The organism is Brevibacillus sp. IT-7CA2, from assembly GCF_949767855.1.
Classification (GTDB): Bacteria; Bacillota; Bacilli; order Brevibacillales; family Brevibacillaceae; genus Brevibacillus.
This window is the reverse complement of record NZ_CATKQT010000006.1, coordinates 1-115,343: the sequence shown is the minus strand read 5'-3', so window position 1 is coordinate 115,343 and position 115,343 is coordinate 1. Positions and strand designations below refer to the sequence as shown.

Genomic DNA, 115,343 nt, shown 5'->3' with positions numbered 1-115,343 from the left:
ATTCGCAAACAAGAGATTGAAAACCTGTATGACAAGCATTTCCCAGGCTGGCGTGAGCAACTGGTTGTGCCGCGCGTTTCTGCTCGTGCAATTGTACAGGAGATCAAATGGACCATGAATCAGAAGCCAATGCCTACTTTTCTGCCAGATTATCGCAACCTGTTCTTCGCGGGTGACTGGTGTGAAGGACAGGGCCAGCTGTCTGAGCTGTCTTTCTCTAGCGCAATGAACGTTTCCAAGCTGATCTTGGAAAAAGAATAAGACCATAACGAGCGGGTGTTCCTTGGTGAAAGGAATGCCTGCTTATTTTTTCTCATTCAACGTTTCAAAGAGAAAAGCCCGCCAATGGAGATGGCAGGCCACATGGATTACGCTTTCTGGCTATATACTTGATAAACGAGATTGCCGATTTGCGCCATGACGTCGGCAGCATCTTTTTGCTCGAGTCCCTTGTTTAAAATGGACAAGGTGACTGCATGAGAACCGATGTAGAGGATGCCAACATCATGCGTGATTTTGGTCACAGACCCAGTCTTGTTGGCGAATTCCCATTTCGGAATCATCCCGATCACATCACCGTCTGGGTCAGGCAAAAAGAAGGGGATGCGGTCACGGTGCTGCTGAGTCTTCAAGATGGCGACCATTTTCAAACAGCTGTCGTAAGAGATTACTTTTCCTGTTGCCAAATATCGGAGGTGGCTTCCCATGTCTTTTGCCGTCACCTCATTGTATCCTTCCAATTCAGCTGGGACGACCATGAGCTTGTTGTAGAAGTGACTGTTTGTCATTTCTGTTTTTTGCATTGCGTTGCGAATGCTCTCTGTTCCGACGAGATCAATTATCATGTTCGTCGCCGTATTGTCGCTTTGGATGATCATCAGGGCAACCAGGTCGCGAATCGTAAATTCAGTGCCGGGAGTCATATGCTGAAGAACACCTGCACCGCCAACGAGATCCTCTGCACGCAGCATGATCTTGTCCTCCAAGGCAAACCTGCCTGCGTACGCCTCTGCAAAAACGGCTGTCATGATCGGGACTTTGATCACACTGGCTGCATAAAAGCGTTGATCTTCGTTGATGGATAATGTTTCACCGGTTTGCAAATCTTCGAAAAAGATTCCCCATTCCCCGCCAGCGTCCTTGATCAGGCTGGATATTTGGGCAAAAAGACTGGATAACATGTAGACCCATCTCCTTTTGTTTCGATGTAGACAAAATTTTCTCAAGATAATATTATTTAGTCATGCTCCTAACAATCAAGAAGAATTATTCCTAAGATGGGGGTTTTGCTGTTGCATAAGTGGAAGAAACTATCATTTTGTGCTGTTCTGTTAACCAGTTTAGCATTCGCTGGTTGTGGAACACCACAAGCAAGCACCACGGGGGAGACGACAGGTGCGAAGCAGGAGCAGAGTAGCGCCCCCCAAACGATGCAGGTCAACCTGAATTCTGGTGAACCAAGCACGATTGACCCTGGACTGGCAGAAGATATCCCTTCGATGTCTGTTGCCCGTGCAGCATTTGATGGCCTCCTGCGCTTGAATGAAAAAGGCGAGCTGAAAGAGGCGGTCGCAGAGAAGTACGAGGTTTCCGCTGATGGTCTCACGTACACCTTCCATCTGCGGGAGTCCAAATGGACCAATGGAGATCCGGTTACCGCTCATGACTTCGAGTACGCATGGAAACGGGTTCTCGACCCGAAAACCGCATCCGGTTACGCGTATCAGATGTACTATTTGAAAAATGGGCAAGCTTTTAACGCCAACAAGGCCAAAGCCGAAGATGTCGGCGTGAAGGCAACTGACGACAAGACACTGGTTGTTACACTGGAAAATCCGGCACCGTTTTTCCCGGAACTGGTTGCATCTGTTACCTATTTCCCGGTTAACAAAAAAGCGGTTGAGGGCAACAAAGAATGGGCTTCAAAGCCAAAGACGTACATGACAAACGGGCCATTCAGCTTGAAAAATTGGGAGCACAAATCAAAGATCGAATTCGAAAAGAGCGATTCTTACTGGGATAAGGACGCTGTCAAATTGTCCAAGCTGACCTTGAACATGATCGAGGATGCCAATACGGAGCTGTCGATGTTTGAAAAAGGTGATCTGGATTGGGCAGGCTCACCACTGGGCGATTTGCCACTGGATGCGCTGGATGCTCTGAAGGAATCCGGAAAGATGCAATCACAAGCGACAGCGGGTACGTACTGGTACATTTTCAATACGACGCAAAAGCCGTTTGACAACAAAAAGATTCGTCAGGCATTTGCTACGGCAGTCAATCGTCAGGAAATCTCCGATAATGTCGTACCATACAAGAGCACACCAGCGACGGGCATTCTCCCGCCAACCATGGCACTCACACCAGAGGGCTATATCAAAGACGGCGACGTAGAAACCGCGAAGAAGCTCTTGGCAGAAGGCATGAAAGAAGCGGGGATCAAAGAGTTGCCACCGATCACGATTGCATACAATACGTCAGAGGTCAATTCACGTATTGCGACAGTCATTCAGGATCAATGGCGCAAAGCATTTGGCATCGAAGTCAAACTGGTAAACAAAGAGAACAAGGTTCACCGTGAGGACATGAAGCAAGGAAACTTCACTATCGGTCGTGGTAGCTGGATTGGCGATTTCAACGATCCGATCAACTTCTTGGAAGTCTTCAAGGGTGGACTGAATACATCCAAATGGGAAAACAAGGAGTTCCTCGATTTGCTCGCGCAGTCTGCCAAAGAAGGGGATGTAGCGAAGCGCAAGGAAATCCTTAAGAAAGCAGAACAAATCGTCATGGATGAAATGCCTGCGTTGCCAATCTACTATTTCACCTATGCGTGGGTGAAGCAAGATAGCGTAAAAGATGTGGTAGTAGATGCACTCGGGTTCATCGACTTCAAGTACGCTTCCAATCAAAAGTAATCATGAGTTTATGAGGGAGTGACTGGCGTGCGTCCGATCATTGGTGTGGCATGTACGAAAATGTATTTTCCGAAGAACGATCTCGACCAGTTTTTCTATGTAGGTTCTGGCTATGTGAACGGAATTGCGCGCAGTGGCGGTACTCCACTGATCTTGCCACTGTTGACGATTCAGGATGCTCCGTTTCGTGAGATGATCGAATCCTTGGACGGCTTGATTCTGTCCGGCGGTGAAGATCCTGCGCCGCATTTGTACGGCGAAGACCCGCTGCAAGGGCTGGGTGATATCAATTACGAAAGAGACATCACGGAGCTTGAGATTATCAAGATTGCGCTGGAGCTGAAAAAGCCAATCCTGGGCATTTGCCGCGGGATGCAAATTTTGAATGTGGCGTGTGGCGGCACCCTCATTCAAGATATTCCGAGCCAAGTACCAGGAGCATTACAGCATGCGCAGAAGGGTTCACGGCAATACGGGGCGCACAAGATTACGCTGCAACCTGGCTTTGTAGCGGATGCCCTCGGAAAGACAGAGGTGCTTGTGAACACTTCTCACCACCAAGCAGTCAAAGACATAGCACCGGGCTTCAAAGTCACAGGATGCGCGGCTGACGGTGTGATTGAGGCGATGGAAAGCCTCGACGGGCTACATGTAGGCGTACAGTGGCATCCAGAACGGATGTGGGCACACGACGACGACATGTTGAAGATTGCCGAGGCATTTGTTGCTCGGGTAAAGCAGTTGAAGCTGCAAGCGACTAACTAGAATAGAAATGAGAGAAACCGTTCTGGGATTGCCCAGAGCGGTTTTTGCATGCAGGAGGGCTTTGCGATGGTTAACTCGGAGGCGATGGCTTCCGGTATCCCTGTTTGCTCATGCGATTGGTAGAGTGAAGAGACAGCCCGGGTAGTTGCTCTGGCTGTTGAGCTGTACATATTGATATACTGGGCCTAGAGGTGATGGAAATGTTAAAAGTAGGAACATCGGCTCCCGTTTTTAAAGCAAACAGCACAAAAGGAATCGTAGATCTCCAAGCACACATTGGCAAGGAAACTATCGTCCTCATCTTCTATCCGGGAGATGATACCCCGATTTGCACGAAGCAGCTGTGTGCGGTTCAGGACCATTACACCAAAATCGAGCGAGCAAATACGGTTGTTTTTGGTGTCAATCCCGGTAGCATGGACAAGAAACGCTCGTTTGCTGATAAGTTCCGTTATGAATTTCCATTAATCGTGGATGAAGACGAAACGATTCGAAAAGCATATGATGTCGGCAAGGTTCTCGGACTGTTTTTCCAGCAACGCATCGTGTACATCATAGGCAAAAACGGAACAATCTTATATGCCAAAAAAGGAAATCCTCCAGTGTCAGAGCTGCTACAAGTAATCAAAAACCAAGCCTAGGACGTTCTCGCTTGCGTCAATGGAACAAAACAGGGATAATAGAAATGAGAATGTATGTTTGGTGGGTATCCCTATGAAAAAAATTCTTCACTTGGATATTGACGCATTTTTCGCGAGTGTAGAGCAGTTAGATCGTCCCGAATTGCGGGGGAAGCCGGTCATTGTCGGGGGAACTGGCAATCGCGGTGTCGTATCTACCTGCAGCTACGAGGCACGCAAATATGGTGTTCGCTCCGCAATGCCTGTCGCCATAGCGAGGAAAAAATGTCCGCAAGGCTATTATTTGCCTGTCCGCTATAGCCGTTATATCGAAAAATCTGCTGAGGTCAGACAGATATTTACTTCTTATACAGAACGTTATCAAACAGTGGGTCTAGACGAGGCTTATTTAGACGTGTCCCATTATGAGAATGCGGTACCCATCGCCCGCGATATTAAGCGGCGAATCAAACGGGAGACCGGACTTACTTGCAGCATCGGACTTTCCTACAATATGTCGTTGGCTAAGATTGCCAGTGACTTGAAAAAGCCGGATGCCTTTGTAATCATCCGACCTGAGCAGGCTTTGGATGTGCTGCGGTCGTTGCCAATTGGCACCTTGCATGGAGTCGGCAAAAAGTCGCAAGAGCTGCTCGCGAAAAAGGGGATTGAGACGGTAGAGGATTTTTGGCGGCTTTCACTCGATGAGGCCACTACATTATTTGGGAAGTTCGGTCGTTCCCTCTATTACCGGGCGAGGGGAGAAGACAATCGCGAAATCGAAATGGATCGCGCTCCGAAATCATCGAGCCGCGAAACGACACTCCCCTTTGATTTGTTTGACAGGGATGCGATTGCTCCGATTGCCACCTCCCTCTTGCGTGAGGTTGAAGAGGACATCCGCGAGGAAGGGGTCGAGCCCCAGACGATAACGCTCAAAATCAAGTACGCGGACTTTACCCAGCGGACCAAGCAGCACAAGGCTGTGGCTGGAGCCAATTGGCAGGAGTTGTTGGACGATTTGCTCGACGCCTTTGACTACACAGCAGGTGTTCGATTGGTGGGCGTAGGCTTTTCGAATTTTGCCGAGCAGCAAGGGGAGCGGTACGAACAGCTCTCGATGTTTTCGTGGAAGCTGGGGAAGTAAGGGAGGGAGAACGGTGGAGACAGAGAATGCCTTTCATTGCTGTGCGACCTGTATTCATTTTCGCGTGGAGAAAGGTACGGGAGGAGTCAGCTATCGATGTTCTCGTCTAACCTATGAGACACGTCCGGACTATCGATTCCAATGCTGGACTCCGACAGAGAAGGTCAAGCGACTGATGGAAGTACGTAAAAGCCAATGATAGCGACAAAAAGAGGCACCCCCTTCGTCAGTATCGACAGAGGGGGTGCCTTTTCTATTCATTTATCAGGTCGAAGACCATCACTTCCTCCGGACCATCCATTTCGCCATTTGAGGTAAAGCCGAACGATTCATACAGCTTGCGAGCGAACTCGTTTTCAGGATGAATACTCAAGTAAATGCGCGTACAGCTGTAGCGTCTGCACATTTCATCAACGAGCATGCGCAGAAACTTTTTGGCGTACCCCTTACCCTGATGGCGAGCATCAATCATAAAGCGATCCAGCCAAATTCGGGCATTCTCTACTTCAGTTCCGTGCATGGCATAACCGACAGCGATGTCCTTGTCATACAGACCGCATGATATCCATTCCGGTTCAAAACCCGATTGGGCGATGGAAAAAGCGTTGCTCTCGATAAAGGAGTGTTGGCCTTCCGTTACAGTCAAGCAGGCAATTTGGCGCCAATTTTCTTTCGTAATTTCACGAATAGACAAGCTCAAAATTTCATCTCGCTTTCATTGGTGCTGAGAAGGGCGGATTTGCTTGCTTTTAATTGGACAAAAAGTAAAATGCCGAAGCCAAAGATGGACGCTGCCACGATCAGGAGGGCAGAGGATACTGGCAGTATATCCGTCAAAATTCCCCCTGCGAGTGGGCCTGCAACCATTCCGATTCCGTGAAACATATTAAAGAGAGAGTATGCCGTGCCGTATGCGCCGCTTCCTCCTTGGTCAATGATGGCCCCCAACGTACCCAAGGTTGGCGATAAGGTAAAGCCAATACTAGCCCCGACCAAGGCCATTGCGAGCATTGCCTGCCAGAGGGAGTCCGCCCAGGCCAAAAATGGCAGAAACACAGCGAGCGTAATGATTCCGCCAAACATGAGTTTATACGGATTCATGCGGCTGGAAAGGGAGCCAGCAACTGGGGCGATCAGCCCATATGCGAGTGTCATGACCCCAAACAAAAGACCAATCGTGGTCGGAGTCATGCTAAGTTTCTCTGTAAAAAATACGGGCAATGTCGGTTCTAGCAAACAAAGGGAAATCTCAGCCAACAGGACGATTCCAGCGATAAAGATGACTTGCGGATTGCGGATGAATCCACCGACATGAAGCTTTTCACTGACAGTTCTCGTCGTGTCTTCCTTCAAGAACAAGTAGACCAGCACAATATTGATCACGGTAAAGGCTGCTGCTGCCAGGAAAGGCATGCGATGGTCACTGATTTCAAACAACCATCCGCCAATCGGCGCTCCGAGCAATGTACCGGTGGAAATCGCCGTCAATGCAATTCCCATTACAGCTCCGCGCATTTTGGATGGGAACAAATCCGCCAAGAGTGCAAGCGCAGTTGGCCATGTAGCCGCAGCAGCAATACCTTGAACAAAACGAGCGGTAATCAACAAGGCCATTGTCTCAGAGAAAGCAAACAATAACGTGGAAGCGGCGAGACCGAGCAAGCCGATCAAAAGCATGGTCCGTCTGCCGACCCGATCGGATATCGGCCCGAAAATAGGGGTGACAATGAGCATCGCGACCGCATAGCTGCTAAACAGCACGCCCATCATGGTGGAGGAGGGCGCAAGCATTTCCGTAAAATAAGGAACAATCGGAATCAACAAGCTGTACAGCAGCATGTCGATAAAAAGGATCAGGATGACAAACAAAAGTCCTATTCGTTGTTGTTTGGTCATTTGTGTAAAAATGGACATAATGGAACACCTCTTAACTATAAAAACTATTTTTGTTTTATTGGTTTTCTTGCAAAATACGATATCGTGGTCTTTCCAAAGTTAGTGGAATGACCACGAGTCATTTGTTACCTTTTATCCGTTGGCACCAATCCGAACAAGAGGACATCTACAATGGCGGAAAGCGCCTCTGAGACTGTAATCTGGTTTTTCGTGTAAAAACGCAGATCAAGTGTGGAATTGAGGGCATCGACAATCACCTTCAACATGAGTGTAACGTTCATATTGACGATTTGTCCTTCTCGAATACCCTGTTCGATGAGTACGCGAAGCGTTTGCCAATCCTCGGATAGAGAAGCCTCGACTTGGGCATATTGCTCAGGATAATATCGCTTCATCTGTTCGAGGATGCGCAAATCATAAAATTCATAGTGTGTCGGTAAAACCATCATGACGCCTTTGATTTTATCGATAAGAGAGAGACTGTCGTCTGCGAGAATTTGCTGTGTTTTTTCATCGCCCTCTTCAAAGGACTGCTGAATAATTGTTTCCAGAATTTCTACCTTAGATGAGAAGTGCTCGTATAACGTGCGTTTGCTGATCCCGAGCCGCTTCGCCAAATCATCCATGGAAAATTTCATGCCTTTATCGCGAATCTCTTCAATAAAACCTTTCATGATCCGGTTTTTAATTGCAATCAACCCCCAGCCAAAATAACACAACAGAAAACTGTAAAAACAAAAACAGTTTTCCCAGTAACGCCATTTTACACAGGATAACAGATCAATGCAAGTGGTGATCATGCTTTTTGTTTTGCAACCAAGTGGTCGATTATGGTATAGTAGGTGCCGAAATCGCGGTTGATTGCTTCACATCATTTGGAGGTGCCCCGTGTTTTTAGAAAAGCTGATGCCTAGTCAGTTCGTCGAATCAATCCATCACATTGACATAGATCAATTGAAACGAAATAACATCCGTGCGGTGATTACAGACTTGGATAATACCTTGGTGGAATGGGACAGGCAACATGCAACAGAGGAGGTCATCAACTGGCTTGCTCGCATGCATGAGGCAGGCATACAGGTCACTGTTGTCTCCAACAACAACAAGGAGCGTGTAGACCGCTTCTGTGCCCCATTAAATCTCGGGTTTATTTATGCGGCCAAAAAGCCGACGAACCGTGCCTTTTTGCAGGCAGTGCGGCAGATGAATGTAACCATCGCTGAGACTGTTGTCATTGGCGATCAATTGTTTACCGATGTGCTGGGAGGAAATCGATTAGGATTTCATACGATCCTGGTTGTTCCTGTGGCCCAGACGGATGGTTTTTGGACGCGCTTTAATCGTCAGATGGAGCGTGTGGCCCTTATTTGGATGGAGAGGAAAGGAATGGTTTCGTGGAGGAGAAAAGCATGACGGAACAAACGCATGGCTCTTGTGCTGGATGTGGGATTACCATTCAGATTGCAGACGCGAAAAAGCCTGGCTATGCACCTGAATCCGCGCTTGGCAGAAAGGTAGTCATTTGCCAGCGTTGTTATCGCATCAAGCATTATAATGAAGTTGCTCCCGTAGGAATGGGCGATGACGACTTCCTTAAGATCTTGGACGGCATCGGGTCTACGCAGGCGCTTGTTGTGATGGTTGTCGATATTTTTGATTTCCAAGGCTCCTGGCTCAAAGGGTTGCCGCGCTTTGTCGGGAAAAACCCGATCTTGCTCGTAGGTAACAAAGTTGATCTGCTGCCAAAAAATATCAATTTAAACCGCGTACGCAACTGGATGCAGCACGAAGCGAAGGAACGCGGATTGCGCCCGGAGGATGTCGTACTCATCAGCGCACAAAAAGGACTTCATATCGATGAACTGTTGAATCGTATTGGAGAGCTGCGCAAAGGCCGAGATGTTTACATTGTCGGTGTGACCAACGTAGGAAAGTCAACCATGATCAACCGCATCTTGCATGACTACGGTGCGGCTGAGCTGGAGATTACCACATCGCCATTCCCAGGTACGACGCTGGACAAAATCGAGATTCCACTCGAGGACGGCCGCTCCATTTTCGATACGCCAGGAATTATCAATCGCGATCAGATCGGACACATGGTATCCCCGACTGACCTCCGAAAGATTACACCGACCAGCCGTATCAACTCCAAGGTATATCAGCTTGACGATGGTCAATCACTCTTTTTGGGTGGCCTAGCTCGGATCGACTTTGTACGCGGAGAGAGACAGCCGTTAATCGTCTATGCGGATAACGACCTGTACATTCATCGGACGAAGCTGGAAAAAGCGGATGAAGTGATGGAAAAGCATCACGGAACCTTGCTGGTACCGCCAACAGGGGAGGAAGCTGCGAAAGCACTTCCACCATTTGTGAAGCACACCTTTAAAATCAACAAGTCCACCATGACGACTGACATCGTAATTTCCGGTTTGGGCTGGGTCAGCATCCAAGGAAAACACGAAGCGAGTGTTGTCGTGCATGCACCTAAAGGCGTAAGTGTTGGGATGCGCAAAGGGCTGATCTAGCTTAAGCAAGAAAAGTCGAGTTAGCCTTGCCATATGCTATAGAGAGACGTCCGGGGAGGAAAAGCTCCATGATTACAAGCAAAACAAAACTGGTTGGCCTGTTTGGACATCCAGTTTCCCACTCGCAATCACCGATGATGCACAATACAGCTTTTTCAGAGACCGGGTTGGGATTTGCCTATGCTGCGTTCGATGTTGAACCGGAAAATCTGGAAGATGCAGTCGCGGGTATTCGAGCCTTAGGCTTGAAAGGGATTAACGTCACGATCCCCCACAAGGTCGCTATCATGCCGATGCTGGATGAAATCGATCCGCTTGCCAAACGAATCGGGGCTGTCAATACCGTCGTTTCTCGTGATGGACGCTTGATTGGCTATAACACAGATGGTATGGGCTATGTTCGTTCACTTGTGGAAGAGACGGGAATCGTTCTTGAAAAGCAAGTGGTAACCATGGTAGGGGCTGGAGGCGCTGCGCGTGCAGTGGCGTTTACCTTGGCTGAACAAGGAGTCAAGGAAATTCGCATCATCAATCGTTCCCGGGAAAGAGCCGCAGTATTGGCTGAGCATGTCGGGACGATTGTACCAACGAAAATCGTAGAACAGGGCGAAGGGGCAGCTGCCATCGCAGATTCTTCGCTGTTGATCAATACAACATCGATCGGAATGCTGCCAAACGTACAGGAGACACCTGTGCCAGCAGAATGGCTTCATTCTGGTTTAACCGTTAGCGATCTGATTTATAACCCGCTCGAAACGCGTCTGCTAAAAGAAGCGCGTGCCATCGGTGCCATTGTTCATTCCGGAATCGGCATGTTCGTGAATCAAGGTGCACTGGCTTTTGAACTGTGGACGAGCGAACGAGCACCAACTGGGGTTATGCGTGAGGTCGTCTTGCAACAATTAAAGAAAACAACCTGATAGGCAGGATGTAAAAGGAGGCATTGCCGATGTTGACTGGCAAGCAAAAGCGCTTTTTGCGCGCAGAAGCACATCATCTTACCCCCATTTTCCAAGTAGGAAAAGGCGGCGTAAACGAAAACATGATCACTCAGATTAAAGAAGCGTTGGAAGTACGTGAATTGATCAAGGTAGCGATCTTGCAAAACAATAATGACGATAAACATCAAGTGGCAGAAGATCTGGCAGCAGGTGCTGGAGCAGAACTTGTGCAGTTGATTGGCCATACGGTTGTCTTGTACAAAGAGTCCCGGGAGAACAAGACGATCAAGCTTCCGTAAGTGACCTGCATGCGATGAGACAGCAAATCAAGCAAGTAGGGATCATGGGAGGAACGTTTGACCCGATTCATTGTGGGCACTTGTTGGCGGCCGAACAAGCCAGAGAGCAAGCGGGCCTGGACGAAATCTGGTTTATGCCTACACACGTTCCACCGCACAAAAAGAGAGAGAGTCTGACGCTGGCGCATCACCGCTTGCAAATGGTTCAGCTCGCCGTGTCTGATCACGAGGTGTTTCGTGTAACAGATGTGGAGTTCGCAAGAGAAGGTCCATCGTACACCTATGACACGATGGTTCAGCTCGTCAGGCAGTTTCCGGATTGCCGGTTTTCCTTTATCATGGGAGGAGATATGGTAAAAATCTTGCCCAAATGGTACCAGTACCAAGAGCTGATTCATATGGTACGCTTTATAGGTCTAGCGAGGCCAGGAACCGAACTGGACCTGAAATCGAGCGAGGATGTCACATTTGTAGAGATGCCTGTTTGGGACATTTCTTCTACGATGGTTCGCGAGAAGGCAGCTACCAGGAAAAGCATCCGTTATCTTGTACCTGATGCCGTGGAGCGCTATATAAAGGAGAACCGAATCTATGAGACTTTTGGATAATCGGGAAGAGCTTCTCGTTCGCGTACGGCAACAAATGCATGAAAAACGCTACAATCACACGCTAGGGGTGGCTGCGTCGGCTCGCGAGCTGGCAGAGAGATTCGGGGCTGATCCAGACAAGGCCGAGCTTGCTGGACTGTTGCACGATTACTGTAAGTGCTGGCCTGTGGAAAAAATGTTCGAGATTCTCGTTCGCCACGATATGCCTACAGAGCTTTTGGAAGGGGAAAAAGAGCTGTGGCACGCCTTTGCAGCAGCCATTGTGATCCAGACTGATCTAGGTGTAACGGATGCAGATATTTTACAAGCTGTTCGCTACCATACAACGGGTCGGGCTGGCATGTCCCTGTTAGAAAAAGTCGTCTGTGTGGCAGACTATATAGAACCAAACCGGGTTTACCCTGGTGTCGATTTTATTCGCGCCAAAGCCATGCATGATTTGGACGCCGCCCTGGCACTCGCCTTGGGAGGCACGATTCAATTTTTGATAGAGAAGCAAAAGACGGTTTTCCCGTTGACATTGACTGCATATAACGATTTGGTTTCCCGCAAAGGGAGAGAAGGAGGGTTTTGATGGTTAAAACAGTAGAAGATTTGGCACAGTTGGTTGTGAAGGCAGTAGAGGACAAGAAAGCAGAGAACTTGAAGGTGCTTGATATTAAAAAGCTGTCCGTGATCGCAGACTATTTCATGATTTGCCACGGAAACAACGAGCGTCAAGTACAGGCAATTGTTCGCGAAATTCGTGATCAAGCCCACAAAAACGGCTATGACGTCCGTGGTATCGAGGGGGCGGATGAAGGTCGCTGGGTACTGGTTGATCTGGGCGATATCGTCATTCACGTTTTCCATCGCGAAGATCGCGAGTTTTACAACCTGGAGCGCCTGTGGAAGGACGCAGAGGAAGTTTCCTTCAGTGCGCAAGGGTAAGGACAGATGGCATACGCACATATGGCCGCTGTATATGACAGGCTGATGGCGGATACTCCTTATGACCAGTGGCTCGATTGGGTCGAGCGTCATTGGACAAAGGGAGAGAAGCCTGTGCGGGTCATTGATCTTGGCTGTGGGACTGGCACGATTGCGATCCCACTCGCCAAGCGGGGATACCGTGTTACTGGAGTGGATCTCTCAGCAGAAATGCTTGCGATCGCCTATGACAAAATGAGGCAGGAACAAGTGGATGTAGCGTGGGTAGAGCAGGATATGCGGGAGCTGTCCTTGCCCGAAGCGGATGCGGTCATCTCCTTGTGTGATTCATTGAGCTATCTTACAGAGGAAGCGGATGTGCAGGAAACGTTCAAGCACGTTTTCGCTCATCTCGCGCCCGGTGGGAGCTTTCTGTTTGATGTGCACAGTCCGTACAAGATGCTGCACATTTTCGGAGACGAGACGTTCACACATGTAGAGGATGAAGTTTCGTACATTTGGCAATGTTTTTGCGACCCGCTGCGACTGGAGGTAGAGCATCAGTTAACGTTTTTCATTCGTCAGCCAAACGGATTGTACGAGCGGATGGAAGAGGAGCATTGGCAACGGGCTTATCAGCCTGTCCAACTGATGCGTTGGCTGACAGATGCTGGCTTCACGGACATTGTCATCACTGCTGATTACTCGGATATGCCGCCACAAGAAGCGAGTGAGCGCCTATTTTTTTCAGCCCGCAAGCCGAAAAGTTTGACATGATTGGTTCGGATTGACTATAATGGCGTTATAACTACAGATTTCGACGCGTTTAAGAGGAATAGTAGGAATCGGATTCGAGCATTCACAGAGAGTTGACGGATGGTGCAAGTCAACCCGGATCTATCTGAACTCACCTCCCAGCACTTGCCCCCAAGGTCATTCAAGCAATGACTGCGTAAGGGTGAGCGGCTTATCCCCGATACGGATGAAACAAGTGGGTGAATGCTTGTCATTTGCCAATCTGGGTGGTACCGCGGGAATGTAAATAACCTCTCGTCCCTTTCGCAATAGCGATCTGGGATGTGAGGTTTTCGTATTTTCACCTATTTTAAGATGGGAGTGCTTTACCATGGTATTCAGTCATCAAAATGTCGAAAAGAAGTGGCAGCAATATTGGGAGCAGAACAAGACCTTCAAAACCTCCGAGGATGAGGGCAAGAAAAAGTTTTACGCACTCGACATGTTCCCGTATCCATCTGGAGCTGGCCTGCACGTAGGACATCCAGAAGGCTATACGGCTACTGATATTTTGTCCCGCATGAAGCGGATGCAAGGATATAACGTTCTCCATCCAATGGGGTGGGATGCGTTTGGTTTGCCAGCGGAGCAATACGCGCTCGATACAGGAAACGATCCGGCAGAATTCACCGAGCACAATATCAATACCTTCCGTCGCCAAATTAAGTCACTCGGATTTTCTTACGATTGGGATCGCGAAATCAATACGACCGATCAGAATTACTACAAGTGGACACAATGGATTTTTACGAAGCTGTATGAGAACGGCTTGGCTTATATTGACGAGGTAGCTGTAAACTGGTGCCCTGCTTTGGGAACGGTTTTGGCGAACGAAGAAGTTATTGACGGAAAAAGCGAGCGTGGCGGACACCCAGTAGAACGCCGCCCAATGAAGCAATGGGTCTTGAAAATTACTGCGTACGCGGAAAGACTGATCGCTGATCTGGATGAACTGGATTGGCCAGAGAGCATCAAGGAAATGCAACGCAACTGGATCGGCCGTTCTGAAGGGGCAGAAGTAACCTTTGGTATCGAAGGTCATGACGAATCCTTCACTGTCTTTACGACTCGTCCAGACACTCTCTACGGGGCAACCTATGCGGTACTGGCTCCTGAGCACAAGCTGGTTGAGCAAATTACCGTACCAGCTCAAAAAGAAGCAGTGGAAGCGTACCTGGATCAAGCGAAGCACAAGAGCGATCTGGAGCGTACCGATCTGGCGAAAGAAAAGACAGGAGTATTTACCGGAGCGTATGCGATCAACCCGGTTAACGGCGAGCGTCTGCCAATCTGGATTGCAGATTACGTGCTGATCAGCTACGGAACAGGTTCTATCATGGCGGTTCCAGCGCACGATGAACGCGACTATGAGTTCGCGAAAACATTCGATCTGCCAATCAAGCAAGTAATCGCTGGTGGAGATATCTCCAAAGAAGCGTATGCAGGCGACGGAGAGCACATCAACTCCGGCATGCTCGATGGTTTGAACAAAGAAGAGGCTATCAGCAAAATGATCGAGTGGCTGGAAGCGGAAGGCAAAGGAAATCGCAAAGTAACGTACCGTCTGCGCGACTGGCTGTTCAGCCGTCAACGCTACTGGGGTGAACCAATTCCGATTCTCCATCTGGAAGACGGCACGATGAAAGTCGTTCCAGAATCCGAACTGCCAATCGTATTGCCTAAAACAAAAGAAATCAAACCATCCGGTACAGGTGAATCGCCATTGGCAAATATCTCGGAGTGGGTAAACACTGTCGATCCGGAAACAGGCATGAAAGCACGTCGTGAGACAAACACGATGCCGCAATGGGCGGGTAGCTGCTGGTACTTCCTGCGCTTCATCGATCCACACAATGACAAGGCATTGGCTGATCCAGACAAACTGAAAGAATGGCTGCCAATCGACATTTACATTGGTGGTGCAGAGCATGCGGTGCTGCACTTGCTCTACTCTCGTTTCTGGCACAAGTTCCTGTACGATATCGGTGTCGTACCAACCAAGGAACCATTCCAAAAGCTGTATAACCAAGGAATGATCCTGGGTGAAAACAACGAGAAAATGAGTAAGTCCAAAGGCAACGTCGTAAACCCAGACGATATCATCACCAGCCATGGTGCCGACACACTGCGCATGTACGAAATGTTCATGGGACCACTGGATGCTTCGATCGCTTGGTCGACAAAAGGCTTGGATGGCGCACGCCGCTTCCTGGATCGCGTATATCGTCTGTTTGTGGGTGACAACGGTGAGCTGAACGAAAAAATCGTGGAAACCTCCAACGTGGCTGGTATGGAGCGCGTGTACCACCAAACGGTGAAAAAAGTAACAGAAGACTATGAGGGCCTGCGTTTCAATACAGGTATCTCTCAGTTGATGGTATTCGTAAACGAAGCGTATAAAGCAGAAGTTCTGCCGAAGAAATTCATGGAGGACTTTGTAAAAATGCTGTCTCCAATCGCTCCGCACTTGGGTGAAGAGCTGTGGGAAAAACTCGGTCACAGCGAGAGCGTGGCATACGCAGCATGGCCTACGTATGACGAAGCGAAGCTGGTTGAAGACGAGGTAGAAATCGTCCTGCAAATTAACGGCAAAAACAAAGAAAAGCTGCTCATCGCTTCTGATTCGACGAAAGAACAGATGGAAGAGATGGCGAAAAACAACGAGATGATTAACGAACTGATCGAAGGAAAAACGATCGTCAAAGTCATCGCTGTTCCAGGCAAACTGGTGAATATCGTCGTTCGTTAAGAAAAGGACGGCAAGAAATAAGAAGAGGAGTGGAGCCTGTGAGCGACAGGTTTCCACTCCTTTTTTTTGTAAATCAAAGCTTCTTCGTCTTGCACTAATGCGGCTGATTATTTAAATTTCGTGCAACCAGTTCCTGGTCCTCGGCAAACTTGGCTTGTGTGCGACGAAATACTTGGGCGAAAAGACCGGGAATACCGTCTTGCAAAGGAATTAGTCCTTCCCCAGTAATTCCTCCAGGCACGCAGACCCTCTTTTGCAGTGTAGGGAGGGTGAACGCTTCTTCGCGTAAAAGATCTGCGATCCCAATTAGCATTTGCGTAGTCATGTAGGTAGCAGCTTCTGTGGAAATGCCAGTTTCTTCAACAGCTTCTTGAATCATTTGCTGCAAAATATAGCTGATAAACGCTGGCCCGCAACTGACAATGTCAGAAGTAATTCGTAAAAAGGGCTCGGAAATCTCTATAGGGGAGCTAATGTGGGCAAACAGACTTCGTATTAAATGACGTTGTTCCTCTTGAATTCGTGATCCGAATTCACATAAGCTGACACCACTCCTTACGGCATTTGTTATAGAAGGAACGACTCTGGCAACCGCACAAGGAACTTGAGACTCCAAATCCGCAAGCTTGATCGGACTGGTGATCGTAATCAATAGGTGGTCTTGCGTTAAGGCAGGAGCAATTTGTTCGAGCATCACGCTATATTCCAGTGGCTTGACGCACAGCACGATCGTTGTAGCTTCTTTGACCAAATCGGCATTGCTGTGCGCGACAATGAGCCCGGGATGTTTTTCTGCCAGTTGCTGCGCCTTTGAAAGGGTTCTGTTGCTGATAATGACATGACTAGGAGTCAGCGCCTTGGCTGACAGCAGTGATTCAATCAAGATACTGCCCATGCTGCCCGTACCAATGAACCCAATTCTATTCATGGGCATACCTCCCTCCGATATTCTTTTCCCATTCTATGTAGGAGTGCCTATGATCATGACCGGATGCTGAGCACTCATTGTACCAACAGCCGATCCTTTATCCGTGCAAACATCTTCTCGCCAATTCCCTCAATCTGTTTCAGGTCATCCGCTGAACGAAATGGCCCTTGTTTTGACCGGTAATCCACGATTGCCTTGGCACGTGCTTCTCCAATCCCGGGAAGGCTCATGAGCTGTTCGACAGTTGCCGTGTTGAGATTAATCGCTGAGGAGGCACCAGTGGTGGATACGCTGGTAGTAGATAGTACACGGCCAATGGATGCGGAGACTGGCGCGGTTGCCCCTTTAGCCGGGATGACAAGAGCAGCTCCATCTGTGAGCGGCGCTGCCAAATTGATCTGGACAAGGTCAGCATCAGGCAGTGCTCCTCCTGCTTTTTCGATGGCATTTGCGACACGCGTACCTGGTTCGAATTGATATAAACCGGGATTTTTCACTTGCCCTTTCACATCGACATAGAGAGGTGGGGGGAGTGGTTCCTTTTCTTTATCTTTTTCCGGTGTCGTTTTTACAGGCTTGGCAGGTTGAGCAGTTGCTGAATCATCTGTCCGTTCTTTTGTTTCAACATTCGATGCAGCATAAGCAGGAGCATGCAACGGTAGTTCGTCAGTCTTATGCGATTGGTCGCGTTGATATAACCAATAGCTACAACCGACAAACAGAACAGCCGCAGTCAGCAAGATGAAACGACGATAACGCTCCCACCATTCCAGCACCATAACAAAAAACCCTCCCGTCCTTCACATAGCGATACGTTCATAGAGTGAACTTGTTCTCTATCAACGATGCTACGAAAAGTAAGAGAGGGTCTGCAAATCTATTTATTGCGTTTTCGCTGTTAGCCAATATGCAGCAGCGAATTTTTTTTGCGGCGATGGTCTACATTCGGGCTGACATAAGGCTCAAAATTGTGCTTTTGCTCAATGAAGATTTGATGCCACAGCATGAAGACCAGGATCGTCCAGATTTTGCGACTGTAATCCGCATTGCCTTCGCGGTGTTCATCGAGCATGTACAGCACATAGGCCTTATTGATCAAATTATCTACCTTGGATTCGAAAATGATCTCTTTTGCCCATTTGTAAAATTCGTTTTTAAGCCAATGACGAGTTGGAACAGGGAAGCCCAGCTTCTTTCTCGTTTGGATCTCAGGTGGTAAGAAGTCTTTCATTGCTTCACGAAGCACGTGCTTGGTCGTGCCGTTGGCAATTTTGTACTTCGTTGGAATGGTAGCGGCGAATTCAAATACCTTCAGATCAATGAAAGGCACTCGCAGCTCCAAAGAATTGGCCATCGTCATCTTGTCGGCCTTCATCAAAATGTTGCCTCTGAGCCAAGTGTGAATGTCCAAGTATTGCATCTTGGTCACATCGTCATATTCGGAAGCACGTTTGTAAATCTCTTCTGTAATGGTGAAAGGAGATACATACGCTTCCGAACGAGTAATATCTTCCATGACGACACGTTTTTTCATCTCTTCGCTGAAAATCAGTGCGTTTCCGAAAAAGCGTTGCTCAACCGTTTTCGATCCGCGGATAAGGAAGTTTTTCCCTTTTACCTGATCAGGGAGTCGTTCAGCCATGTATCCGATGGATTGGCGCATCCAGCCAGGCATCCCGGAAAACATTTTGAGTGAATGTGGCTCTCTGTAAATATTGTATCCGCCAAAAAATTCATCTGCACCTTCACCGGACAATACAACGGTCACGTGTTCACTCGCCATCTGCGCTACGAAATAGAGCAGGATGGCAGATGGGTCTGCTACCGGTTCATCCTGATGCCAGATCAGTCGCGGCAATTCATCCATGTACTGTTTGGCGTTTATAACGCGCTCGAAATGCTCCGATCCCAAATATGCGGCGGTTCGCTTCGCATAATCGAGCTCGCTGTAACCAGGAATATCTGAGCCAACAGAAAAAGATTTAACTGGTTCGAATGTGCGCAACATCCCAACGATACTGCTAGAGTCAACACCACTAGACAAGAAAGCTCCACGTGAAACCTCGCTAATCCGGTGTTTGTCGACAGATTCGAGCATGACACTGCGCGTACCCTCAACAAAATAAGAGAACGGTTTGCTTTCATCAGGCTTGAATTCTACATCCCAGTACCTTTCCAGCTTGATCTGGTCGTTTTCAATCACGAACGAGTGTGCAGGCGGTATACGGTAAATACCAGCAAACATCGTTTCAGGATCAGGTACATATTGGAATGTCAAATAGTGATAAAAAGCGGTTGGATTCACTTCACGCTTGAATCCTGGTATCTCCAGCAAGCTTTTAATCTCGCTGGCAACCCCGATCGAATCATTCGTCTCGACATAGTAGAGCGGCTTGATTCCAAAATGGTCGCGTGCCCCAAACATACGTTTTTTACGGGAGTCGTAGATCGTAAAGCCAAACATCCCGCGCAAATGCTTCGGTGCATCTGTTCCTACCTCTTCATAAAGGTGGAGGATGGTTTCAATATCAGAATCGGTATGGAAAACGTGACCGATGTCCTTTAACCATTGCTGTAACTCTTTGTAATTGTAGATTTCACCGTTACCAATAATCCAGATGTCACGTGTTTCGTTAAACAGCGGTTGATGTCCGCCTTCCACGTCAATGATGCTTAAACGACGAAAGCCCAGGGCGATGTTGTCTTCAAGGTGAAAACCATCGTCATCTGGACCACGGTGCAGGATGACACCCGTCATTGCACTAATCGCTTCTTGTTGAACAGGCATTTGCCGCTTGTTATAGAGTGATACGATTCCGCACATAAGAAATGACTCTTCCTCTCACTGGATTGCTCCTGCTAACTCTATCATGTATCGACCATCAGCGCAATCTCTTATGAGTGCCAGTGATTGACCTCGAAAACGCTGATTCTACAAGGGAATTAGCCTTTCTTCTTTTCTATTTTTGTCCCCATTTGGTTAGATATACTCCCCTAGAAGACCATGAATCGTTCGACAAAACGGCTCATGAAAGAACCAGACAGGGGGATTGCAGTGTCAGTATGGATAGCAAGCCTAGCGATGATGATCGGCCTCATTTTCTCCGCCTATTTGCATCCTGCTTGGCTCCTGTTGGCTGCAGGCGTATCATGGGCACTTGTTGCATGTATCCCGTTACCTTACCGCAAATACGCTGCATGCTACTCACTGATTTCTATTCTAGCAGGTCTCTTTTTTTATGGGTACGAGAATCTCTACAGCTCTGAAGTAAAACCTTTGGCAGAAAGGGAGCAGAGGATCTGGATAGAAGGTGTCATTGATTCACCTGTGAGAAGGGATGGGGATGTAGCACGATTTTTTGTCACGATAACATCCTGGGGTGAAAATAAGCCTGATCAGAATGAGCATCGGTCTCTCGAAAAAATCGCGCTTCGTGTTAAGCTTGCTTCTTTCCAAGAAGCATCACAAATAGAGCAGTGGAGAAGTGGCAGTGTGATCGTGGCTCCGATTCGACTATCCTTACCAGCTACTGCGCGCAATCCCCATGCCTTCGACTACGCCAGCTATTTGTATTGGCAAGGTGTCCATGTCACAGGGGAAACAAGCTATCAAGCGGTTGATATGACACCTGCTTTTTCCGTGTCGGCGAGCTTTCAAGAATGGCAGGACTCGGGTGCCAAGCGAATTGAATTATTATTTACAGATGCAGAAACAGCGGGTTACATGAAGTCGTTGCTGCTTGGTCTTGGACAAGAGGTGAATCCTGAGCTTGCGTCCATGTATTCGAATTTGGGCTTAAGTCATATCCTCGCGATTTCCGGTTTGCATGTGACATTGGTTAGCTCCATGTTTATGTGGTGTTTGGAATGGATTGGGATCAGACGCAGACTCGCATTTGTCGTAACGATTTTGTTCTTGATTGGGTATGTACTCCTGGTGGGAGCCAGCGCGTCCGCGATCCGATCCGGGCTGATGGGGAGTGTAGGTCTTCTCAGTCAGGTATTTGGAAAGAGGTTGGACGGCAAGGACGTTTGGGCAGGGGCACTCATTCTGATGCTGGTGGTGAATCCTTATCAGCTGTGGCATGTCGGTTTTCAACTTTCCTTTACGGTGACACTTGGTCTGATTATTTTTGTGCCATACAGCTTGCATGTGTTTGTGCGAGTACCCGTCTGGATTCGTACTCTCGTGGCGGTTACTATGTCAGCCCAGCTCGTTTCTTTTCCGTTTCTCATCTACCATTTTCATTTGTTTTCACCTGTGTCTTGGCTGGTCAATTTAGTAGTGACACCGATTCTCTCGGCTATAGCGCTACCGTTCGGGTATATTGCGGTTGTCCTCGATTTCGTCCATCCGTTTTTGGCGGTGATCCCTGTTTGGGTATCGACGTCTATGCTGAAATGGATTCATCTCCCGCTGTTTGCTATTGAAAAAATGAGGCTCCCCTTCACATATTGGCCGCATCCTTCGTGGTGGTGGCTTGTTTTGTATACTTGCTTTTTAAGTATGATACCCATTTTATGGAAATTAGGTTATCATCGAAAGCGTGATATAATGTTTACTTTCGTTATATTTCTGTTGTTCATTGTAGCGGCCAGACAGCCGTTTTCCGGAGTCGAAGAAGTGCGAATTACCTTCCTTGATGTCGGACAAGGGGATTCCATCGTTGTCGAAATTGGTGATCAGAAGGTATACTTAATGGATGCGGGTGGGACAATGCGGTTCCCAGCTGCTGAACCATGGATGGAAAAGCGTGACCCATTTGAGGTGGGGAAAGACGTCGTTCTGCCGTTTCTGATGGCCAGAGGAATCGAGAAAATCGATCGTGTCATCATGACGCATGGCGATCTGGATCACATCGGGGGGGTAAAATCGCTCATTCCTCATTTTTCTTTTGGAGAGGTATTGGTGAATGGAACAGCACCTTCCAAATTAGAGGGCGAGATTGTCCAGCTTTTCCAACAAGAAGGGGTTCCGATTTTAACCGGGCTCCCGGGTCAATCTTGGTCAGATGGGCCGGGAATCGAGTGGAAGTGGCTGCATCCGGGTGAATCGACCTTCTCAGGAAATGATGCATCCGTAGTACTCCAGCTGACTGCTTTCAACAAGACTGTATTGTTTACGGGTGACATTGAAAAGGATGGGGAAAGTCAGCTTGTTCAAAACGGTTTGACTTCTGTGGATGTTTTGAAAGTAGCCCATCATGGAAGCAATACCTCGAGCACCGAAGAGCTCCTTGCAGTCACAGCACCAAAAGTTGCTGTAATCTCTGCTGGGGTGAAAAATCGGTACGGGCATCCATCGTCCGAAGTACTGTATCGCTTAAAAAAATCGGGTTCCGCCGTGTACAGGACTGATGCTCATGGAGCGATTACGCTGGTTATTACACCTGCGGGATTATATTGGCAGGCCCAAATATTGGATACATAATCTGTTTGCAACTTTTTCAATGAGCGAACCGTCTGTAGGGGGGAGAAGAGAATATGCCAGAAGCAGAGTTGATCAGGATGGCGCAATCCGGGGATCATGACGCGCTAGTCGAACTGCTTCGATCTATTGAGACCTCCGTTTACCGAAGCGCTTATTACATTCTAGGGAACGAACAAGACGCGCTTGATGCATCCCAGGAAGTCCTCATTCGAATTTATCGAAAGTTGGACACCTATCAGGAAAAAGCAAAGTTCTCAACCTGGGTACAACGCATTGTCAGCAACGTTTGTATGGATAAATTTCGCGCGAAGAAGGAAACGGTCTCAATTGACGAGCACGAGTTGATCATTCCTGATCGTAACAACGTAGAAGAAGAAATCCTTCTCACCGGGCTGTCAAATGACATCCAGGAAGCCATCGGAAGATTGCCAAAGCAATACCGGATGGTTGTAGTACTCCGCTATCTAGAGGATTTGTCCTATCAAGAAATAGCGGAGGCACTAGATTTGCCGCTTAACACGGTAAAGTCGTATTTATTTCGGGCTAGGCAACAGTTACAGGAGCTGTTATACGACTACCAGAAAGGGGGGATCGGTTGATGACCAACGAAGAGATTTTTGAACTCATGCAGCGGGATCTGGATGGAGATCTTTCGGAGTCAGAGCAGCAACTGCTCTATCAGATGATCCAGAAAGATGCTGATCTGCAGCTTATGTACAACCGTTTGAAAGATGTGTCACAACAATTAGAACATCTGCCCCCTGTCGTACCTCCGTTCAGCATCGTAGATTCTATCCTGCCCAAGCTGGAGTCAGCCGCTGCAAAGCCTGCTGCGGTGAAATCTACGGTGAACGAGGAAATCCTGCCCACTCTGGAAGTTAAGCGCGAGTCGTCTTCGCTGCCGGAATCAAAAAAGTGGAAGCGGATGAAAGTGTGGATGGCTAGTCTTGGTAGTACGGCCGTCGCTGCAAGCCTATTGATTGGCATGCTGTTATCGGGCGGTGATGGTAAGAAGCAGGAAGTCGATTCGTTCCAGAACGGAACGGACATGACGCCAGCGGCCGTGGAACAACCTAAAACGCCTGGGCCAGATACTCCCAGTCCTCCAAGCAATAATCCAATATCATCGAATTCAAAAGAGGAAGAGGACAAGACAAAAAAGTCAAGTGGAGCAACTACGCAGACGAAGAGTAAAAAGCCTCCGGCAAAGACCAAGAAAAAGCAAACACCGCCACCGAAGCAAACGAATACGACGCCACCACCACAAAAGAAGCCTGTACCTCCAACGCCAGTACTTACAGATGATAAGCCACCGGTATGGCCGATCGGACTGGAGGAGAATCCGGACAGAGAAGACAAAGAACCTGCTAATGACGATAAGGACGACGGCGGGGACAAGCAAGAGGAGAAAGACAAGGGAAAAAATAAAGAGAAGAAAAAAAATAAAGATAATGACTAACTTTTTTCCGCGTATGGACCGGCACCGCTTGCGGGGATTTTGCGTATAGTACATTATCAAGCACCCCCTGCTTACCGTTTGGGGAGGAGGAATCCCGGGGCTTTTCCCTAAACGTTTACATAGAGGTGCCAACGGATAAAAAAACCGCTACCGATTCACTGGTGGCGGTTTTTTTTCGCTTTGCTCTGATCAACATGTGCTATAATAACGCAGGTAAGAAGAAGGAAAGGGGAGAAAACGTATGCCACTCCTATCGGCTATTCGCGAAATACGGCAAAAACAATTCTCGCCGATCTACGTCTTATACGGTCCAGAGTCTTTTCTGGCCGAAGATTTTTTGGCGTTGGCTCGTAAAGAAATGATTGATCCAGAATTTATGGATTTGAATATGAGCGTGTATGATTGTACCGAAACAGGATTGAGCGAAATTCTGCAGGATGCGGAAACCTTGCCGTTTATGGGCGAGCAGCGATTGGTGATTGCCAGACAAGCCTACTTTTTAACAGGAAGTAAGCCTTCAACTAAGGTAGAAAGCGACCCGGATGCTTTGCTCGATTATTTGCAAAATCCGCCTCCCTACACCACGCTTATTCTACATACAGAAGCTGACAAGCTCGATGAACGAAAAAAGCTGGTCAAAACGCTGCAGCAAAAGGCGAAAGTGATCCCTTTTCCGTTGCTAAAAGACGGAGATTTGTACGGTTGGGTAGAGCGGCAAGCGGGTAAATACGAGGCGAAAATCGATCGTCAGCAAGCCATGAAGCTTGTGGAGCGAGTGGGAGCCGAGCTGCGCCTTCTGAACAAGGAAATCGAAAAGATGGCCCTGTTTGTCGGGGTGGGTGAAAGCATCACGGACGAGGTCATCGAGCTGCTCGGAGCACGTACGCTGGAGCAGGATGTATTTGCGCTGATTGAACAGGTCGCTTCGGGGAGATTGGACAAGGCACTCAGGATGATGTACGACTGCATGAAAACAGGAGAGGAGCCGATTAAGCTGCTGGCTCTCTTGGCGAGGCAGTTCCGTATGCTGTTGCATGTCAAGCAATTGGCTCCGCGTGGTTATTCGCAGCAACAGATGGCAGGCATGATAAAAATGCATCCTTACGCGGTGAAAAAAGCAATGGAGCAAGCGCGTCATTTTTCTGAGGAGTCGTTGAAAAAACTGCTGGGCATTCTGGCGGAAGAAGATTTTCGGATGAAGTCAGGGCAAGTAGACAAGCGTCTCGCCCTCGAATTATTCATTGCACGTGCACATGACGAACGAACAAAACGGTCGTGACGATTTTTACAGTAAAAAAACCCCAAGAACAAGATGTTCACGGGGTTTTTTGGCGCTTGGTCTCTTACGCTACAGGAGCGCTCAGAACGTTAAGCTTTTTCATCAAACGAGACTTTTGACGGTTTGCTGCGTTTTTATGAATGAGACCTTTCGAAGCGGCCTTGTCCAGCTTTTTCACAGCCACCAGAAGAGTAGATTTCGCCAATGCTACATCGGAAGCAGCGACAGCTTTCTCAAAGCTCTTGATAGAAGTACGCAGATCAGACTTTTGAGAAGCACGGTGTGCGCGACGCTTTTCGATTGTTTTGGTGCGTTTAATCGCGGATTTAATGTTTGGCATGTGTGTCACCTCCTTAATACGACCATAGATATACAGTCATACAACAAAGTAATTCTAGCATGGGGCGAACCCATTTGCAAGAAAGGATTCGGAATAAAAATGAAGGATTCAAGCAAGCTAGTAGCAGGAACAAAATGGTCAGTACTTTTTTCACTTCGGATCAAAGGAGCTGATGAACATGGCACATAACATTGATTTATCTGGTTACTCCATTCGTACGGATCTGGCCTTAGAGGCCCACGAGCTTGCCCAGCAGCAGAATCAGAGCGGCATTGAGGGCGTTTGGCTGCAAGCTGACGACAGCGAGCCCAATGTGAAAGTAACGAGATTACATGTGGAAACAGAGGAAGCGGGGAAGGAAATCGGTAAGCTCCCGGGGCATTACCTTACGATTGAAGTGCCCAAGCTGCGGGATAATGATACATCGATTGAGGAGCAGGTGGCCAAGCGATTCTCTGTCGAATTTGCGATGTTTCTCAAACAGCTGGGAATCACTGAGGACAAAAAGGCTCTCGTAGTTGGTCTCGGCAACTGGAATGTGACCCCAGATGCGCTGGGACCGATGGTTGTGGAAAATTTGTTGATTACACGCCATCTGTACACACTGGCGCCTGAAACCGTCGGCGAAGGTTATCGGGAAGTTAGTGGGCTATCACCGGGTGTCCTTGGGATTACGGGGATAGAAACGAGTGAGATCATTTTTGGTGTCGTGGAAAAAAGCAAACCCGATTTTGTCATTTGTATCGATGCCCTTGCGTCCCGCGCTTTGCACAGGGTCAACACAACGATTCAAATATCGGATACTGGGATTCATCCTGGATCAGGGGTCGGAAACAAACGCAAAGCGATTGATCAGGCGACACTTGGTGTGCCTGTGATTGCGATAGGAGTCCCTACGGTCGTTTTTGCCTCCACGATTGTAAATGATGCGATTACGTATTTGCTGGGGCATTTTGGACAATCGATGGTGGAGAGCAAGCGGGCGTTTAACAAACTGGCATTGAGTACGCTGCCGGAGCGTAAGGAACCGTACACGGAAGAGGATTTGCCTGACTTGGAATCCCGCAAGACATTTATGGGATTGGTAGGTTCCCTGCCGGAAGAAGAGAAACGGCAACTGGTTCATGAGGTCCTTCGACCGTTGGGACAGGATCTGGTCGTCACCCCAAAAGAAATTGATGATTTTATTGAAGGCGTGGCGAATGTGATCGCAACAGGTCTGAATCGCGCCTTGCACAGTGCCGTAAATGAAGAAAATAGCGGCTCATATACCCACTAAGTCGTGAAAAGCTAGAGTGAGAGAGAAAAGCTAGAAAAGGGTTCTATCGTCTCTATGAGCCTCATAAGCTAAAGCATAGACAAGCACGAGGGGAAGTTCTCCCGACGTGCAACCATGCAACAGCTAGAGGAGTGAGACAGATGGCGACCCTCATTCAACGCCAATTCGTTGTTCTTTCCTTTATAACTGCCTTCCTGTTTGTCATGACAGGAGTGCTTTCGCTCGGCGGGAACCGAATCGCAATTTCTTCCTCCGCCATTCAACAGGCCGCTTCTCATATTTCCAGTCTGGCGATTTTGGGGTGGATGGGGCAGGAAATTCCGGTTTTGTCCGAAACGGTGCAAGCACAGGCTGATGATCGCACGAATAGCGTAACGGGTTTTCTCTTTCGCTTGGCAACCAATATACAGCCGGGAGACTTGCGCAGCTTGCTAGGCAGGGAGCTCCCAGGGATGGTGACGACAGAGGATGCCAGGTTTGTCGTACAGGGAAAAGGAGCTTCTCTCGCAGATTTTTATTTGGAGTATCCCGCCCATCCGAGACAGGTAGCGGATCAATCGCAAGTAGTTCCGATCGTAGAGCCAAAGCCGGAGGATACCACGAAGTCAGGCGAAACAAAGCCAGCTCCTGTGCCCAATTCAGTCACGAACGGCAAAAAAATCGTTTACGTCTACAACTCGCATAATCGGGAATCGTGGTTTAGTGAGACGAAGCCAGTAGGAACCTCCGTCGATCATCCTACGAGAAATATATCGTTAATCAGCAAGTATTTATCAGAAGCGTTGAATGACAGAGGAATTGGTTCAGACGTGAGCACCGACGACATCTATCAGGAGCTGTTGAACAAAAAAATGCATTACTCCTTCTCCTACGCGGAATCTTTGCAAGTGGTCAAAGCCGCAACGGAGAAAAACAAGGAACTGTACTACTTCTTCGATCTGCATCGAGACACAGCGCCACGAGATCGTACGACGGTCACGATCAAAGGAAAAACGTATGGAAGAGTATTGTTCGTCATCGGAAAAAGAAACAAAAGCTACGAAAAAAATGAGGCATTTGCAACAGAGCTTCATGAGTTGATGGAAAAAATGTACCCAGAGCTTTCACGTGGCGTGATGGAAAAAGGCGCAAAAACGGATCATGGCGAGTATAATCAGTCCCTCTCCCCGGGAAGCCTGTTAATAGAAATAGGTGGTACGGAAAACAGCGTGCAGGAAAGCAAGAATACGGCAGAAGCATTGGCTGATGTTTTCGCAGCCTATTATCAGCAAGCTGAAAAAGTAGGCAAAACAGTTTCTGACGAGCCTGCAAAGAGGTGACGGGCATGAACGTGACGATGAAGCTGACTGGACTGTTAATCATCTTGCTGGTCGGGGTAGTTTTGGGATTGCAAACGGCTGAGCGTGGAATATCCAAAGTGAGTGGAGTGCCTGAGGGGCAGGCGCAAACCTTTTCCATCAAAAAAGTGGACCAAGGGCAAGTAGAGATCGCGGTAATGGGCAAGCAGGTTCAGACTGCCAACCCGAAGGAAATGGTCAACTACGTCAGTCGGATTGGTTTGACTTTGGGGGGAAGCATTAAAAGTGGGGCGCAGAGTTTTGTCGATTGGGTTGGGAGTTTTTTTGAACCGTGAAAATGGTTTATGCGCAAAAAGAAGGGGTGCAGAAAGCCCCAGTGACAAAAGACCCGTACAAGCGGGTCTTTTGCATGCGACCACAGATGCTTCACTCAATCTGCTTAAACAGAGCAAGTGAGGCTACATCAACAATGAAAGGGCTATCATAAATTTCTTTTACATAATTTTCAAACGGGAGTCAAATATTCTTTTTAATCAGTAAAGAGGTAATAGTTTGAATTTATTGTGTTGCGAAAAAATTGAATAAATGTCATAATATCTACGTAAAGGTCTATTTTGGAAGTATATATCGGTGAGAGAGGTGAGCCACGTGTCACATCCTGTCCTACAAATTGAAAACCTGCAAACGCACTTTTTCACGGACCGCGGCCAAATCCCTGCCGTTGATGGCGTGACGATCACGGTACAAAAAGGAGAAGTAGTCGGTATCGTAGGCGAATCCGGCTGCGGAAAGAGCGTTACCTCCCTTTCCGTTATGAAGCTAGTACCCAATCCCCCAGGGAGAATCGTGGGAGGTTCGATTAAATTCAAGGGGGAGGATCTCGTATCTGTCGACGAAAAGCGAATGAGAGACATCCGCGGGAACGAAATTGCGATGATCTTTCAGGAGCCGATGACATCGTTAAATCCGGTGTTTACGATTGGAGACCAGATAGGAGAATCAGTCCGATTACATACGAAGGCGAGCAAAAAGGACGCAAGAGCACGTGCCGTTGAGATGTTGAAAAAAGTCGGAATTCCTCGAGCGGAAGCCATCGTCGATGAATACCCGCACCAGCTTTCCGGGGGCATGAGGCAGCGTGTCATGATTGCGATGGCAATGGCTTGCAATCCAGCGCTTTTGATTGCAGACGAGCCTACTACCGCGCTCGACGTGACGATTCAAGCGCAGATTTTGGACCTGATGCGTCAACTCAACCGGGAAGCAGACACAGCCATTCTCCTCATTACCCACGATCTTGGGGTCGTTGCGGAAATGTGTCATCGCGTCGTGGTGATGTACGCAGGCAACGTGATTGAACAAGGCGATGTTCGTACGATCTTAAAAAATCCGAAGCATCCTTATACGATCGGCTTGTTGAATTCGTTGCCGAAGCTGGAAGAATCACAGGAGCGTCTCTATTCAATTCCAGGCAACGTCCCGATTCCGGGTTCGCTTACTGTCGGATGCCGTTTTGCACCTAGATGCGATAAAGTATCAGACCGATGCCGCAGTGAGATGCCAGAATTAAAAGTGGTAGGGGACAATCACCTTTCCCGCTGCTGGCTGACCGAATAACCCGAGAGGAGCATGCAGGTGGCTGAAGATCTTCTGATCGTAAAAAATTTGAAAAAATACTACCCAATCACAGGCGGTGTTCTTGGAGGGGAAGTAGGTGTAGTAAAGGCGGTAGATGATGTATCGTTTACCGTTAAGAGTGGAGAAACTTTGGGGCTGGTAGGTGAGAGTGGCTGTGGAAAGTCCACGACGGGACGTTCCTTGCTACGGCTGATTGAACCTACTTCCGGTGAAATCAACTTTGACGGGACAGATGTCATGTCGCTTTCCACAGACGCGATGAGAAAGATGCGACGTGACATGCAAATTGTCTTTCAGGACCCGTTTGCTTCACTCAACCCTAGACATAATATTGAGAAAATTTTGGAAGAGCCCTTGATTGTACATGGTTTGGGTTCTTCGGCAGAGCGAAAAAAGCGCGTGCAGGAAATGTTGGAGATCGTTGGTCTGAGCAGCTATCACGCTAGCCGCTATCCGCATCAATTCAGCGGAGGACAAAGGCAGCGGATCGGCATTGCGAGAGCGTTGATGCTCAAGCCTAAATTGATCGTTGCGGATGAGCCTGTGTCTGCACTGGACGTGTCCATTCAGTCGCAGGTGCTCAATCTCATGCAGGATTTGCAACGCGAATTCGGCCTTACATACTTGTTCATTGCCCACGATTTAAGTGTAGTGCGTCATATCAGTGATCGGGTAGGCGTGATGTACCTTGGCAGAATTGTCGAGCTGACGACGAGTAGCCAATTGTATTCCAATCCGCTCCATCCGTATACGAAAGCACTACTGTCGGCGGTACCTTCGCCAGACCCTGATGCGGTACGAGAAAGAGTTATCCTCCAGGGAGATGTGCCGAGCCCTGCCAAACCTCCAAGTGGCTGTACATTCCATACGAGGTGTCCCCATGTAACAGAGGAGTGTCGTACTGTGCGACCAGAATTTGCGGACACAGGAGACAGTCACTTTGTTGCTTGTCACTTATACAAGTCCTAATCGACAAAAGGGAGTCTTGTAAAGGGGGGATGCAAAGCAGGAGGTATTGTATCGACCGACCATCTACCAAAAAGGAACATGCGAACATTATTAGAAAAAGGGGGATGTTTTCATGAAGAAGAGAGTTCTCTCCGCAACCATGACCAGCCTAGTAGCGCTGGCCATGCTGATTGCTGGATGCTCTAGCACTACGACACAAGCGCCGGCAGAACAACCAAAGACAGAAACTCCGGCACCTGCAACTGAGCCTGCAAAAACTGGACCGAAGCAATTAATCGTCGGTCGCGGTGCAGACACAAAAGGGCTTGACCCAATCACGCAAACAGATGGTGAGACATTTAAGGTAACAGAGAACGTTATGGATACATTGATTGGCTTCGCGGATGGTTCAACAGAGCTTGCTCCATCGTTGGCTGATAAATGGGAAGTATCATCTGATGGTCTCGTTTATACGCTGACACTGAAATCAGGCGTGAAATTCCACGATGGAACGGATTTCAATGCAGAGGCGGTCAAATACAACTTTGAGCGCTGGAGCGACAAGAGCCATCCACAGCATTCACCAGAGGGCTTCGAGTATTACATCAGCCAATTCGGTGGATACAAAGGTGACGCGAATCACATTATCAAATCTGTGGAAGCAGTCGATCCAACCACTATAAAATTCACCTTGACTCGTCCATTGGCTCCATTCCTTGCTAACCTTGCGATGTCTCCTTTCGCGATTGGTTCTCCTGAAGCATTGAAAAAGGATGTTAAGAAATTCAATGAGCACCCAATCGGTACAGGGCCTTTCAAATTCGTAGAGTGGAAGCGCAACGACACGATCACGCTCGAGAAAAACCCTGATTACTGGAACCAAGGATATCCGAAGCTGGATAAATTGGTATTCAAGGTCATTCCGGAAAATACGGCACGTCTGACTGCTTTGGCATCTGGTGAGATCGACTTGATGGATGGTCTGAACACAGATGATATCCCAGCAGTAAAAGACAACAAAGACCTGCAACTATTCCTCCGTCCTACTAATAACATTGGTTACATTGGCTTTAACGTAGAGAAGAAGCCACTCGACAATCCAAAAGTTCGTGAAGCAATTGCCTACGCGATTAACAAACCTGAAATCGTAACGGCCTTCTTCGATGGCGTTGGAGAACCAGCAGTCAACCCAATGCCAAAGACCATGTGGGGACATAACAACGATATTAAAGATCGTGAGTTCAACCTCGATAAAGCAAAACAATTGCTTGCAGAAGCAGGACATCCAAACGGTTTCAAAATCAAGTTCTGGGCAATGCCAGTACCGCGTCCATACATGCCAGAAGGTGTGAAGATTGCTGAGGCAATCCAGCAAGACCTGAAGAAAATCGGGGTTGATGCTGAGATCGTGACGATGGAATGGGCAACGTATTTGGAAAAGACTCGCTTGGGTGAGCAAGAAATGTTCATGCTTGGTTGGACAGGTGACAATGGCGATCCTGACAACTTCCTGGCTGTGTTGCTAGACAAAAACAGCATCGGTAGCAACAACAATACACGCTGGGCAAACGAAGAAGCACATCAATTGATGATGAAAGCACAGTCCACTCCAGACCAAGCAGAGCGTGAAAAATTGTACAAACAAGTACAAGAGATCATCTTCAAAGACGTGCCAATGGTTCCACTTGCACACTCTACACCAGCATTGGCAGGAAAAGCGAATATCGTAGATTACAACCCGCATCCAAAAGGGACTGAAAGTTTGGAAAAGGTAGATTTCAAGTAAGCTGATTCATAGGTAAAAGGGTAAGAGGAGTGCATACCTCTTCTTACCCTTCTTTCATTATTTGGCGATTATTTTATGCAGGAAGGCGAGGAGATGGCATTGCTAGCTTACAGCATTCGAAGAATTTTAATGCTCATTCCTGTCTTAGTGGGCATGTCAATCATCGTTTTTTCCATTATTCGTGCCATCCCTGGTGATCCGGCTTTGACGATTTTGGGAGAAAAGGCAACACCACAAGCGATTGCAGACATACGAGAGGCATTGGGTTTGAATAATCCGTGGTACATACAGTATTTCGATTATATGAAAGATATTTTGAGTGGAAATCTTGGGGAATCGTTGCAAACGAATGCGCCGATCTCAGATGAAATTTTGCCTTATTTGGCGGCGACGACTGAACTTACGATTGTGAGTATGTTGATTGCGGTGTTTATCGGTGTAAATGCAGGGATTCTTTCTGCGTGGAAGCAAAACTCCTGGTTTGACTACTGTGCGATGTTGATCGCCTTGATTGGTGTATCCATGCCAATTTTCTGGCTAGGTTTGATGGAGCAGTGGGTGTTTGCCCAAGAGCTAAAATGGCTGCCATCAGTTGGTCGCGACGATTCGCGTAATCCCGTAGAGGCCATTACGCACTTTTATATACTGGATACGATGATCGCTGGTCAGTGGGATCAGCTATGGGAAGTCATCAAGCATTTGATCCTGCCAGGAATCGCGTTAGGTACGATCCCAATGGCGATCATTGCGCGTATCACTCGTTCGAGCATGTTGGAAGTCATGCGTGCCGACTATGTCAGAACCGCTCGTGCAAAAGGTCTGACACAGTTTTGGGTCGTGTACAAGCATGCGCTGAAAAATGCGATGATCCCTGTCTTGACGGTAATTGGTTTGCAAACCGGGTTGCTGCTAGGTGGAGCCGTTTTGACAGAGACGATCTTCGGATGGCCAGGTGTCGGTCGTTATATTGTGACCGCCATTGGAAACCGTGACTATCCTGTTATCCAATCCGGTATCCTTGTGATCGCGACGATTTTCGTCCTGATCAATCTCTTGGTCGACCTTCTGTACGCCTATATCGATCCACGCATCAAATATCGCTAAGGAGGGACGAAGAGACATGGCACAACCACAATTACAACCACAAGCACAGGTAGTACCTTTAAAAGTGAAGCAAGAAGAAGTAGTCTCTCCTTGGAAGGATGCATGGAGGGCGCTACGAAAAAACAAGCTGGCGCTGGTGGGCTTCGGGATTATTTTGTTTTTCATTGTTGTGGCGGTTTTAGCTCCATGGATTGCTCCGTATCCGTACGACGAAGGCCAGCTCGTAATGAAAAACAAGCCACCTTCCGAAGAGCATTGGTTTGGAACAGATTACAATGGTCGCGATGTGTTTAGTCGCGTTATTTATGGGGCACAAATCTCCTTGTGGGTAGGGACGTTCTCTGTCATTGGCTCCGTTCTCGCAGGGACCTTGCTCGGTCTTTTGGCAGGATACTATGGCAGATGGATCGATACGATCATTTCGCGTCTCTTTGATATTATGCTTGCCTTTCCAAGTATTCTTTTGGCGATTGCCGTTGTTGCCATCTTGGGGCCTTCTTTGCAAAACGCCTTGATTGCGATTGCGATTATTAACATTCCGACATTTGGTCGCTTGGTACGCGCCCGCGTATTGAGCTTGAAGGAAGAAGAATTCGTCATGGCCGCACGGGCAATCGGGATGAAAAATTCCCGGATTATCATGCAGCATATTTTGCCGAACAGCCTTGCACCAATCATTGTGACTGGGACGATGGGGATCGCCACAGCGATTATCGAAGCAGCTGCACTTGGCTTTCTCGGACTGGGAGCACAAGCGCCAGAACCGGAATGGGGAAAAATGCTTGCTGATTCACGTCAGTACATTCAGAAAGCACCATGGACTGTTATTTTTCCAGGGCTCTCTATCATGCTGACAGTTCTCGGCTTTAACTTAATCGGGGACGGCTTGCGCGATGCACTAGACCCGCGGATGAAGAGCTAGTCCAATCGCAAAAAGACAGAAGGGGGTGAAGGTGCCCGGCCTTCTGTCTTTTCTTGTTTTACCCTTCTTCTATGAAGGTGCGGCACAACTGATTGAAAGCAGGAGCAGCTTTCGTGATGACCTGATGCTTCACGTTAGGGATCATCTCGAGTTTTGCTTTTGGCAATTTCATGGTAAGCATCTGCGCATAATGGTGCATCCGTTGATCTTGTTCGCCATAGGCAAGTAAAATCGGAAGCTGGATGTTGCCCAGACGTTCCGTACATCGATAACGATGTCCGGCAGCGTAAAGGTATTTCAGGCTAGTAGGATCTGTTTTGGAGGCGTGCGCCGTCCATTTTTCACGCATTTCTGGGTCATTGACATGTGAGGAAGCAATCGAACGGGCAAGAAGAGGAACTCCGTAAAGCATCGACAACGCCTGCCCCATCCAAAATCGTCCATGTAAATACAGGTCATTCACTTCGGAAAAACCGCTCACGAGTATACCGCCTTGTGCATGATCAGGATAGCGAAGACAGTATTCAAGGGCGATAGAAGCACCTTGGGAGTACCCCAAAATAAAGGGACGTTCAATGCCGAGTGACGGGATCAGCTTATGGAGCTGTTCTGCCAGCTCCCCAATGGAAAAGGGCTTCTCCATCGGTGAACTGTCGCCGTGTCCGGGCAAATCAGGGACAATGAGCTGATATGTATCTGCGAGTGTTTGCTGATAAACAAAATTGAGAGAGCCGATGCATGGCGCATGGATACACAATAACGGCTTGCCTTTTCCCGATATGTGAAAAGCAAACTGCTTGCCATCCTGATGAACGAGTATTTGTTCCATTTTCGTTTTCACCCCACCCTTAGGTTGTCCGATACGAAGTAGATTTTTCAATTGAAGTCTTCTTTTTTTGATGGGGAAGTGGTATTCTCGCAATAGAATAATTGGTGAAAGCAGGGTGAAGAAGTTGTTTCAAGAGCGCATTTCGAAGCTCCACACGTTTTTGACAGAGCAAGAGCTGAACGCGGTGTTGATTACCTCTCCCAAGCACGTCTACTATTTGACCGGATTTTTTACAGACCCGCATGAACGTTTTATGGGTCTCGTTATTCCTGCTGAGGGAAAACCTTCTTTAATTGTACCTGCTCTTGATCGTGAGGCAGCGGCAGAGGCTTCGTTCGTTCAAGATATCCATACACATACGGATATCCAAAACCCGTATGAAATCCTCAAGCAAGTATTGCCAGCGAACTTGACGAAGCTCGGTATTGAGAAAAGTCATATGACTGTCGAGCGCTATGAAGCACTTGGACAAGTTGTTCTGGCGTCGAGCTATGTGGACGTGGAAGAGCCACTGCGTGAAATGCGTTTGATCAAATCCGCGGATGAAGTGGATCGTCTGAAGCATGCTGTTCAGTTGGTCGAGGATTCCTTGCGGGAGACCCTGAAAAAAGTCAAGACAGGCATAACCGAGACGGAAATCGTCGCTGAGCTGGAATTCCAGATGAAGCGCTTGGGTGCGGAAGGTCCATCCTTTACATCCATGGTATTGGCAGGGGAGAAGTCAGCACTGCCACACGGGAAACCAGGAACGCGCCAGGTTCAAGAAGGCGACTTGCTTTTGTTTGATATCGGGGTAGCAGCGAACGGATATGTATCCGATATTACCCGTACCTTTGCTGTAGGCGAGATCAGTGCCCAGCTACAAGAAATTTACGAGACGGTATTGGCTGCCAACGAAGCGGCAATTGCTGAGATTCGTCCGGGTGTGACCTTTGCGCATTTGGATAAAACCGCTCGCGATGTCATCACTGCAAAAGGCTACGGAGAATACTTCATGCACCGTCTGGGGCATGGACTTGGGATGGATGTACATGAATATCCGTCTGTTCACAGTCAGAACCAAGAAGTGCTTCGTCCAGGGATGGTCTTTACGATCGAGCCAGGCATCTATCTGCCAGGTGTAGGCGGAGTGCGGATTGAAGACGATGTATTGGTTACGGAAACGGGCGTTGAAATTCTCACGCAGTTCCCGAAAAAACTGACTTCTATCAACTAATGAATAAATCATAAAAATTGAATACGTATCGAATGGTGCTGGATGGCATATGCCGTCAGCTTAAAAGGGAAGTCCGGTGAGAAACCGGCGCGGTCCCGCCACTGTAACGAGGAGCGCCTAGCGTATAGCCACTGTTTTTTGCGAGACGAAAAATGGGAAGGTAGCTGGGTGTGTTGATCCGTAAGCCAGGAGACCTGCCATGCGATCATTTACAATCGACCCACGAGGATGGGGCAGATGTGGAAGCAGTCTATGAAAGGGCACTTTGTGCCTGCTTATAGCTACATCTACGTTTGTCATGCACCTCCCGATTGAAATGGGGGTGCTTTTTTTGTGGAGGATTTCGTTCAACCCATCATATACATACAGAAAAGGGGATTTCAGGTGTTTAAGGCAAACAAATCACATACAGTAATGAAAGGACTAGCTTTCGGTATCATGACAGCTGCCATGCTTTTGGTTTCGGCATGCGGCTCCACTACGACAACACAAGCTCCAGCCAAAACAGAACAAACAGCTGCTCCAGCAGCAGAAGGCAAGCCAGTAACACTAACCAATAATGGTATCGAAATGACTTATCCAACAGCACCTGAGCGTGCCGTGACATTGAACCAGCACGTCACCGAAATCATGCTGACATTGGGCCTTGCTGATAAAATGGTCGGAACCGCTTACCTAGACGATGAAATCCTTCCAGAGTTAAAAGCAGATTACGACAAGATTCCGGTACTGTCTGATAAGTATCCAACCAAAGAAGTGTTGATGGCAGCGAACCCAGACTTCGTGTACGCCGGATGGAAAAGTGGATTCGGAGAAAAAGGTGTAGGATCGATGCAGGATTTGGAAAAGCTCGGCATCAAATCTTACCTGCAAGCGTCATCTAGCATGCCTGGCCCGACAATCGACGATGTGTTTGCAGACATTACGAATATTGGACGCATTTTCCGTGTGGAAGACAAAGCCAATGATTTGATCAATAAAATGAAGAGTGAAATGGACCAAACGCTTAGTAAAATTGGCAAGGTGGACGAGCCACTTAACGTGTTCGTGTACGACAACGGGGAAGATAAACCATTCACAGCAGCTAACAACTACATGACGTCCTTAATCAAGACTGCTGGCGGTAAGAACATTTTTGATGACATTCAAAAGGGTTGGGCAGAGGTTAGTTGGGAACAAGTAGTGAGTCGCAATCCAGACGTGATTATTATCGTAGACTACGGTGATAGAACCGTTGAGCAAAAACGTAATTTCCTTTTGTCCAAAAAAGAACTGGCGGATATCCCGGCGATTAAAAATCAACGACTAATGGTATTGCCATTGTCTGCGGCTTCTGAAGGCGTTCGAGCACCGATTGCGCTGAAAATTTTGGCGGAAGGACTCTACCCGGATAAATTCAAATAGAGTACGCCCCTTTTAAGGGAGGGAATAGCACTGCAACAGATCAAGTTACCTTATATCATCATTACTCTACTGGTCGGACTCTTCCTCTCCATTACGTTCGCAGTTACCTTGGGATCAGTGGAGATTAAGCCGACAACGGTATGGAAAATCGCCTTATCAAAAATTCCGATGTTGACCCAGTGGATTGAGGCGGATTGGTCCAAAGGGGAGCAAACGATTATTTGGGATATTCGCTTTCCGCGTGTACTTTTGGGGGCGATCGTCGGCGCAGGTCTGTCTGTCGTGGGAGTAGCGATCCAGTCGTTGGTTCGCAACTCCCTGGCTGACCCGTATGTGTTAGGAGTATCTTCAGGTGCTTCGGTTGGAGCTACCTCGGTGATTATATTCGGAGCATTCAGCATGTATGGGCAGTATGCGCTATCTTTTGGCGCTTTTACAGGCTCCCTTGTGTCAATCATTCTTATTTTTACGCTATCCCGTATTGGAGGACAAAACTCGACGGTACGCCTGCTTATGGCTGGAATTGCGATATCTGCGATCTTGTCGGCCATTACCAGTCTCCTTGTTTTTTCAGCGCCGAATGAGCATGGAATTGGGACGGTCCTGTTTTGGTTAAGTGGTAGTTTGGCAGGCGGGAAATGGGAGTACCTGACGATCCCTACATTGATTGTCGTCATCTGTCTCATCATTTTAATGGCCCAATACCGCTCGCTCAATGCGATGCTGATGGGCGAGGAGTCAGCTGGGACATTGGGGGTTAATACGGTACAATTCCGCAAGCTTCTCCTCGTGATCACCGCACTTCTCACGGGGGTGATCGTGTCCATCGCGGGATCAATCGGTTTTGTTGGATTAATGATGCCCCACATCGTCCGTGTGATGGTCGGATCAGATCACAGACGTGTTCTTCCTGTCAGCGCTTTATTTGGCGCGATATTTCTCATCTGGGTTGATGTAGTCGCCAGGCTCGCATTTGCACCGGAAGAGCTGCCGATTGGTATTTTGACAGCGCTGTGTGGAGGTCCATTCTTTATCTGGTTGATGTTGCGGAGTTCTTATTCCTTTGGAGGTAGCGGACGATGAATTTGTTGGTTGAGAATATATCGGTCGAGCTGGAAAAAAAGGGAATCCTTCGAAACGTCAGTCTAGAGGTACGCTCCGGAGAGTTTGTGGGGCTGATCGGGCCGAATGGCAGCGGGAAGTCCACGTTGCTAAAAAGCATTTATCGTGTATTGAAGCCACGTTCGGGATGGATCTCGCTTAATGGCGATGACGTGTATAAGTTAACCTCGCGTCAAAACGCTCAGCGAATGGCGGCAGTACGGCAGGAGACCTCTGTTGAATTCGATTTTTCGGTAACCGAAATCGTGAATATGGGACGTGCCCCGCATAAGCGACTATTTCAGTCCGATAACGCAGAAGACGTTCAAATTTGTGAAGAAGCACTACAGCGGGTAGGGATGCATACATACGCTGATCGCAGTTTTTTCAGTCTATCGGGTGGGGAGAAGCAGCGGGTGCTGATTGCCAGAGCTTTGGTGCAGCAAGCCCAGTTTCTTGTCCTTGATGAACCGACGAATCATTTGGATGTTCGATATCAGTTGCAGGTGATGGATCTGGTCAAAAATCTTGGGATTACGGTCTTGTCCTCGTTGCATGATCTCAATATCGCTGCAATGTACTGTGATCGGCTGTACGTAATCTGTGAAGGGGAAATCGTTACATCGGGGACGCCAGAGGAAGTCTTGACACCCAATCTGATACGGGATGTTTTCGGAGTAGAGACAGAAGTGACGACGCATCCTATTACAGGCAAAAAACATGTGTATTTCTACTCGGAAGCGATCCGTGTGAAGCCATCTATCCAGAAGGTAATGAGTGGGGCCAACTGATAGGGTCAAGTTGCTTATCTTTGATTTTCATACGAGGGGATGCCTAGTCGGCGTCCTTTTTTGTTAAGCGGACGGCTTATGGTTTTCAAATAAATTTTTTATCATACAAAAAATTGTTGAAGATGAATTTACAGAATAGTATGTTTAAAGAAAGGAATGAAAATGATGATGAGGTGATGGCCTTATGTCCAAAGTGGAACAACGATTAAAAGAGTTAGGGTTTGAGTTGCCGCCAGTTCCTCCAACCATGGCGAATTATGTGTCATGTGTACAGACTGGCAATGTCATTTATACATCTGGTGCGGGGTGCTACGTAAATGGGAGCCCGATGTATCTGGGCAGGTTGGGAGAGGATGTGACGATCGAGCAGGGCTATGAGGCTGCAAAGGTCACGGCTCTTAATCTGCTAGCAATTTTGAAAAGCGAGATTGGTGATTTGGATCGAATCACACGAATTGTTAAGCTGTTCGCACTCGTCAGCAGCGCCCCTGATTTCTACGAGCAGCCGCGGGTGATTAATGGAGCTTCTGATTTTCTCATCGAAATTTTTGGTGAAGTGGGCAAGCATGCGAGAGCAGCAGCTGGGACATCTGTTCTTCCGTTTAACAACCCAATCGAAATTGAGATGATTGTGGAAGTGAACGAGGGGTAAGATGAAAAACGTACATCCGATATTAGCAAGCTACATTCCGGTAGTAGAGGGACTGGCACGTACATTTGGCGAGCATTGTGAAGTGGTATTACATGATCTGACAGGCGATATTTCCTCATCGATCATTGCCATTTCCAACGGCCATGTCAGTGGCAGGCAGATCGGTTCACCGGTAACGAATCTGGCACTGCAAGCTTTACGTACGGCGAAGGTCAGTGAAGAAGCTTTTGACCTCAACTACCGCAACGATACCATCAAAGGTAAACAGATCAAATCGAGCTCCATTTACATCAAGGATGAACAAGGAGAAGTCATTGGCAGTCTGTGCATCAATCTTGATATCACTCATCTCGCAATGGCGCAATCATTCATCGAATCGATGATGGTGATCCAAGACAATCGTGAGGCAGAAAAAGCGGAAGAGAGCTTCGCTCCGACTGTCGGGACTTTAATGGAGCAAATGATAGAGGACTGCCTGAAACGGACAGGCAAACCAATCGCCCTGATGCAAAAAGAAGAGAAAATTCAATTTATCCACCAGTTGGATGAAATGGGTCTCTTTTTGATCAAAGGAGCCGTGCAATACGTCGCGGATTTGTTGGATATATCCAAATTCACGGTTTACAACTATCTCGATAAGAAAAATCCATAGAACAAGATGGGAGATGACCCGTATGACGGAAGTAACGAGAGAACAGGCGCGCAAATTTCATGACGGTGTTCACGTTCTAGATGGGCATTTTGATCTGCTGATGGATGTGGAGATTCAGCGTGGATACGGTCGAACCAAAATGATCGAGACGGAGTATTTGCCACGGTTCCAGAAGGGTGGCGTGCATTCCATCGTGGCAGCCGTGTTCGTAGAGGATGCGTTTGTACCAGAGATGAGTCTGCGAAAGGCGCTCAACCAGATCAGCGCTCTGCACGCAGAGGCGGTAGAGTCTCCCGAGCACATCGTCATCGCCAAAAATCTGGATGATTTGCAACGGGCAAGAGTAGAGCAAAAAGTATCGTTCATCCTGTCGTTGGAAGGGGCAGAGCCGCTACATAACGACTTGAGTCTCTTGCGTGTCTTTTATGAGCTCGGAGTACGGATGATGGGGCTGGTTTGGAGTCGGCGCAACTTCGTTGGAGATGGCAGCTTTTTTGCACCGGTGCGCGAAGGGAAAAAAGGGGGCATCACCGATTTCGGTGTTCGTCTCATCGAGGAAGCGGAAAAGCTGGGCATCGTCATCGATGTGAGCCATTTGAATGACGAAGGGTTCTGGGACGTGATGGAAATCGCTGAAAAGCCAGTGATTGCCTCTCATTCCAACAGCCGAACAGTCGTGCCGACGATGCGCAATTTGACAGATGAGCAGATCAAAGCGATTGCGGAAAAGGATGGGCTTGTCGGGCTGAATGCGTTTAGCATGTTCACAGCCACTAACAGCGCTGACGCAACTATCGAGAGACTGATTGATCATGTTGACTATATGAAAAAGCTTGTCGGTGCAAGGCACATCGGTATTGGCTTAGACCTGTGCGATGATTTGACGAAATATTTGCCCTTGGACAAGATTGCCAAAACCAAAGAAATGCCATTTGATGTAGTGAAAGGCCATGCGTCACTTCCGGAAATTACGCGTGAGCTGATGAAGCGCGGGTACGCGGATGCAGAGATCGAAGGAATCTTGGGTGGTAATTTCCTCAGAGTGTATCAGGAAGTCTGGAAGTAGATCAGATAACAGGAGGAATGACGGATGGCACAGACTGGGCACAAACAAGCTTCATTTGGCTATTATCAATCTGGCATCAAGGTAGCTGATATACGCTTTGAGGATGGGGAAGTTTGGCATCTGGGCACAGGTTGGGATACGGGTGGTGCGGCTGAAGGTCTGTTTGCACAACTGGCTGAAGGGGAAGCAGCCTACGAGTTGCCTCTCCTCACCCTGGCACAAAAGCTGCTCGAATGGGAGCAAATCGACTGGGAGAGCGAACAAGTCGTGTTTCCGGAAAGCGGAGGGCACTACCAACGCCACCTATCCATCGAAGGAACAGGTCCCGCAGGGCAAAAGCAAGCGTGGATATGGGCGGTGCGCGAAGCAGCGCAGCCGATTGACTTGATCATTTGTGAGAACGAAGTCATCGCTTTTGTGCTGACAGGTCGTGGCGATAGCGTTGTATTGGCTAAAACAGGGTGGGAGGATTTGACGCCGCTCACGATGTGGCAGGACCCTCAGTTGTCCGAAGTTAACTACGGTGTACATCATTTGGGTAGGCATGATGTAGAGATGAGAGATGGCATTCGTCTGGCGACCGAGATTTGGCTACCCGCAGGTTTGACGGAAGGACAGCGAGTTCCAACGATTTTCATGCGCACTCCCTATGGACGAATGGATGCCATTTTTCGCCGATTGCCCTTTGTAGCTCGCGGATATGCGCTGGTTGTTCAGGATACGCGCGGACGTGAAGATTCAGAGGGAGAGTGGATTCCGCTCGTTCACGAGCGAAATGATGGAGACGACAGCCTCAACTGGATCGCGAGTCAGGAGTGGTCGAATGGCAACATCGGGATGCTCGGCGGCTCCTATGTGGGCTATGTGCAGTGGGCTGCGGCCGCAAGCGGAAATCCACATCTGAAGGCGGTTTTCAGCTACGTGACAGTAGGGACACCTTACGTGGACATCCCACGCAAAGGGGGAACGATTCTTGGTGGTCTGTCATGGATTTTCATGATGGCGGAAAAGCGGCGAAATGTTGCGGCTCTCTCTCGGGATGACTGGAGTGAGGTCATCAAGGTGCGCCCGATCAAGGAAATCCCGCAAAAAGTGCTGGGGAAAGAAATCCCGTTTTGGACAAAGTGGATGGAACATCCGGACGGAGACGAGTTTTGGGCTATGTCAGACTGGAAACGGCATGCGGATCAGGTGAAGGTACCTGCACTTCTCGTATCAGGCTGGTATGACGACAACGGGATGGGTACGAGCGAATCGTGGGAGGTTGTCGCCCAAAATGTGCCAGGGCACGCCAGACTCATCTTGGGGCCGTGGTATCACAAGGCGAATACGACACGAGAAATCCATCATGTGCCCTTTGGAAACAACGCAATCCGCTACGATCTGGATGTGACACAGCTCCGCTGGTTTGACCGTTATTTAAAAGGAGTAGAAAATGGCGTCGATCAAGAGCAGCGTGTTGAGTACTACATGGTGGGAGAAAACGAATGGAAGACCTCGCAGACTTGGCCGCCAGAGGAGACGACGCTGACGAATCTGTATCTGAGCAGTGGGGGAAACGCCAATACGAGCAGCGGAGATGGAACACTGACCCTGTCTATCCCAGGTGAACAGGCGGTGGATACATATAGCTATGATCCGCTAGACGCAGCACCGTATCTGCTGGATTTGTCCGAGAATGAAAACAGCGTTCCGGAAAACTATCGTGATGTGGAAGAACGGGCAGATGTCCTTGTCTACACATCAGAGCAATTGGAAGAGGAAGTCGTCATCGCGGGAGAAATCTCAGCTATTATCTATGCATCCAGCTCAGCGCGTGATACAGATTGGCTGGTCCGGCTGTGTGATGTAGATGAGGAAGGCAATTCGATTCGTCTATCGGACGGGATTATTTGCGCACGCTACCGCCACTCATTCGAGGAGCCCGAGCTACTTGTTCCTGGGCAAATCGAATGCTATGAGATTCGCATGACCAAGATCGCCAATGTCTTCCGAAAAGGTCACCGCATACGCGTCTCGGTTACTTCTGGCGCCGAGAACTTCTCATTTCCCAATCCGAATACAGGCAACGATCTGGCAACGGAAACCGAGACTGTCATCGCCTCGCAACGTGTCTATCATGACAGCCAGTATCCGAGTCATATCAAGCTCCCTCTCTTGCGTTCTGGGGGAAGCAAGCAATCTTCAGGAGGTATCTAAAGCATTATGACTATTTACAGTTGCAGAATATGCAAGTTCCGTTACGACGAGTGGCTAGGTGATACGAAAAATGGCGTCCCGCCCGGGGTGCCTTTTCCTCATTTAGCAGGTTCTGTGTGTACCGAATGCGGGATGGACGAGGAAGGTCGGCACTTGCCGCTTCCTGAAACCAAGTACACAAACGTAGAAGCTACGTATTACGATCAATTTGCCGGGAAAGCCAGCATCGCTTTTTATCGAAACTGGTTGCTGGGGGAAGCCGAGCAATCACCAGTATCCGTGCTGGAGCTGGGTGTTGGAACAGGGAGAATTGCCATTGAACTGGCACGGAATGACTTGTCAGTCTGCGGGATAGATTGGAGCCCGGATATGCTGGAGATGGCCTCCAAAAAGAAACGGCGCATGTTAAAAGGGAAAGAAGAACTGCTAGAGCTGGTAGAACAAAATATGTGGGAGCTGGAGCTTGATCGGCAATTTACGCATGTACTTCTTCCAGAAGGGATTTTTCAGCAGGCTACCTGTAGAGACAAGCAACGTCAATTGCTTTCGGTCATCCATGATTACATAACGGAGGACGGAACCTTGGCAATTGACTTACACCTGCCGCCAGTAAAAAATCAATGGACAACGATGCAACGCAAATTCGTTTTCCCGGACCGTATGGTATATCAAAAGGTAGAGGGTGAAACCTCGCTCTTGGATCAAAAGTTCCGCTACACGCTTACTTATGAGACTTTTCTTGATCAGATTGAGCAGCCGAGGTATCGTGTAGAGCGCGAGATGGCACTGCTTTTGCCTACAGAGCTTGAGCTGTTATTGGAAGGATCAGGCTTTCACGTCACTTATAGCAAAGAGAATGTATTCCACAAGCAAGACTTCGAGTCGATTCAAGCGGACGAGGGTTATGATATGGATCGTTGGCAGCATGGAGGGTATCCATTCGCTGAACCTGTCGGGACACCGGGTGGAGCTACTCGCTGGACGATTTTGGCGAAAAAAATATCTTCCTCCACTTTGTAACAAAACGTCTGCTGCTGCATCTAACCAGTATGAATGCGAGTGAAGGAGGTCGCGCCCTTGGAAAAATTGCAGCCAACGACAGATGCTGCGTTTGAACAAATCATGAGGGAATATGGGACCCGCGTGCTTCGACTCGTCGCTTTTCTGGTCAAAGATCGTAGCTTGGCAGAGGATATTACCCAAGATGTATTCGTTAAGGTGTATCGGCATCTTCCCCGCTTTCGGCAGGAGAGCAGTGTGCACACGTGGTTGTATCGAATCGCGGTTAATGAGTGCAAAGGTTATTTGCGTTCTTGGTCGTTTCGCCATATCCTTCCCCGCTCGTGGATTAGACAGGATGGGGAGCTTTCTACAGAAAGTCTTGTGCTCGATCAAGCCGAGAGGGACCAGCTCGTAGCAGAAGTGTTGCAGCTTCCTCCGCTCTATCGCCAAGTGATTGCCCTTCATTACTATGCGGATTTATCCATCGGAGAGGTGGCTGAGGTGCTAGGAGTAACGGAAGGAACAGTCAGAACTCGGTTGCATAGGGCCAGACAGCATCTTCGGCAGAGTATGGGAGAGGGGAGGGACTGGGAATGGACGAAAACCGATGGCTCACGGACTTAAAGGAACGGGCAGATCAGACCATTTTTCGTGATGTACAGTTCACTGCATCGATGGAAGAACGAGTGCGGCAGAGGGTGAGGCCTGGGACTGGGTGGATGACTGGCTGGAGGAAGCTAGCCTTGCCGGGCGTTGTGCTGACTATGGGCTTGCTATTGTGGTTCGGGCTCCCCATTCAGGAGGAGAGACAATCTGCACAGCATGAGGGGAGACCTTCACAACAAGAGACACAAGTACCCTCCTTGTTGCCAGGGGGCCAAATCGTCGAAGCGGATTTGTGGAAGTTGTCGCCTTCTTTGTCTTCCACTTACGACAATCAGTCCTTTTCTTATTTGGGAGAAAAGCCTGTCCGCATCATGACAGATCAGGACGGTTTCTACGAAGGGCAGACGCAGCGCGTGATATGGCTGTTGAATGGGGACTATGCACAAAAAGTAGAGATCACTGCTTACAACACCGATGGGACCCGTCTGTCATTGGACAGCTACGAGGTTATGGACCCGTTATACGATGCAGATGGTCATTTTCCATCAGGGATCGTGTTGCCTGAACCGGGAAAATGGAAGCTGGAAGTAAGATCGGGAGGCAAACATCTCGGACAAGTTTTTGTCGAGGTGAAAAAAGGGATAGCACCTGCGAACCGTCAACTGGTTGAGCCTATCATTCAGCAGTATTTGGAGACGGAAAGTGATGAGCTGGTGTGGCTGGGAAAACATCGCGAGATTAACGTCGAGCTCCTCGGAGTGGAAGCGCCAGATGCTGCGAAGCGAACCGTATACGCTTGGGTAAAAATAGCGGGTAGCAATTCTTCCGCGCTCAGTGCACCGATGGTCTTTCAAATCGTCTACAATGGAAAAGATTATCGGGTAACCGACTTCGAAATGCCCGAGGACGGCAGCAACTACCAGAGCAGCTTGCAAAAACTATTTCCACCTAAAGTGCTGGAACTAGTTCACAATCGATCAAAAACAAAGTAAGAATGACAAAACGGACCTTTGCCGAAAAGAAGGCCCGTTTTTTGCTTTTCATGTCTATCCGTATATTTGAGCACCTATCGCCCAGTACGTCCCAGCACGGCGTGGCAGGCTTTCAGCATTCGCAACCATCACTGGCGGATGGGAAACCTGTGTGAAGCCGTGTTGCTCCAAATAAGTGTGAAACGCTGATTGCTCATCCGGTACGTCTATCCGCACACGTCCGGTATGATGTTGTGTCAGCTTGTACAGAATGTGTTCAGCCATGCTGGCATTTTCTGCGACAATCGGCCCCGCGATAAGATTGACCGGGCCTTGAACGGCGAAGCCATATCCGATAATCTTGCCGGAGCGATTTTTAGCTACCAGACAGGTAGTAGCTTGTCTCATGCGTGTCTCGAGAAAATGAGTGCGTCTGCTACCCAGTGCTGCTTTATCCAATTCAACCACGCTCGAGAGATCGTCCAACTCCATTGGTACAATTTTAAACTCATCATTGGCTTCGTTTTCCAGTGATGCTTCAGGCACAAAGCGGTCAGCTATAAACTTTCGAATACGGTCCACTGTCTGGAACCCGAGGTTTTTGTACATTAGCTCTCCTTCTGGAGTCGCAATAAGCATAATCGTTGTATCGGTAGAAACAGAAGTCATGCACGCCTGCATGAGTTGGCGACCAAATCCTTTGCCTTGTGACGAGGGATGGACGATCACCATACCAATGCTGGCAAGCTCGTCATCGTACGGGATGATAGCCGCACTTGAAAGTAGGGTGCCACTCGCATCTTTGTGACCGAATACGGTACCGATAGACAGAATTGTGCGAATTTCCGATTCGTCGTAATCCCAGCCCACGGAATCAGATAAGGCAATGAGTCCGGGAATATCCGATACCGTCAAGCAATGCAAGCAAGAGTCAACGCTGTTCACTTTGATCATTCTCCGTTTCTCTCTTTGTGTTCATGGCGGTAAAGCCTAATAGATTAGTTAATGCTTTCGCCGTTTTTATACGAGTAGCTGCAAGGCGCGTTTCGGCTCCATGCTCATACAAAGGATCGCTCCACGCGAACCCGTCATGATGAAATCGTGGGATGACATGCATATGAAAATGAGTCAGCTCGTTGAAAGCACCGCCGTTTTGACAAATGGTAACTCCAACCACCCCATGCTATTTACCACTTTAGCACAGGAAAAGTTTGGATACGAGAAAAAGGAGGCAAATGCCTGATTCTCTTTGGTTGCTCTTTATATCATCGGTTTGTTATAATTACTGTTAGTGTATTTTTTGCGAGGCGCAATCTGAACGTTTGAATGGATTCGCGTGGGAGGGAACGAACAACACATGGATCGTCGTGAAAGACAAAAAAGGATACGAAATTTTTCCATCATCGCCCACATTGACCATGGAAAGTCAACGCTGGCAGACCGCATTTTGGAGCTGACCGGTGCTTTGACTGCACGTGAGATGGAAGCCCAGTTTCTTGACACGATGGAGCTGGAAAAAGAGCGCGGGATTACGATTAAGCTGAATGCCGTGCGTTTGAACTATAAAGCAGATGACGGTGAGGAATACATTCTCCACCTGATTGACACTCCTGGACACGTCGACTTTACGTATGAAGTATCCCGCAGTTTGGCTGCCTGTGAAGGGGCTATCCTGGTCGTGGATGCGGCACAAGGGATCGAGGCCCAGACTTTGGCTAACGTGTATTTAGCGTTGGACAGCAACCTGGAGATCATTCCAGTTGTGAACAAGATCGACCTGCCGAGTGCAGAGCCTGAGCGCGTGAAGCAAGAGGTTGAGGACGTGATCGGTCTGGATGCCAGCGATGCGGTTCTGACTTCTGCCAAAGCGGGTATCGGGATTAAAGAAGTACTGGAAGCCGTTGTGCAAAAAGTACCTGCTCCAGAGGGAGACCCGGATGCACCTCTCCAAGCTTTGATTTTCGACTCCTATTTTGATGCGTATCGTGGCGTTATTGCCTCCATCCGTGTCATCAACGGAACCTTGAAAAAGGGTATGAAGATCAAGATGATGGCGACTGGCAAGTCGTTTGAGGTAACCGAAATTGGTACATCTACTCCACGCCAAACGCAAGTAGAAGAATTGACGGTTGGAGATGTAGGCTACGTAGCTGCTTCCATTAAAACAGTGGGAGATACCAGTGTGGGGGATACCATTACAGATGCGAGTCGCCCTGCTTCTGAACCGCTACCTGGTTACCGCAAGATCAACCCGATGGTTTTCTGCGGTTTGTACCCAATCGAAACAAACGAGTACAACGATCTGCGCGATGCATTGGAAAAGCTCCAGCTAAACGATGCGTCTCTGCAGTTTGAACCGGAGACTTCCCAAGCACTTGGCTTTGGTTTCCGTTGCGGTTTCTTGGGACTTCTGCACATGGAGATCATCCAGGAGCGGATCGAACGGGAATTCAACATTAATTTGATTACCACAGCGCCGAGCGTTATTTACCGCATTACCAAAACGAACGGCGAAGTATTCGAAATCGACAACCCGTCCAAAATGCCGGAAGCGCAAAAGATCGAAATGGTCGAGGAGCCTTACGTTACGGCGACAGTCATGGTGCCGAAAGAATACGTCGGTGATGTTATGCAGTTGTGCCAAGGTAAACGCGGTGAGTTTCTTGACATGCAGTATATGGGTGAGACCCGTGTGCAGCTGAAGTACGACATGCCTTTGTCGGAGATCGTTTACGATTTCTTTGACATGCTGAAGTCGGGGACAAAAGGCTATGCATCCTTTGACTACGAGCTAGCTGGGTACAAGGCTTCCAAGTTGGTGAAAATGGATATTCTCCTCAACAGCGAAGTGGTGGATGCTCTGTCGTTTATCGTACACAAAGACACGGCTTATCCTCGTGGAAAAGTCATCTGCGAAAAACTGAAAGAACTGATTCCACGTCAGCAATTCGAGGTACCGATTCAAGCGACCATCGGACAAAAGGTTGTCGCTCGTGAAACGATCAGTGCGTTGCGTAAAAACGTTCTTGCTAAATGTTACGGTGGGGACATCTCGCGTAAGCGCAAGTTGCTCGAAAAGCAAAAAGAAGGAAAGAAGCGCATGAAGTCTGTCGGTTCCGTAGAGGTACCACAAGAGGCGTTTATGGCTGTATTGCGCATGGATGATAAGAAGTAGCAGCTCTCCCCCCACCAAAAAGCCACCAATGGGCGAAATGGTGGGGGATTTATTTTTTTTTCATACATAAGTTACTCGAAGGTTAACGGCATGAAATGGGATATAAAATGCGACGACGTAGGCAGAATTTTCAAATCTGCTTCTGTCGTCTTTCTTTTTGGCATATTCCGTTCTGGTGACATGAAAACTCGACCTTGGGGAGGATCGAGTGATCACCAAGGATGTGGTGGATGTGGATGATTGGTTACAGGTGGTATCGCTGGTGGATGTGGATTGATTGGGGGCAGTGGTACAGGAGTTGGGGGATGAGGGACTTCATTCGATGGCGGGAATTCTGGATTCGGTAAGTTACAATCTGGTGGACAGTTAGAACTAAGTTGGGAATCATTATTGGTTGGTGACAATCAGAACTACCTGACAATCGGGATTAAAAAGTGGCTGTAAAGACATATTTGGACAACTCCTTTCGACCTAATGTTACTCATTTTTTAAAAATATTTCAATCTTCAATTAAGGAGTTGATGTGAAGTGAAATGTCAGCATTATTGTGACGAATTGCTGCGTTACAAAAAAATAAGCCGCCCATAATGGACGGCATAGCGTTTGGTGTTGCCCCTGAGTTTCTTATGTTAACCCGTGCTTCCAATTACACTAACTCTCCACAAGCCACCAGGGACAACAAGGTAATCAATGCGCTCATAAGCACCATTCCTTTCTTTGGTAAAAGAGAGAAGATGTTTGCAATTGAAGCTCCGAGCAAACCTGAATAAAAGTTTGCGAGGAACCAGTTGCTTTGCATTAGAGCCGCAAGGCAGGAGAGTGCTGGAATCGAACCAACGCCGGTGGCAACCTTGTACTAGTTAAATAATAAAACAGTTTCAAATAATTTGCAAGAAAGGGTGAACCTCCAATGCACGACATCGAACTTGATATATCATTCGGCAAGCATCGTGCGGACACGAATTGGAAGCCGGAATACCTGACGTGGGTAGAGTTCGTTGACCGTCTGCGAAAGGTGCGCCGGACGTCTGAGACGATGGCTCAGTACAACAAGATGCACAACATTGACCGTGGCAAGATTAAAGACGGGCCTGCTTTTGTGGGCGGGCTTGTCCGGGGCTGTCGTCGGAAAAAAGAGAACGTCGACACTCGCAGCCTGATACATTGGACGTCGATCATGCCAACGAGGACTTTCTGTTCACTATGGAGCTCGTGCTTGGTGGTTCAGCTTATGTTGTCTACTCCACACACAGCCACCGACCCAAAAAGCCAAAGTACCGTTTGATCGTGCAATGAGCCCGGACGAATACGCTGCCGTGAGTCGCAAGCTGGCAGAGCAAATTGGCTTAGCAGACTTCGACAAGACGACATTTGATGTCCACCGTTTGATGTATCTACCGTCGTGTTCCATAGATGCTGAACCAGTATTAGAAGTTTACGAGGGCGATCCTGTTAATGTAGATGCCGTGCTGGCTCAATACGACGATTGTGTGATCACCACTCTGTGAAGATGATAAGGCACAGGGACAGACGGCAAAGCGGATGGAAGACCCGCGATCAAAGCAAGGCGTTATAGGGGCATTTTGCCGATGCTATTCGATCAGCGAGGCGATAGCAACCTTTCTGCCAGACGCATACGAACCAGCGGATGACAGCTTGTCTCGCTTTACCTTTGTTGGCTCCAGAGTTATAGTGGGCTGGTCGTATATGGCGAAGATACCTTTGCCATATACGACCAGCCCACCATGAAAGTGACCCGTGTAGTGGTCGAGAGATAAACGCTTTTGACCTTGTAAGGCTACACAAGTTCGGCAAGCTGGATGACAAGGCCAGTGAAAAAACCAATGTGAGTAAGCTTCCGAGTTTTACAGCTATGACCGCATTTGCCACACAGGATACGCAAGTGAAACGTGAGGGCTTGGCGGAGCTATCGGACGATTTTGCTGGAACAGAGGCAGAACGACAAGGAGCCGGAGGTTGATTGGATAGGAAAGCTGAAAACTCATGAGAAGACCGGACTTCTGTTGCCAACGGCCAAGAAAGCGGAGACATCATCCTGAGCCATGGCCCATTTAAAGGCGTGCTGGCATACTACGCTTTCGGTAATACGGAGGTCATCCGAAAGGTATTACCCTGGCGAGGACGGGAACGGCCATATGAAGACTATGAGCCATGGCTTGGTGCCGATGACCGTAGGCTTGAACACTGATTCGGCAAAACGTATGAAATCAAGTCAGGTACAACATTGAAAAATGCTTTTACGGAGGTGGCGCATATCAACCGTTTTCATCCGATTATCGAATATTTGGAGGCGTAGAAGTGGGACGGAGTATCGCGTCTTGACCGGATTTTTGTGGAGTACCTCGGGTCTGCTGATACGCCGTATGTGCGCGAAGTGACCCGCAAAATGATGATTGCAGCCGTTAAGCGCTTGTATGAACCTGGGTGCAAATTCGATTTTATGCTGGTTTTGGTTGGCCCCCAAGGATTCGGTAAAGCACGATCATTCAAATCCTGGCGCTGCGCTGGTTCAGTGACTCATTGAAAACCTTTGACACCAAAGAGGCAGGAGAGCATCTACAGTCGGCATGGGTGTTTGAGTTCGGGGAATTGGCCGGAATGTACAAAACAGAGGTAGACGAGATCAAGCAGTTCATTACCAAGCGCAGCGATAAATACCGGGTTGCCTATGATCGTGTTATTGCGGATTTCCCGCGAAAGTGCGTGTTTTTCGGAACGACAAATAACTGGAACTTCTTGAAGGACCCGACCGGGAATAGACGCTTCTGGCCCGTTAACGTGGAGCCGGACAAGCGGACAAAAAGCGTCTTCGCCGATTTGACTGAGTATGAAATTGGCCAGATATGGGCGGAGGCTTTACAGGCATACAAATCTGGTGAGGAGCTTGTCCTATCACCGGAGTTGACCGCGAGGCTGGACGCATTCAAGGGCTTCACTTGGAGGATGACCCGCGTGTAGAACGGCGCATTTCGCAGCTTATGATTTGCGAGAAACCGCAGGCATCCTGAAATAATGAAGTAGGTTTTCTATAACCAGATTAAAGAAAGATAAATATTTATCAAGCAGTCTTTGTCAACAGCCCCCAATCATTAGTTTTTGTCTTTTCTTGTAGGAAAATAGTGCTATAATATGTAAAACTGTGTATTTACACCAGATTGGAGGCTGTGCCAGTTGACCAAAGAATCTACTCCAAATGATGTAACATTAGCGGAACCGATTGAACAAGAAGTTGAAGCGCACAGTGAAGACAACAAGGTAAGTGAACAGGAGAAGAAAAAGTTTGAAAAACGAGAAAAAGAAAGGAAACACCTTGTTTCGAAACTGGCACAAGGTAATATGGATCATCTTCTTACGCGGGTTGCTTCCGTATTAAACCATTACCAGGAAACTCGGAATTCAGATATCACTTTACAAACTCGGTACTGGGAAGTATTCCAGAGTGATATATACAACGGGTCAGTAATTGATCCAAAAGATATGTATAAGCTTGAGAGGCTCACATCAATTGCAAGAGCCCGAGCAAAAATCCAAAACGAATTCAAAATGTTCTTAGCTGACGAAGAAGTTCAAGTATCTCGTCGCAGTAGACAAGAAACAGAAAAAGAAATGCAATTAGCAACAAAACCGGAAATTCCGCTTATTTCAATGTACTGTGATGAAAGTGGAAAAACAGGCAATTTTGCTATTGTCGGAAGTCTTTGGGTTATCAATAAGGCAAGGCAAACACAAGTAAGGGACCATTTCTCAAAATGGAAAACCGAGAAAGGTCTTTCTGCAAAAGATGAATTTCATTTTACAGAAATGAAAAAGCATCAATTAGACTTGTATAAGGAGTTCTTCGATGAGGTGATAAAGAACTCTGACGCACTAGGCTTTAAAGCTGTTGTTGTAGATAAAACGAAAATAAAAAGACCGATTGATGAGATAATAATGGACTTGCATTACCAAGTTGTCCATCAAGGCATTGAACATGAAGTAAGTAATGGCCGTCTTGCTTTGCCGCGAATCGTAAACTTCTTCAAGGATGAAGAAGATGGTCAAGAAGCATTATATGAAACAAAACTAAAGCAACATTTGCATTCCCAGTTTCGATTGGCATTCGATGATCAGCTAACCCTTGACCTCTTTAACTCGGTTCCCTCATTCCAAAACGTATACATCCAGATGGCAGACCTGTACACTGGATGTATTTCACGGGTACTAAACCATCCAAAGCAAGGTGAGGGAAATCATAAAGACCACTTTGCAGAATACGTTTTAGAGTTATTGCGGCTGGATTTGGGAGCTAAGAATGATCAATCTCAAGACTTCGCAATGGTACATTTCTTCGAATAAATTGTATGATTCAGACCTGGCTTACGACAAGCCAGGTTTTTTTATTTGCACGTTGCTACTTCCTATAAAAACAGGAACAAATGTTCTGGTTTCAGAGGCGAACGAAGTGGTTTGGGAGATACAACGTGCTATAACATAACAGAAAAACATCCAAATCATTTACCTGGGTAGCCAGGGCCAAACAACGAAACAACTCTTGCTTACACTGGGGATTTTAGAGGATCGGCTGAAAGCTTATTGTTTAACCCGGAGAGCGCCAAGGGTTTTTGCCATCGAAAACATCATTGCTGTTGAACTGGTGGTGACCGAAGCGGGCTGTCTGATATCGAGCGAAAAATCTTGCGTGTAATCGCCAATTATTCGGCTGGTCGGCGCAGGACTCCAACTGTGGATGAATTGTGCATCCAAGACGGGACGGAATCGTGGAGGGATTATGACTGTGTTGGAGGTTCTAGCTAAAGAGGATTACATTGAAGGGCAGCGTTCTGAACCTGACACCATGGCCGTTCTTGAAGCATGGGAGAGAAAGGAGCCGGGTAGATGGCAAACAAGTCCGCTGTCAATGAGGTTTGTATTGCCGGAACAACGGGAATTGTATCTACAGATGAAAGAGGATGAGAAACTGATCTCTGTGCCAGATATAGAGCAGGATGAGTTGGAATCCTTTCATTATATTATCCGGGATTCCGCTCGAGAGGATTACGCAATTACAGTAACAGGGTGGGGCCTGTAAAAAGCGGGATCGGAAACACCTGTAGCATGTGGGTAGTAGTGGAATGGAGTGATCAGCAAGGCGGGCGGATTAAACTAGTAAATGATGAAGATAGCAAGTGGATTCTATTGATGGAATTACAAAAGTAAATGCATGAAGTAATTGAAAAAATCAGAATTTTATAATCATTTAATAGTGGTCGAAATTTGAATAAGACGCCTTATTAAATTACCAAACAAGCCACCCAATAGAATGAGAAAGAACTTATAATAGTTAAAAGTATCTATATTTACTATAACATTACAATTAAAAAGACTGATACATTCAATAGGGGGATAATGTGACCAATCAGAAAATAAAAAATGTAAACCAAGAAACCTTTAGAGAGTTAATCTCAAAGTACAGTGAAATGTACGACAGAAATCAGGAAGAATTTTGGGTTATGCGCGCACATTACATATATAAGAAAGAAACCAATTTTGAACTCGATATTTCATTTTTAATGAGTGGATTGTTGACCACAGTAAGTAATCTGGCAGGCTGGTTTGTTACTGCTACTATATTGGCATTTGGATGGTCTGTTAATGTTTCAAAAGACTATAAGATGATAAATGAAGCTTATAAACTTATAATGGACAACTCAGTAAGGATTGCTTTTTCTATTCTGATAATGGTAGGGATACTAACACTAATTGGATGGGGACTCTATAAGCGTGCCCCTCAAAGGAAATATGAAAAAGAAATTGGCCCCCATCTAGTAGCTTTTGACCAAGTGCTTGAGTTAAAAAAAGTACAGAAGAAAAACACGGAAGAGGTAGTAAAAAAAGATGAGCAAATTAGTCATGAAACAACATTAACTAGTGAACATAGTAAAGGCGCCAGTTAAGTGTGCCGGAGCTCGTTGCAAGTTGACGATTTGTTGACGAACTGTTGACCAAACTCGTCAACTTGCATACTGCTCGATATGGTTTCGATGTGGGTAGAGCGGAAACACCATGAGTACCGGAGCTGGTTCGGGCGGTTCGGGGGCAAGATACACTCTCAACAGTCACCTGTTGGTTTTTTATACCGTGTCCTTGTGACTGTTCGAGGCCGGTAGGAAGAGTGCGTCTACAATGTGCATCATTTAAAAACTGAATGTTAGGTAAGGCTTACGATTTTCTATACAGTGCAAAGCAGCAGGCGAACGGGCGTGCATAAACTGAACAGAGGGATTATAGCAGCAAACAACCCGCCTCATTTTTCTGGGCGGGTTGTTTTTATTCCTTCATTAATCTATCTATCTATATATATATATATATAGTATAGCTGAAAATATCTGTCCACCCTACAGCCACCGTTTCTGGTGGATAGATGACGGATTGACTCGATATGCAAAAATACACTATGATGTTGAAGCCTTCACAAATTCTTGTCACATCAACGTTTACAGAATACGCTTCGATTTGATACGATGCATTATGATGCGTTGGGTCAACAAGAAGCATTTATGGCTGTATTGCGCATGAATGATAAGAAGTAGCAGCTCCCCCCACCGTACTGCCACCACATTGGCAAAATGGTGGGGGATTTTTTTACCGTCATACCTAAGTCACTCAAAGGTTAACGGTATGAATTGGGATGTAGAATGCGACGATACAGGTAGAATTTTCAAATTTGCTTCTGTCGTCTTTCTTTTTGGTGGATGAGGGACGCAAGTAATAGCAAGGGGTACCGCCAATAATATGGAGGTACCCCTAAGTGGGTTCTATTTGACAAGTTCGTTCTGCGCTTGATAACTTTCGATTACATTTTGATAGCCGGGAAGGTGGGCAGCCAGTAAAGCACCAAAACCTTCGACGTCGTTGCGCCAATCCCGTTGTAGCTCGCACGCTACACTAAACCAGTTCATAAGCTGCGCGCCTGCATGTGCCATGCGCATTAACGAGGCTTCCGCTACCTGTTTGCTGAAAGTGCCAGAAGCGTCGGTGACGACAAATGCTTCATATCCTGCATGAAGAGCGGAAAGTGCGGGGAAGCTTACGCAGACATCGGTAACCACACCAGCAATGATAAGTTGCTTCTTGCCAGTTGCCTGGATCGCTTTTACAAAATCCTCATTATCCCACGCATTGATCTGTCCTGGACGAGCAATCTTAGGCGCGTCTGGAAAGAGTTCGACGAGTTCCCTGATCAATGGACCGTTTGGACCACTCTCGAAGCTCGTGGTAAGAATGACAGGCAAATTGAAAAATTTCGCGGTCTTTGCTAAAGCCAGAACATTGTTCTTGAATTCATCAACCCCGTAATCACGCACAAGTCCAGAGATAAGGCCGGTTTGATGATCAATCAGAAGAACAGCAGCATCATTTTTAGAAATACGGGAATAGAGATCAGTCATTTAAGAATCCTCCTCAAAAACAAGTAACAACTCTAACATGTCTATTCGAAATGAAAAGTTTCATTCACGAATTTGAACAAACTGCTTAAAACGATAGATTTTGTTTTATTCCTGCGCTTCCCTATCATGTTTGACTCGATATAGAAAAATACACTATGATAATCAAGCTGTTACAAATGCTTGCTGTATCAATGTTTGCAGTCGATTCTCTCATTTACTGTGTTACAATAAAATAACGAGGTCGATCAAAGGCGTATATGGCTGTTTTACGCATGGATGATAAGAAGTAGGCCTGACCTTCTGTCAGGTCTTTTCTATTAAAGAGGTTGTCAAAAAGTCTTCTTTAGAACAACTCAATTTTATAAGGAGGGAAAGGGACATGATGCCACAATCGGTTTACATTCACATTCCCTTTTGTACGAATAAATGTTACTACTGTGACTTCAACTCATTTGTGACGAACAATCCGCAGCTCATTTGGGATTACTTAGACGCATTGAAAAGCGAAATGGAGATCACCTTCAGCCAGCAGCCGATCGAGCAGGTGAAAACGATTTTTGTCGGCGGAGGGACGCCTACGTTTCTCGATCATGCCCAAATGCGCGCGTTTTTGGAAATAGTACAAAAGCAATTGGGCAAGTACTGGGCGGATGATATCGAGTTCTCGATGGAAGCCAATCCGGGAACAACAGACGTGGAAAAGCTGCGGATCATGCGTGAGCTGGGTGTCAATCGTCTGAGCTTTGGTGTGCAGTCCTTTGACGACGCGCTCTTAAAACGACTGGGACGAATCCACGACCAGGAAGCCGTGTACCGCAGTATCGATAATGCGAAAAAAGTAGGCTTCGACAACTTCAGCATCGACCTGATGTTTGGATTGCCGGATCAGACACTGGACATTTTCCGCCAGACGTTGGACAAGGCGTTTGGGCTAGGCACCACCCATTTCTCGGCATATAGTCTCAAGGTGGAGGAAAACACGTTGTTCCACACACTCTACCAGAAGGATCAGCTGCCACTGCCATCTGAAGAGACAGAGCTTGAGATGTACATGGTATTAATAGAAGAGATGGAGCGTCATGGATACGAGCAGTATGAAATCAGCAATTTTGCAAAACCGGGCTTCGAGAGCAAACATAATAAAACCTATTGGCTCAATCGTGAATACTATGGATTGGGTGCAGGTGCCCATGGCTATGTGTGCGGCCATCGACACGTAAATGCTGGCCCGCTTGCGATTTACATGCAGAAGTGCAAGGAAGGGCTACCGCGTGTAGAACAATTCGAGGTACCGCGCGTGGATGCCATGGAGGAACAGATGATTTTGGGGCTGAGGTTGAGAGAAGGAGTTGACCTTTCCGCGTTTGCATCCCGTTTTGGCGCAACGGTTCATGATGTTTTTGGGACAATAATAGAAGAAGAGGTAGCCAAAGGAATGCTGGAAGAACAGGAAGGGTTTTTGAAGCTGTCGAAACAGGGGCTTCCGCTCGGAAATGAGGTATTTGCGCGCTTTCTCCGTTAAGGATAAAGCAAAACTCGCGAAAAATGAGATTTTTTGTCTCTGGAACTAGCTCAAGTTCGTTGACAAATCCTTCTACTATTGATACCTTAGTATATAGATTTAGCACTCGATAAGCATGAGTGCTAACAATCCAACAGGAGGCGAGCGACATCCATGTTATCAGACCGTCAACAAATGATTTTAAACGCGATTGTCGATAATTACATTCATTCTGCCGAACCTGTTGGCTCCCGAACCATTTCCAAACGGGAGGACATCGGATTCTCTTCGGCAACGATACGCAACGAGATGTCTGACTTGGAAGAGCTGGGGTACTTAGAACAGCCACACACATCGGCGGGACGTGTTCCTTCTACAAAAGGATATCGCTTCTACGTTGATAACTTGATTCAGCCTCATCTTTTGGAGGATACTGAGTTGGGTAAACTAAAACAGTTGTTTGCCGAGCGTATTCTCCACGCAGAACAAGTGGTAGAGTACACTGCCCAAATTCTCTCTCAGTTGACAAACTACACGGCGATTGTCTTGGGTCCAGAGATTTTTGAGCATCGGTTAAAACATATTCAAATCGTTCCTCTCAGTGCTGCACAGGCTGTCGCGATTGTGGTGACGCATACCGGACGAGTGGAGAACAAGCTGATCGATCTTCCAGAAGGCATTGGTGCCGGGGAAATCGAGAGACTCGTCAATCTGTTGAATGCAAAGCTGTCCGACGTGCCACTATGGCAGCTTCGGCAACGTCTTTATCAGGAGATTTCCGGTGAAATGCAGCGTCATACGGAGCAGTATGAAGAAATTCTTCAGTTCCTCAACAACTCGCTGACACAAGAAGAAGAACGAGTATACTTACGCGGTGCGACCAAGATCATGAACCAGCCGGAATTCCGAGACGTGGATAAAGTCAAGGATATTCTCGAGCTATTAGAGCAGCACGATCAATTGATGAATGTGATCGGCATGCAGGGTGATGGTCTCACGGTACGCATCGGACAGGAAAACCAGCTAGACGCGATTAAGCAATGCAGTATTATTACCACTTCTTATTCGCTTGGAGGCAAGCCAGTAGGAATGGTGGGGATACTTGGGCCGACACGAATGGAATACGGCAAGGTCATTACTGTGCTCAACCATTTGGCGGAAGGCCTATCGCGCATGCTGACTTCGCAGTTTGAGAAATAAATGGAGTGAATGGCTAAACAGTCTTTTGACTGGGGAAAGCCGCCAGGAGGTAGTGACGTTGAGCGAGGAAAAAGTAACGCAAGACCCGACTCTCGAGGAAGAACAAGTAGCAAAGGATGCAGACCAAACAGAAACATCCGAGATGAACTGGGAGCAAGAGGCTGCTCACTGGCAGGCTCAGGCTGAGGATCACCAAAACCGCATGCTGCGTGCCATGGCCGATATGGATAACCTCCGCCGCCGTGTTCGCAAAGAGCAGGAAGATCTGGCTAAATACGCTTCTCTTAAAATCGTGGAAGAGCTTCTGCCAGTTCTCGATAACTTCGAGCGAGCACTTGCCGCTGACAAGGAATCCATGACAGTAGACTCCCTCTTGGAGGGTGTAAACATGGTATATCGTCAGATGGTCCAAGTTTTCGATAAAGAAGGCTTGGCTGCAATCGAGGCAAAAGGAAAACCATTTGACCCTCACATCCACCAGGCGGTTATGCAAACACAAGACCCTGAGTTTGATTCAGGTGTCGTTGTAAACGAGCTGCAAAAAGGATATATGTTCAAAGACCGCGTCGTTCGTCCGGCGATGGTTCAAGTAAACGAGTAAACCCAAATTACTTAAAATCACTAGATGTATAGTGTTAGGAGGACATTTTGTATGAGTCGCGTAATCGGAATTGACTTGGGAACAACCAACTCTTGTGTAGCGGTAATGGAAGGCGGAGAGCCTGTCGTTATTGCCAATGCGGAAGGAAACCGTACCACACCATCCGTAGTAGCATTTAAAAACGGCGAGCGAATCGTTGGGGAAGCGGCAAAACGCCAAGCTATCACGAATCCAGACAATACCGTAATCTCCATCAAGCGCCACATGGGTACTGCTCATAAAGAAACGCTTGAAGGCAATGCATACTCGCCTGAGCAGATTTCTGCTATGATTCTGCAAAAGCTGAAAGCAGACGCGGAAAGCTACCTTGGTCAACCTGTGACGCAGGCAGTGATTACGGTTCCAGCATACTTCAATGACAGCCAACGCCAAGCAACAAAAGACGCTGGTAAAATCGCTGGTCTGGAAGTACTGCGTATCGTGAACGAACCAACTGCAGCTGCTCTTGCATACGGTATGGAGAAAACAGAAGATCAAACTGTTCTCGTATTCGACTTGGGCGGCGGTACCTTTGACGTATCCATTCTCGAATTGTCCGACGGCTTTTTCGAAGTAAAAGCGACCTCCGGTGATAACAAGCTGGGTGGAGACGACTTTGACGATGTAGTTATGAACTACCTGGTGAGTGAATTCAAAAAAGAACATGGCATCGATCTATCCAAGGATCGTATGGCACAACAACGTTTGAAAGACGCTGCTGAAAAAGCGAAGAAAGACCTGTCCGGTGTTCTGACTACGACCATTTCTCTGCCGTTCATTACAGCAGATGCAACCGGTCCAAAACACTTGGAGATGAACCTGACTCGCGCAAAATTCGAAGAGATCTCCGCTGATTTGGTAGAGCGTACAATGGGCCCAACTCGTCAAGCACTGAAAGATGCTGGACTGACTCCTAGCGAATTGGATCGCGTTATTCTGGTCGGTGGTTCTACTCGTATCCCAGCGGTACAAGAAGCAATTAAGAAATTTACAGGTAAAGAACCACATAAAGGTGTAAACCCAGACGAAGTAGTAGCGCTGGGAGCGGCTGTGCAAGCAGGCGTACTGACTGGTGACGTGAAAGACGTCGTACTTCTTGACGTAACTCCACTCTCCCTCGGTATCGAAACATTGGGTGGCGTATTCACCAAGTTGATTGATCGCAACACGACGATCCCAACAAGCAAATCCCAAGTGTTCTCTACAGCTGCTGACAACCAAACATCTGTAGAAATCCACGTTCTCCAAGGTGAGCGTCAAATGGCGAACGACAATAAATCTCTCGGTCGCTTCAACCTGTCCGATATCCCGCCAGCGCCACGCGGCATCCCGCAAATCGAAGTATCCTTCGATATTGACGCGAACGGTATCGTAAACGTACGTGCAAAAGACCTGGGTACAGGTAAAGAGCAACGTATCACGATCACTTCTAACTCGGGTCTGTCCGACGATGATATCGATCGCATGGTAAAAGATGCTGAGTTGAATGCAGAAGCGGACAAACAACGCAAAGAGCAAGTAGAAGTTCGCAACGAAGCTGACCAACTCGTATTCACGACTGAGAAAACACTGAAAGAAGTAGAAGGCAAGATCGACCAAGCTGAAATCGACCGCGCTAACGCTGCGAAAGATAAAGTGAAAGCTGCTCTGGAAGGCGGCAACATCGAAGAGATCAAGACAGCGAAAGATGAACTGTCCGAGATCATCCAACAAATTTCGGTGAAGCTCTATGAGCAGGCTGCTCAAGCGCAAGCAGCTCAAGGCGGCGGCGCTGAAGGTCAAGAGCCGAAGAAAGACAATGTTGTTGATGCTGACTACGAAGTGGTAGACGATAAAAAGTAACACGCTGGAACTGTGAGGGGAGAGGTTTCTTCCCTCACTTCCCACGATGTGACCCATGAAAGTCAAAGTCACGGAATGCTGACTTTGACTTTTTTTCAAGTCTGTCACATGCTATGATAACAGTTGACTGTCATGGGAGTGATATAGGAGATGAAACGTGATTTATACGAGGTTCTTGGCGTAGCAAAGGAAGCGGACGCTGATGAAATCAAAAAAGCGTATCGCAAGCTGGCACGTCAGTACCATCCCGATGTAAATAAAGAGGCTGACGCGGAAGAAAAGTTCAAAGAAGTAAAGGATGCGTACGACATCCTGTCCGAGCCACAAAAGCGTGCGCAATATGACCGTTTCGGTCACCAAGACCCGAATCAGGGCTTCGGTGGCGGAGGTTTTGATGGATCAGGCATGGGCGGCTTCGGAGATATTTTTGATATGTTCTTCGGTGGTGGCGGCAGACGTTCGAATCCAAATGCACCGCGCAAAGGATCTGACCTGCAATTTGGCCTCAGCATTGACTTTATCGACGCGATTTTTGGAAAAGAAACCGACGTGGAAATTCCAAAAGAAGCAGAATGCGATACGTGCCTTGGTTCTGGTGCGAAGCCTGGTTCCGGTGTAGATACATGTAAGACTTGTAGTGGTACAGGACAACAAGAAGTGGTGGCGAACACACCATTCGGCCGAATCGTCAATCGCCGTGTTTGCTCGACTTGCGAAGGCAAAGGGAAAGTTGTCAAAGAAAAATGTTCAACTTGCCGAGGCAGTGGACGTGTCAAAATACGCCGCAAAATTCATCTCAACATCCCAGCGGGTGTGGACGATGGAGCACAATTGCGCGTAACAGGCGAGGGAGAACCGGGCGCAAACGGTGGACCTTCTGGAGATTTGTACGTCGTATTGCGTGTGAAGAGTCATGAGTTTTTCGAGCGTGATGGAAATGATATTTACTGTGAGGTTCCGCTTACTTACGCACAGGCAGCACTTGGAGATGAGATCGAAGTGCCGACTGTCGATGGTCGCGTGAAGTTGAAGATCCCGGCGGGTACCCAAACAGAAACATTCTTCCGTTTGCGTGGAAAAGGTGTTCCGCATTTGCGTGGAAACGGCCGTGGTGATCAGCATGTGAAAGTGCGCGTCATTACGCCGACCAAGCTGAGCGATAAACAAAAGGAATTGTTGCGTGAGCTCGCCGAACTGTCTGGAGAAAAGCCAGGACAGCATGGGGGAGAAGACGAAAGCTTTTTCGAAAAAATGAAACGGGCATTCCGCGGCGAGTAATCCGTCGCGGTTTTGTCCGCTTTTTGCCTAAAGTTTCATGTAGCGAAGTCGATTAAATGAAAAGCCCGATTGGGAGCTTATGTGGGGAGTGGTAGATTCGTGAAATGGTCAGAAATCAGTATCCATACTACAGCGGAGGCTACGGAGGCGGTGTCAAGCCTCTTGTATGAGTTGGGTGCCAATGGTGTCGTAATTGAAGACCCGGAGGTGCTATATCGTGAGTGGGATACCCCCTTTGGCGAAATCTACCAGCTTTCTCCTGATGATTTTCCGGCCGAGGGCGTATTCGTTAAAGCATACCTGCCGGTTGACAGCAGCGAGCTGCTTGACGTTGTAGAAGAGCTGAAAGAGCAATTGGCGCAGTTGATCGAGTACGGTCTGGATATCGGCAAGGCATCGATTGCTGTAAACGATGTCCACGAAGATGAATGGGCCCACGCCTGGAAAAAATATTACAAACCGGTTCATGTGTCTGATCGCATGACCATTAAGCCAGTATGGGAAGAGTACGAGCCGAAGCATCCAGATGAGATCATTATCGAGATGGACCCAGGCATGGCGTTTGGAACAGGTACACATCCGACGACCATCCTTTGTCTGCGTGCACTCGAGAAGTATATGGCAAAAGGCGATCAGGTGTATGATGTTGGGACAGGCACAGCTATTTTGAGTATTGCTGCTATCAAGCTCGGAGCAAAAGATGTGCTAGCGATGGACTTGGATGAAGTAGCCGTACGCTCTGCACAGGCCAATACCGAATTGAATGGTGTGCATGAGCATATCAACGTGAGACAAAACAACTTGCTAGACGGCATCGAGGAGCAGGTGGAAGTGGTCGTGGCTAACATTTTGGCAGAAGTCATCGTGCGTTTCACCGATGATGTATTCCGCGTGTTGAAGCCAGGTGGCACCTTTATCTCATCAGGTATTATTGCTGCACGTGAAGCGGATGTGAAAGCGGCGTTGGCGGCTTCAGGTCTTGAGGTCGTGGAAACCATTTTCATCGATGACTGGGTAGCAATTGTAGCAAAAAAACGATAGAATAGTGGGGTTGGCGAGATGCAACGATATTTTGTCGAGCCACATTCCTTTACTGAGAATGAGCTAACGATTGTCGGAGACGATGTACACCATATCGTAAATGTAATGCGTGCTCGGGAAGGCGAAGAAATCATCGTTTCTGATGGAGCGGGCAAGTCGGCACGGGCCAAGCTTGTCTATCTTTCTGCCAAGGAAGTACGGGCAGAAGTAATGGAAATGCTTCAAGAAGAACGAGAACTGCCGATTCGAGTCACAATTGGTCAGGGGCTTCCAAAAGGCGAGAAGCTGGAGTGGATTTTGCAAAAGGGGACGGAACTTGGGGCGTACTCTTTTTTCCCGTTTTCTTCTGAGCGAACCATTGTAAAGCTGGACGCCAAAAAAGAAGCGAAAAAACTGGAGCGTTGGCGCAAAATTGTCAAGGAGGCTGCTGAACAGTCTCATCGTGCTGTTTTGCCAGAGCTTTTATCTCCTGTTTCATTTCGTGAGATACTTCAAGCTGGCCAGTCGTATACCCATTGCGCAATTGCTTATGAAAAAGAAGGCAGTACGACGATTCATCCAGTGCTAGAAGAGATGACTGCGGGTGATTCACTTCTCGTCCTCGTTGGACCGGAGGGAGGCTTCTCTCCTGAGGAAGTGGCCCAAGCAGAGAGCAAAGGGTTCCTGACGGTTTCCCTCGGCCCGCGCATTTTGCGTACGGAAACGGCAAGCCAGTACGTTTTGGCCTGCGCTTCCTATCAGTTTGAACGAAAGGCTTCATCACTTCGCAAAGGATGAGCAGGAACGAAACGGTCATGACCGTTTCGTTGACCGCAAGCGGTCACATCCACTTTTATGAAAAACGTCGAGGCGTTTTTCACGGAAAAGGAGGAATGGCAATGTCTACCGTTGCTTTTCATACATTGGGCTGTAAAGTAAACAGCTATGAAACAGAGGCCATCTGGCAATTGTTCAAGGCAGACGGCTACGAGAGAGTTGACTTTGAACAAGATGAAGCAGATGTTTACGTCATTAATACTTGTACGGTTACGAACACGGGAGATAAGAAGAGCCGCCAAGTGATTCGTCGTGCGATTCGCCGCAATCCTGAGGCGATCGTAGCCGTAACTGGCTGCTATGCGCAAACCTCTCCAAGTGAGATTGCGCAAATTCCCGGTGTAGATATCGTAGTTGGTACACAAGGGCGCGAGAAGCTGATCGAGTACGTGGATCAAATTCGTGCAGAACGCACACCGATCAACGCAGTAGGCAACATTATGAAAGCTCGCGAATTCGAAGAGCTGGATGTTCCTAACTTTACGGATCGCACACGTGCTTCCCTCAAGATTCAAGAGGGCTGCAACAACTTTTGTACGTTTTGTATTATTCCTTGGGCGCGCGGTCTGATGCGTTCCCGCAAACCGGAAAGCGTTGTTGAACAGGCTCAAAAGCTGGTGGAAGCAGGCTATCTGGAAATCGTTTTGACTGGGATTCATACGGGTGGATACGGCGAGGATTTGGAAGAATACAATTTGGCCAAGCTGTTGATTGACCTTCATCAAGTGGAAGGCCTCAAGCGCATCCGCATCAGTTCGATCGAAGCGAGCCAAATCACCGATGAAGTGATCGAGGTCATCAACAACTCCGATCGTGTCGTGCGCCATCTGCATGTACCGCTGCAAGCGGGAGATGACGAAGTGTTGAAACGCATGCGCCGCAAGTATACGACTGCTGAGTTTTACGAAAGAATGGTCAAAGTACGCGAAGCATTGCCAGGAGCAGCGATTACAACAGACGTCATCGTAGGCTTCCCGGGTGAGACCGAAGAGCAATTCTGGAACGGATACGAGTTTATGAAGAAAATCGGTTTTGCCGAGATGCACGTATTCCCGTACTCCATGCGTACAGGTACACCAGCAGCGCGTATGACGGATCAAATTCCTGATGAGGAAAAGAACGAGCGCGTAGCGAAGCTTCTGGAGCTCAATCAGGAATTGACCTTGGCATACTCCAAGAAATTCGTAGGGGATGTACTGGAAGTCATTCCGGAGCGTCCATATAAAGAAGCACCTGATAGCGGTCTTCTGATGGGCTATTCGGACAACTACCTGAATGTCGTCTTCCCTGGCGATGAGAGCATGATCGGCAAGATTTGCAAGGTGAGACTGGATGAACCAGGCTCGGAATACTGCAAAGGGACTTTTGTTCGCGTAGTGGAAACAGAGGCGCTGCCTTTCCTGAAGGAGCGAGCTATATGAGGGAGATATCGGCAGGAGGCGTTGTATACCAGAAGCAAGACACAGAGTACATGCTCCTATTGATTGAAGACCGCTATGGCAAAGTAACTCTCGCAAAAGGAAAGCAGGAGATGGGCGAGACCATCGAAGAAACGGCTCTGCGCGAAGTTTTGGAAGAAACAGGCGTGGCAGGACGATTGGGGTCCAAGCTCGACATGATCACCTACGTGTATACGCATCCGGTGTCGGGCGAATCCATTGACAAAGAAGTCCATTATTATTTGGTGGAAGCTTACAACACAGAGATCACCGTACAGCTAGAAGAAATCAATGATGTTCATTGGCATCCAGCAAAGGAAGCTTGGGATTTGCAACTGCAACGAGGATACCGTAACAATGACAGCATTTTTCGCCTTGCATTCGAACAATTAGGGATAGAGGTGTAGTTCTATGAACATGAACAAATATATCGACCACACGCTGTTGAAGCCTGATGCTACACAAGAGATGATTGACAAGCTGTGCCAAGAAGCAAGAGAGCACGATTTCATGTCTGTATGCGTAAACCCTTATTGGGTAAAACGCTCTGCTGAACTCCTGGCAGGCTCTGATGTGAAAGTGTGCACGGTTATCGGATTCCCTCTGGGAGCGAGCACTATCGAGTCCAAAGCAGCCGAAACCCGCGATGTGATTGCAAACGGAGCGACTGAGGTAGATATGGTACTGAACGTAGGTGCACTGAAATCCGGTGACCTGGAAACTGTCAAAAAAGACATCGCTGCTGTGAAGCAAGCTGCTGGCGATATTCTCTTGAAGGTGATTCTGGAAACTTGCCTTTTGACCGAAGAAGAAAAAGTAGTCGCGTGCAAGCTCTCCGTAGAGGCTGGTGCTGATTACGTAAAAACCTCCACAGGATTTTCAACAGGTGGAGCAACGGTTGAAGATATCGCCCTGATGCGTAAAACCGTAGGACCAAATGTAGGCGTAAAAGCGTCTGGTGGTGTTCGTGATGACGAAACAGCGCTTGCTATGATCGAAGCAGGCGCGAGCCGTGTCGGTACGAGTTCCGGTGTTTCCATTGTAACTGGAGCAAAAACAACAGGCAGCGGATACTAATACGAAAGAAAAGCCTGGCCGAGGAAAGGCCGGGCTTTTTCCGTCCTGTATGCTGATGTTCCTATAGAGAGAGGATAGGGAGCGGGGAGGAGATTAGCAAAATGAAATTTGTTAAAGGAATCGTCATCCTGTTGGCTTTTTATGGGGTAGGCGTAGCTGCGAGCAAATGGCTGCATATTCCCCTGCCCGGTAACCTGGTGGGAATGCTGCTGTTAACACTGGGACTGTGTATGGGATGGATACGAATGGATTGGGTGGAACAAGCGGGTACTTTTCTGATCCGACACATGTTGCTCTTTTTCGTACCGATCATTGTCGGAGTTGCTTCCTATTTAAACGTATTCACGCAAAATCCATTGCCAATCATACTATCGATGGTTCTCGGTCCATTGCTAGTCATGCTTGTGACTGGTGTGGTTGTGCAATGGTATTTGAAGCATCATAAACAAAAATCAGAATCGTCCTTGCAGCAAGAGGGGAGGACTCTGGATGCTTAGTCAATTTTTCGCCATTTTGGTATCGATAGCAGGGTACAAAGGTGCAACAATGATCAGCGCTCGATTCCAACGGTTGCAGCCTCTTTTGGTGGCTGTGATCTTGGTCTGGACCATGTGGTGGGCGTTTAGCGGCGATTGGGAGGCATTTGCTGCCGGAGGCCAGTGGATTTCCTTTTGGCTCGGGCCAGCAACGGTTGCACTCGCTATTCCACTAGCTAAACAGATCAAGGAATTTGCTCATATTTGGCGCGGTGTTTTGCTTGGTGTATGTGCAGGCTGTGCAGTTGCGATTTTCGTCGTTATTGGGGTTCATTGGTTTCTGGGTTCAGATGAGCTCGTATACAAAAGCATGCTTAGCAAATCCGTGACCACCCCGATTGCGTTGGAGCTGAGCCGTTCCATAGGTGGGGAACCTGCACTTGCAGCCTTTTTTACCGCATTGACAGGGATGGTTGGTGTCATGATTGCCCGTCCTGTTCTCAAATGGGGTAGGATCACAGATGATTGGGCAATCGGGATCGCTATCGGTACGAGTGCACACGCCATTGGTACGGCTAGCTTGAACCGCGTTTCTCCTGTTCAGACGGCAGCGTCCAGCGTCGCAATGATCGTGGCAGGCGTCATTACTTCAATCTACTTGATACCATTTTCTTTCTAAAGGTGAGGTCAGTAGGACGACGCTTATCAGGGATTAGCCATTGAATAAACCGGGCAATCTGCGGGACGAATGGCAGTGCGACCAACGAGCAGACGAGATTGAAGATAGTCTGTGAATGGGCGATCTGCATAGAAGGACTATCCGTTAAAAATGCACTGACGAGGGCAAGCTGGGAAAGAAACGGTAAAAAAACAATCGCGCCTGCGACGTTGAAGAGCGTATGGCACCATGCGACCTGCTTGGATGCCGTATTCGTGCCAATCGCAGCGATGACAGCGGTAAAGCAAGTCCCGACGTTCGCTCCCAATACGATGGCGAGTGCCGTTTCCATCGAAAGAATTTGATGACTGAGCAGGCCCATCGTGATCACGGTCGTAGCGGAACCGCTATGGATGAGAGCGGTGAAAATGATCCCGGTAATCAAACCGATCCAGATGGAATGGCTGCTCTCCAGAAAAAGCGAACGAAACGTCTCAGACTGTTCCAAAGGCTTCGCCATGACTTTCAATGTATCGATTCCGAGGAAGATCAGTCCGAAGCCAGCGACGACGAGACCAATGCAACGAATGTTTCGGCGCGGCATCAGCCATAGTGCGACTCCAATGAGAAGCATGGGGATGGCAAAGGACTCGAGCTTGAGCGCAACCAGCTCCGTTGTCACTGTCGTGCCCAGATTGGTTCCCAATATGATGCCGACGGTTTGTGTGAACTGGATGATGCCTGCGTTCGTCAGCCCAATCGTCAGGACAGTTACCGCACTGGAGCTTTGCAAGACAAAAGTAGCGAAGAGACCAATCCAGAAGCTATGGAGCGGGGTACGAGTAAATCGCCCCATCCATTCTTCCATTTTTTTGCCGGCGAGGTTTTGAAAGCCGGAGCGCATGGCGTACATACCGAAAAGAAAAAACGTGAGCCCAAAGGTAAAAGGGGCGAGGATGGAGACTATCACAAGATACGTTCCTCCCTGTCCATTTTTAGCAAGTTACTATAACGCTATGCCTGTACAAGGGCAAGCATGACAAGAGGAGGAATAGCTGCATGGCACGTGTGCTATTGAATCAACATCGGAAAAAGCGGCTAGAAGTAGGACATCCGTGGATTTTTCAATCAGAGGTATTAGAAATTCAAGGGGATGTAGAACCAGGTGAAATCGTCGAGGTCACCAATCACAAAGGACATTTTTTGGCAAAGGGCTACATCAACCCTGCTTCACAAATGATCGTGCGCATATTGAGCTACGACCAAAAGGAAGAGATCGACTATGACTTCTTCTTACGCAAAATCAAGCAGGCGGCAGAATTCCGGACGAGATTTGTGGACAACCCACGGGCTTGCCGTGTCATTTACGGGGAAGCCGATTTTTTGCCAGGACTCATCGTCGACCGCTACGAAGACACATTGGTTGTCCAAGTCCTCTCATTGGGGATGGAGAAGCGCATCGATTGGATTCGAGATGCACTGGTAGAGGTATTTGCACCGACTGGTATTTATTTGCGCAATGATGTACATGTCCGTGAACTGGAAGGGCTGACACAAGGAAAAGAAGTCCTGTACGGAGAGTGTCCGCGTGAGGTATTGATCGAAGAAAACGGATTGAAATACTATGTCGATATCGTAGAGGGGCAAAAGACCGGCTTTTTCTATGATCAGCGGGAAAATCGTGCTTCCATCGCGCCATTGATGAAAGGCTGGGGCGAAAAGCACGGCATTTCCCTGACGAGTATGGAAGTAGACGGTGAGACAAAGCAAGTGCCTGTAGACAAGCGCGGTAAAGTGGTCAAAAATCCGTTTTGGGATGGCGCTGAGGTATTGGAATGCTTTACACACACTGGTTCCTTTACCCTAAATGCTTGCAAGCACGGTGCGAAAAAAGTGACAGCCCTCGATATTTCCGATCACGCTATCGAAACAGCGAAGCGAAACATTACACTCAATGGCTTCTTGCATCGCGTTGATTTTGTGGTGGCCAATGCGTTTGATTACTTGCGTGAAAATGTAGAGGCAGGCAAGAACTGGGATGTGGTCATTCTTGACCCACCAGCGTTTGCGAAATCGCGTGGGGCAGTGAAAGGCGCTTGCCGCGGTTACAAAGACATTAACTTAAATGGGATGAAGCTCGTTCGTCCAGGCGGATTTCTCGTTACAGCGTCTTGCTCGTACCATATGTCACCTGAGCTGTTCCTGCAAACGATTCAAGAGGCAGCGGTCGATGCGAAAAAGATTTTGCGCCTGATTGAATGGCGAGGCGCGGGCAAGGATCATCCGCAAATCAGTGGGGCTGATGAGGCTCATTACTTGAAATTTGCCATCTTTGAAGTAAGAGATCGTCGATAGAGAAAAAGAAAAACAGCGTCCGCTTTAAAACGGCGCTGTTTTTCTTTTGGCTTCATTCTGATTTAAGACTTTGGTTTTTCAAAAATCAATTCGAAGTATTTGGCCATACCGTCGCCCCCGATGCTTGGAGCAAAGATTTGCACCAAACGCCAGCCTTCCTTGGCGTGCTCGTGGACAACGGTCTGATAATCTTCTTTTGGTTGGCGTCGAAAAGAGGACAGCTCAACTCGGACGAATTTGTATTCAAACATGTTCTTTCCCCCCGCTTGTATCGTCTCTCTTTTTATACGCGCGACGAGCGGAAAGAGTTGCAAAAGAATGTGAATCATTTCGAATAAAGAAATAAGTGCTCATGACAATTGCTTGTCATTTTTTACACGCCTGACGAGATCGAGAGCCTGCTTGAACCCCAGTTCCTTGCCTAAAAAGACTTGTCCTTCGGCGGGGGTAGAAGCGCGGGCCTGGCTTAAGTTCTGAAGCTCGTGGGACAAGAGATGCTCGACCAGATATAGCTGTACCTGACCAATTTCCCGTTCGCTTTTCCGATCACGCTCCTTGAATTTAGCCCGCTGCTGACTTTCCTCCACGTACTTGTCAATATCATCCTCCAAAAAATGGGAGGCATTGCAGATGATATGGCGGTAGTCATCCGTCTTAGAGGGAATGGTACGGATGGTGTGACCGAGATGGGCGAGGAGAAATTTGTTCAAGACGATTGAGTCTCGGGTGTAGTTGTTATGCAGCAGGGAGTATTCCCCCAAGAAAGACCCGCTTTCCTTATCATAGCTGTGCAATAAAGTGTAAGAAGAACAATATGTGCAGTACATCAAATAATCTCTCATGGAAATCCCTCCAAAAAATAGCTCCATGACAGGAATTTTATTTATATGGTATGAGAAAAAACGTGAGCAGGTGATACTTGCTTCTCTTGTTTTTGGCGTTTGGTTTGTGTATGCTAAATGACGGGCTCGGCCCGGTAAATAGAGCAGATGTTGGGCTTTTGCATAGCATAGGAGAGAGTAGAAACTGGGTAGACTCTCCGGTTTCATACGGAGGGGAAAGGAGCATGACACAGATGGGAAATCAAAAGATTCGACTGGGCATTATTTATGGAGGAAAATCCTCAGAGCATGAAGTTTCATTGCGCACGGCCATGTCCATTATGCAGGCCGTAGATGCAAATAAATATGAGGTAACACCTGTGTACGTTCAATTGGATGGCTCTTGGGTGACTGGAGAAACACTGGCAGGACAACTGCCGGATAAGATCGAAGCGTTGCGCTTATCGGCAAAAACGCCAGCCATTACCGAGACAACAGAAACAGGGCAAGAGCTGGCAATCGCAAGCAAGCAAGGATCGCTGTTTGCCATGAATGAGCAAATGGATGTTGTTTTCCCTGTGGTTCACGGACCATTTGGCGAAGATGGGACGATCCAGGGACTGCTGGAATTGGCGAATATCCCGTACGTGGGAACCGGAGTAATGGCTTCCGCTGTCGGAATGGATAAATGGATGATGAAGACCGTCTTTGCACAGGCTGGACTTCCGCAAGTGAAATATGTAGGCTTACTGCGCTCGCAATGGGAAAAAGGCCAGGACGATGTCATGGATCGGATCGAGCGTGAACTCGGCTATCCGTGTTTCGTCAAACCAGCGAATATGGGTTCCAGCGTAGGGATTAACAAAGCGAAAAATCGTGAGGAGCTCAAGCACGCATTAGAGGTAGCTGCCAAATTTGACCGCAGATTGATCGTGGAAGAGTTCGTTCAAGCACGTGAGTTGGAGATTGGCGTTTTGGGGAATGAAGAGCTGATGACATCTGTCGTTGGGGAAGTCATTGCCGCTAAAGAATTTTACGATTACGAAGCCAAGTACAAGGGGGCGGGAACAGAGCTCTCCATTCCTGCCATCGTTCCCGCGCATGTATCCGAACAAATCGCGGAAATTGCCAAGCAGGCATTCCAAGCACTCGATGGCTCTGGCCTTTCCCGCGTTGACTTTTTCTGGGATGAGAAGAACGACAAGCTCTATATCAATGAAGTGAATACGATGCCAGGCTTTACGCCGTTTAGCATGTATCCAATGCTTTTCCAAGCTGCGGGTGTGAGCTACAGCGAGCTGATCGATCGTCTGGTGCAACTCGCTATCGAGCGACATGCGGATAAAGGTCGCAATGTCGTCGATGCGGAAGAGTTGGACTAATCATGAGAAAAAAGATGCTGATGAATCGGCATCTTTTTTCTTTTTGTGTAGGATGATGGAACTAATTTCTGTCAGACTATCTCTCCTAACTGTACATGCTGAATATTATCACTTGAAATGAGAATGATAATCGTTTACATTATTTATGGGACGTTTTACCAGTTATGTAAGTCACAATGCTTGAATAAAAAATGGATCAAGCAAGAGGAGAGGTAACATGTTCGTAGTCAAGCATATCGCAGAGCATGCAACGATGCAGAGCTTTCTCAATTGTTATCTCCGAGAAACAGGTAGGGGCGAGTGGATCAATCGGAAAGATGAGATTACGAAGCAGCTAACGAAAATCATACAACCGAGTTCAACAGGTACGTACCTTCATTGCGAACTCCCGCATCAGGGGATTTCCCTCTATGTCGGTGTCAAATATCATTCGGTGACAGGCAGGCATTTGTTTCATTATCCAGCTTGCTACCGAAGTGGTGACTGTACTCGTTTCGTTCAGGCGGACTATTTGACATTAGCGGTTCTTTTGATTAAAGAACTAACGCTTCAGCATGGGGAAAATGCAGTTCCAGATGAATTAGTCTTGCGTATGATTCAAAGCTGCCAAAGCATTGAGAAATTTGTTAGGACTCGCCAAAGTAATGCGGAGAGTTTATATGGAGTGGAACAAAGCTTCATCGAAGCAGAGCAGGCACTTTTGTTCGGTCACTTGTTCCATCCAACACCGAAGAGTCAGCAAGGAATTCCTGAGGCCAAGCAAGCGTTGTATGCACCAGAGTGTTGCGGGAAGTTTCAACTCCATTTGTTTGCTGCCCATCCATCGATTGTTCACGAAAAATCTGGGTTAACAGAATCCGCTACGCAATTACTGAAGGGTGAGTTTCCTTCGATATCTGATGTCGATCCATCATTTTCAATCGTCCCGATTCATCCACTTCAAGCAGAATGGTTGCTTGAACAGGTAGCCATACAATCCTTGATCGAGAAAGGGTTGCTTCTTTACTTGGGACCAGCGGGTGAGGAGTATATGGCAACATCCTCTCTCCGAACGGTTTATCACCCTGAAAAGAAATATATGCTCAAGCTGTCCGTCCCAATCAAAGTTACGAATTCTTTACGGATCAATAAGTTAAGTGAGATGGAGATTGGTTTAGAGGCGAAGCAACTTTTTGAAACAGGGATCGGTGAGGTGAATCGCAAGTATCCGGGCTTTGGCTTTATCTCTGATCCGGCTTACATCACGATCATGTTGGAGCAGGAAGAAGAAACGGGATTTGAAGTAATCCTGCGTGATAATCCCTTTATGGGGAGTAATGCAGAGCAAGTCACGCAAATTGCTGCGCTTGTGCAAGATCCACTTCCTGGTTACAAGAGTAGGTTGGCAACGATCATTCACCATCTGGCACAAAAGGAAGGTAAGGCACTGGAAGTAGTTAGTTTGGAATGGTTTAAGCGGTATGTAGATATTTCATTGAAGCCAATGGTATGGCTCTATCTAAAGTACGGAATCGGCTTGGAAGCCCATCAACAGAATAGTGTTGTCACTCTTAAAGACGGATACCCCGATCAGTTCTTTTATCGTGATAATCAAGGCTACTATTTCTCAGAATCGATGCAAGAAGTATTAGAGACAGAATTGCCTGGGGTTGGCAAGGCGAGTAGGAACATTTACAAAGACCATCTTGTAGACGAGCGTATCACTTATTATATAATTTTTAACCATATGTTTGGACTCATTAATGGATTTGGAACGGAAGGATTAATTGATGAACAAATCTTATTGGCAGAGATGCATGAGGTTTTGACGGAGTTTTTACCGATGAATCGAGAGGCGTCGAAGTTTCTAGAGAATCTACTTACTCGCGAACAGCTTCCGTGTAAGGCGAATCTGCTCACGCGCTTCTATGATCTGGATGAATTAACCCAACCGGAAGAGAGATCATCTGTTTTTGTTTACATAGATAACCCTTTAGCAAAAGTAAAGCAGACCGAAAAGGCTGGGCTGCATGCTTTTGGATAGCTTGCTAGCATCTAGCTTGAAGAGATTTGGAGGATATAAGGTATGGAGTTAACAATACAAGATTTCTCGGTTGAAGAGGCACTTCACTCGACACAGTACGTGCAGGTGAGAAGAAGGGTGTTTCGACAATGCATCGAGTCTTTGTTATATGAGGGAATTTTGATTCCTGAGATCCTGCAAGAGGGTGAAGAGACGATTTACACGCTACATGGGCTTGATGAGGGGGATCTGCCTGTTCGCTATCGTTGCCGAGGGCGGAGGAGTGCGAGTTTTGGACTGGTTCGTTTAGGGAAGGCCCTCGTTACTCGTGTTGTTTACGATCAAAGCGGAGTTGCACAGCAAGAGTCTGAAGCGATTTCCCTCACTCGTTTTTTAGTGGAAATCTTCCGAAAGAATACGGTAGATGAACAAAGACTGAAGCTATTTGCTAATGATTTGGAACAAACGTTGTTAAAGGATACATTGTCCCAATACTATCGAGTACAAAATGATATTCGGATGCAGGGCAAATCGTACGATGAGCTGGAAGGTGATCTGATGGACGGTCACCCTTACCATCCTAGCTATAAATCACGTGTTGGATTTACCTACGTAGATCATTATGCCTATGGTCCTGAATTTAAGCAGGAAGTTCATTTTCTTTGGTTAGCGATAAAAAAACAATATTCTCAAGTGTCCATTGATCAAGGCAGAAATTTCGATGACCTTCTTTTGGCTGAAATAGGCCAGGAACAAAAAGAAGTCTTTCAGCAAATCATCATCAATCATGGATACGCGCCTGATGAGTATGCCTTCGTGCCTGTCCATCCTTGGCAGTGGCGTAATCATATCGTGCCTGGATTCCTGGACGATATCCATCGCAAAGAGATCATTGTGCTAGGAGTAGGCACTGATGGTCATCGTCCACAACAATCCATCCGCACCTTTGCTAACAAAAGTAATCCGCATAAACCGTATCTTAAACTCTCGATCAACGTAGTGAATACTTCAGCGCCACGTCATCTCACCCCGCACTCACTGGCAAGTGCCCCCATTGTTTCGAGGTGGCTCAAGGGAATTACGGACGCAGATTCGTATTTACGAGACGTGCAAAAGGTGATCATGCTCCAAGAGTTTGCGGCAGTGGCATACGATCCTCCCCCTGCTTCTGAACTGGTGGAAATGGTTACATTCGGGGTAATTGGGTGCATGTGGAGAGAAAGTCTCATTCCTCATCTCGAAGCGGGAGAAGATGCGGTTCCTTATAACGTATTAGCGGCAGTAGAAGTGGATGGGGTGCCATTCATTGATCGTTGGATTCGTGAGCAAGGGCTAGAGAATTGGCTTTCGCGATTATTGGAAAGCAGTGTATTGCCAGTTGTTCATATTCTTGTGAAACATGGAATTGCAATGGAAACCCACGCGCAGAATATGATCCTGGTGCATCGGGATGGTGTCCCTTCTCGGGTAGCATTGAAGGATTTCCATGAAGATTTGATTTTTTGCCAACCGTTCTTGAGTGGGCCAGACAAATGCCCGAACTTCGCGGAAGTGCATGAATATTACGCAACGAAGCCCGATGATGTGATGTTTCACATGAATGAAACATCAACAGTCAGAGATTTGACATTGGAGACTTTATTTCTGATCAATCTGGGGCAACTCGCACGGCTGTTAGAGGAGCACTACGGATATGCCGAAGAGCAATTCTGGGAGATGGCCGTTAAGGTATTGGAGAGTCACCAACAACGTTTCCCGGAATTGGCGGAGCGATTTAAGCGATTTGATCTGTTTGTTCCAAGCGTGCAGGTAGAGAAATTGACCAAGAAAAAGCTATATACGACGAACGAGAACTATCATTTACATGAAGTTCCCAATCCTTTGTTCGAGGCAAGGAAAAGGCTTCATTCCATGGCTGTGGGAGGTTACTAGCATGTTCATAGTGAATCAAAATGAGATTTCTGTGCATGAAATGGAGAGACATAAGCAAGGATTCGAAAGCATGGATCATTTTCGACAGCCGGAAGGAAAGAGGTACGCAGTCTGCATAGCTGACCCACTTGACGTGATCAGTCTTGTCCAATATTTGCGTGAGTATAATGCCTCCGTGCTGTTAATTCATGGAGAAACGCCAATGGAAACAGCCTATCAGATGGCAGTGAAGGCAAGGTGTTATGGGCTTGTTTATCAGGAGACGAAGCATTTCATGTCCATCACGGATAAACAACAGAGCGAAAAACCATCGCTCTACCAATATAGCTCAGGTACTACAGGAGACGCGAAGCTAATCGGGAGAAGCTGGGATGATATCCAAACAGAAATTCATGCCTACAACCAGTTGTTTCAGGGAGAGGAAGCGTTAACCCCGATCGTGCTGGCATCGGTGACACATTCGTATGGATTGATATGTGGAGTTTTGGCAGCGCTGGAACGAGGTAGTAAACCTTCGATTGTGACGCACAAAAATCCCAAGTTTGCTTTGCAAGTGATTCAAGATACTCCTAAGCATATTGTTTATGGTCTGCCAGTCTTTTATCACATCTTATCTAGCTTTACGCGAGAGCAGGTACGCTTTCACCGGTTAATGACATCAGGAGCTCCCATGCCAGAAGGCTTGTTTCTAAAGCTACAAGGCATGAGCGACATCTTGATGCAACAATATGGATGCTCCGAGGCGGGTTGCGTCAGTATGAGTAAACAGATGCGGACACATACAGATCTGGGGGTTCCCCTTTCCCATGTAACAATGACAACAGGTGATAATGAAGAACAACCCGGTGAAATTAAGATTTGGAATGGACAGAACGAAATAGCGACGCAGGATTTAGGTTTCTGGACAGGAGAAGGACATATTCAATTTGTATCAAGGATGGATGATGTGATAAACGTCTCTGGCTTAAAGGTATTTCCTTTAGAGGTCGAGGACGTCGTTTTGAAAATGAGTGGAACAAAAGAAGTGGTCGTGTATCGTGGACGTCATCCGGTCATGGGAGAGATTGTGAAGGCGCAGGTTATTACAGAGGGAGGAACTACTCCTGAACAAATCAGGGAATGGTGCCAAGATCGTTTGCCAGGCTATAAAGTCCCATTTGAAATCCAATGTGTGACGAGCATTCCTAAGACAGCCACAGGAAAAATCAGCCGTCGTTTATTAGAAATGGAGACGATCAGCAAATGACACGAACAGAAAAAATCGAGCAAATCCATACGATCATGAGCGAAAAATTAAAATTATCGCATATCCTCACGCTAGAGGAGTCCATGCGATTGAATGAGGATCTACATATTGATTCGATTATGCTATTGCAACTGATTGTTTATATCGAGGAAGATTTGCACTTGGTAGTTCCTGCTCATGAGTTAGATCCACGAATCTTCCAAACTGTTGGATCACTCCTTACTTTTGTTGAACAGCTGGAACCGCAGCATGTATCGAATTAGCGTCTATCCAAACATCGAGTGGGGGATACAGAATGGTTAAGGTTCATTGCATTATTTCATGCCTATGCGAAGTGATTAAGCGCCGCACAAAAATTGATTATCGTCCCTATTATTTTGGTATATGGGATGCCGAGTATTCCATTACCGATCAAGGTGCAGTCACGTATTATATTGATAACCATGAGGAGATTATCAAGGGTTATGAACGACTTTTCCGAGCGAAAGTAACAGAATGGTATGATCATTCCCAAGATAAAGCCTCCAATTTGGACACGTTCTTAGAGCTAATTGATAAGCGTACCGAGGATCAGTTTGTCCTTGTTCAGATAGACATGTCGCTGGTTCCAGAGCGAGATAATAAATTTGCGTTGAAGCCATTCCCGCATTTTTTGATGATTTCAAAGACGGAGAACGAAGATGAGTGGTTTATGTTTGACCCGGATTTTCGTTGGGAGGGCAATGTGAAGAAGGAGACGGTGATCAAAGCCTTCTTAGAAAATCTGTTTGGTGGCGGTTTTATGGTAGATGCGAGTGAAATTAAGGAACCAACCTATGAAATGATCCACGACTATTTCTACAGCGCACTCAAACGTGATCATAATCCCTTTACCCTTGAGTTGAAGCAATTGATTACAGACATGGCAGAAGGGCGTAATGGATACAGCTTGGACATGTTGCTTGCGGCAGTGACTCAGGTGAAGGTGATTGCGATCCGTAAATACAGCTACGAGTATGCATTCCTATATCTGCAAGATTACTTGCAATACCATCGTGATGAGTTTTTGCGCATCGCATATAAAGTAGAGGACATCTACCAAGGGTATACGACAGCTCAGTACTTGTCTGTCAAAATGGCGATGACCAAGAATATGGCGTTGTTACCGCCGATTATCGAGGCGTTAGAAGAGATTGATCTGATTGAACTTGAAGTGAAAAAAGAGTTGGAACGTCAGTTTGTTCTGTGGACCCAAATGGATAAAAGTCTTGTCACTGTAGACGAAAAAGGGTGGAGGTAAAGGTCAAATGAAACTCTCATTGTGCACAATCACTTTTCGCCACCAGTTAATTTCGTTTGCACAGATTGTTCGGTTTGCTCATCGTCATCATTTTGATGGAATCGAGTTATGGGGAACCCACGCTCAACATCTGTACGATCATGATCGATTAGAGCTGGAGGAGCAGGTAAGGTTGATCAGGGATCAAGGCATGAGTATCTCCATGCTTAGCGATTATCTGGATATTGCTACTTCATCTGGATTTCAGCGTACACTGGAAAAGGCAAAAAGACTCCTTTCACTGGCGAAATGGCTACATGTAAAGCAAATCAGGACGTTCGCTGGACAGAAGGCGAGTAATGAAGTTGGGCCAGAAGAGCGGGCACGCTATGTGCATCATTTGCAAATCTTATGTAAGATGTGTCAAGAGCACGGGATTCAGCTATTGGTCGAAACACATCCGAACACGCTCACAGATTCTATGAGTTCTACACTTGCTTTGTTGCAGGAAGTCAATCATCCTGCACTAAAAGTGAATCTTGATTTTCTTCATGTCTGGGAATCAGGTGCTGATCCGATCGATGCGTACGAGCAATTGAGACCGTGGGTAGCTCATTATCATTTGAAAAATATTTCTTCATCGAATCATCTGCCGGTATTCGCACCGCATAATGTATATGCCCCTAATGGCGATCGTGAGGGAATGGTACTGCTCGGTGAAGGTGTTGTAGATTATGGACCTATTTTAGAAAAAATTGCAGATACAGATTATTTCGCATCTATTGAATGGTTTGGTCAGAGTCCGCAGCGTGTTTTAGCTGAAGAGGTAGAGTGGTTGCGGAAGGCAATGATGGTTAGTGCGTAAGGGAAAAAAGGTCGGAGGCGCAGGGGTGCTTCCGATCTTTTTTTGTGCAACAAGAAACCAAGTGCTTCCAGCGAGCGTCTACGTATTGATCACTTATTCGGGAGGACACTTGATGAAAAAACGCTTATTGCTCTCATGCTTGCTGATTTCCTTGCTGGGCATCCTTGTCCCTGGACAAATCAATGCCTCTGCTCCAGCAAAGGCAGACCCACGCAAGCCAGAACCAGTCATCATCTACAAAGTAGCCCTAGATGGAAAAACCACAAAAACTGTTACAAACATGCCCTTGATGCACCGGGCGAGCATGTCGCCATCGAGCAGATTTGTATACGGGGAGCGAATCGGATACGGAAAGGCAGACCGAACCACACCTTACTTGTACGATATGCAAACAAAAAAGATGACGCAGCTATCCGGCTTTGGCAAATGGTCGCCGAAGCAGGACGCGCTCTACGTTAGTGAAAATGGCGGTATCGTGAAGCTCAGTCTGCCAGACGGCAAAAAAACGGTACTCGTCCCGACAGCAGCTCAGTATCCCGTCCTTGATTTTTCCGTTTCACCGGATGAGCAGTACATGGCGTTTACCCGGATGGACATGCTCTCTTCCAATACCAAAGTAAGCGGTCACTTGTACTTGCAGCATCTGCCTACACTTAAAATGAAAAAGAATGACCAATATGAGTGGCGGAGTGGAACAGACGAAGAAATGTATTACTGGGTGCCGAATTCGAAAAAGCTGTTTTACAGAACACAAACAGCATACAAGGAGTTAGACTTACCGACTGGCCTGAAATACGATCACAATATGACCACATTTCCTTCTTACTCCAACGATATGAAGTACCGTTATATCCGAACAATGACAGAAGAATACATGCTGGATTTGCAGACGGGGAAAAAGGTCAATTTGAAAGATCCCGTGTTCACTGAGAGTTACCTGGACAAGATTGTTTGGTCGCCATCAGGGCATCAGATGGCAGTAGAACAGCACTCTCGTACTTCCAATTCTCAAGATTCGTATATGTACATTCAATCATGCAAACAAGTCACGAAATGCGGCTATCCATTTGGTTCTCCTGACAAGGGAATGCCTAGCTATTATAAATTAAGTGACAATCATCGCATCATCGGCTGGGCAAAGGATGGGAAGTCGTACTATGTAGCTGATCTCGCATCGATCCACTATAGCGATTTTCCGCCTGAAAAGTTGGGTCCTTCCAATAATGTCATTGAACTGCGATGATTTCTCCGTGAGTTCGCTTTCGTAGTAAAAAAGAAGCCGTCTCCCGTTTCATACGAGAGGCGGCTGTTCTTTTTCTATTATTCGTGACCTTCCAGATCAGTGATAAGCGTCCATAATGACATACCTTTGGAGGCTTTAAACAGGAAAGCGTGTTTGTCATCACGCAGCGGCAGTAAAGCATGCAGCGCCTCTGCTTTTGTGGCGAAATGCAGCTTGTTCCCCGTGTAAGCCTCATGGAGATGGCGTGAATCCTCACCGACTGTCACAAGTAGCTCGAAGCGCTCAGCGATGTCTTGAATCGAGGCTCCGACACCCGCGTGCATAGATGCACTTTCTGGACCGAGCTCATACATGTCACCTAGCACGACGACTCTTGCGCGCTCAGGGTACAGCTCAGCAAACGTCCGTACTGCAGCCTCCATGGAGACGGGGCTTGCATTGTACGCATCACTGATATACACAGTACCGTGCTTGGAGTTCATTTGCTCAAACCGCATGGCGGAGAGCTGAACGGTAGACAAGGCGTGTGTGATTTGCTCCGTATCCATTCCGAGCCTCTTGGCAATCGCGACAGCAGGCAGTGCATTCAGGACACTGTGGCGGCCATGCAATGGCAGGAATATCTCGAAATGCCCCCCGGAGGCAAAGCATACTTTGAAGCGAGTCCCACCTTCAACCGTTTCGATTTGCTCCGCCCAAATATCCGCCTTCTCATTAACAGAGTAATACATGATTTCACCCGGATACAGATGGGCTATCGACTGTAGATACTCCGAATCCTTGTTGAGCAGCACGAGCCCGTCAAGAGCGGTATGAGGAAGCAGCTCCGCCTTTGCGAGAGCAATTTTTTCACGAGTGCCAAAATACTCAATATGGGATTCTCCGATAAAGGTAATCACGCTAATATCTGGTTGGACCAACGAAGCGAGCAGATCGATTTCCCCGGCGTGATTCATTCCGAGCTCTAGTACAGCAGCTTGATGCTTTTCTTCCATCTGCAATAACGACAAAGGTACACCGATGTGATTGTTGAAGTTTTTATACGTCTTGTATACGGGCGAACGGCTCCCTAGTACATGGGCCACGATGTCCTTCACAGTTGTTTTCCCGATACTTCCGGTAATGGCGATGCGAGGGAACGAAAAGCTTTTCCGATAAGCGGCAGCCAGCTTTTGAAAGCCACGCAGTGTATCATTTACGAGAATTAACCCAAAATCATTCGGCAAGTTCGCAGGAATCTTCTCCTGATTCGAAACGAGTGCAGCTACAGCTCCTTGTTCAGCTGCTTGTAACAAAAAATCATGCCCATCCCGTGCGCCGCCTGTCAGCGCTACAAACAAAGATCCCGCAGTCAGCTCGCGGGTATCAAAGTGAACGGATGACAAGGCAAGCCCTGGGGAACCAGCGAGCAAAATCCCTTCTGCGTTGATTGCTGCCTGATCCAGTGCAACTGGTTTCATCTGCACGAACTCCTTTTTCTTGTTATCCTGTTTCAACCTCGAAGTCATGCTACCATGGGCTAGGTAGCGCCGCAAGACAAAAGTGAGGGAATGTGATACGATCATTTCTTACATACATAACTATCCACATACTGAGGAAGAAAGGAGTCTCCCATGGAAAAAAGTATTTTTACCAAAATCATGGACGGTGAAATTCCTGCTCGTATCGAGTATGAGGACGAGCACGTCATTGTCATCCACGATATTGCACCAAAAGCACGCGTTCACTTGTTGATTATCCCGCGTAAGCCAATTCCCACGCTAATGGATGTAAGCGCCGAGGACCTGCCGCTGATCGGGCATATCCACCATGTAGCACAACTCTTGGCGAAAAAGCTGGAACTGCCAGGTTTTCGCCTGATTAACAACTGTGGTAAAGAGGGTGGACAAGAGGTTTTCCACATCCATTATCACCTTTTGTCCGGTTTTTACGAATAAAATTGAACTAAAGGTTGACCTTCTTTAGTCATCTATCCTATAATGAAGTGTGACAGTCTGTTCGTACGTTCGACTCAGGCGTCCCACGGTTTTAGCGGAGGGAGGGAAGACAAATGGCAGAAATTCGAGTCAAGAAAAACGAGTCTTTGGATAGCGCACTTCGCCGCTTCAAGCGTGAAAGCGCAAAATCCGGGGTGATGGCGGAACTGCGTAAACGTCGCCACTTTGAGAAGCCTAGCATTAAGCGCAAGAAGAAATCCGAAGCAGCTCGCAAACGCAAGTTTTAATTGACGGAGGGCTCATCATGAGTGTAATGGAGCGACTCGATCAAGATATGAAGCAAGCAATGAAGGACAGAGCTGCTCTAAAACTCTCTGTTATTCGCATGGTGAAAGCCGCATTAAAGAACGAAGAGATTAACAAGGGCAGACTTTTGTCTGAAGACGAAGTGCTGACCATCTTGACTCGTGAGTTAAAACAACGCCGTGAATCCCTCCACGAATTTGAGAAGGCAGGCCGCGTGGAACTTGCCTCGAAAACGCGCGAAGAGATCGACGTGCTCTCCGCTTACTTACCCGCTCAGCTTAGCGAAGACGAAATTCGTGATATCGTTCGGGAAGGTATCGCAGCTACCAATGCCTCCTCCAAAAAGGAGATGGGCAAAGTGATGGGTGCGATCATGCCGAAAGTGAAAGGCAGAGCAGACGGAAACCTCGTGCAAAAGATTGTATCTGAGGAACTACCATCGTAGACGAGAGTAACACCTCATATAGATACGAACAGAAAAACTCAACCTGTAAAGGTTGGGTTTTTCTTTTTTCCAGAATGTGAAATAAATATGAAACAATTGCCCCCCTCTTTCGTATACCTTATTGCACATACGTTGAAGCTGATAGAAGGAAAGGAGGTACATGCAATGAGTGCAGCAAGGCTAGTAAAAAGCCGCGTGCGATTGCTTTTTTCACTTCTTTGCCTGATTATGGGAATGACGATGCTTCTTGCTCCCGCATCCACAACAGCTCAGACCTATCAAAAAGCTGTTTGGATTCCAGTAGATAGCACGATCGAGCGAGGATTGGAGAGCTTTTTGCACAGAGCATTTGCTGACGCACAGGAGCAACAAGCAGACCTTGTTATCTTGCATATCAATACGCCAGGTGGAGAAGTGAACGCTGCCGACCAGATTGGGCAGTTGATCCGTCAGGCTCCCATGCATGTGATAGCCTATATTGATAACCAGGCTTTTTCAGCGGGAACGTACATCGCCTTGAATGCAAATGAAATTATTATGACTCCAGGCAGTAGCATGGGGGCAGCCGCACCGATTGATTTGGCAGGGAATGCAGCAGATATCAAGTTCATTTCCGGTTGGAGCAATAAAATGAGGGCGGCAGCTGAATTGAACAATCGCAATCCTGACGTTGCTCGCGCGATGGTGGAAATCGATACAGAGTTCCCGGGATTAAAGCCAAAAGGCACGGTGCTTTCTCTCGATGCCCAACAAGCGAAGCAGTTAGGTTATGCGGATGATGTGGTGTCCAATAAGGAAGAGCTGCTCAAAAAGTTCGGTATTCAGCCAGATTCCCTTAAGGCGATTGAGCCAACAGGTGGAGAGCTAGTCGCTAGATGGGTGACGAGTCCCATTGTGATGAGTCTTTTGCTCATCATTGGGTTGGGCGGAATTGTAGTAGAACTGTTTGCCCCTGGCTTTGGTGTCGCAGGGACGATTTCGCTCGTCGCGTTCAGTCTATACTTCTTTGGACATTATGTAGCTGGATTTGCCAACTGGTTGCACATCGGACTGTTTGTCATCGGAATCTTACTGATGCTTCTGGAAATTTTTCTTCCGGGCGGCATTGTCGGTGCGATTGGCTTCGTGAGTATTGTGACAGGTCTCGTAATGGCAGCCTATGACACGCAGCAAGGGCTTGCATCGCTGGGTGTGGCTGCTCTAATCACGGCAATTGTAACGTTCATGTTAGTGAAGAAGTACGGGGTCAAAGGTCTATTCAACAAGTTTGTCTTGGGTGACACGCAGCGCAATGAAGAAGGTTACGTAGCTCCGCGCGATCAGCGTGAGCTGGAAGGAAAATCAGGCATCGCCCTAACTCCATTGCGCCCGGCAGGGGTCGTCAAGGTGGGAGGAAAACGAGTGGATGCAGTATCGGTTGGTGGTTTCATTGAAGCGGGTACCGCCATCACCGTGGTACAAGTAGAAGGCACGCGTATCGTCGTTGCCGAACTAGAACAAAAGGAGTGAGCAGTTCATGTTTGAAGGCGGTTTGATTCCCCTTATTTTTATGGTGGCAGTAGCCATCGTCGTACTTTCAGTTTTCTTCTCTTTCGTACCAGTCATGCTCTGGATTTCTGCACTGGCTTCCGGTGTGAATATTGGGATTATTACCCTCGTCGCAATGCGCTTGCGTCGCGTCGTACCATCTCGTATCGTGAATCCGTTGATTAAAGCGCGTAAAGCGGGCTTGCAGCTGGATACAAACCAATTGGAGAGCCATTATCTCGCAGGCGGTAACGTAGACCGTGTAGTAGATGCGCTCGTAGCAGCACAACGAGCAGATATTCCACTTGGCTTCGAACGCGCAGCAGCAATTGATCTGGCTGGTCGTGATGTATTGGAAGCGGTACAAATGAGCGTTAACCCGAAAGTGATTGAAACACCTGTGGTAGCAGCAATGGCAAAAGACGGTATCGAGCTGCGCACTCGTGCAAAAGTAACGGTTCGTGCCAACATCGATCGGTTGGTCGGTGGTGCTGGTGAAGAAACGATTATCGCCCGTGTAGGTGAGGGGATCGTATCGACCATTGGTTCGTCAAAAGGACATAAGGACGTATTGGAAAATCCGGATCTGATCTCTAAAACGGTATTGAATAAAGGCCTGGATGCCGGAACTGCTTTTGAAATTCTCTCGATTGATATTGCGGACGTGGATGTAGGGAAGAACATCGGGGCACAATTGCAAACCGACCAAGCCGAAGCAGATAAACGTATTGCCCAAGCGAAAGCGGAAGAGCGTCGCGCCATGGCGGTAGCCCAAGAGCAGGAAATGATTGCACGCGTACAAGAAATGAAGGCAAAAGTAGTAGAAGCCGAAGCACAAGTACCACTCGCTTTGTCCGAAGCATTGAAAAGTGGCAAAATGGGCGTCATGGATTATTACAACATGCAAAACATTGCTGCTGATACACAAATGCGTCAATCCTTCGGGCATGCAGGTGACAAACAAGATCCTGCTATGCCAGACGAGAAAGAATAAGGGCGATTGCCATGGAAGATCTCATGGATCTCGTCGTAGATTTACTGGATTTAGTCGAGTGGGTCATCCCGCTCATCGGCAAGTTCTGGTTTGTCATCCTTGGTTACTTGGGATATAAAGCTCTTGGCAAAGCCGGAAAGAAGAAAATGTCTCAAGGCAAAAAAATGCCTCCGCTTACCCCGGCCACAACGTCGGATATCCCTATGGAAACGGAGGATTACGGCAGAGAGACGGTGCGGGCATCCTCCAAATACGAGCCACTTCAGCGAGAATCGATGGAAGGGATTGGAGTCGAGCAGGAATGGGCATTCTCCAGTACAGCTCGTGCTTCAACGGGTCCGACCATCACAGTGAAGCAAGCGGAACCGATGAAGGTCGCTGATTCAGAACGAGTGGGAACAGTCAAATCGAAACACGGCAATCCGCGTGATGGGATGAAATGGGCGCTCATTTTTGGAGAGCCGCGCTCAAAAGCACCGTACGCCCAGCAGGTTCGGCAAAGAAAAATTTTATAATAGTAGCTAGTCAAACAGGTGAACTTCGGTTCGCCTGTTTTTTATTGATAAGCAATGTCTTGTGTCGAAATATATCGAATAACTTGTCTTGTTTCTCGTATCCTTGTTGACTATCCTGAATGTAAAGAAAATTCTCCTAATAGAAGAAGGGGTAGAAGTCAAGCGATGAATCAACAAATTTTTGAACAAATGGGGCGGTTTCGTCAAAAAGTGATTCGGCTTGCCATCTTCGAAAACAAATCGGTTTATGAAACGGCGATCGCGTGCGGTTGTTCAGCTGAAAAAGTAAAACGAGTCATGAAAAAATGGAAGGCGCTTACAAAAGGAAAAGAGCTGGTTTCTGCTGCAAAAGAAAGCAAATAATCGATGGGGTTTGTTGAAGTATTCCAAAGACGGAGTTCTCACCTGCTTGCTAATTAGCGAGTGAAGAGGGCTCTTTTTTTGTGACTGTTTTTGATGAATGCCTCTTTATGCTCGTGCATACGCATAGATAAGAATGGTTTTGCACCTGCAAACAGAAGAGATCGTCATATTCGCCAATATATAGAACGAGAAGGGGGGCTAATCCATGAAGCGTTGGAGCCGCCGTCTGCGCCAGTTGGCCGGAGGGGTGTTGGATCTGCCGCAAGATGTAGTCCTGGAAGTCCCGCGCATCACGATGATCGGTCATTTGCAAATGTATATAGAGAATCATCGAGGAGTCTTGCATTTTAGTGAAAAAGAGCTTCGCCTGCTGTTGACGAACGGTCAAATGATTGTTTCAGGTGAACAGCTTGTCATCCGAGCGATTTTACCTGAGGAGGTTTTGTTAGAAGGCAGAATCGGTGGCGTGAAATTTTTGGAGACGGGACCACAGAGCTCATAATCTTTGGTAGAGGGAGGAGGAGGCGCGTATGCGGAATGGAATCAAGGAGTGGGTGGATGGACATGTAACCATTACCGTTCGGGGAAAACGGTTTGAGCGGATGCTGAATATGGCCGTACGGGATGGAATTCGAATCTGGAATATTCGCAGGGTAGGAGAAGAGGTGACTCGCTGCGATATTTTGATTCGTGATTATTTTCGTTTACGTCCGCTTTTAAAAGAGACAGGCTGTCGTAGTCACGTCGAGGCGAGAGACGGGTTGCCTTTCTGGCTGCTGCGGTTACGCAGACGATCTGGATTGGCAATTGGGGCAGCTCTTTTTTTCATCGGATTGTACATGCTCTCCTCTTTTGTCTGGAGTGTCGAAGTGAGTGGGACAAAAATGGTTGATCCACGACGAGTGATTCAAGCTGCCGAACAAGTGGGGATTAAAGAAGGGGCATGGAAGGTCAAACTAAAAGAACCGTTGGTTTTGCAAAAAGAACTGTTGAGTCTGCTGCCTGAAGCGTCCTGGGTTGGAATCGAGATTCAAGGAACCAAGGTCATGCTTCAAGTGGTTGAAAAAGAGGCTCCCGTAAAGCCGCTTGCAACAGGTCCCCGTCATCTTGTAGCGAAAAAGAGGGCTGTCGTCCACAAAATTCTCCCAGAGGTTGGTCGTAGTCAGGTTGTAAGCAATCAATTGGTAGAAAAAGGCCAAGTGCTCATTTCCGGGATCATAGGCAATGACGCCCGTCAACAAGCCGTATCAGCGCGAGGCAAGGTGCAAGGGGAAGTGTGGTATATGAGCAACACATCGGTCCCGTTAAAACAAACGATGTATCGGTTGACGGGAGAAAAGCTGGAGCATCAATACCTGCTTGTCGGTCCCTATGCAGTATACGTGTGGCCATTTGAAAAACAGTCCTTTGCACAAGCCGAAATGGCAGAAAAACGGTTTTTGCCCTCGTATGCGGGATATACCTCACCACTTGGCTGGAAGACAGTAACATACGCGCAAACAGCACCCGTTCAAACAGAAATGAGCGTGGAGGAAGCGACGGAACTGGCTAAAAAATTCGCCAGGGAGGATATCTTGAAAAAAGCTGGAAAAGATGCGTTCATTCAGGACGAAAAAGTTTTGCACGTCACAACAGAGAATGGTAAAGTTTACGTAAGCATTCATTTTTCCGTCATTGAAGATATTGCCATTGAACAGCCTTTCGTAGGGCAGTGAGGGATGGCAAGCAAATGACGCATTGCTGATTACCGTTGCAAGGAGATGGAAGCCTGTTGCACGTACAAGATGAGGTAAGAATCCCGTTTTCAGACGCATCTGAGGCCTTGCTGTTGTTCGGACCACATGACGCGTACCTAACACTGATCGAGCAAAGAAGTTCCGCCAAAATTATGACCCGAGAAGGCGAACTGGTTATTAGCGGGGATAAGCCGGAAGTGGACAAACTGACAGAGTTGATTGAAATTCTGCTACAGTTGATTCGCAGAGGGATTGCCCTGTCCGAACGAGACATCTCATATGCGATGTCGTTGATTGAACGGGGAGAAGGTGCCCAACTGCTCGATGTGTATGATGAAGAAGTCGCTCGTACCCAACGTGGCAAAGTAATCAGGGCAAAGACTTTGGGCCAGCGTCATTACTTGTCTGCGATCAAGAAGCATGACATTGTGTTTGGAATTGGACCAGCTGGTACCGGAAAAACGTATTTGGCTGTTGTCACAGCAGTAAATGCGTTGAAAAATGGGCGTGTCAAACGGATCGTTCTTACCAGACCGGCCGTAGAAGCGGGGGAGAGCCTTGGATTTTTGCCAGGAGATTTGCAGGAAAAAGTAGACCCTTACCTGCGTCCGCTCTATGATGCCTTGTACGACATGCTGGGCAATGAACAAGTCGCCAAAATGATGGAACGTGGACTCATTGAGGTTGCACCTTTGGCGTACATGCGTGGTCGTACGCTCGAAGATTCCTTTGTCATTTTGGATGAAGCCCAGAACACAACTCCCGAGCAAATGAAAATGTTTTTGACCAGGCTTGGCTTTGGTTCCAAAATGGTCATTACGGGTGATGTAACCCAGGTGGATTTGCCAAAAGGCAAGAAATCCGGATTGCGCGAAGCACAGCGCATCTTAAATCCGATTTCCGATGTAGCCTTTATTCATTTCCAAGAGGGAGACGTCGTTCGTCACAGTCTGGTACAAAAAATCATCGCTGCCTATGCCAAGGAAGAAGTAGATCACGGCTATTAATAAATGGCGTCACAAAAAGGAGATCGTTTACCTGTGTTATCTGTAGAAATCCTTCATGAAGAAATCGAACCGATCGATGAGAATTTGCAAAACCTGCTTGTCCGTTGCCTGGAAGCAGCGGCAAAGCTGGAAGACGTACAGGGAGAAGTAGTTGTCACGCTGGTGAACAACGAGCGCATCCACGAGCTGAATCGCGACTATCGAGACGTTGATCGGCCTACGGATGTTTTGTCCTTTGCGATGAACGAGCCGGGTGAAGGGGAAATGGAAATCTTCATCGATGAGGATGAGGCCAGCGAGTTTCCGAATATGCTTGGAGATATCATCATCTCGGTGCCAAAAGCACATGAGCAGGCCGAAGACTATGGCCATTCATTCGAACGCGAACTCGGATTTCTCACGGTTCATGGTTTTCTTCACCTTCTTGGCTATGATCATGGGACGCCAGAAGAAGAGAAGGAAATGTTTTCACGTCAAGAAAAGGTGTTGGAAGAAATCGGCTTGACGAGGTAGGAGATTACATTGAAGGAATGGCGACGATTGACTCGCAGCTTCACCTACGCTCTGCAAGGGATTTCCTATACCGTACGGACACAGCGAAACATGCAAATCCACGTAGCCGCAGCCATTGTGGTGCTGGCTGCAGCGTGGTGGCTGCAGATACCCCGCAGCGATGTTTTGCTGGTCCTTTTTTCTATCGGTCTGGTCTTCTCCCTTGAGCTGGTAAATACCGCGATTGAAGCAGTCGTTGATTTAGCTTCCCCGGAATGGCACGCCAAGGCGAAGATTGCCAAAGATGTGGGGGCAGGAGCTGTGCTTGTGGCGGCGATCCTGTCCCTTATCATCGGAGTTCTCGTATTTGGACAGCCACTGTTGCAAAAAGTATGGGGATAGTTTTTACTAGTAGAGAAGAAGAAATTTTTTCATAAGCCAAAATGAGGTACCGGACGGGTCATTGTAGTTGACCTTTCAGTCTGGTTTCTTCGTGTCTCATTGGACACATTCTGTTTTGAAATGATGTTAAAGATCAATCATATGAGGAATGATGAGAATGGATAAACAATCATTATTAGCACAAGCAATCGAAGCCAGAGAGCTCGCTTATGTACCGTACTCCAAGTTTCAGGTAGGAGCAGCTCTTTTAGCTGAGAGTGGCAAGGTTTATTTGGGAGGCAATATTGAAAATGCAGCGTACTCGCTGTGCAACTGCGCAGAGCGTACAGCTCTTTTTAAAGCGTACTCAGAAGGCGATCGGACTTACAAAGCGTTAGCCGTCGCTGCTGATACGCCGCAAGCTGTATCGCCGTGCGGGGCTTGCCGACAAGTCATAGCGGAGCTGTGCCCGCCGGACATGCCTGTATTTTTGACGAATCTCAAAGGCGACATTTGGGAAACGACAGTATCTGCCCTGCTTCCAGGCGCATTCACCAAGGAGGATTTACGTGGATAATCGCAAGACCAAGCAATCGTTTAAATCTGGCTTTGTCTCCATTGTGGGACGTCCAAATGTTGGGAAATCAACACTGTTGAATCATATTGTGGGACATAAAATCGCCATCATGTCGAATAAGCCGCAAACGACACGCAACAAAATTACGGCGGTGCATACGACAGAAGAGGGTCAAATTATTTTCTTAGATACACCGGGGATTCACAAGCCTCAATCCAAACTCGGAAACTACATGGTTTCGGTTGCCGAAAATACATTGAACGAAGTAGACCTCGTTTTGTTTGTTGTCGATGCAACAGAAAAACGCGGAGCCGGGGACGACTACATCATCGAGCGTTTGAAGCAGGTCAAAACGCCAGTATTTTTGGTCATCAACAAAATTGACAAGGTACACCCGGAAGCACTACTGCCGATTATTGACGATTACCGCAAATTGTATGATTTCAAGCAAATTGTTCCAATCTCTGCATTGGAAGGTAACAATACAGGTTCATTGCAGCAGGCTATTTTGGGTGAAATGGAAGAAGGCCCGATGTATTACCCTGCAGATCAGGTGACAGACCATCCGGAACGCTTTGTAGCAGCCGAGTTGATTCGGGAAAAAGTTCTGCATTTGACGAGAGAAGAGGTACCTCACTCCATCGCTGTCGTGATTGAAGAAATGAAGCGCGGAGAAAATGGTAAAACGCTTTACATTTACGCAGCCATTTACGTAGAGCGGGATTCCCAGCGCGGTATTTTGATCGGGCAAAAAGGTCAGATGCTCAAAGAAATCGGTCAACGTGCGCGCAAGGATATCGAGCGGTTGATGGGGGACCAAGTATTTTTGGAGCTCTGGATCAAAGTGAAAAAGGATTGGCGCAACCAAGAGCGGATGCTGCGTAACTTCGGTTTCTACGACGAGCAATAATATTCCCATCGCGATGTGTTAATTTTTCCAAGGCATAGAATAACGGGCAAAGGTGATTCTAAGAAGGAAGTGGATAGACCCGATATAGGAAAGGATGATGCTCCATGCTTCGTGACTTTTCTTGGAGAGTTTTCGCTTCAACCGGTGACATCCATGCTTACCTTCTCTACCGTGATCACCATCAAACGGATGTTTCCAGCGAGGAAGCCTCGTTTGATCTCGCCCAGGAAGAATTGGGTGACACGCAGGCATGCTTGTAAAGTGGGAAGGGATTGTCATTCGCAGTGTGGACTATGGTGAGTCCAGCAAAGTGGTGACATTGTTTACCCGGGAGAACGGCAAATTAGGCGTGATGGCCCGTGGTTCCAAAAAGACCAAAAGCCGTCTTGCCGCCGTCTCCCAATTGTTTTCGCATAGTTATTATCTATGCAAGGCAGGACCCGGTACAGGGATGCCCGATCTCTCTCAGGGAGATATGCTGGATTCGTTCCGGGATATGCGGCAAAGCCTGACTGCTACGGCTTATGCCGCATACATAGCAGAACTGTTGGATCGACTGACGCAGGAAAAGGAGCCGAATCCCTACATGTTTCAGCTACTCCTTCATACGTTCCGCTATTTGGATGAAGGACGTGATGCTGAGATCCTGTGTCGTATTTTTGAGACCAAGATGCTAATTGTAGCGGGGATCTCCCCGCAGCTCACGGCGTGTGTAAACTGTGGCGAACAGCGCGAGCCCTATGCAATCAGTGTGGGACAGGGTGGCCTGTTGTGCCCAGTTTGCCAGCCTTCCGATCCGTATGCCATGGCGGTTACACCCTCTACCTGGAAGCTGTTACGGCTGTTCCAGGTATTTGATTTGGAGCGGCTTGGTGACATTGAAGTAAAACCAGCTACACGTAACCAGCTTAAGCATGTGCTACGGGGTTTCATGGACGAGTATCTGGATATCAGGTTGAAAAGTCGAGCATTTCTGGAACAACTGGAGCGTATGGAAAGAATGACGCAATCAGATCAGGACTAATTGACATACGAAATTGTTTTCGTTATGATAAGAACCAAACTTGTATACCGAATGTTGCCATGAAGGAAAAGAGTAGTCGGCCACTGGCTGTGAATAGCGAATCGGGGATAGTGGGAGCCCGGTCACCATGCTGATGAAGGGCGTTCTGGAGCAATTTAATTGTAAGGTGGGCGAAGAAGTCATTCGCCAAGTAGGGTGGAACCGCGAGAATCCTCTCGTCCCTACACTGTCGTATCAGGCAGTGTAGAGGCGGGAGGTTTTTTTAGTTTCGACTTAAAGTCAAGTTCTAATAAGTTTAGAGGAGGATAAAGCATGAAAATGACATTTCAAGACATCATTTTGACGCTGCAAAACTTTTGGGCAAAGCAAAACTGTCTCATTGTCCAGCCGTATGACGTTGAAAAAGGGGCAGGTACGCTAAACCCAATGACCTTCCTTCGTTCCATTGGGCCTGAGCCGTGGAATGTGGCATATGTAGAGCCTTCCCGTCGCCCGGCTGACGGACGCTATGGGGAAAACCCGAACCGTTTGTATCAGCATCACCAGTTCCAAGTAATCATGAAGCCATCGCCGGACAATATTCAGGAGCTGTACCTGGAGAGCTTGCGCGAACTCGGAATCGATCCACTGGAGCATGATATCCGATTTGTAGAGGACAACTGGGAGCACCCTGGTCTCGGCGCATGGGGCTTAGGCTGGGAAGTTTGGCTGGACGGAATGGAGATCACACAGTTCACGTACTTCCAGCAAGTGGGCGGTCTGGAATGTAAACCAGTGGCAGTCGAGCTGACTTACGGACTGGAGCGTTTGGCTTCCTATATTCAGGAGAAAGAAAATGTGTTCGATCTGGAATGGTGCAACGGGTATACGTACGGAGATGTATTCTTGCAACCAGAATACGAGCATTCCAAATACACATTCGAGCTGTCTGATGTCGACATGCTGTTCTCTCTCTACAATACGTATGAGGCAGAAGCAAAGCGACTGATGGCGGAGCGACTGGTTTACCCGGCTTATGACTATGTACTGAAATGCTCCCACACCTTTAACTTGCTTGATGCGCGTGGAGCTATCAGTGTGACGGAGCGTACAGGCTACATCGCTCGTGTACGCAATCTGTCTCGTGAAGTAGCACAAACCTACTATAAAGAGCGTGAGCGCCTCGGTTTCCCGCTTTTGCAAAAAGGCAATGCAGACGCTGCGGATCAAGTGAATCATGTGAAGGGAGAGGATACAAATGAGTAAGCGCAATCTACTCGTAGAGGTTGGTTTGGAAGAAATGCCTGCTCGTTTTGTCGCACAGGCAACGGCACAATTCATGGAAAAAGTAGAAAAGTGGCTGACTGCTGAGCGCGTGCCGTTTGATCAAATTACGGCATTGGAGTCACCTCGTCGTTTTGCCCTGTTGATTAATGGATTGGCAGAAAAGCAGCCTGACCGCAATGATGAAGCGAAAGGCCCTGCACGCAAAATCGCACAAGATGAAGCGGGCAACTGGTCCAAGGCAGCACTCGGCTTTGCAAGAAGCAACAATGTTGAGCCTGACCAATTGTATTATAAAGAAGTAAACGGGATCGAGTATGTTCATGCTCGCAAATCCGAAGCGGGAAAACCAACTACCGAGCTTTTGCCACAGCTGGCTGAAGTGATCACCGGCATGAGCTTCCCGAAAAATATGCGTTGGGGCGCACGCGATTTGAAATACGTTCGTCCGATTCGTTGGCTGGTTGCTTTGTTCGGCGATGAATTGATCGATCTGGAGATTGCAGGTGTAAAAAGCGGACGCGTTTCTCGTGGACACCGCTTCTTGGGAACAGAGGTTACGTTGAATCACCCAAGCGAATACGTGAGCAAACTGGCTGAGCAATATGTCATGGTGAATCCTGATGAGCGCAGAGCAGCCATTGTAGAACAGATTCATCGCTTGGAGAAGGAAAATGGCTGGACGATTCCAATGGACGAAGGACTTCTGGATGAGGTAGTCCATCTTGTAGAATATCCTACCGCTCTTTACGGTACGTTTGAGCAAGAATTCCTTTCCATTCCACGTGAGGTTTTGGTTACCTCCATGCGTGAGCACCAGCGTTATTTCCCTGTTGAAAACGCACAGGGTCAATTGCTGAATCATTTTGTGACAGTGCGTAACGGAGACAGCCGCGCTCTGGAAAACGTAGCGAAAGGAAATGAAAAAGTTCTTCGCGCACGCCTGTCTGATGCTCGTTTCTTCTACGTAGAAGACCAAAAGCTGTCCATTGAGAGCTGCCTGAAACGTTTGGAGACAATCGTTTACCATGAAGAGCTCGGAACAATCGGTGATAAAGTTCGCCGTGTACGCAAAACAGCTGCGCAAATTGCAAGCAAGCTGGGTGTGAGCACGGAAGAAACCAAACAAGTAGACCGCATTGCAGAAATCGCAAAATTTGACCTCGTTACCAACATGGTAGGTGAATTCCCTGAACTGCAAGGGATTATGGGTGAAGATTACGCGCGCAAAGCGGGTGAGTCCGACGTCGTCGCAAGTGGCGTATTCGAGCATTACCTCCCGCGTTTTGCGGGGGACAAAATGCCTGCTTCCGCTCAAGGCGCTATCGTCAGTCTGGCTGACAAGATGGACACGATCGTAGGCTGCTTCTCGATCGGCATTGTGCCTACTGGCTCACAGGACCCGTATGGCCTGCGCCGTATGGCAGCGGGGATCGTTACGATTTTGGTGGAGCGCGACTGGCAAATTTCCCTTGCCGATCTGTGGAATGCCGCGATGGAAGGCTTTGTAGCGCAAGGCGTAAACAAGAGAGCAGCAGAAGACGTGAAAAAAGACCTCGTAGAATTCTTCGCACTCCGTCTGAAAAACGTCTTGCAGGATCATGGCGTTCGCTACGATGTCATCGACGCCGTTCTTGCTGCCGACCTGACACTGGTTCCAGAGGTGCTGGCAAAAGCAAAAGCATTGATGGGAGCGGTACAAACAGAAGAATTCAAGCTGATTGTGGAGCAGTTTAACCGGGTGAACAATCTGGCACAAAAAGCGGAAGCAGACCAAGTCAGTGAAACTCTGTTCGCAGAAGACGTGGAACGTGCCTTGTATCAGGCATTCCAAGCTGTTCAGAAGGATGTAGAGGGTCTGAAGGATCAAGAGAAGGTGCTCGCTACCTTGTCAACCTTGCGCCAGCCGATCAACGCATTCTTTGATAAGGTAATGGTCATGGCCGAAGATCAGGCTGTTCGTGCGAATCGTCTGGGACTTCTCTTGCAGCTTTCTCGTGTGCTTTATCGCTACGCAGATTTTTCCAAAGTTGTATTTGCGTAAACTAAATAAAACCGGTGCCTTCGTCTGAAAATCAGGCGGGGGCACCTTTTTTCCGCGTGAAAGAAGGAATATCCCGTCGAATAGAGTAATACTAGGAAGAGGTAAAGACAGAACCGGGGTGATTGGTCATCGAGCTTACCAAACGACAAGAGCACATCTTACAGATAGTGAAGGATGACGGACCGATAACAGGAGAGCATATCGCGGAGCGACTGAATTTGACTCGCGCGACGCTACGCCCTGATTTATCCATCCTCACAATGTCAGGATATTTAGAAGCCAGACCTCGGGTCGGGTATTTTTATGCCGGCAGACCCGCAAGCTCAGTCATAAGTGAACGGCTTCACAAGCTTCTCGTCAATGACTACAAGGCGGTACCGATCGTGGTTTCCGAATCCGCCTCGGCTTACGACGCCATCGTTACCCTCTTTTTGGAGGATGTTGGCACGTTATTCGTCGTCAATCAAAAAGGATATTTGGCTGGCGTGATCTCACGAAAAGACCTCCTGCGTGCTTCTTTAGGCAATAAGACGCTGGAGGATGTGCCGGTCAGCATAATCATGTCTAGGATGCCGAATATCATTACATGCGCACCTGATGAGACCTTGTACGCAGCCGCCAAAAAGCTGATTGATTTTCAGATCGATTCTCTTCCTGTCGTAAGGCCTGGCGAGGAAGATCCGAAGCAAATGGAGCTGTTGGGGCGCGTCACCAAGACGACGATCGCGAAAGCATTTGTAGAATTGGGTAGCGAACCGAAAGTGTAGGAGGAGAAGCGATGCAAGGTAAACAGCAAGGACAGCTCATCTATGTAGTCTCAGACTCCATCGGCGAAACGGCCGAACTTGTCGTTCGCGCAGGAGCTAGTCAGTTTGATCGTTTTTTGTTTGATGTACAAAAGTATCCGTATATAGAAGACAAGGAATCGATTGACGAAATTATTGCTTCGGCAAAAGAATCGCGGGCAATGATCGTGTTCACTCTGGTCATTCCGGAGCTGAATGCGTATATTACACAACAAGCTGCTCTTCACGGAATTCCGGCTCTTGATGTTATGGGGCCTCTAATGAATACATTGCAGGGCATGTTGAAAGAGCCACCAACAGGAAAACCGGGCTTGGTACGCCGACTGGATGAAGAGTATTTCCGCAAAGTAGACGCCATCGAGTTTGCCGTCAAATACGACGATGGACGGGACCCACGCGGCCTGTTGCGCGCAGATGTGGTTTTGATCGGCGTTTCGCGTACTTCCAAGACGCCTCTTTCCATGTATTTGGCTAACAAGCGACTTAAGGTTGCCAATGTTCCGCTTGTCCCGGAAGTAGAACCACCAGAAGAATTGTTCCAACTGCCAATAGAACGGTGTATTGGACTTACCATCAATCCGGAGCAACTGAACGGCATTCGGACAGAGCGTCTGAAGGCACTGGGATTGACTGCACAAGCAAATTACGCCAATCTCGAACGGATTGCCGAAGAACTGGCTTATTCCAAGCGCATTATTGAGCGCCTTGGATGTACCGTTATCGATGTATCCAACAAGGCAGTGGAAGAAACGGCAAACATCATTTTGGAGATGATTAGAAAAAACAATCTCCGTAATGAAAGGAAATAGGCCGAAAGAAGGATTTTGACGTTTTTTGTAGAAAATCAATTAGCTGAGGTACTTATCATACGTGAGTTTCTCAGCGTTTATTGCACTTAGAAATGTGGAAAAGTAGAAAAGAAGAAAAGAAGTTTGATGCAAAGAAGGAAATTGACGAATTTTGACGAACTAAATATTCTCACGTGCGATTCTCCTTATAAAGGTGGAAAGACATGACTGGTCCCACTTCAGATGAATTTGTAAATCAAGTGCGTGCCGCTGTCGACATCGTAGACGTTGTAGGAGAGTACGTTCAACTGAGAAAAAGCGGTCGTGCCTTTCTCGGTCTATGTCCGTTTCACTCTGAAAAGAGCCCTTCCTTCAACGTAAATGCAGAGCGACAGTTTTTTCATTGCTTTGGCTGTGGAGCAGGTGGGGATATCTTTTCCTTTTTAATGAAACTGGAGCAATTGACTTTTCCAGAGGCACTGCACAAATTGGCGGAGCGTGCCGGGATAGCTGTGCCCCAGCCGCAGCAAGTAGAGGAATCACCTGAAAAACGGATGAAACATGCGATGCAGGAAGCGCATACGTTCGTTTCACGCCTCTACCACTACGTGCTTACGAAAACCCCTTATGGCGCAGAAGCGATGAAGTATCTCGCGAAGCGCGGAATGTCTGAGGCGACAATAGCCGAATACCAAATCGGATTCGCCCCGGATTCTTGGGATTTCGTGACGCAGCAGTTGACAAAGAGGGGATTTTCACAGGAATTGATGGTGGAAGCAGGGCTGTTGGCCAGGAGCGAAGCAGGAAAAATCTTTGATCGCTTTCGAGGTCGTATCATGTTTCCGATCCAGGATTCCCAAGGTAACGTCATCGGATTTGGTGGACGCTTACTGCAAGGATCGAACCCCAATTCTAACCAAAAGTCTCAACCCAAGTATCTGAATAGCCCGGAAAGCCCTTTGTTCAACAAAAGCGCTACGCTGTTTAATCTTCATCGTGCGCGCCCCATTATTAGAAAGAGAAAAGAGGCGCTGTTGTTTGAAGGATATGTCGATGTCATATCGGCATGGCAGGCGGGTTTTATGCAAGGTATTGCCACTTTGGGAACAGCCTTGACGGAGCAGCAGGCCAGAATTCTTCGTCGCAATACAGAATCAGTCGTACTCTGTTATGACGGAGATGCTGCAGGACAAGAAGCAACGAGCAAAGCGATTCACGTTTTGCAGCAAGCCGGTTTGATCGTTCGAGTTGCTCCACTTCCACAAGGAGTGGACCCGGATGATTACATCCGCCAGCATGGGGCTGAAGCATTTTCCCAGCAGGTATTGTTACAGGCGATGCCAATTACGGCTTTCCGTCTGAAACATTTACGCAGTCAGTTCGTAATAAAAGATGAGACGGACAAAGCTCGTTTAATCGCGAAGGCGGTCGAGATCATCAACGAGCTCAACAGCCCGGTGGAACGGGACATGTATCAACGGCAATTGGCAGAAGAATACTCCCTTACTCTCGGTGATCTCAAATGGGAGTCCAAACGCGCTTATAATCAGCAAAAAAGTGAGCGCCAAAGGGATAAAGTGACGCCAGCATGGAATAATAGTATAAATAATGGCAAAGTTACGCTCGCGAAAACACTGCCACCCGCTTATCACACGGCTGAGCGCATGCTGCTTTACTACATGATGCGGAACGAAGAAATAGCCACCCGCGTTCAACAGGAATGCAGCGCCCACTTTCAAGTGGATGAACACGATGCGCTGGCTGCCTACCTGTACGCCTACTATGCAGAGGGAAACCCGGAAGACCCTGGAAAGTTTATACATTATGTGCAAGACGATTTGTTAAAGCAATTAGCCTCGGGATTGGCCATGATGGAGTGCAACAACGACGTATCTGAATTAGAGATCGGTGACTACATCAAACAAGTGAATAACTACCCGAAGCGTGCCGAGTTGGAACGATTGCGCGATGAGCAGCGGAGCTTACACCTCCAAGCGGCCGCAGCGGACAGCGAGGATGCGCGCAAACAACTTGAACTTCAAGCAGCCGTTACAGGGATGAAGATTCTTGAATTGGAAAATGCTTTAAAAGAAGGGTAGCTTCAGATCATTCCCGGGGAAGGAGGGAAAGTAGATGAACAAGCAAAATATTACTTCCGACATGGAAGCAACGTCCATCGAACAAGTGAAGGAACAGTTGGTCGAATTAGGCAAGAAACGCGGCGCACTGTCGTATAAGGAGATTACTGCTCGCCTGGCAGGTTTCGAGCAGGATTCTGATCAAATGGATGAGTTTTTTGAATATCTTGGTGATCAAGGCATTGAGATTAACAACAATGAGAATGAAGATGACGACGATGAAGTCGATCAAATGATCATCAAGGACGAGGACAACGAAGAATTCGACTATGACGATCTCTCCGTTCCACCTGGAATTAAGATCAATGACCCTGTACGGATGTATCTGAAGGAAATTGGTCGAGTTCCTCTGCTCTCCGCAGAAGAGGAGATTAAACTGGCACAGCGAATTGAACAAGGTGATGAGGAAGCCAAAAGACGTCTGGCTGAAGCGAACTTGCGATTGGTTGTATCGATTGCGAAGCGTTATGTAGGACGCGGCATGCTATTCCTCGACTTGATTCAAGAAGGAAACATGGGTCTGATTAAAGCGGTGGAAAAGTTTGACTATCGCAAAGGCTACAAGTTCAGTACGTATGCGACCTGGTGGATTCGCCAAGCGATTACCCGTGCTATTGCAGACCAGGCTAGAACGATCCGGATTCCGGTTCATATGGTGGAAACGATCAATAAATTAATCCGCGTTTCCCGTCAGCTTCTGCAAGAGCTAGGTCGTGAACCTATGCCAGAAGAAATCGCTGAAAAAATGGATCTCACTCCGGAAAAAGTTCGGGAAATCATGAAGATTGCTCAAGAACCAGTATCCCTGGAGACTCCAATTGGGGAAGAAGACGATTCCCACTTAGGTGATTTCATTGAGGATCAGGATGCATTGGAGCCATCTGATGCAGCTGCCTATGAACTTTTGAAGGAACAGTTGGAAGACGTTTTGGATACATTAACGGACCGGGAAGAAAATGTACTGCGTCTGCGTTTTGGATTAGATGACGGTCGTACACGGACGTTAGAAGAGGTAGGGAAAGTGTTTGGCGTAACCCGTGAACGGATTCGTCAGATCGAAGCAAAAGCTCTTCGCAAATTGCGTCATCCGAGTAGAAGTAAACGCTTAAAAGATTTCTTGGAATAACCGATATAAGAAGTATGTGGCCTACGTTAGCCGACGTAGGCTTTTCTTATTCATGAAAGTAACCACTTTTTGTCGTAGTTAGGAGGGGCCGCGTTGGACGACCAGCGCAAGCGCACGATCATAGCCGAAATTGAAAACTGGCGGCGCAACCATTTACTGCCTGAACATTACTGCATCTTCTTGTTAAATCTGTATACAGAAGGGGATCGGCCAAATACACCGGCGTCCGCAGGCGGGAATGAGCGAATGGGAACGGCACCGGGTGTGCTGTCAGGAAAAGTCAATTCAACATCATCTGTCACAAATACATATGCACCTAGAACTGTCTCTCCAGTGACGGGGAAAATGGTAGTGGCATGGCTCCTTGGTGCCTTTGTCATTGCTGGTTTGATCTTACTTGCTTTTCATTTTAACCGTTTTCAAACCCCAATGCAAATTACCATCTTTGCCTGTTTCGCTCTTGTTTTCTATATTCTGGGACTCGTTTATCGAAGGTCGGCCCCGCCATTGACGCATTTATTCCTGGCTTTGTCTTTTCTGATCTTGATCGCAGGGGGCGTTTATTGTATCCAAAAACTGGATGGTAGCATGCCGTTTGTCCTGTTCTATTTAGGCTTCGTTTGCATGTTACTGTGCATCAGCGCAATTGTTTTCGGCTATGCTTATTTGCTCTATGCAGGGTTACTAGGTTTGGCGATATTGTATGGCATTACAACCGTTCATCGGGTAGGGATGGACTATACATGGTGGACATCGGAGTTGTACTGGGTACCGCTTGCGTGTTTGCTCACAGGTATGGGCTTCTTGATGAATAAGGCCAATGCGAAATGGGCGGGAGTATTTGCTGTATGTGGACTTGCCTTTTTCTTTGGTGCAGAGATACAGGCTCTGTATATTCAAGAAGCGAAGCGGGATATGATTCAATTGCTGCTGTTCATTAAGGTATTCATCGCGTCAACTTTGTTCTTCTTCACGCGTGGATATTGGTATGCGTGGTTGCGACTGTAGGACTCTGCGTGACTTCTCGTTTTCCTCTCCCTGCTTATCTGTTACAATTTCAGAAGAGAGCAAACGGGGTGAATAGATGAACAACAAGTGGAAAGTATTAATCGGTATTTTGCTGGCGGCTATTTTTCTGGGTGGAGAAACAGTAGCCAAGTTTATGGGTGTAAATACATACAGTCTCGGATTCATAGCAGCCTCAGTATCTTTTTTGGGAGCGATTTTATTAGGAGCACGCCGATCATAGGCGTGTTTTTTTTCGTGAAATTACCACATGAATTTCAAATCGTGGTGTATAATGGTAAGAGTATTCTGAACAAACGCTCAGTCAAAATTGTGTATTTCTTGATGGTTCTTTACTAAAGCGTTTTCAAGGGGGCAGCGATTATGAACTTCGATTTGACTTCAGAACAACAAATGTTGAAAAAAATGATGCGCGAATTTGCTGATGAGGTTGTGGCACCAGGAGCAGATGAACGCGATCAAACCAAACAATTTCCTGTCGAAATATTCAAGCAGATGAGCGAACTGAACTTGATGGGTCTTCCTTTCTCTGAGAAATACGGGGGTGCGGGAGCCGATTCCACGAGTTTTGCGATCGTTGTAGAAGAGCTTAGTCGTGCATGTGGCTCTACAGGAATCACGTATTCGGCGCATATTTCGTTAGGTGGCGCACCGTTGGCTTTGTTTGGAACGGAAGAGCAGAAGCTGAACTATTTAAGCAAAATCTGTTCCGGCGAAAGCTTTGGTGCGTTTGGCTTGACGGAACCGAATGCCGGGTCTGACGCAGGTGGTACGCGGACGAATGCGGTCTTGGCTGACGGAGAGTGGACGATTAACGGCTCCAAATGCTTCATTACTAATGCCTCCTATGCTTCGTTTCTCGCCTTGACAGCTGTAACTGACAAAGACCAAGGCTCACGCGGTATTACTGCTTTTATCGTTCCGACTGATGCACCTGGTTTTCAAGTACTGGCAAACTATGAAAAGCTCGGCTTGCACAGCTCCAATACGACCGAGCTCGTTCTTGAAAATGTCCGGGTGCCAGAGGAAAACGTCCTTGGGAAGAGGGGCGAAGGATTCAAGCAGTTCCTCATTACACTTGATGGTGGACGAATCGGGATCGGCGCTATGGCTGTAGGAATTGCACAGGCTGCCTACGACAAGGCACTGCAATACTCCAAACAAAGAACGGCTTTTGGTAATTCCTTGAGTCATTTTCAAGCGATTCAGCACAAGCTGGCGGATATGGCGATGCAAATTGAGCTGGCGAGAACAATGGTCTATAAAGCAGCGTGGCTGAAGGATCATGGTCGCAAATTTACAAAAGAAGCAGCAATGGCAAAATTGTATGCTTCGGAGATTGCCATGTCCGCTACTCATCAGGCCATTCAGATTCACGGTGGCTATGGTTATATGCGGGAGTATCAGGTGGAACGATTTTTCCGCGATGCCCGGCTGTTAGAGATCGGCGAGGGGACTTCAGAGATTTTACGTAATGTCATCGCAAGAGAAATCGGGTGCTAGCCTTTCCCTGTTTGACAAATGAAAGAGCATGACTGCCAGCGAAAACTGACAGCCATGGCTCTTTTTTTGTTTTTTATTTTTTATTGATCGCCAGATTGTACAGTTGGGAATCCAAATCCACTAGAGATATCGTCACCTACAGCAGCGTTTGAGCCACCTTTGATGTCATTTCCTTTCGCACGTTTTTGCAACTCTACGCGAACATCTTGAGAGCTCCAAGATGGATTAGATGCCCAGATTTTTGCAGCCAAACCTGAAATGTGTGGTGTTGCCATGGAGGTTCCGCTAATGGAGTTATAGCCTCCGTTATTCCATGTAGACTGAATAGCGCGTCCTGGTGCTGATACTTCCACATCGCGTTCTTGAATCACGTAGTCTCCCGCTTGCCCGCTCTTACCACGAGAAGAGAAGTCAGCCACACGGTAGGTTCCGTTTTGTTGAACATTCTCTAACGCTGCTACGGCTACTGTATTCACTAATGCTCCAGGGTAGCCAATGCTATTCACTGTCGGTCCAGAATTACCAGCCGCAGCGACGACTAATACACCTTTTTGGTTTGCATAAGTGATGGCATTTGCCATAAGGGTACTCTTACTGCTAGAGCCAAGGGACATAGAAATGATTGTTTTCACGCCTAATTGAGCGGACTGGTCAGCAGCGTAACGAATGGCATAGGCAATGTCATCCTCATAGCCGGAGCCTGAGTCATCCAATACTTTATATGCCCATAGCTTTGCATCTGGTGCTACACCATAAATACCTGCGCCACCGCCGCCGTCAGCGAGAACAGTTCCAGCGACGTGTGTTCCATGACCATGCGCATCATTGCAAGCACCGGTAACAACAGGAGAAGAAGCTTGTGTGAAATCGTTGCACTGCTCTGCGTTAGCGGTTAGGTCTGGGTGCTGCGTATACACGCCAGTATCCAGGACTGCAACACGAACATCTGCACCGCCAGTCGCAGCAGAGAGGGACTGGTTCTTATAGATTGCTTTAATTCCCCACGGAACGACTGCCGCAGGAGAGAATTCTGGCTCGCTTGCCTGATCTTCTTCTATATACTCAGCGATCTTTAATTTTTTCAACACGGTAATTTTTACGTTGGGATCGCTTTTCAGTTGGTTAAGTTGATCGCTATTTACATCGAGGGAAAAGCCATCTTCTCCAAAATCATGGCGTACTTCCAAAGGTCCAGCAAAATAACCAGTTCTCACATCCGAATCTGACTGAATTAATACCCTTGCTGTACCTAATCCACTGAATTCATTGGTTGACTCATTACTGGCTGCCCCCACACCTGTGAAGACACTCATCACTAGCGCCGAAGAGAGTAATCCCATTGCCCACCACTTGCCTGTTCTTTTTTTCAAACTATTCTCCTCCTTAAAGATATTTAGTTTGTGTAGTTCATGATGTGCATGGCGTTAATATACATATTTGTAAAAAATTTGTAAATATTTATTTATTAAAATAAAGTTCACAATTTAGTAAAAATTAAGTTAAATTGTATAAAATACCATAAAACAATATCATATTTAAAAATTTTGCTTGTAATTCCGAACATTACATCCAACGTAATGGCCACCTGTACGCCTCCGATTACTACCTAAGGGTCCCTTTTATTTGCATTGTTCCTGCTGGGGGCAACAGTGAGGATTTTGTCGTTCTTTGCTAATCATCTGTTAGGGAATTAGCATTTCGCAATTGCTGCCAAATAGGGTAGAATAGAGGCAACGGAAGGTGAATATACAGATGACATCAGTATCAATATCCAAGCGGCTACAAACGATTGCCCGCTATTGTCCAGAAGGAGCCCGCGTCGCCGACATCGGGTCGGATCATGCGTTGTTGGCTTCTTATTTGCTTGTAAAAGGAATTGCTTCTTTCGTGATCGCAGGCGAATTGAATGAAGGGCCTTTTCAAGCGGCACAAAAACAAATACATACATTGCAGGTAAAAGATCGCGCTTCGGTGCGTAAAGGAAACGGGCTCGCGGTAGTACAGCCTGGCGAAGCAGATGTGATCTGCATTGCTGGGATGGGCGGACAATTGATCGTTTCCATTTTGGAAGCAGGAAAAGACAAACTGGAAGGTGTGCAACGCCTGATTCTGCAACCAAACGTAGGAGAAGAAGCGGTTCGCCTGTGGATGATAGAGAATGGTTGGCAGTTAATCGCGGAGTCCATTTTGCAGGAGGACGGCGTGATTTATGAGATTCTCGTCGCAGAACGAGGCAATCCTACCTTGCCTTATGAGGGCAAAGATCGTACACAGCAAGAGCTCCTGCGCATTGGTCCATTTCTTTGGGAGGTAAAACCAGAGGTTTTACAAGAGAAGTGGCTGCATGAGCAAGAAAAATGGCAAAAGGTCATCGTTCAATTAAAGCGTTCGGACAAGCCGGAAGCAGCAGAACGAATTAAAGAAATCGAAGTAGAAGTAAAATGGATCGATGAGGTGATCGCATGCTTGCGCACGGACAAACAGTAATTCAATATGTAGAACGTCTGGCGCCAAAATCGTTGGCGATGGAAGGCGACAAGATTGGCCTTCATGTAGGCACCTTGCAAAAAAAAGTGAAAAAAGTGATGATCGCACTAGACGTGTTGGAATCTGTGGTGGATGAAGCAATTGCAGAGGGGGTGGACCTAATTGTGGCTCACCATGCCGTCATTTATCGACCACTCAAGAACCTCCGGACGGATCTGGCCGCAGGACGCGTGTTCGAAAAGCTGATCAAGCACGACATTGCGGTATACACAGCTCATACCAATTTGGATGTTGCGTATGGGGGAATGAACGATTGGCTTGCAGAAGCGGTTGGACTCACTGATGTAGATGTACTGGATGTTCTTTCACGAGAGGCTTGGAAGAAGCTCGTCGTATTCGTACCCGCTACCCATAAGGAAGCAGTATTTTCTGCACTTGCTGAAGCGGGTGCAGGGCATGTAGGCAACTATAGCCACTGTTCTTTTCAGACAGAAGGCATTGGAACCTTTTTACCAGGGGAAGGAACGAATCCCCATATCGGTTCGACAGGCCAACTGGAAAAAGCAGAGGAAGTTCGCATCGAGATGATTGTTCCCTCCTCCAGGCAATCGGCAGTGGTCAAAGCAATGCTTGCTGCCCATCCCTACGAAGAAGTCGCCTATGACATCATTCCTTTGGAGCAGTCCGGAACTACATACGGAATTGGGCGAATCGGTACTTTGCCTGCACCACTGACGCTGCGTGAGTTTGCTTTGCTCGTCAAAGAACGGTTTTCCCTCCCTGGCCTTCGCGTAGTAGGTGACTTGGAAGCGACAGTCAAGAAAGTAGCCGTAGTAGGTGGAGACGGTAGCTCGTTTGTTTCCAAAGCCATTTTTAAAGGCGCGGATGTTTATTTAACCGGAGACATTGGTTATCACACCGCACACGATGCACAAGCAGAAGGCTTGTCGATCGTAGATGCTGGTCACAATATCGAAAAAATCATGAAGGAAAAGCTGGCGACCATCTTGCTTGAACAATTGCAGGCAAATGGTTACGAAACAGAGGTTATTCCTTCGCGCATGCACACAGATCCGTTCCAGTTTGTATAAGACGTAGCAGGATCAACTTTATGTTGCCTGCCAGATGAAGTGTAGGAGGATTTTATGTGCAAAAACTAATCCGGACGATTTCTTGTGGATTATTAACGTTAAGCTTACTCACCCCCGGCGTCGCATCAGCGGCTGGGGGCTTATTGCCATACAATGACATCAACAAGCATTGGGCGAGAAATGCAATCATTCAAGGTGTGCAGCTCGGTTTGTTTGAAGCTGGTCCAAATGTTCCGAAGTTTTACCCAAATCGTGACATGACACGTGCGGAATTTCTCGTCATGATCGATCGTCTTTATTACGGTGGGCAGTATCAGATCTATCCGCTTACTTTCTTATCCGAGCATTCGGAGTGGGCGCGAGCTGAAGGTTTTCAGGAACCGTATTTGCCGTATAAAGATGTCGATCGCCTAACGTGGATGTATAAACCAACGTTGCGCATTTCCACGATCTTGGATAGACTGTACGGTCCAAATGCGATTCAGTTCATTTTTCCTGGTGAGATGATGAAGCCAAATCAGCCGATCACCAACGAAGAAGCTGCGAAGATATTGCAAATGTTTACCATGTCTCCAGATAGTAAAAATGCTTGGGAAGAAGTGCGTTCCTGGGGATGGCTAGAGGGAGAAAAAACGGATCGGGTGAAGCGGGGAGATGCTGCAGTCGCAGCTGATCGCATGGTGAATTATTTCCTTCAGGATGGAATCATGCCTCTGCTGGATTACGATGGGAAAAAGTTCCCAATGGTCCCGGATGTCGAAGAGGTATTGCCGTTATTCGCAACCTATACAGATCCCAAAACAACAGAAGAACAGATTTATGTAGATGCGGCTGCCGCTATTCGCAGTAGAAATGATAGTGAGGAGACTTTTGAACAGTTACGCAAACTGGCAGATTCCTCTTTCCCGAATCAAGTCGGTGTTCACTATTTATTGAGCTGGAATCCTGAGACACCGATTGAAACCAATTTGGAGGAAGCTTTTCTTGCTATCGACGCTTACTTCGAAGACAAAATCATTCTCCCGGACACACTTGGGCTATTGAGTGCGAATGTGTATGATATTGCCTTGCAGCTAGGGAACAAGGATCAAAGCCAATACAAAAAAGTGCTCGACCGACTCAATGCTTATGAACAAAAAGTGAAGCAAGATTCCAAAGAATGGGAATCGCTCGCCATCTATGTGGGGGCACTGGAAATCAGGAGTGGTCAGGTAGACTTGGCGTTGACACGTTACCAGCGATTTGTCGACAGGAGCCCGGAGGCATTGTTGAATACTTCCTATTATTATTTGCAGGAAGGACGTATGCAGGAAGCAGAAGAGATTCTTAATGTGATGAAACCGAAAGCATCAGACAGCAGAATGAATCAGTTGCACAAAATGTTGCGTCAAGAGTTTGCGTCTTTAAAAGATCAGCCAGCTATTATTTCTGATTTGGGATTCTCTTTGCGCCAGTTGGACAATGCCGACACCTACCAAGTGAAGGGTGAAGCGGTGTTGAGTGGATTGACGTTCTCATACACGCAGGATATTAACAAGGAAAAACAAATAAGCAGAATATCCGGCTTTTATCAATCTCCGCAAAAACTAATATCAGACAAGCTGCTCTCCTATACAGACGGGAAAACAAACACGCAATACTCGTATGATACGGATCGGCAGACATGGGACAAGAATAGAACGGACAAAGTTGACTTTTTGCACGAGTGGGTTGGTGCTGTTAAGGTAGCCGATCGTGCTAAGGAGCTTCATGCTCGCTACTACAAGCAATCGTACGGGAAGTACGATGTCATTACGGAGTGGATTCCGGGCTCTATGCTGGTAGAGAAATCCAAGAAGGTTTCGCTCGGACAAGGAAAAGTCAAAGACGTTCCCTTGTTCATGAACAAGTATTATATTGATAGGGCTAGCGACCAAATTATTAAACATACGTGGCGTTATGAAGAGATTTATGAGGGCGACGAATATGTAGCTTATTCGGGTACCGACAATTACGACTTTACAAGCAATGTTGCATTCTCAATACCTGATGATGTTCGAAAAGGGGTGGCACCATGAAGCGAATTAGTCAATGGGCAGTAGCGACTGTCCTGCTACTCACAACTGTTCTTCCTGTGCAAGCGGCAGAGTATCCTTACGAAGAAACAGAAGAAGTGTTCCTTCATGTCATGGAGAGCCACTTGAGCAAGCCGGCAGCCAAACAATTGGTAAAAGGGGCTCTAGAGGAGGTTAGTGAGCAGGCTGAACAGAAAAAAAAGCTGCAGTTCAACGTTTCTGAAGAAGATGATACTTGGGATGAGTTGGAATTGAGGCTTGCAGAATGGCAGAAGAAAGGCGGGTTTGATACGCTGACGATGAACACTTGGGCGATTGATGGAATGCTCTCCACGCTCAATGACCCGCACAGCGTATTTTTCACCCAAGATGATTTGCGACTGTTCCAATCTGACGTTGAAAATCAATTCGTTGGATTTGGCTTTCGTCTGCGGCTTCAAAAAGATCATATTATCATTCGTGAAATCGTTCCGAATTCTCCAGCAGCAGCATCTTCTTTGCAACGAGGCGATCAATTGATCAAAGTCAATGAGACCTCGTTGGTAGGAAAGACTTTTGAAGAAGCGTATGCTTATTTGAAGGGCAACGAAGGGACCGAAGCGGTTCTTACTGTTTATCGTCCATCCGACAAACGGGAGCATCAGGTAAAGCTGAAGCGTGCTTTCATGACCTTGCCGGAAGCGGAAGGACAGATGTTTACGAAAGGCGCGGTTGGCTATATCAGTCTTGAAACATTCGGATCAGAAGGAGCTATCCAGGTAAGGGATAAGCTCGCAGAACTTTCTCGTGTGCAAAAACCGTTGTCCGGATTGGTGTTAGACCTGCGGGATAATGGCGGGGGATACTTGTCCACAGCGCGGGACATCGCGAGCCTCTTCATGGAAGAAGGCTTGCTCATGTACACCACGAATCGCAATGGGGTAGAAGTAGAGACGTGGGTACGAAATGGACAGGATATCGGCATTCCTGTGCGAATTTTGGTAAACGGCGGAACAGCTTCTGCATCTGAGCTGTTGTCAGGTGCGCTGCGTGATCATGGCATCGCCAAACTTGTGGGTACCAAAACATTTGGAAAAGGGAGTGCCCAACAAGTTATTCCGTTGACGGACGGTGACGCACTCAAGCTTACGCTGAATGAATATTTTACACCTAAGCATACAGTGGTGAATCACGTAGGTCTTCAACCGGATATGGTTGTGGAGGATTATGGAGCACAAGTAGTAGAAGCTCTCCATTCATTGAACGTCAATACATGGGAACTGAGTGACGCAGAAGGCGATACAGTCATCAATGGAATTCCTTTCCCAACAGTGGATCCTCTCTTTAAACAAACGCCTCAAGGGCTGCAAATCCGAGCTGCTGTACTTTCGCATCTACTGGGTGATCCGTCCATTGGCGAAAAAGATTATGTGGTACTTGCTCCGTATTTGAAGAAGTACCCTGCACTAAAACTGCAAACGAAAAGTGGTGTCAACACCCTCACATTTACTTCGTAAGCAAGTTCCCCTGTCGCTTTTGGCGAGCAGGGGATTTTTCTTTTTCAGGCGTATACTCGGTAATGGAAAATCGAACACTATCAGGTGCGACCATGACTATTACGACTACTACGACAAGAAGGGTGGCAGCCGGATGAAAAAGGTCATACTTTTCCTGATCGACTCCATGATGCCTGATGTTCTGGAGCGATGCATTGCTGCCAATAAAGCACCGGCACTTCGGTTTTTCATGGAACATAGCCAGTACATACCAGATTGTGTGACCGTTTTCCCTACGATGACGGCTTCGATAGATTGCTCCCTCATTACGGGAGTTTACCCCGATCAGCACAAAGTACCGGGGTTAGTTTGGTATGATGCAGAGCAGAAAAAGATGGTGAATTATATTAATGGCGCCAATCCCGTTCGAAAAATAGGGGTTTCGAGCTGTGCAGAAAATGTCCTTTTTGATTTGAATGAACGTCATCTTAGCAAGGATGTTAAAACCATTCATGAGGTACTGGAAGAAAACAATCTCGTATCCGGTTCCATCAATGTCATCGCCCATCGCGGACATAAGCAGCATAAGGTGAAAATGCCGACCTTGCTTGATACAATTACATCTTTCTCCCTGCGAGAAAAGGTGAGTGGTCCAACGATCATGAGTATGGGGACGCTGGTGCGCCCGGCGTTATTTCGTACCGTCCCGTGGGATTTCTCTCAATCCGCTTTGGAGGGCTACGGAATTAATGATGCGTATGCAATCGATGTTATGATTGAGGTGATACGCAGCGGTCAGCAGCCACATTTTACGCTGGTCTATCTGCCAGAGAATGATCATAAGCTCCACAATTCCCCGGAGGATGCCGTACAGCACTTGGCAGATGTAGACAAGCAATTGGCCCGTTTGCTGGATAGCTTCGCTTCATGGGAGCAAATGCTGGAGAGAAATGTATGCATTTTGATTAGTGATCATGGACAGACTGTCATCGGAGAAAGCGAAGACCACAATATTCCGTTGGATCATCTTCTGGCGAATTTTTCGATTCATGCGCTTGGTACTGACGTGACACCAGAAGTGGAAGTGGTCATTTGCAATAATGAGCGTATGACTTTTTTGTACCCAGTGAATGGAACGGATCCGTTTTCTATTGTAGAAGCGGTTAGTGTGGAAGAAAGAATTGATTTGATTGCTTGGAAAGAGGGCGAGAAGGTAAAGGTGCGTCGGGGTGGAACACAACAGGAAATGTGTTTTTGGCGTAATGGGGAGTATCAAGATGTATATGGTTCTTCTTGGTCCGTTGAAGGGGACGTTTCCGTGCTGGATGTGCAATATGATGGAGAGTGTCTTTCTTTTGATACATACCCGGATGCATTTTCTCGACTATACGGGTCGCTGTTCTCGCAGACCGTTGACGTGGTAGTCGTTACTGCTGCTAAGAGCTATGAATTTTTATCGGAAAGTGCACCTACGCATTTAGGTGGTGGTAGTCACGGATCACTGCATAAGCAAGATTCGCTGATTCCGTTAGTGATCGCAGGTGCTTCGGAGATGTTTCCACTACCAGCAAGACTGGTAGATGTCAAAGATTTTATTCTTCGAGAGCTGGGGATTCCGTCAGCCTCAAATCCACAATGACCGGGACATGATCCGACCAATTGACAGGTAGCAGCTCGTAGTTCTCAATATTCCAGTGATGAGAAGCAAAAATATAGTCCAGACGACGGCGGAAGGTTGGAAGCGTTGGTCTTTTTTCCTGACCTGAGACAAGAGCACAGTCCATCAGGTGTGGTGAAAATGACACATTACTTGCGTTGAAATCCCCCATTAGGAGTAATGGGGCTTTTGCGTGTTGCTGTATCAATGTGGACATGAGCTGGAGTTGGGCCAGTCTGCTTACTTGATTTAAGCTGCAGTGTGTAACGCAAAGCGTAATCGTACGACCGAATCCTTGGAAGGACGCATACAGGAGGGTTCGTTGCTCTTTGCGGGCTGGCAAAACGATGGCGTCGACATTTTCAAGCGCGTATTTCGATAGCAGTGCATTGCCGTAATATCCATCTCCTATCGCGATCGAAGGGGAGAAGGCCAAGTGATACTGTAATTGATCAGCTATGTAGCTTGCTTGATACCCATACTTCCCGTTTTGATGGACTTCCTGAAGACCGATGATGTCTGGTTGCAAGTCCTTTAAAGTCAGAGTCATTTCGTTCAGACGTTTTCGCCACCAGAGGTCACGGCCGCTATGAATGTTGTAGCTGACTACACGCACCCTCGTTCACTTCCTTTGTTTTGACGTCATTTTTTAACTTATTTAGTTTTCCCTATTGCATTAGGTTTTAGTCTATGCTATATTAAAAAACGTCGCCTCTGCTTGAGGCACAGTTGGAATGAAATGCTCCTTGAAAACCGGAATAGAATTAATCTGTGAATAAAAGCTTGTGTTTTACTTGAAGTCAGATTCATCTTCAAACTTTATTGGAGAGTTTGATCCTGGCTCAGGACGAACGCTGGCGGCGTGCCTAATACATGCAAGTCGAGCGAGTCTCTTCA

General features: G+C 47.5%; 115 protein-coding genes, 1 rRNA gene, 1 pseudogene and 1 riboswitch (1 of these 118 running past the window's edge). Of the genes and pseudogenes, 100 read left to right on the top strand and 17 right to left on the bottom strand.

Translation table 11 applies throughout. The features are described 5' to 3' along the window. Window positions 1–261: the final stretch of a phytoene desaturase family protein gene (locus tag ACM6JA_RS04335; RefSeq protein ID WP_007727797.1), read on the top strand. It extends 1,035 nt beyond the left edge of the window; the window shows 261 of its 1,296 coding nt (coding positions 1,036–1,296); its start codon lies beyond the left edge, outside the window; the stop codon is at window positions 259–261. A gap of 107 nt (window positions 262–368) precedes the next feature. Here the strand turns inward: ACM6JA_RS04335 and ACM6JA_RS04330 are convergent, their stop codons facing one another. Further along, on the bottom strand, window positions 369–1,181 hold the full coding sequence (locus ACM6JA_RS04330; protein WP_414851343.1) for a serine hydrolase: 813 nt from the start codon (window positions 1,179–1,181) through the stop codon (window positions 369–371). Between the two features lie 111 nt (window positions 1,182–1,292). Between ACM6JA_RS04330 and ACM6JA_RS04325 the strand changes: the two genes are divergently transcribed. The 5 genes from ACM6JA_RS04325 to ACM6JA_RS04305 all read left to right on the top strand — a co-directional run bounded on the left by ACM6JA_RS04325 (window position 1,293) and on the right by ACM6JA_RS04305 (window position 5,649). After that, window positions 1,293–2,918, top strand: coding sequence for a peptide ABC transporter substrate-binding protein (locus tag ACM6JA_RS04325; RefSeq protein ID WP_414851342.1), 1,626 nt, complete (start codon window positions 1,293–1,295; stop codon window positions 2,916–2,918). A gap of 27 nt (window positions 2,919–2,945) precedes the next feature. Continuing rightward, on the top strand, window positions 2,946–3,683 hold the full coding sequence (locus ACM6JA_RS04320) for a gamma-glutamyl-gamma-aminobutyrate hydrolase family protein (RefSeq protein ID WP_007727794.1): 738 nt from the start codon (window positions 2,946–2,948) through the stop codon (window positions 3,681–3,683). Window positions 3,684–3,883: 200 nt separating this feature from the next. Next, complete coding sequence (locus tag ACM6JA_RS04315; protein ID WP_414851341.1) at window positions 3,884–4,324, top strand: peroxiredoxin; 441 nt, start codon at window positions 3,884–3,886, stop codon at window positions 4,322–4,324. A 73-nt stretch (window positions 4,325–4,397) separates the two neighbouring features. Continuing rightward, window positions 4,398–5,450, top strand: coding sequence for a DNA polymerase IV (locus ACM6JA_RS04310; RefSeq protein WP_414851340.1), 1,053 nt, complete (start codon window positions 4,398–4,400; stop codon window positions 5,448–5,450). Between the two features lie 13 nt (window positions 5,451–5,463). Beyond that, the gene (locus ACM6JA_RS04305; protein WP_414851339.1) at window positions 5,464–5,649 is read left to right on the top strand and encodes a hypothetical protein; all 186 of its coding nucleotides are present in this window, start codon (window positions 5,464–5,466) and stop codon (window positions 5,647–5,649) included. Between the two features lie 54 nt (window positions 5,650–5,703). Here ACM6JA_RS04305 and ACM6JA_RS04300 read toward each other — a convergent pair whose 3' ends face one another. From ACM6JA_RS04300 to ACM6JA_RS04290, 3 genes are all read right to left on the bottom strand, one after another. Beyond that, the gene (locus ACM6JA_RS04300; RefSeq protein WP_414851338.1) at window positions 5,704–6,150 is read right to left on the bottom strand and encodes a GNAT family N-acetyltransferase; all 447 of its coding nucleotides are present in this window, start codon (window positions 6,148–6,150) and stop codon (window positions 5,704–5,706) included. After that, entirely contained in the window at window positions 6,147–7,364 is a 1,218-nt protein-coding gene (locus ACM6JA_RS04295) for an MFS transporter (protein WP_414851337.1), read from the bottom strand. Before ACM6JA_RS04295 ends, ACM6JA_RS04300 begins: the two co-directional genes overlap by 4 nt. A gap of 107 nt (window positions 7,365–7,471) precedes the next feature. Further along, window positions 7,472–8,020 carry a TetR/AcrR family transcriptional regulator gene (locus ACM6JA_RS04290; RefSeq protein WP_414851336.1) on the bottom strand — a complete coding sequence of 183 codons (549 nt, stop codon included), beginning with the start codon at window positions 8,018–8,020 and terminating at the stop codon, window positions 7,472–7,474. 214 nt (window positions 8,021–8,234) lie between these two features. Between ACM6JA_RS04290 and ACM6JA_RS04285 the strand changes: the two genes are divergently transcribed. From ACM6JA_RS04285 to leuS, 9 genes are all read left to right on the top strand, one after another. Then, complete coding sequence (locus ACM6JA_RS04285) at window positions 8,235–8,759, top strand: YqeG family HAD IIIA-type phosphatase (protein ID WP_007727780.1); 525 nt, start codon at window positions 8,235–8,237, stop codon at window positions 8,757–8,759. Next, window positions 8,756–9,877 carry a ribosome biogenesis GTPase YqeH gene (gene yqeH / locus ACM6JA_RS04280; RefSeq protein WP_414851335.1) on the top strand — a complete coding sequence of 374 codons (1,122 nt, stop codon included), beginning with the start codon at window positions 8,756–8,758 and terminating at the stop codon, window positions 9,875–9,877. Before ACM6JA_RS04285 ends, yqeH begins: the two co-directional genes overlap by 4 nt. A 68-nt stretch (window positions 9,878–9,945) precedes the next feature. Further along, window positions 9,946–10,797, top strand: a complete 852-nt coding sequence (locus tag ACM6JA_RS04275; RefSeq protein WP_414851334.1) for a shikimate dehydrogenase — start codon at window positions 9,946–9,948, stop codon at window positions 10,795–10,797. A 29-nt stretch (window positions 10,798–10,826) separates the two neighbouring features. After that, the gene (gene yhbY / locus ACM6JA_RS04270) at window positions 10,827–11,117 is read left to right on the top strand and encodes a ribosome assembly RNA-binding protein YhbY (protein WP_007727776.1); all 291 of its coding nucleotides are present in this window, start codon (window positions 10,827–10,829) and stop codon (window positions 11,115–11,117) included. A gap of 14 nt (window positions 11,118–11,131) precedes the next feature. Continuing rightward, window positions 11,132–11,725, top strand: coding sequence for a nicotinate-nucleotide adenylyltransferase (locus ACM6JA_RS04265; RefSeq protein WP_414851333.1), 594 nt, complete (start codon window positions 11,132–11,134; stop codon window positions 11,723–11,725). Next, window positions 11,709–12,299, top strand: coding sequence for a bis(5'-nucleosyl)-tetraphosphatase (symmetrical) YqeK (gene yqeK, locus ACM6JA_RS04260; protein WP_007727774.1), 591 nt, complete (start codon window positions 11,709–11,711; stop codon window positions 12,297–12,299). The genes ACM6JA_RS04265 and yqeK overlap by 17 nt, the downstream gene beginning before the upstream one ends. Further along, window positions 12,299–12,655, top strand: a complete 357-nt coding sequence (rsfS, locus tag ACM6JA_RS04255) for a ribosome silencing factor (protein WP_007727773.1) — start codon at window positions 12,299–12,301, stop codon at window positions 12,653–12,655. Before yqeK ends, rsfS begins: the two co-directional genes overlap by 1 nt. A 6-nt stretch (window positions 12,656–12,661) precedes the next feature. Further along, window positions 12,662–13,411, top strand: a complete 750-nt coding sequence (locus ACM6JA_RS04250; RefSeq protein WP_414851332.1) for a class I SAM-dependent DNA methyltransferase — start codon at window positions 12,662–12,664, stop codon at window positions 13,409–13,411. Window positions 13,412–13,760: 349 nt separating this feature from the next. Continuing rightward, window positions 13,761–16,178, top strand: a complete 2,418-nt coding sequence (gene leuS / locus ACM6JA_RS04245) for a leucine--tRNA ligase (protein WP_414851331.1) — start codon at window positions 13,761–13,763, stop codon at window positions 16,176–16,178. Between the two features lie 94 nt (window positions 16,179–16,272). Here leuS and comER read toward each other — a convergent pair whose 3' ends face one another. From comER to asnB, 3 genes are all read right to left on the bottom strand, one after another. Continuing rightward, the gene (gene comER, locus ACM6JA_RS04240) at window positions 16,273–17,106 is read right to left on the bottom strand and encodes a late competence protein ComER (protein ID WP_414851330.1); all 834 of its coding nucleotides are present in this window, start codon (window positions 17,104–17,106) and stop codon (window positions 16,273–16,275) included. A gap of 74 nt (window positions 17,107–17,180) precedes the next feature. Next, a complete protein-coding gene (locus ACM6JA_RS04235; protein WP_414851329.1) occupies window positions 17,181–17,885 on the bottom strand; it encodes a helix-hairpin-helix domain-containing protein in 705 nt (234 codons plus the stop codon). Window positions 17,886–18,004: 119 nt separating this feature from the next. After that, a complete protein-coding gene (asnB, locus tag ACM6JA_RS04230) occupies window positions 18,005–19,930 on the bottom strand; it encodes an asparagine synthase (glutamine-hydrolyzing) (protein WP_414851328.1) in 1,926 nt (641 codons plus the stop codon). A 204-nt stretch (window positions 19,931–20,134) separates the two neighbouring features. On the opposite strand from asnB, the gene ACM6JA_RS04225 reads away from it, so the two are divergent. The 4 genes from ACM6JA_RS04225 (at window position 20,135) to holA (ending at window position 25,275) form a co-directional block, all read left to right on the top strand. Then, the gene (locus ACM6JA_RS04225) at window positions 20,135–22,537 is read left to right on the top strand and encodes a DNA internalization-related competence protein ComEC/Rec2 (RefSeq protein ID WP_414851327.1); all 2,403 of its coding nucleotides are present in this window, start codon (window positions 20,135–20,137) and stop codon (window positions 22,535–22,537) included. A 53-nt stretch (window positions 22,538–22,590) separates the two neighbouring features. Next, window positions 22,591–23,136, top strand: coding sequence for an RNA polymerase sigma factor (locus ACM6JA_RS04220; RefSeq protein ID WP_007727758.1), 546 nt, complete (start codon window positions 22,591–22,593; stop codon window positions 23,134–23,136). Beyond that, window positions 23,136–23,996 carry an anti-sigma factor family protein gene (locus ACM6JA_RS04215; RefSeq protein WP_414851326.1) on the top strand — a complete coding sequence of 287 codons (861 nt, stop codon included), beginning with the start codon at window positions 23,136–23,138 and terminating at the stop codon, window positions 23,994–23,996. The genes ACM6JA_RS04220 and ACM6JA_RS04215 overlap by 1 nt, the downstream gene beginning before the upstream one ends. 241 nt (window positions 23,997–24,237) lie before the next feature. After that, complete coding sequence (gene holA, locus ACM6JA_RS04210; RefSeq protein ID WP_414851325.1) at window positions 24,238–25,275, top strand: DNA polymerase III subunit delta; 1,038 nt, start codon at window positions 24,238–24,240, stop codon at window positions 25,273–25,275. A 64-nt stretch (window positions 25,276–25,339) separates the two neighbouring features. Here holA and rpsT read toward each other — a convergent pair whose 3' ends face one another. Then, the gene (gene rpsT, locus ACM6JA_RS04205; RefSeq protein ID WP_005833151.1) at window positions 25,340–25,615 is read right to left on the bottom strand and encodes a 30S ribosomal protein S20; all 276 of its coding nucleotides are present in this window, start codon (window positions 25,613–25,615) and stop codon (window positions 25,340–25,342) included. 178 nt (window positions 25,616–25,793) lie between these two features. Here rpsT and gpr point away from each other — a divergent pair, with 178 nt between their 5' ends. The 8 genes from gpr (at window position 25,794) to ACM6JA_RS04165 (ending at window position 34,590) form a co-directional block, all read left to right on the top strand. After that, on the top strand, window positions 25,794–26,894 hold the full coding sequence (gene gpr, locus ACM6JA_RS04200) for a GPR endopeptidase (RefSeq protein WP_414851324.1): 1,101 nt from the start codon (window positions 25,794–25,796) through the stop codon (window positions 26,892–26,894). Between the two features lie 140 nt (window positions 26,895–27,034). Next, window positions 27,035–28,213 (top strand): stage II sporulation protein P, encoded by a 1,179-nt coding sequence (gene spoIIP, locus ACM6JA_RS04195; RefSeq protein WP_007727742.1) that lies wholly within the window; start codon window positions 27,035–27,037, stop codon window positions 28,211–28,213. Window positions 28,214–28,218: 5 nt separating this feature from the next. Further along, on the top strand, window positions 28,219–28,527 hold the full coding sequence (locus ACM6JA_RS04190) for a YqxA family protein (protein ID WP_007727739.1): 309 nt from the start codon (window positions 28,219–28,221) through the stop codon (window positions 28,525–28,527). A gap of 313 nt (window positions 28,528–28,840) precedes the next feature. After that, window positions 28,841–29,809, top strand: a complete 969-nt coding sequence (locus tag ACM6JA_RS04185) for an ABC transporter ATP-binding protein (protein ID WP_414851322.1) — start codon at window positions 28,841–28,843, stop codon at window positions 29,807–29,809. A gap of 18 nt (window positions 29,810–29,827) precedes the next feature. Continuing rightward, the gene (locus ACM6JA_RS04180; protein WP_007727736.1) at window positions 29,828–30,799 is read left to right on the top strand and encodes an ABC transporter ATP-binding protein; all 972 of its coding nucleotides are present in this window, start codon (window positions 29,828–29,830) and stop codon (window positions 30,797–30,799) included. A 112-nt stretch (window positions 30,800–30,911) separates the two neighbouring features. Then, window positions 30,912–32,564 (top strand): ABC transporter substrate-binding protein, encoded by a 1,653-nt coding sequence (locus ACM6JA_RS04175; RefSeq protein WP_414851321.1) that lies wholly within the window; start codon window positions 30,912–30,914, stop codon window positions 32,562–32,564. Window positions 32,565–32,657: 93 nt separating this feature from the next. Next, window positions 32,658–33,668, top strand: a complete 1,011-nt coding sequence (locus ACM6JA_RS04170; RefSeq protein ID WP_414851320.1) for an ABC transporter permease — start codon at window positions 32,658–32,660, stop codon at window positions 33,666–33,668. Window positions 33,669–33,684: 16 nt separating this feature from the next. Beyond that, window positions 33,685–34,590, top strand: a complete 906-nt coding sequence (locus tag ACM6JA_RS04165) for an ABC transporter permease (RefSeq protein ID WP_414851319.1) — start codon at window positions 33,685–33,687, stop codon at window positions 34,588–34,590. A gap of 58 nt (window positions 34,591–34,648) precedes the next feature. Here the strand turns inward: ACM6JA_RS04165 and ACM6JA_RS04160 are convergent, their stop codons facing one another. Then, complete coding sequence (locus tag ACM6JA_RS04160; protein WP_414851318.1) at window positions 34,649–35,419, bottom strand: alpha/beta fold hydrolase; 771 nt, start codon at window positions 35,417–35,419, stop codon at window positions 34,649–34,651. Between the two features lie 124 nt (window positions 35,420–35,543). Here ACM6JA_RS04160 and ACM6JA_RS04155 point away from each other — a divergent pair, with 124 nt between their 5' ends. The 11 genes from ACM6JA_RS04155 to ACM6JA_RS04105 all read left to right on the top strand — a co-directional run bounded on the left by ACM6JA_RS04155 (window position 35,544) and on the right by ACM6JA_RS04105 (window position 47,100). Further along, a complete protein-coding gene (locus ACM6JA_RS04155) occupies window positions 35,544–36,635 on the top strand; it encodes a M24 family metallopeptidase (RefSeq protein ID WP_414851359.1) in 1,092 nt (363 codons plus the stop codon). 16 nt (window positions 36,636–36,651) lie between these two features. Further along, a riboswitch (cobalamin riboswitch) is annotated at window positions 36,652–36,852 on the top strand. A 197-nt stretch (window positions 36,853–37,049) separates the two neighbouring features. After that, window positions 37,050–38,039, top strand: coding sequence for an ABC transporter substrate-binding protein (locus tag ACM6JA_RS04150; protein WP_414851317.1), 990 nt, complete (start codon window positions 37,050–37,052; stop codon window positions 38,037–38,039). 69 nt (window positions 38,040–38,108) lie between these two features. After that, window positions 38,109–39,122 (top strand): FecCD family ABC transporter permease, encoded by a 1,014-nt coding sequence (locus ACM6JA_RS04145; RefSeq protein ID WP_414851358.1) that lies wholly within the window; start codon window positions 38,109–38,111, stop codon window positions 39,120–39,122. After that, on the top strand, window positions 39,119–39,931 hold the full coding sequence (locus ACM6JA_RS04140; protein ID WP_414851316.1) for a heme ABC transporter ATP-binding protein: 813 nt from the start codon (window positions 39,119–39,121) through the stop codon (window positions 39,929–39,931). Before ACM6JA_RS04145 ends, ACM6JA_RS04140 begins: the two co-directional genes overlap by 4 nt. A gap of 184 nt (window positions 39,932–40,115) precedes the next feature. Next, entirely contained in the window at window positions 40,116–40,583 is a 468-nt protein-coding gene (locus ACM6JA_RS04135) for a RidA family protein (RefSeq protein ID WP_414851315.1), read from the top strand. 1 nt (window position 40,584) lies between these two features. Next, entirely contained in the window at window positions 40,585–41,235 is a 651-nt protein-coding gene (locus ACM6JA_RS04130) for a helix-turn-helix transcriptional regulator (RefSeq protein WP_414851314.1), read from the top strand. 22 nt (window positions 41,236–41,257) lie between these two features. After that, on the top strand, window positions 41,258–42,301 hold the full coding sequence (locus ACM6JA_RS04125) for a dipeptidase (RefSeq protein ID WP_414851313.1): 1,044 nt from the start codon (window positions 41,258–41,260) through the stop codon (window positions 42,299–42,301). 24 nt (window positions 42,302–42,325) lie between these two features. Next, window positions 42,326–44,500, top strand: a complete 2,175-nt coding sequence (locus ACM6JA_RS04120) for a CocE/NonD family hydrolase (RefSeq protein ID WP_414851312.1) — start codon at window positions 42,326–42,328, stop codon at window positions 44,498–44,500. A 6-nt stretch (window positions 44,501–44,506) separates the two neighbouring features. Continuing rightward, a complete protein-coding gene (locus ACM6JA_RS04115) occupies window positions 44,507–45,520 on the top strand; it encodes a methyltransferase domain-containing protein (protein ID WP_414851311.1) in 1,014 nt (337 codons plus the stop codon). A 57-nt stretch (window positions 45,521–45,577) separates the two neighbouring features. Then, complete coding sequence (locus ACM6JA_RS04110; protein ID WP_414851310.1) at window positions 45,578–46,126, top strand: sigma-70 family RNA polymerase sigma factor; 549 nt, start codon at window positions 45,578–45,580, stop codon at window positions 46,124–46,126. Continuing rightward, complete coding sequence (locus ACM6JA_RS04105) at window positions 46,096–47,100, top strand: hypothetical protein (RefSeq protein ID WP_414851309.1); 1,005 nt, start codon at window positions 46,096–46,098, stop codon at window positions 47,098–47,100. The genes ACM6JA_RS04110 and ACM6JA_RS04105 overlap by 31 nt, the downstream gene beginning before the upstream one ends. A 54-nt stretch (window positions 47,101–47,154) precedes the next feature. On the opposite strand, the gene ACM6JA_RS04100 is transcribed toward ACM6JA_RS04105, so the two are convergent. Further along, the gene (locus ACM6JA_RS04100) at window positions 47,155–48,033 is read right to left on the bottom strand and encodes a GNAT family N-acetyltransferase (protein WP_414851308.1); all 879 of its coding nucleotides are present in this window, start codon (window positions 48,031–48,033) and stop codon (window positions 47,155–47,157) included. Window positions 48,034–48,169: 136 nt separating this feature from the next. Here ACM6JA_RS04100 and ACM6JA_RS04095 point away from each other — a divergent pair, with 136 nt between their 5' ends. The 10 genes and pseudogenes from ACM6JA_RS04095 to ACM6JA_RS04050 all read left to right on the top strand — a co-directional run bounded on the left by ACM6JA_RS04095 (window position 48,170) and on the right by ACM6JA_RS04050 (window position 56,208). Then, entirely contained in the window at window positions 48,170–48,322 is a 153-nt protein-coding gene (locus ACM6JA_RS04095) for a hypothetical protein (protein WP_414851307.1), read from the top strand. 114 nt (window positions 48,323–48,436) lie between these two features. Then, window positions 48,437–50,254 carry a translation elongation factor 4 gene (gene lepA / locus ACM6JA_RS04090; RefSeq protein ID WP_007727695.1) on the top strand — a complete coding sequence of 606 codons (1,818 nt, stop codon included), beginning with the start codon at window positions 48,437–48,439 and terminating at the stop codon, window positions 50,252–50,254. A 587-nt stretch (window positions 50,255–50,841) separates the two neighbouring features. Further along, window positions 50,842–51,024, top strand: coding sequence for a hypothetical protein (locus ACM6JA_RS04085; protein WP_414851306.1), 183 nt, complete (start codon window positions 50,842–50,844; stop codon window positions 51,022–51,024). Window positions 51,025–51,418: 394 nt separating this feature from the next. Next, complete coding sequence (locus tag ACM6JA_RS04080) at window positions 51,419–51,550, top strand: hypothetical protein (RefSeq protein WP_414851305.1); 132 nt, start codon at window positions 51,419–51,421, stop codon at window positions 51,548–51,550. Continuing rightward, on the top strand, window positions 51,547–51,762 hold the full coding sequence (locus ACM6JA_RS04075) for a hypothetical protein (protein ID WP_414851304.1): 216 nt from the start codon (window positions 51,547–51,549) through the stop codon (window positions 51,760–51,762). Before ACM6JA_RS04080 ends, ACM6JA_RS04075 begins: the two co-directional genes overlap by 4 nt. A 34-nt stretch (window positions 51,763–51,796) precedes the next feature. Continuing rightward, window positions 51,797–52,003 (top strand): hypothetical protein, encoded by a 207-nt coding sequence (locus tag ACM6JA_RS04070; RefSeq protein ID WP_414851303.1) that lies wholly within the window; start codon window positions 51,797–51,799, stop codon window positions 52,001–52,003. 604 nt (window positions 52,004–52,607) lie between these two features. Then, window positions 52,608–53,233: pseudogene (locus ACM6JA_RS04065) on the top strand (virulence-associated E family protein). 213 nt (window positions 53,234–53,446) lie between these two features. Beyond that, window positions 53,447–54,610 (top strand): DUF3800 domain-containing protein, encoded by a 1,164-nt coding sequence (locus ACM6JA_RS04060; protein ID WP_414851302.1) that lies wholly within the window; start codon window positions 53,447–53,449, stop codon window positions 54,608–54,610. A gap of 433 nt (window positions 54,611–55,043) precedes the next feature. Beyond that, window positions 55,044–55,343 (top strand): YolD-like family protein, encoded by a 300-nt coding sequence (locus ACM6JA_RS04055; protein ID WP_238543351.1) that lies wholly within the window; start codon window positions 55,044–55,046, stop codon window positions 55,341–55,343. Between the two features lie 319 nt (window positions 55,344–55,662). Further along, a complete protein-coding gene (locus ACM6JA_RS04050) occupies window positions 55,663–56,208 on the top strand; it encodes a hypothetical protein (RefSeq protein ID WP_007727684.1) in 546 nt (181 codons plus the stop codon). Window positions 56,209–57,069: 861 nt separating this feature from the next. Here ACM6JA_RS04050 and ycaC read toward each other — a convergent pair. After that, a complete protein-coding gene (gene ycaC, locus ACM6JA_RS04045) occupies window positions 57,070–57,702 on the bottom strand; it encodes an isochorismate family cysteine hydrolase YcaC (protein ID WP_173611483.1) in 633 nt (210 codons plus the stop codon). A gap of 379 nt (window positions 57,703–58,081) precedes the next feature. Here ycaC and hemW point away from each other — a divergent pair, with 379 nt between their 5' ends. The 12 genes from hemW (at window position 58,082) to ACM6JA_RS03985 (ending at window position 69,691) form a co-directional block, all read left to right on the top strand. Beyond that, complete coding sequence (gene hemW / locus ACM6JA_RS04040) at window positions 58,082–59,224, top strand: radical SAM family heme chaperone HemW (RefSeq protein ID WP_414851301.1); 1,143 nt, start codon at window positions 58,082–58,084, stop codon at window positions 59,222–59,224. Between the two features lie 153 nt (window positions 59,225–59,377). Continuing rightward, a complete protein-coding gene (gene hrcA, locus ACM6JA_RS04035) occupies window positions 59,378–60,403 on the top strand; it encodes a heat-inducible transcriptional repressor HrcA (RefSeq protein WP_414851300.1) in 1,026 nt (341 codons plus the stop codon). Between the two features lie 58 nt (window positions 60,404–60,461). Next, window positions 60,462–61,004, top strand: a complete 543-nt coding sequence (gene grpE / locus ACM6JA_RS04030; RefSeq protein WP_414851299.1) for a nucleotide exchange factor GrpE — start codon at window positions 60,462–60,464, stop codon at window positions 61,002–61,004. A gap of 51 nt (window positions 61,005–61,055) precedes the next feature. Further along, a complete protein-coding gene (gene dnaK / locus ACM6JA_RS04025; RefSeq protein ID WP_376899502.1) occupies window positions 61,056–62,885 on the top strand; it encodes a molecular chaperone DnaK in 1,830 nt (609 codons plus the stop codon). Window positions 62,886–63,035: 150 nt separating this feature from the next. Continuing rightward, a complete protein-coding gene (gene dnaJ / locus ACM6JA_RS04020; RefSeq protein ID WP_414851298.1) occupies window positions 63,036–64,163 on the top strand; it encodes a molecular chaperone DnaJ in 1,128 nt (375 codons plus the stop codon). Between the two features lie 99 nt (window positions 64,164–64,262). Continuing rightward, window positions 64,263–65,204, top strand: coding sequence for a 50S ribosomal protein L11 methyltransferase (gene prmA, locus ACM6JA_RS04015; protein ID WP_007727669.1), 942 nt, complete (start codon window positions 64,263–64,265; stop codon window positions 65,202–65,204). 18 nt (window positions 65,205–65,222) lie between these two features. Continuing rightward, a complete protein-coding gene (locus ACM6JA_RS04010) occupies window positions 65,223–65,981 on the top strand; it encodes a 16S rRNA (uracil(1498)-N(3))-methyltransferase (protein ID WP_414851297.1) in 759 nt (252 codons plus the stop codon). Window positions 65,982–66,082: 101 nt separating this feature from the next. Continuing rightward, entirely contained in the window at window positions 66,083–67,441 is a 1,359-nt protein-coding gene (gene mtaB, locus ACM6JA_RS04005; RefSeq protein ID WP_414851357.1) for a tRNA (N(6)-L-threonylcarbamoyladenosine(37)-C(2))-methylthiotransferase MtaB, read from the top strand. After that, window positions 67,438–67,866, top strand: coding sequence for an NUDIX hydrolase (locus ACM6JA_RS04000; protein WP_007727666.1), 429 nt, complete (start codon window positions 67,438–67,440; stop codon window positions 67,864–67,866). Before mtaB ends, ACM6JA_RS04000 begins: the two co-directional genes overlap by 4 nt. Before the next feature lie 4 nt (window positions 67,867–67,870). After that, window positions 67,871–68,536: a deoxyribose-phosphate aldolase gene (gene deoC, locus ACM6JA_RS03995; protein WP_414851296.1), complete on the top strand. Its 666-nt coding sequence runs from the start codon at window positions 67,871–67,873 to the stop codon at window positions 68,534–68,536. A 101-nt stretch (window positions 68,537–68,637) separates the two neighbouring features. Next, on the top strand, window positions 68,638–69,033 hold the full coding sequence (locus ACM6JA_RS03990; protein ID WP_007727662.1) for a CidA/LrgA family protein: 396 nt from the start codon (window positions 68,638–68,640) through the stop codon (window positions 69,031–69,033). Next, window positions 69,026–69,691 carry an LrgB family protein gene (locus tag ACM6JA_RS03985; protein WP_414851295.1) on the top strand — a complete coding sequence of 222 codons (666 nt, stop codon included), beginning with the start codon at window positions 69,026–69,028 and terminating at the stop codon, window positions 69,689–69,691. Before ACM6JA_RS03990 ends, ACM6JA_RS03985 begins: the two co-directional genes overlap by 8 nt. On the opposite strand, the gene ACM6JA_RS03980 is transcribed toward ACM6JA_RS03985, so the two are convergent. Continuing rightward, the gene (locus ACM6JA_RS03980; RefSeq protein WP_414851294.1) at window positions 69,657–70,640 is read right to left on the bottom strand and encodes a Na/Pi cotransporter family protein; all 984 of its coding nucleotides are present in this window, start codon (window positions 70,638–70,640) and stop codon (window positions 69,657–69,659) included. The genes ACM6JA_RS03985 and ACM6JA_RS03980 overlap by 35 nt on opposite strands. Before the next feature lie 89 nt (window positions 70,641–70,729). Between ACM6JA_RS03980 and ACM6JA_RS03975 the strand changes: the two genes are divergently transcribed. After that, the gene (locus ACM6JA_RS03975; protein WP_414851293.1) at window positions 70,730–72,025 is read left to right on the top strand and encodes a class I SAM-dependent rRNA methyltransferase; all 1,296 of its coding nucleotides are present in this window, start codon (window positions 70,730–70,732) and stop codon (window positions 72,023–72,025) included. Between the two features lie 62 nt (window positions 72,026–72,087). On the opposite strand, the gene ACM6JA_RS03970 is transcribed toward ACM6JA_RS03975, so the two are convergent. Further along, complete coding sequence (locus ACM6JA_RS03970) at window positions 72,088–72,276, bottom strand: DUF4177 domain-containing protein (protein ID WP_007727654.1); 189 nt, start codon at window positions 72,274–72,276, stop codon at window positions 72,088–72,090. 99 nt (window positions 72,277–72,375) lie between these two features. Continuing rightward, on the bottom strand, window positions 72,376–72,867 hold the full coding sequence (locus tag ACM6JA_RS03965; protein WP_414851292.1) for a hypothetical protein: 492 nt from the start codon (window positions 72,865–72,867) through the stop codon (window positions 72,376–72,378). Between the two features lie 233 nt (window positions 72,868–73,100). On the opposite strand from ACM6JA_RS03965, the gene ACM6JA_RS03960 reads away from it, so the two are divergent. From ACM6JA_RS03960 to ACM6JA_RS03925, 8 genes are all read left to right on the top strand, one after another. Beyond that, window positions 73,101–74,228, top strand: a complete 1,128-nt coding sequence (locus tag ACM6JA_RS03960; RefSeq protein ID WP_414851356.1) for a D-alanine--D-alanine ligase — start codon at window positions 73,101–73,103, stop codon at window positions 74,226–74,228. Window positions 74,229–74,445: 217 nt separating this feature from the next. Continuing rightward, complete coding sequence (locus ACM6JA_RS03955; RefSeq protein ID WP_414851291.1) at window positions 74,446–76,251, top strand: IucA/IucC family protein; 1,806 nt, start codon at window positions 74,446–74,448, stop codon at window positions 76,249–76,251. Between the two features lie 42 nt (window positions 76,252–76,293). Continuing rightward, on the top strand, window positions 76,294–78,162 hold the full coding sequence (locus ACM6JA_RS03950; protein WP_414851290.1) for an IucA/IucC family protein: 1,869 nt from the start codon (window positions 76,294–76,296) through the stop codon (window positions 78,160–78,162). 1 nt (window position 78,163) lies between these two features. Next, complete coding sequence (locus tag ACM6JA_RS03945; protein ID WP_414851289.1) at window positions 78,164–79,408, top strand: AMP-binding protein; 1,245 nt, start codon at window positions 78,164–78,166, stop codon at window positions 79,406–79,408. After that, window positions 79,405–79,671, top strand: coding sequence for a petrobactin biosynthesis protein AsbD (gene asbD, locus ACM6JA_RS03940; protein WP_414851288.1), 267 nt, complete (start codon window positions 79,405–79,407; stop codon window positions 79,669–79,671). Before ACM6JA_RS03945 ends, asbD begins: the two co-directional genes overlap by 4 nt. Before the next feature lie 32 nt (window positions 79,672–79,703). Then, window positions 79,704–80,687, top strand: coding sequence for a DUF6005 family protein (locus ACM6JA_RS03935; RefSeq protein ID WP_414851287.1), 984 nt, complete (start codon window positions 79,704–79,706; stop codon window positions 80,685–80,687). 7 nt (window positions 80,688–80,694) lie between these two features. Further along, window positions 80,695–81,531, top strand: coding sequence for a sugar phosphate isomerase/epimerase family protein (locus ACM6JA_RS03930; protein ID WP_414851286.1), 837 nt, complete (start codon window positions 80,695–80,697; stop codon window positions 81,529–81,531). Between the two features lie 112 nt (window positions 81,532–81,643). Further along, entirely contained in the window at window positions 81,644–82,774 is a 1,131-nt protein-coding gene (locus ACM6JA_RS03925) for a hypothetical protein (protein ID WP_414851285.1), read from the top strand. Window positions 82,775–82,851: 77 nt separating this feature from the next. Here ACM6JA_RS03925 and ACM6JA_RS03920 read toward each other — a convergent pair whose 3' ends face one another. Then, window positions 82,852–84,234, bottom strand: a complete 1,383-nt coding sequence (locus ACM6JA_RS03920; RefSeq protein ID WP_414851284.1) for a UDP-N-acetylmuramoyl-tripeptide--D-alanyl-D-alanine ligase — start codon at window positions 84,232–84,234, stop codon at window positions 82,852–82,854. Between the two features lie 153 nt (window positions 84,235–84,387). Here ACM6JA_RS03920 and ACM6JA_RS03915 point away from each other — a divergent pair, with 153 nt between their 5' ends. The 25 genes from ACM6JA_RS03915 (at window position 84,388) to ACM6JA_RS03795 (ending at window position 105,682) form a co-directional block, all read left to right on the top strand. Continuing rightward, window positions 84,388–84,711, top strand: coding sequence for a histidine triad nucleotide-binding protein (locus ACM6JA_RS03915; RefSeq protein ID WP_012685763.1), 324 nt, complete (start codon window positions 84,388–84,390; stop codon window positions 84,709–84,711). 113 nt (window positions 84,712–84,824) lie between these two features. Further along, window positions 84,825–84,998 carry a 30S ribosomal protein S21 gene (gene rpsU / locus ACM6JA_RS03910; RefSeq protein WP_007727630.1) on the top strand — a complete coding sequence of 58 codons (174 nt, stop codon included), beginning with the start codon at window positions 84,825–84,827 and terminating at the stop codon, window positions 84,996–84,998. Between the two features lie 17 nt (window positions 84,999–85,015). Beyond that, the gene (locus ACM6JA_RS03905) at window positions 85,016–85,462 is read left to right on the top strand and encodes a GatB/YqeY domain-containing protein (RefSeq protein WP_007727628.1); all 447 of its coding nucleotides are present in this window, start codon (window positions 85,016–85,018) and stop codon (window positions 85,460–85,462) included. A 165-nt stretch (window positions 85,463–85,627) separates the two neighbouring features. Then, complete coding sequence (locus tag ACM6JA_RS03900) at window positions 85,628–86,971, top strand: NfeD family protein (protein WP_414851283.1); 1,344 nt, start codon at window positions 85,628–85,630, stop codon at window positions 86,969–86,971. Between the two features lie 7 nt (window positions 86,972–86,978). Continuing rightward, a complete protein-coding gene (floA, locus tag ACM6JA_RS03895; protein WP_007727625.1) occupies window positions 86,979–87,983 on the top strand; it encodes a flotillin-like protein FloA in 1,005 nt (334 codons plus the stop codon). Between the two features lie 23 nt (window positions 87,984–88,006). After that, window positions 88,007–88,498: a hypothetical protein gene (locus ACM6JA_RS03890; RefSeq protein WP_414851282.1), complete on the top strand. Its 492-nt coding sequence runs from the start codon at window positions 88,007–88,009 to the stop codon at window positions 88,496–88,498. A gap of 165 nt (window positions 88,499–88,663) precedes the next feature. Continuing rightward, window positions 88,664–88,861, top strand: a complete 198-nt coding sequence (locus tag ACM6JA_RS03885) for a sigma-70 family RNA polymerase sigma factor (protein ID WP_414851281.1) — start codon at window positions 88,664–88,666, stop codon at window positions 88,859–88,861. A gap of 205 nt (window positions 88,862–89,066) precedes the next feature. Then, window positions 89,067–89,363, top strand: a complete 297-nt coding sequence (gene yqfC / locus ACM6JA_RS03880; RefSeq protein WP_007727617.1) for a sporulation protein YqfC — start codon at window positions 89,067–89,069, stop codon at window positions 89,361–89,363. 28 nt (window positions 89,364–89,391) lie between these two features. Further along, on the top strand, window positions 89,392–90,576 hold the full coding sequence (gene yqfD / locus ACM6JA_RS03875) for a sporulation protein YqfD (RefSeq protein ID WP_414851280.1): 1,185 nt from the start codon (window positions 89,392–89,394) through the stop codon (window positions 90,574–90,576). 56 nt (window positions 90,577–90,632) lie between these two features. Then, entirely contained in the window at window positions 90,633–91,604 is a 972-nt protein-coding gene (locus ACM6JA_RS03870; RefSeq protein ID WP_173620701.1) for a PhoH family protein, read from the top strand. A gap of 3 nt (window positions 91,605–91,607) precedes the next feature. Further along, the gene (gene ybeY / locus ACM6JA_RS03865) at window positions 91,608–92,117 is read left to right on the top strand and encodes an rRNA maturation RNase YbeY (protein WP_414851279.1); all 510 of its coding nucleotides are present in this window, start codon (window positions 91,608–91,610) and stop codon (window positions 92,115–92,117) included. A 9-nt stretch (window positions 92,118–92,126) separates the two neighbouring features. Next, window positions 92,127–92,498 carry a diacylglycerol kinase family protein gene (locus ACM6JA_RS03860; protein ID WP_390239563.1) on the top strand — a complete coding sequence of 124 codons (372 nt, stop codon included), beginning with the start codon at window positions 92,127–92,129 and terminating at the stop codon, window positions 92,496–92,498. Window positions 92,499–92,655: 157 nt separating this feature from the next. Next, window positions 92,656–93,054: a cytidine deaminase gene (locus ACM6JA_RS03855; RefSeq protein ID WP_007727606.1), complete on the top strand. Its 399-nt coding sequence runs from the start codon at window positions 92,656–92,658 to the stop codon at window positions 93,052–93,054. Beyond that, window positions 93,047–93,964: a GTPase Era gene (gene era / locus ACM6JA_RS03850; RefSeq protein WP_047072508.1), complete on the top strand. Its 918-nt coding sequence runs from the start codon at window positions 93,047–93,049 to the stop codon at window positions 93,962–93,964. The genes ACM6JA_RS03855 and era overlap by 8 nt, the downstream gene beginning before the upstream one ends. 104 nt (window positions 93,965–94,068) lie before the next feature. Further along, window positions 94,069–94,224, top strand: a complete 156-nt coding sequence (locus tag ACM6JA_RS03845) for a YqzL family protein (RefSeq protein WP_007727602.1) — start codon at window positions 94,069–94,071, stop codon at window positions 94,222–94,224. Then, window positions 94,215–94,988 (top strand): DNA repair protein RecO, encoded by a 774-nt coding sequence (recO, locus tag ACM6JA_RS03840; protein WP_414851278.1) that lies wholly within the window; start codon window positions 94,215–94,217, stop codon window positions 94,986–94,988. The genes ACM6JA_RS03845 and recO overlap by 10 nt, the downstream gene beginning before the upstream one ends. Window positions 94,989–95,306: 318 nt before the next feature. After that, window positions 95,307–96,233, top strand: coding sequence for a glycine--tRNA ligase subunit alpha (gene glyQ, locus ACM6JA_RS03835; RefSeq protein ID WP_414851355.1), 927 nt, complete (start codon window positions 95,307–95,309; stop codon window positions 96,231–96,233). After that, window positions 96,226–98,295: a glycine--tRNA ligase subunit beta gene (glyS, locus tag ACM6JA_RS03830; protein WP_414851277.1), complete on the top strand. Its 2,070-nt coding sequence runs from the start codon at window positions 96,226–96,228 to the stop codon at window positions 98,293–98,295. Before glyQ ends, glyS begins: the two co-directional genes overlap by 8 nt. Window positions 98,296–98,417: 122 nt before the next feature. Continuing rightward, complete coding sequence (locus tag ACM6JA_RS03825; protein ID WP_007727587.1) at window positions 98,418–99,062, top strand: helix-turn-helix transcriptional regulator; 645 nt, start codon at window positions 98,418–98,420, stop codon at window positions 99,060–99,062. Between the two features lie 11 nt (window positions 99,063–99,073). Beyond that, the gene (locus ACM6JA_RS03820) at window positions 99,074–99,910 is read left to right on the top strand and encodes a pyruvate, water dikinase regulatory protein (protein ID WP_007727584.1); all 837 of its coding nucleotides are present in this window, start codon (window positions 99,074–99,076) and stop codon (window positions 99,908–99,910) included. Between the two features lie 203 nt (window positions 99,911–100,113). Further along, on the top strand, window positions 100,114–101,988 hold the full coding sequence (gene dnaG, locus ACM6JA_RS03815; RefSeq protein WP_414851276.1) for a DNA primase: 1,875 nt from the start codon (window positions 100,114–100,116) through the stop codon (window positions 101,986–101,988). Between the two features lie 34 nt (window positions 101,989–102,022). Then, a complete protein-coding gene (gene rpoD / locus ACM6JA_RS03810) occupies window positions 102,023–103,153 on the top strand; it encodes an RNA polymerase sigma factor RpoD (protein ID WP_007727582.1) in 1,131 nt (376 codons plus the stop codon). Between the two features lie 93 nt (window positions 103,154–103,246). Beyond that, complete coding sequence (locus ACM6JA_RS03805) at window positions 103,247–104,161, top strand: hypothetical protein (protein WP_414851275.1); 915 nt, start codon at window positions 103,247–103,249, stop codon at window positions 104,159–104,161. A gap of 76 nt (window positions 104,162–104,237) precedes the next feature. Further along, a complete protein-coding gene (locus ACM6JA_RS03800; protein WP_017247756.1) occupies window positions 104,238–104,402 on the top strand; it encodes a hypothetical protein in 165 nt (54 codons plus the stop codon). Between the two features lie 140 nt (window positions 104,403–104,542). Next, entirely contained in the window at window positions 104,543–105,682 is a 1,140-nt protein-coding gene (locus ACM6JA_RS03795; protein ID WP_414851274.1) for an acyl-CoA dehydrogenase, read from the top strand. Between the two features lie 80 nt (window positions 105,683–105,762). Here ACM6JA_RS03795 and ACM6JA_RS03790 read toward each other — a convergent pair whose 3' ends face one another. After that, the gene (locus ACM6JA_RS03790; RefSeq protein WP_414851273.1) at window positions 105,763–107,052 is read right to left on the bottom strand and encodes a S8 family peptidase; all 1,290 of its coding nucleotides are present in this window, start codon (window positions 107,050–107,052) and stop codon (window positions 105,763–105,765) included. 382 nt (window positions 107,053–107,434) lie between these two features. On the opposite strand from ACM6JA_RS03790, the gene ACM6JA_RS03785 reads away from it, so the two are divergent. The 5 genes from ACM6JA_RS03785 (at window position 107,435) to ACM6JA_RS03765 (ending at window position 114,428) form a co-directional block, all read left to right on the top strand. Further along, entirely contained in the window at window positions 107,435–108,169 is a 735-nt protein-coding gene (locus tag ACM6JA_RS03785) for a tRNA (adenine(22)-N(1))-methyltransferase (protein WP_414851272.1), read from the top strand. Beyond that, the gene (locus ACM6JA_RS03780; RefSeq protein ID WP_414851271.1) at window positions 108,145–109,260 is read left to right on the top strand and encodes a Nif3-like dinuclear metal center hexameric protein; all 1,116 of its coding nucleotides are present in this window, start codon (window positions 108,145–108,147) and stop codon (window positions 109,258–109,260) included. Before ACM6JA_RS03785 ends, ACM6JA_RS03780 begins: the two co-directional genes overlap by 25 nt. A 56-nt stretch (window positions 109,261–109,316) precedes the next feature. Next, the gene (locus ACM6JA_RS03775; RefSeq protein WP_414851270.1) at window positions 109,317–111,317 is read left to right on the top strand and encodes an S-layer homology domain-containing protein; all 2,001 of its coding nucleotides are present in this window, start codon (window positions 109,317–109,319) and stop codon (window positions 111,315–111,317) included. Further along, on the top strand, window positions 111,314–112,810 hold the full coding sequence (locus tag ACM6JA_RS03770; RefSeq protein ID WP_414851269.1) for a S41 family peptidase: 1,497 nt from the start codon (window positions 111,314–111,316) through the stop codon (window positions 112,808–112,810). Before ACM6JA_RS03775 ends, ACM6JA_RS03770 begins: the two co-directional genes overlap by 4 nt. A 133-nt stretch (window positions 112,811–112,943) precedes the next feature. Next, on the top strand, window positions 112,944–114,428 hold the full coding sequence (locus tag ACM6JA_RS03765) for an alkaline phosphatase family protein (RefSeq protein WP_414851268.1): 1,485 nt from the start codon (window positions 112,944–112,946) through the stop codon (window positions 114,426–114,428). Here the strand turns inward: ACM6JA_RS03765 and ACM6JA_RS03760 are convergent. Beyond that, window positions 114,382–115,062 carry an endonuclease/exonuclease/phosphatase family protein gene (locus ACM6JA_RS03760; protein WP_414851266.1) on the bottom strand — a complete coding sequence of 227 codons (681 nt, stop codon included), beginning with the start codon at window positions 115,060–115,062 and terminating at the stop codon, window positions 114,382–114,384. The genes ACM6JA_RS03765 and ACM6JA_RS03760 overlap by 47 nt on opposite strands. A gap of 203 nt (window positions 115,063–115,265) precedes the next feature. On the opposite strand from ACM6JA_RS03760, the gene ACM6JA_RS03755 reads away from it, so the two are divergent. Continuing rightward, a 16S ribosomal RNA gene (locus ACM6JA_RS03755) occupies window positions 115,266–115,343 on the top strand; the annotation flags it as partial.

Bases quoted from the DNA above. Each gene is read 5' to 3' on its own strand.
- ACM6JA_RS04330 (WP_414851343.1), bottom strand. From the start codon at position 1,181: ATGTTATCCAGTCTTTTTGCCCAAATATCCAGCCTGATCAAGGACGCT.
- ACM6JA_RS04315 (WP_414851341.1), top strand. From the start codon at position 3,884: ATGTTAAAAGTAGGAACATCGGCTCCCGTTTTTAAAGCAAACAGCACA.
- ACM6JA_RS04310 (WP_414851340.1), top strand. From the start codon at position 4,398: ATGAAAAAAATTCTTCACTTGGATATTGACGCATTTTTCGCGAGTGTA.
- ACM6JA_RS04295 (WP_414851337.1), bottom strand. From the start codon at position 7,364: ATGTCCATTTTTACACAAATGACCAAACAACAACGAATAGGACTTTTG.
- ACM6JA_RS04290 (WP_414851336.1), bottom strand. From the start codon at position 8,020: ATGAAAGGTTTTATTGAAGAGATTCGCGATAAAGGCATGAAATTTTCC.
- yqeH (WP_414851335.1), top strand. From the start codon at position 8,756: ATGACGGAACAAACGCATGGCTCTTGTGCTGGATGTGGGATTACCATT.
- ACM6JA_RS04275 (WP_414851334.1), top strand. From the start codon at position 9,946: ATGATTACAAGCAAAACAAAACTGGTTGGCCTGTTTGGACATCCAGTT.
- yhbY (WP_007727776.1), top strand. From the start codon at position 10,827: ATGTTGACTGGCAAGCAAAAGCGCTTTTTGCGCGCAGAAGCACATCAT.
- ACM6JA_RS04265 (WP_414851333.1), top strand. From the start codon at position 11,132: ATGAGACAGCAAATCAAGCAAGTAGGGATCATGGGAGGAACGTTTGAC.
- yqeK (WP_007727774.1), top strand. From the start codon at position 11,709: ATGAGACTTTTGGATAATCGGGAAGAGCTTCTCGTTCGCGTACGGCAA.
- rsfS (WP_007727773.1), top strand. From the start codon at position 12,299: ATGGTTAAAACAGTAGAAGATTTGGCACAGTTGGTTGTGAAGGCAGTA.
- ACM6JA_RS04250 (WP_414851332.1), top strand. From the start codon at position 12,662: ATGGCATACGCACATATGGCCGCTGTATATGACAGGCTGATGGCGGAT.
- leuS (WP_414851331.1), top strand. From the start codon at position 13,761: ATGGTATTCAGTCATCAAAATGTCGAAAAGAAGTGGCAGCAATATTGG.
- comER (WP_414851330.1), bottom strand. From the start codon at position 17,106: ATGAATAGAATTGGGTTCATTGGTACGGGCAGCATGGGCAGTATCTTG.
- ACM6JA_RS04235 (WP_414851329.1), bottom strand. From the start codon at position 17,885: ATGGTGCTGGAATGGTGGGAGCGTTATCGTCGTTTCATCTTGCTGACT.
- asnB (WP_414851328.1), bottom strand. From the start codon at position 19,930: ATGTGCGGAATCGTATCACTCTATAACAAGCGGCAAATGCCTGTTCAA.
- ACM6JA_RS04225 (WP_414851327.1), top strand. From the start codon at position 20,135: ATGAAAGAACCAGACAGGGGGATTGCAGTGTCAGTATGGATAGCAAGC.
- ACM6JA_RS04220 (WP_007727758.1), top strand. From the start codon at position 22,591: ATGCCAGAAGCAGAGTTGATCAGGATGGCGCAATCCGGGGATCATGAC.
- ACM6JA_RS04215 (WP_414851326.1), top strand. From the start codon at position 23,136: ATGACCAACGAAGAGATTTTTGAACTCATGCAGCGGGATCTGGATGGA.
- holA (WP_414851325.1), top strand. From the start codon at position 24,238: ATGCCACTCCTATCGGCTATTCGCGAAATACGGCAAAAACAATTCTCG.
- rpsT (WP_005833151.1), bottom strand. From the start codon at position 25,615: ATGCCAAACATTAAATCCGCGATTAAACGCACCAAAACAATCGAAAAG.
- gpr (WP_414851324.1), top strand. From the start codon at position 25,794: ATGGCACATAACATTGATTTATCTGGTTACTCCATTCGTACGGATCTG.
- spoIIP (WP_007727742.1), top strand. From the start codon at position 27,035: ATGGCGACCCTCATTCAACGCCAATTCGTTGTTCTTTCCTTTATAACT.
- ACM6JA_RS04190 (WP_007727739.1), top strand. From the start codon at position 28,219: ATGAACGTGACGATGAAGCTGACTGGACTGTTAATCATCTTGCTGGTC.
- ACM6JA_RS04175 (WP_414851321.1), top strand. From the start codon at position 30,912: ATGAAGAAGAGAGTTCTCTCCGCAACCATGACCAGCCTAGTAGCGCTG.
- ACM6JA_RS04170 (WP_414851320.1), top strand. From the start codon at position 32,658: ATGGCATTGCTAGCTTACAGCATTCGAAGAATTTTAATGCTCATTCCT.
- ACM6JA_RS04165 (WP_414851319.1), top strand. From the start codon at position 33,685: ATGGCACAACCACAATTACAACCACAAGCACAGGTAGTACCTTTAAAA.
- ACM6JA_RS04160 (WP_414851318.1), bottom strand. From the start codon at position 35,419: ATGGAACAAATACTCGTTCATCAGGATGGCAAGCAGTTTGCTTTTCAC.
- ACM6JA_RS04150 (WP_414851317.1), top strand. From the start codon at position 37,050: ATGAAAGGACTAGCTTTCGGTATCATGACAGCTGCCATGCTTTTGGTT.
- ACM6JA_RS04140 (WP_414851316.1), top strand. From the start codon at position 39,119: ATGAATTTGTTGGTTGAGAATATATCGGTCGAGCTGGAAAAAAAGGGA.
- ACM6JA_RS04135 (WP_414851315.1), top strand. From the start codon at position 40,116: ATGTCCAAAGTGGAACAACGATTAAAAGAGTTAGGGTTTGAGTTGCCG.
- ACM6JA_RS04130 (WP_414851314.1), top strand. From the start codon at position 40,585: ATGAAAAACGTACATCCGATATTAGCAAGCTACATTCCGGTAGTAGAG.
- ACM6JA_RS04125 (WP_414851313.1), top strand. From the start codon at position 41,258: ATGACGGAAGTAACGAGAGAACAGGCGCGCAAATTTCATGACGGTGTT.
- ACM6JA_RS04120 (WP_414851312.1), top strand. From the start codon at position 42,326: ATGGCACAGACTGGGCACAAACAAGCTTCATTTGGCTATTATCAATCT.
- ACM6JA_RS04115 (WP_414851311.1), top strand. From the start codon at position 44,507: ATGACTATTTACAGTTGCAGAATATGCAAGTTCCGTTACGACGAGTGG.
- ACM6JA_RS04105 (WP_414851309.1), top strand. From the start codon at position 46,096: ATGGACGAAAACCGATGGCTCACGGACTTAAAGGAACGGGCAGATCAG.
- ACM6JA_RS04100 (WP_414851308.1), bottom strand. From the start codon at position 48,033: ATGATCAAAGTGAACAGCGTTGACTCTTGCTTGCATTGCTTGACGGTA.
- ACM6JA_RS04095 (WP_414851307.1), top strand. From the start codon at position 48,170: ATGATGAAATCGTGGGATGACATGCATATGAAAATGAGTCAGCTCGTT.
- lepA (WP_007727695.1), top strand. From the start codon at position 48,437: ATGGATCGTCGTGAAAGACAAAAAAGGATACGAAATTTTTCCATCATC.
- ACM6JA_RS04085 (WP_414851306.1), top strand. From the start codon at position 50,842: ATGGACGGCATAGCGTTTGGTGTTGCCCCTGAGTTTCTTATGTTAACC.
- ACM6JA_RS04075 (WP_414851304.1), top strand. From the start codon at position 51,547: ATGAGCCCGGACGAATACGCTGCCGTGAGTCGCAAGCTGGCAGAGCAA.
- ACM6JA_RS04070 (WP_414851303.1), top strand. From the start codon at position 51,797: ATGGAAGACCCGCGATCAAAGCAAGGCGTTATAGGGGCATTTTGCCGA.
- ACM6JA_RS04055 (WP_238543351.1), top strand. From the start codon at position 55,044: ATGACTGTGTTGGAGGTTCTAGCTAAAGAGGATTACATTGAAGGGCAG.
- ycaC (WP_173611483.1), bottom strand. From the start codon at position 57,702: ATGACTGATCTCTATTCCCGTATTTCTAAAAATGATGCTGCTGTTCTT.
- hemW (WP_414851301.1), top strand. From the start codon at position 58,082: ATGATGCCACAATCGGTTTACATTCACATTCCCTTTTGTACGAATAAA.
- hrcA (WP_414851300.1), top strand. From the start codon at position 59,378: ATGTTATCAGACCGTCAACAAATGATTTTAAACGCGATTGTCGATAAT.
- dnaK (WP_376899502.1), top strand. From the start codon at position 61,056: ATGAGTCGCGTAATCGGAATTGACTTGGGAACAACCAACTCTTGTGTA.
- dnaJ (WP_414851298.1), top strand. From the start codon at position 63,036: ATGAAACGTGATTTATACGAGGTTCTTGGCGTAGCAAAGGAAGCGGAC.
- ACM6JA_RS04010 (WP_414851297.1), top strand. From the start codon at position 65,223: ATGCAACGATATTTTGTCGAGCCACATTCCTTTACTGAGAATGAGCTA.
- mtaB (WP_414851357.1), top strand. From the start codon at position 66,083: ATGTCTACCGTTGCTTTTCATACATTGGGCTGTAAAGTAAACAGCTAT.
- ACM6JA_RS04000 (WP_007727666.1), top strand. From the start codon at position 67,438: ATGAGGGAGATATCGGCAGGAGGCGTTGTATACCAGAAGCAAGACACA.
- deoC (WP_414851296.1), top strand. From the start codon at position 67,871: ATGAACATGAACAAATATATCGACCACACGCTGTTGAAGCCTGATGCT.
- ACM6JA_RS03990 (WP_007727662.1), top strand. From the start codon at position 68,638: ATGAAATTTGTTAAAGGAATCGTCATCCTGTTGGCTTTTTATGGGGTA.
- ACM6JA_RS03985 (WP_414851295.1), top strand. From the start codon at position 69,026: ATGCTTAGTCAATTTTTCGCCATTTTGGTATCGATAGCAGGGTACAAA.
- ACM6JA_RS03975 (WP_414851293.1), top strand. From the start codon at position 70,730: ATGGCACGTGTGCTATTGAATCAACATCGGAAAAAGCGGCTAGAAGTA.
- ACM6JA_RS03970 (WP_007727654.1), bottom strand. From the start codon at position 72,276: ATGTTTGAATACAAATTCGTCCGAGTTGAGCTGTCCTCTTTTCGACGC.
- ACM6JA_RS03965 (WP_414851292.1), bottom strand. From the start codon at position 72,867: ATGAGAGATTATTTGATGTACTGCACATATTGTTCTTCTTACACTTTA.
- ACM6JA_RS03960 (WP_414851356.1), top strand. From the start codon at position 73,101: ATGGGAAATCAAAAGATTCGACTGGGCATTATTTATGGAGGAAAATCC.
- ACM6JA_RS03955 (WP_414851291.1), top strand. From the start codon at position 74,446: ATGTTCGTAGTCAAGCATATCGCAGAGCATGCAACGATGCAGAGCTTT.
- ACM6JA_RS03950 (WP_414851290.1), top strand. From the start codon at position 76,294: ATGGAGTTAACAATACAAGATTTCTCGGTTGAAGAGGCACTTCACTCG.
- ACM6JA_RS03945 (WP_414851289.1), top strand. From the start codon at position 78,164: ATGTTCATAGTGAATCAAAATGAGATTTCTGTGCATGAAATGGAGAGA.
- asbD (WP_414851288.1), top strand. From the start codon at position 79,405: ATGACACGAACAGAAAAAATCGAGCAAATCCATACGATCATGAGCGAA.
- ACM6JA_RS03935 (WP_414851287.1), top strand. From the start codon at position 79,704: ATGGTTAAGGTTCATTGCATTATTTCATGCCTATGCGAAGTGATTAAG.
- ACM6JA_RS03930 (WP_414851286.1), top strand. From the start codon at position 80,695: ATGAAACTCTCATTGTGCACAATCACTTTTCGCCACCAGTTAATTTCG.
- ACM6JA_RS03925 (WP_414851285.1), top strand. From the start codon at position 81,644: ATGAAAAAACGCTTATTGCTCTCATGCTTGCTGATTTCCTTGCTGGGC.
- ACM6JA_RS03920 (WP_414851284.1), bottom strand. From the start codon at position 84,234: ATGAAACCAGTTGCACTGGATCAGGCAGCAATCAACGCAGAAGGGATT.
- ACM6JA_RS03915 (WP_012685763.1), top strand. From the start codon at position 84,388: ATGGAAAAAAGTATTTTTACCAAAATCATGGACGGTGAAATTCCTGCT.
- rpsU (WP_007727630.1), top strand. From the start codon at position 84,825: ATGGCAGAAATTCGAGTCAAGAAAAACGAGTCTTTGGATAGCGCACTT.
- ACM6JA_RS03905 (WP_007727628.1), top strand. From the start codon at position 85,016: ATGAGTGTAATGGAGCGACTCGATCAAGATATGAAGCAAGCAATGAAG.
- ACM6JA_RS03900 (WP_414851283.1), top strand. From the start codon at position 85,628: ATGAGTGCAGCAAGGCTAGTAAAAAGCCGCGTGCGATTGCTTTTTTCA.
- floA (WP_007727625.1), top strand. From the start codon at position 86,979: ATGTTTGAAGGCGGTTTGATTCCCCTTATTTTTATGGTGGCAGTAGCC.
- ACM6JA_RS03890 (WP_414851282.1), top strand. From the start codon at position 88,007: ATGGATCTCGTCGTAGATTTACTGGATTTAGTCGAGTGGGTCATCCCG.
- ACM6JA_RS03885 (WP_414851281.1), top strand. From the start codon at position 88,664: ATGAATCAACAAATTTTTGAACAAATGGGGCGGTTTCGTCAAAAAGTG.
- yqfC (WP_007727617.1), top strand. From the start codon at position 89,067: ATGAAGCGTTGGAGCCGCCGTCTGCGCCAGTTGGCCGGAGGGGTGTTG.
- yqfD (WP_414851280.1), top strand. From the start codon at position 89,392: ATGCGGAATGGAATCAAGGAGTGGGTGGATGGACATGTAACCATTACC.
- ybeY (WP_414851279.1), top strand. From the start codon at position 91,608: ATGGCGTCACAAAAAGGAGATCGTTTACCTGTGTTATCTGTAGAAATC.
- ACM6JA_RS03855 (WP_007727606.1), top strand. From the start codon at position 92,656: ATGGATAAACAATCATTATTAGCACAAGCAATCGAAGCCAGAGAGCTC.
- ACM6JA_RS03845 (WP_007727602.1), top strand. From the start codon at position 94,069: ATGCTTCGTGACTTTTCTTGGAGAGTTTTCGCTTCAACCGGTGACATC.
- recO (WP_414851278.1), top strand. From the start codon at position 94,215: ATGCTTGTAAAGTGGGAAGGGATTGTCATTCGCAGTGTGGACTATGGT.
- glyQ (WP_414851355.1), top strand. From the start codon at position 95,307: ATGACATTTCAAGACATCATTTTGACGCTGCAAAACTTTTGGGCAAAG.
- glyS (WP_414851277.1), top strand. From the start codon at position 96,226: ATGAGTAAGCGCAATCTACTCGTAGAGGTTGGTTTGGAAGAAATGCCT.
- ACM6JA_RS03820 (WP_007727584.1), top strand. From the start codon at position 99,074: ATGCAAGGTAAACAGCAAGGACAGCTCATCTATGTAGTCTCAGACTCC.
- dnaG (WP_414851276.1), top strand. From the start codon at position 100,114: ATGACTGGTCCCACTTCAGATGAATTTGTAAATCAAGTGCGTGCCGCT.
- rpoD (WP_007727582.1), top strand. From the start codon at position 102,023: ATGAACAAGCAAAATATTACTTCCGACATGGAAGCAACGTCCATCGAA.
- ACM6JA_RS03800 (WP_017247756.1), top strand. From the start codon at position 104,238: ATGAACAACAAGTGGAAAGTATTAATCGGTATTTTGCTGGCGGCTATT.
- ACM6JA_RS03795 (WP_414851274.1), top strand. From the start codon at position 104,543: ATGAACTTCGATTTGACTTCAGAACAACAAATGTTGAAAAAAATGATG.
- ACM6JA_RS03785 (WP_414851272.1), top strand. From the start codon at position 107,435: ATGACATCAGTATCAATATCCAAGCGGCTACAAACGATTGCCCGCTAT.
- ACM6JA_RS03780 (WP_414851271.1), top strand. From the start codon at position 108,145: ATGCTTGCGCACGGACAAACAGTAATTCAATATGTAGAACGTCTGGCG.
- ACM6JA_RS03770 (WP_414851269.1), top strand. From the start codon at position 111,314: ATGAAGCGAATTAGTCAATGGGCAGTAGCGACTGTCCTGCTACTCACA.
- ACM6JA_RS03765 (WP_414851268.1), top strand. From the start codon at position 112,944: ATGAAAAAGGTCATACTTTTCCTGATCGACTCCATGATGCCTGATGTT.